Below are 112837 nucleotides of genomic sequence, written 5' to 3' on the forward strand. Positions count from 1 at the left end.
GTTGAGATGGCCTGGCATGAGGAGCTCACCGAAGCGACAGGAGTTCCGATCTACTTCGCAGAACGCTCCAGCCCCTGGCAGCGCGGCGCGAACGAGAACTTCAACGGACTGGCCCGCCAATACTTTCCCAAGGGCACCAACCTCGCCCTGCACACCTCTGAGCACGTTGACCACGTCGTCCAGGAGCTCAACGACCGACCTCGGAAAACACTCGGCTACGACACTCCGTCCGAACGGTTCAACATCGAACGCGACACACCCGAGGTGAATCCGCGATAGCCTCAAATTGCCCGGAAATACGCCGGACAATAACGCTTGTGTTGCGTCGACTCTCAGAATCCGCCCCTGTTAACGCCAACCGAAAATGGGGCCATTTTTGCGGGCGGTTTCTGGGGGTCGTTGCAACGCCGGGTGGTCTATTCAGTGATCAGCAGCTTAGCGAAGCGTTCGGCGGGGGTGTCCCAGTCGAGGGTTTTCCGGGGGCGTTCGTTGAGCTCGTGTGCTGCCGTGCGTAGGTCGTCGGCGGTGTGGGTGGCGAGGTTGGTGCCTTTGGGAAAGTACTGGCGAAGTAGGCCGTTTGTGTTCTCGTTCGATCCGCGTTGCCAGGGGCTGGCGGCATCGCAGAAGTACACGTCCATGCTTGTGCCCCGGCGGATGGCGGTGTGGTGCGCCATCTCGACACCTTGGTCCCAGGTTAGAGAGCCGCGTAGGTGTGCGGGGAGGGCGTTCATCGCGGCCACGAGGCCGTCGCGAACTGATTCGGCGGTGTGATCGACGGGCAGGTGCACGAGGATCACAAAACGAGTCGTGCGTTCCACGAGGGTGGCGATCGCGCTTTTGTTGTGGGCGCCGGTGATGAGATCACCTTCCTTACGATGTTGTGAGTGTCGGAGGCGGAGTAATGTTCCGGCAACCCTCGGGCGATGGGTATGGCTGAGGTCTCCTTGCCGCCTGGACGGCTTACTGGGAATGGCCGCCCGTCGCCCGTGTGATGACTCGACCGCTGATTGAGAATTGCGACATCGATCGCTGTGTAAGGACGTGCCGGCGCAGTTATCCGCAGGGACCATAACTCCACATTAGAAGGGACACTCTGTGCCAAAAATCTGGGCCGGCATCGACGCTGGCAAACGTGAACACCACTGCGTCGTCATCGACGAGGCAGGCAAAAAGCTCCTGTCCGAACGCGTCGAGAACGACGAGAGCGTCCTGCTGGAACTCATCGCATCGGTCGTTGACCTAGCCGACGGCGAGCCTGTGACCTGGGCGACCGACTTCAACGCTGGCGGCGCCGCACTGCTGATCAGCCTCCTCACCGCGCACGACCAACAGCTGCTCTATATTCCCGGCCGAATCATTCACCACGCCTCGGCGACCTACCGCGGTGACGGCAAAACGGACGCCAAAGATGCGGCCATCATCGCTGACCAGGCCCGCATGCGCCGCGACCTTCAACCCGTGCGCGGTGGCGATCACACCAGCATCGACCTGCAGCTCCTAACCTCGTACCGCCACGACGTGATGTGCGATCGGGTGCGCACGATCAATCTCCTGCGCGCTGTGATGCTCGAGTACTTCCCAGCACTGGAGCGGGCTTTCGACTATTCCAAAAACAAGGCAGCACTCGTGCTCCTGACCAGCTATCAAACCCCAGACGCGCTTCGCCGTCTTGGACGCACCCGACTCCAGGCCTGGCTGAAAGCGCGCGGCTGCCGCAACAGCGCCAACGTCGCCAACAAAGCCGTCGATGCCGCCGAGGCCCAACACACTAACGTCACGACCCAACCGATGGGCGCCATGTTGGTCTTCCGCCTCGCCGCCCAACTCCAAAACATCGACCACACCCTGACCGAACTCGACACCCAGATCGCCAGCTTGTTCCAGCAACACGCTGACGCTGAAATCATCATCAGCATGCCCGGCTTTGGCCCCCTACTCGGCGCGACATTCCTCGCCGCGACCGGGGGCACCATGGACGCGTTCGATTCCGCAGACCGGCTCGCCACTGTCGCCGGCCTCGCGCCCGCCCCCAGGGACTCCGGCCGCATCAGCGGCAACCTGCACCGGCCCCGCCGCTTCAACCGCCGCTTGCTCCGAACCTGCTATCTCGCGGCGCTCTCGAGCCTGAAGAACAGCCCCGCGTCACGGACCTTTTACGACCGCAAACGCCGTGAAGGCAAGAGCAGCAAACAGGCCCTCCTTGCGCTCGCCCGCCGACGCATCAACGTCCTCTGGGCTATGCTCCGCGACCACACCACTTATCAGGAACGAGTCCCCCTCCCCACGCTCACAACTACTTGACAAAGACTGTGAGTCTTGGGGTGGCTGGTCCGGGACTGGCTGGCAGAGTTGGTGTTGGTCGCTCCGCCGTGGTCGTGACTCATGACAAAACTGGCCCCTCGCGGGTGCCTTGCCTATGAACTGTCCGGCCGTGGTGGGTGACCGACGCCGGCCCGGCCCACCTCAGTGGCTTAATAAGAAGCATGCCCGATCCGTGCGGATCGTGGCTCATCACAGGTATGCCCCGAAGTGATTCCTCTCCGGATCGGCGCCGGTCGTCAGCGACTGGATCATCGCCCATCTCAAAGAAAGGAACCCGGACACTATGGACACCATAGTTGCGCACACTCATCCGTTCGTTATCGGCGTGGACACGCACGCCAGAACCCACACCTACGCTGTCCTCACGGCGGCAGGTCAGCACCTCGGAACCGAAACGTTCCCCAATACCGCCGCTGGTCGATCCCGCGCAATCAACTGGGCCGGGCGTCGCTCTGGCGGCGTCACCGATGCGCTCTGGGTGATCGAGGGAGCCGGGAGCTACGGCGCCCAGCTGGCCCGCAACGTAGCGGACACCGGCTACCGTGTTGTTGAGGCCGCACGCATGGGCCGGACGGGCCGGCGCGGCATTGGGAAGTCCGACCCCCTCGACGCACGTCGGATCGCCGCCGCTGTGCTGTCCTTACCGGTCAATCAACTCCGCACCCCTCGGCAGGATGAGGGCGTGCGGGCAGCAGCGCAAATCCTACTGACTGCCCGCGATGGACTCGCCGCTGAGCGCACCCGCGCGGTGAACGCACTCACCGCATTACTTCGGATTATCGACCTCGGCATCGACGCCCGACGTCCCCTCGGAGCACGCAAGATCGCCGAGGTCGCGCGCTGGCGCACACGAGAAGAAGCCCTCGCCGCAACCACCGCGCGCACAGAAGCAATACGTCTAGCCAAACGCATCCTCGAGTTAGACACCGAGCTCGGCCAAAACATGACGCGTATTAGTGACCTCGTCGCAGCGAGCCCTGCAGCCGAGCTGCTGGAAAAAACCGGTATCGGTCCCGTCACCGCAGCCAGAACACTCGTCGCGTGGTCCCACCCGGGCCGGGTCAAGAGCGAAGCCGCCTTCGCCGCGATCGCCGGCGTGAATCCAATTCCCGCATCATCAGGCAACACCACACGGCATCGACTAAACCGTGGCGGAGACCGCCAACTCAACCGTGCCTTGAACATCATCGCGATGGTCCGAATGGTCCACGACCCGGGAACACACGACTACGTCGAACGCCGACGCGCTGAGGGAAAGACCGACCGAGAGATCCGCCGCATCCTCAAACGCTACCTGGCCAGAAGCATCTACCGGCACCTCAACACCGCGTCAGCCACAAAATTGAGGGTTGACGAGATATAGAAGCTTCATTGAGATTCCCAGTGGCCGGGCACGGATCGGTCCTCCACCTCCCTGGGACGATCGCAGATCATGGTCATAGGGTCAACGAATCGTGATCGGCGTGCCTCGCTGCTTCTTCGTGGTTTGCGTCGTGCTCGGCCGGTGCGTAACTTCGTGGCGAGGTCGGTGGAGGCCGCTGCGGGCTGGAGAATAGAGGGCTTGATAGATAATTTCAGGGCTCGCACGCATTGTGTCGGTCGTGGGATATTCCTTGATCAGGACCCGATTGATCTGCTCGGGCGACCAGCGCACGCCAAGTTTCTTAGCGACGTATTCGCGCAGTTGCACCTTGGTGTGTAATTTTGAGTCTTTAGGCCTCGGACGACGGCCGGCGGCCAGTCGATGCGCGGAGTAAGGCTGGTATTCCCCGTGTTCGGGTTGGCGGTTTTGGGCCATCTTGCGGCTGATCGTGGACGGGGACCGGCTCATCAACGCGGCGATTGTCCGCAGGGAGCCACCGGCAACATAAAGTTCCCGGATCGTTTCTCTCTGAACTAAAGAGAGGTAGCGGACATTGATTTGCTTCTGCAGAGCGGCTAGCTCTATGGCTTGTGCTGTCGGAGTGCGGTTCACAATTCTTGTGTACTCGATCACGCAGCCGTCCGGGTAAAAACGCCGGTAGCTCGATTTACGGATCCCTTTGTCCCAGTCGACGGCAGTACTGATATCGACACCGGCCAAAGCGGCCGCCTCGCGGCGTGGGCTGTGGGTCGCACGCTGCTCACGGAACATCTCGCGCCCAGGGTGCGGTTTTGGTCTTCGAATACCGACGCTACGCGCCCGCCGGTAACCGCTGCCTCGGTTGATGCCAAGCGCAGCCGAGGCAGCAGTCACGTCACCAAGTCGCTCCCGCAAAGCCAGACAAGACGCCTTGTCCTTGCTCAGATTCTTCTCGTCGGTCGAGGACTCATTCGACAGGTTTGACATGGTCATGCAAACTCCCAAGAGTCTGGGTGTTGCGACGTCCACTAGAACGCAAAGCGTTTATGGCCCTATTTTCAGTTGGCGTTAACAAGGCCGACGCTGTCCGGGATGGACGACTGGTCCGGCGTGCATTCTTGAGGAATCACGCATGGTTCTAGCATCTGAGCCGACGTAGATGCAAATGAGAAGTCAGATGAGACGGGCGCGGATGGCGCGTTTGCGCAATGAGACGAGAACTAGGGACGGGACGACCTGGATCAGGCCGATACACATTGCGGATGCCAAGACTGGCCCCGCAGCGCCGAACGGGGTGATCAACCAAAGCGATAAGCCGACGTTTGCAGGAAGAAGAATCATGCTGCAGGCTGCTTGTGCCCATAGCCCTCTTGCGTCCGTGAGGAAACTACCAAGGGAAGCTTGCAGCGATTGGATGGCGACAAATGCGCAGAATGCTGCGGGCAAAAGCGCGGGAAATACAATTTGATCTATTGAAATTACTCTGGCCAGCCAAGGGCTGAGTGCGGCCATAGCAACCCCGGTCAACAGGGCAATTGCAGAGGTTAGAAACGCGATCCTAATTACATGAGGCTGGACAATGTGTCCGCGCGCGCGTTGCCGCGCATAAACTGGCCACAGCGCTGCAGATGCGGCGGCCATAACGGCCAAGACCGGTGAAAAAAGCTGGGAAGCGAGGTTGTACTGCGCAACTTCTTCCGTGCTCCCAACGTGGCTCAAGAGCAGACGCGCGCTCTGGATTCCAAATGGGAGAGTCACCATAATGATAAGCATGGGTGCTGCAACTCCCCAGACAGGAGCGCCAATGACTGTTCGAAACCTGACTAGGTGCTGGACTGCCCAAGCTAACGAATTTGGAACGAGCCTTCGGGCCAAGAATAGCGAGAGGGCCGAGGTTACTGCCATGCTGATGTACAAAAGAACGGGCGGCCACATGGCGTTCGTACTGAAGTAGGAGATGGCCCAAATAGACGCGGCCGTCAATGGCGGCTGTAGAGACTGGACGAGAATTTGCACATGATTCCGGTTCAGGCCGAGAAGCATGCGCTGACCGATACTCAATGGGATGGACACGGCGAAAACTACCCAGCAGGCCGTGGCAGCAAGAGAGATACCGCTAGTCGTCCCAGAAGCACCAAGTATAATCGGCCACAAGCCCAGAGCGCCGACGAGGACGCCCACCAAGAGGAACACTAGACCCGAAGCAAAGAGAGCCCTCATTGAAGAGAGCACCACTCTGCGCACATGATTGTCGCCGTCAGGTGCATCTGACTTAGCCAGCGCGTTAGTCAACGCCGCGCCAATTCCGAGGTCGGTAAAGGGAAATAAGGCAATTACTCCAACCAAGAGACCGTACTGCGCGTACGATTCAGTTCCGAACCGCGAAATTACCAAATAACTCGTCAGAAAGGCGAATAGGGCAGATACCGGCAAAGTCGCTAAACGCGCACCCCCGGATTTCAGGATAGTGCGTATCAACGCGTCGGGCTATTCTGACTCAGAATCGCACCCTGAAGTGATGGAATGTCGATCTCAGACGTCGCACTCACCACCACCATAATTTCGATCTCGACCCGTCTAACTGGTAGTCAATGTTCCGGGGCCGCTCGCCTAGTTTCTTCGCTGGGACACCACCGTAGAGGCAAAAGGGTTCGAGATTTCCTTTCGCGACTGCGCCGGCAGCGACAACGGTGCCTTCGCCAATCGTGGTTCCAGGAAGCACGATCACACGAGGCCCAAGCCAGCACCTGTCGCCGATCCGGACAGGTGCATCTGAATATGCGAAATCGGCAGATTTCCAATCGTGCTGTGCCGTCCAAACCTGCACTTCGCTCGAGAAGTTCACGTCCTTGCCGATTGAGAGTCCTCCCCGTCCGTCGAGCGTGGCGGCGTCACCTATGGACGTCCGTGCACCAATCGATATACGTCTTGCCCCTCGAGCTTTGAGTCCGTGATAAACGGTGACGCCTGGTCCAATTTCAGCCCCGAAAAGCTTCAGTGACTGGATCCTCCAGGAATGAATTGGGCAGAGCATAACAAAGCGCAATGCAGACATCTCGAGGGAGCGGTACAGGCGTGCAAGAGAATGGCTGTTGAGTCGGGAGGGCACGCACCAATTATAGGCCACTGCTTGGGGCCCAGATCGGGCATTTGTAGGAGTGCTCACGTTGGATTCACTCCATCTTGACGCAACAGGAACGGTGCGTGTGGCTTATCCTAGGGTGCGGCATCGCATCCATCGAACACGGGGATATTAGAACATTGACCGAGCATGAAGACTCCAGACCTAGCACGAATCCGCGTGTCTCAATCATTACTATCGCCTATGAGAATCGGGACGGGCTTAAATCGACTGTAGAGAGCGTTCTTGCGCAGGACGCCCGAAGGAGCGATTGGGAACTCGTTATCGTCGATGGAGGTTCCATGGACGGGTCTTTTGAATATCTTCACTCGATTGACCATTTCGCGAACTGGTCTAGTCAACCTGACCGTGGGGTTTATCACGCAATGAATATCGGACTAGGGCGTGCATCCGGTGACTACCACATTTTTCTAAATGCTGGCGATATTTTTTTCGACACCGAGTCCTTAAGTACTGTCATTAATGCCTTGGTGACGAATCCCACGTGGCTCGTCGGTGGAGCAATGCATATGAACCCAGGCGGTGCACCGTTTGTGGTAGCAAACCGGCCTCACCGGTGGGAACGCCACGCCTTAGGTTTTCAACCTCATTGTCATCAAGCGTGCGTATTCAGAGCAGATTTATCTTCCGTTCTTGGCGGGTATTCCGAGGAATTTGGCTTCGCTGGAGACTTCGATTTCATCCTTCGTGCCGGCCTCGTTGAGTCTCCTCTCGAAGTTGGTGAGATCATCGCTCGCTATGAGGGAGGCGGTAAGAGCGCTACGGGAGGCGATGAAACCCCTCAGCTACTGCACCGGATTCGGGTCGAAAGGATGCAACTCGGTCGAATCGCGTCGGCCATCGACATGATCGTAGTTAGAAGGCAACAACTACGCCAACGTGCGGTCAGTGTCAAGCGCAGGTTGCTGCTTAAATAGACCGCAGAGGAAACGATTCAAATCGGGTTGGTTATAGGGCCTTCTAAATAGACAGGGTGACCGGTCAGTTCGACTGTGATCAGTCCATCGACCGGAACAAGCGTCGACATCGCGCCAAATTGATCCGTCATCGTGATGTTCCCGTTGGCGGCATACATTGCCGTAGTGGGCGTCGTTGCCCACGCGACCCGCGTCGCATTCAAATTTGCGCCAAATACGTACGAGTAAACCGACGTGCTGTCCAGTGCATCCCGGCTACTGAACGGCTTGCCGTTCAGTAGCCGGATCATGACAGCCTCGGCGACGGCGGAGGGCTTGGGCGCGAATGCGGGTACTTCGTCCGTGACCTGGCGCAGCAGCCCGAAGTTTCCCTCGTGGTCCGAAGCGTCAGCGGTGTCATTCACGAGGTCGTACCAAAAGAATTTTTCAACACCGTTCGCAAATGCGATGGTTTGCGTTCGCACGAGATTGTCGGCTTGGTCCTGTTCTGAGAAGCTGGCCGTCGACCATCCAAGTTCTGTGATCCAAATCGGCTTGCTCACATCACCGTTGTACTCCTTGATTCGTGAAACGGCCTGCTGAAGGCTCGCCTCGATGAACTCCGGCCCACTTTCAAAGGAATAGTCGTACGGATGAAAGCTAACAGCGTCGAGGGAATCCAGACCACCGGCCGCGTATAAGGCGGTCAGCCATGCATCGTCCTGATGAGCAATTGCTGGACCCACGATGAGCGCCGCGGGATGCTCCGCTTTGACCGACGCGGCGGCAGACTGCAGAAGGGGCAAATAACACGCGGCCGTCGTTCCGCATGCACTCGTGTTCATTCGAGGGATATTGAACTCATTATAGATTTCGACGGCTGCGGAGTCATAATGCTCGACCATCTCAGACGTGAAAGCGCCGTACGCAGCCAAAGCATTCGGTGAGCTGGGAGTCTTTCCGCCATCGTAGAGCTTGTTTGCGTAGTCACTGATCGGTAGGAAACTTACGCCTGCATTTGCATAGTCCTGAATCATGGCATCGTCGTTGGTTGGGAAAGAGTACTTGCCGAGTGTGGTTTCAGCGCCGTCCCACTTAGCATCTGTGCGCACGCTTGCAATACCCAATTGAGCGACAATAGAGCCGGAGTTGAAATACGCAGGCGTGAGGTGCACGCCAACTCCGAAACGTTCGTCCGTGGGCGAAGCGTTCGTCGCTACCGGGTCGAGAATCGCGAAGGACGTGTCCAGCCGGTCGTCAGTATTATCGTTGTTGGAGATCGCAATCGAGTAATACCCGGGGTCGAGGTGTTGCAGCGACACCACGGCGAGACCGGGCTGCAGGTCTACCGTGCCCTGGTCTACGGTGGCGCCGGCCTCATCGGTGATCGTCCAGGCTGCGCCGGGGATCTTCCAGGACACGCCGATGGCCGCTTCACCGGTGTTGAGCAGCAGGGAGGTATTTGTAATCCGGGTGGGGGCAGTGAACCTCTCGAAGGACGGGTTGGCCAGTAGGTTTTCGTTGGAATTCGCGGCCGTCATGGTGACGGAGTCGAGACTCACGCCGGCCGTCGGAGCTGCCGAGAGAATACTAATCGGCATCGACATCTCGTCGGCAGCGGTCTTGTAGGTCCAGGTCTGCTCTTGCCAGGATGCATTGACGGCCTTGAAGTCGTACCGGTCCTGACCGGACCCGCCCATGATGATGGAGATGCCGGGGGTGACAGATTTCTGGCCCGCGGTTTTGACGCTTGCTGCGAGCGTGTAGGTCGTCGACGGGGAGACGGCGACGACCTGGCTCAGGGCGCGGCGGATGGTATTTTCTGCGGGATTGGTGCTGTCGATGCGCAGTCCGATGGTGCCGTTCGCGGCGTCGCCGGCTTCTGCGGCGAAAATGGATGCGGTGTCAGCGTTGTCTTGGCTCCAGCCTTCGAACGTGGCTGCGACATTCGCCGTGGGAAGCAGCACAACGGGCTCAGGCGCCGGCGTAGGAGTGGCCGTCGGGGCAGCACTCGGAGTTGCCTCCATGGTGAACGCGGGCCACAGGTTAACGGCGGTGACGCCGCCGACGAGGGCGAGCACCACGACGCCAGCGGTGATGAGGCGCCAACGGGGTTGGCGGCGGAGGCGATTGAGGATATTCATGTGTCTCTCGAAAAGTTGACGTGGAATCGTGCGGGGAAATGGGAGGCCGGGGTGGAGATCCCGTCCGGGTGACTGGGACTAAGCGTGTGCTTCTGTGGCGACCCAGCTGCGAAGTGTGGAGCGAAAAACCGACTGGTCGAACTGCCAGGCGCGATCGATGCAGTCCTGGGGGCGCATGGTCGCAGCGCGTAAAACGGCCTCACGGGCTTTGCCGCCCGTGAACTCATGGAGGTGCACGCCGGTCACGCCGTCGACCACCGATTCCGCCGCGCCGCCGATGGCGCGGACGATGACCGGGGTGCCGGTGGCCATGGCTTCAACGGGCATGATGCCGAAGTCTTCGATGGCGGGAAAGACATAGGCCAGCGCGCGTCGGTACAGGGCACTCAGGAGGGCGCGGGACGGCTTGAGCACGAACGACACCTGGCCAGGGTGCTGCGCGGCCAGCGCCTGCAGGTCGGGCAGCGACGGCCCGTCGCCGGCCAGAACCACGGCGGTGTCGGATACGACGCCGAGGGCGACGACTAGGTCCAGGCGCTTGTAGGGGATGAACCTGGACGCGCCGAGCAGGAACGTGGAGGGCAGGCCGTCCAGAATCGCCAGTTCGTCCGCCAAGAGTTCAGCGGCCGGATCGTCGGCGAACGCCTGCACATCGACGGGCGGGTGAATCACTACGCTGTCGCGATGCCACGCGTTCTGGATGCGCTGGCGGACAAACTCGCTGTTGGCTGCGATTGCCGTTGGCTCCTGGGCGCGATCGCGGTCGAGGCGCTGAAGGGGCCTCCTGACCAGTTTAGCCAGTGCGTGGTTGCCTCGCGCGTCGAGTTCCGGCGTCCAAATGTAGCGTGCAGGAGTGTGTGCGTAAACGAGCTTGGGAACCCCTCGTGCGGGCCCGGCGAAGCGGGCGTGGTGCGCGAACAGGTGCGAACTGCAGAGGATCCAGTCTGCGTCCCGGGCGCCGAGGTGCCGCCAGGTCAGGGGCATGAACGGCAGGGCGAGTGCCTTTGACTTGCGCAGCGGAGTGCGCGCCAGCCAAGTCTCGGCGACGTCGACACCGGCGAATCGTTCGGGGGCGTCATTCCAGAGTGACTGGATCCGCGCATTAGGGAAGGTCGCGACGATTTCTTCGACAACGTTCTCGGAACCTCCGCGGTTCGCCAGCCACTCGTGAACGATGATGCCTGGCATATGAGAAGCTCCCCCTGGAGTCTGTGGGCGGTCCTGTTGACCCGGGCCATCTTCTCCACCCTACGATACAGACGCCGCGCGCCTGTGCGCCGACGGCCGATTCAACATTCATTCGCAAGCAGCCCCCTTACGATGGCGGGATGGATGAGCTAATTATGACGGATCAGGAACCGCCCAAGAGCAGGGTTCGGCAACAGCTCGGCCTGACCCTGGTGCTGGCTTACGGCACCATCGTCCTGCTGGCCACGATGTGGCCGACACCCCTAGACCAGGGATTTGAGTCTTCGATCACCAAGCTGCTGGATGTACTGCACCGAAACGGTGTCCCGGAGTGGTTTGGTTACAACAAGCTCGAATTCTCGGCAAATGTTCTGATGTTCGTTCCACTTGGCTTTTTGGTGTGCATGCTGCTGCCGGTGCGCGTTTGGTGGCTCGCGTTGGTTATCTGCCCGGGAATGTCTGTGGCGATCGAACTGACCCAGGCATTTGCACTAAGCGCCCGATTTGCCACCGTGTCAGACGTGGCGTCGAACTCCGTTGGCGCCCTGATCGGAGCAATCATCGCCGTTGCGCTCCGGGCCGCGATTAACCAGCGCGACGAAAAGATCATCGCGCGGCGCATTTGGGAACTTGGGCTCGCGCGGTAGCTTGAGAGCCTGGCTATTGGCCGCAGTCACCTTCCAAGATAGTTTTCGGCGTTGCGTTGATCATTGGGGTGCCGCGAACCTCAAGTTCTCCGTATTTCCCTGCTGCGCCCTGAAACGATGCAGTAACCGTGCTGATGTCTCCGGGCGCGAGATAGACGGTGAATTTCGCGACCGGGCGGCCGAGATCGACTGCGCGGGTGGTTACCTGGGTGAGTTCCCCTTCGACATCCACGGTGGCGGAAGTGAGCGTTGCACCGACCGGTCCGTAGACGAATACTTCGGTACTGAACAAGTTGCCGAGTGTGCCGCTCTTCACGTAGTCGGGCAGGTCAGCTTGTTGCGCATTCGTGAGATTCGAGGTCAGGGTGGCCGAGCTAGTGATCGTTGGGTTTTGCGGTGCGGTGCAGATATCACTGCTCGTGGTGGTGGCCGTTTTTAGGTAATAGTCAATTTTCGATGCCGAGGTATCCCGGTAGTAGATTCCCACGACCGTGGCATCGGCATTGTCCTTGGGTAGGGTTCCCTGAAGACGGCTGCCGTCCAGTAGCTTCTGTAGGTCGGGGTTGGCGAACCAGGCCATGATACTTCCCTGATTGACGCCCTTTGTGACGGCCGCCGCCATTTCTCTCATGTCGAAGTCTCCACTGAGGACCTTGGTAAGGATGGTACTAGCTGCCTCGGCGAAGAACGCGTCGACCTTCTCCGCCTCTTTGTAGCTATCCCATCGGAAGTACACCTCATTGAGCAGGAGGCTGACGGCGTTGTCGCTGGAGAGTACGTCTCCGGTGCTCAACGTGATGGGCCCCGTGGCCTTCAGCATGTAGCTGAGGGCGAGCGGGTCGATGGAGATAACGCCGTCAACGTCTGTTCCGCGGTCACGTTGAACATGGGCCTTTAGAATTTGGCCAGCTGTGGGGAAGTCCGGCCGACTGGTCGCAGTATTCGAGTGTGTCACCAAATACTGCGAGTAGAGGTCAATCGCGCTCTGGTCCACGGCGACGTCGACGGGGTCGCGGTTGAGCAAGTCGGCGCTGCTGGCCTGGTCGGTGATCTCCACCGAGCCGTGATCGGCAGTAAGAATGCTTAACGACGCGGCGCTCCCGCCGAGGGCGGTGCTCTCCGCGTTGTTCTGGAAGGCCAGGATGTAGTTGCGGGCGCCATCTTGCCCCAGCGCCGTTCCAGCCACATTGAGTAGCGGTGCAGCGCGATTCACTGCATCTGTCGCGGTCACGAGAAGGCCATCCAGTTTGACAACAGCGTCCGACACTGGGCCCACCGTGGCCGTGGTATCGATGCTCCCCAGCTTGGACAGAGATTGGGCGAAGACCGTCTGCGCGGAGGCGACAATTGTCACGGCTTCGTCGAGTGGGGTGAGGTCGAATCCACCCGTCTTCGGGTCTCGAGCGCTCAAGTCAAACTCGCTAACGAGGGTGATAGACGGCGCCGCCACCTCCTGCACGATGTCATCGATACTCTCGGCCACGTAACGTACGCCGGTGAGGTTCTGCCCGAGCACGGGCACGAACTCGGCGATTTTCCAGGTGAGGTCGCGGGTGCCGTTCACTGCACTAGACGAACGTTGCTGCAACTCTTCGCTTGTCGCGGCCAGGCCGGTGAAGTCGCCGGCCTTGACCTGTTCCTGCAGTTGTTCGACGAGGCGTTGAGACGCCTCAAGGTCCGTCTTCACCGCAAGCGCACGCGTTGCGAGCCAGGTGCCGGCACCTAAAAAAAGAACCACGGCAACTCCGGCTCCGATCCGCACCCGACGCTTTGTGGTTGATCGCTTGGCCTGTCGGTGCGCGTGGGCACGCGTAGCGCGTGCGGTAGCGCGCCCGGAGTCTCTGGAAATCACAGGTCAACACTAGACGAGCGTTTCGGTGAAGTCGGCGAATGCCGACGGAGGTGGGCGTCGACGGCCCATGAACGGGGGGCAGTGCATGGGCGGGGCGACCACGAACCTGCCCGTTGTATGTGAAAAGATAAAGGCATCAAGCTCGGCTTCGAATGTCTACAGAGCCGACGGGCTGAAATTCCAGGGGGAACAACGCGTGGCAGTGACCGATCGGCGCACGGTAGGCGTAACGAGACGCAAGTCGTGGCAACGCGCTTTTGCGATGCGACTTTTCGCGACGGATATCATCGTCGTAATCTGCGCAGTGTTCGGGTCGCAGCTGCTGTGGTTCGGCTTCGCGCCGGTCGAGCTGGTTGCAGAGGGAGGGCTCGACCTTGAAACGAGCTATTTCACTGTTTCGGTAATTCTCGTTGTTGCGTGGATGTTGATACTCGATATTTTCGCAACGCGAGATCATAAGGTCATCGGCAGCGGCACCCTGGAATATAAGAGAGTCGCCGATGCGACTTTTCTGCTTTTCGGATTGTTCGCCATCTTCGCCTATCTGTTCAAGCTCGAAGTCGCTCGCGGATACTTTCTGACCGCGCTTCCGGTCGGGCTGGTGGTGCTCGCTCTTTCTCGGTGGAGTTGGCGCCAGTGGCTGCGCAAAAACCAGGCCGCCGGTGGCTACCTGTCGCGGGCCCTGCTGCTGGGCGAGCGTCAGAAGTCCACCCACGTTGCACAGACGATCATGCGCACCCCGGGCTCGGGCCTGCTCCTTGTTGGCGCTCTCACCCAGCCCGAGACCGTTCACAATGGGCCCATCCATGGTGTTCCCATTCTCGGCGGCTACGACGACCTGCTGCGGGCGGTCGACGAAGCGCAGGCCGACACCGTGATTCTCACTGGAGCCGACAAGATCAACCCGGCAGTGATGCGTCGGATTGGTTGGCAACTTGACGCGCACGATATCGAACTCATCGTGGCACCGGCACTGACCGACATTGCCGGACCGAGAATCCACGCACGGCCAGTCGCCGGATTACCCCTCATTCACGTGAGTTACCCGGCGTTCGAAGGCGCCCGACGGTGGACCAAGCGAAGCTTCGACGTTGTCACGTCGTCTTTGCTGATTCTGCTGAGCTCTCCGGTGCTCATCGGCGTCGCCATCGCGGTGAAGCGATCAAGCCCGGGCGACATCATCTACCGCCAGGTGCGGGTCGGTCGCACGGGCGACGTGTTCGGCATGTTGAAGTTTCGGTCGATGGTGCAAAACGCCGACGACCAGCTGGAGAGTTTGCTCGATGCACAGGGCACGTCCGACAAGCCCTTGTTCAAGGTCACGAATGATCCCCGCATCACGCCGGTGGGCCTGTTCATTCGCAAGTTCTCGCTGGACGAGCTTCCGCAGTTGTTCAACGTGCTTCGCGGCGAGATGAGCCTCGTCGGGCCCCGCCCGCAGCGCGCCGCCGAGGTGGCGCTGTACGACGACGCCGCCCACCGCCGCCTCATCATGAAGCCCGGAATGAGCGGCCTGTGGCAGGTGAGCGGGCGGTCAAACCTGAGCTGGGAAGACAGCATCCGTCTCGATCTGTACTACGTCGAGAACTGGTCGCTGACCGCGGACATCCTGATTCTGTGGCGCACGTTTCGGGCTGTGGCCCGACCTGAAGGCGCTGTCTAAGCACCGACACGCCGAGCGCGACACGCCCGGGTTGCACGAAGTGGCAACTGTGTGGCAGACTCTTCTAGTTCAACACTTTCGACGTGCGCTATGCGCCGTTGGAATCACTGCCAGGCAGTGCATAGTCGCGTCACGCTCTACGAAGAACACATTGTCGTAGCGCGCAGATTGCAGGCTAGGCCGCGGGGAGCAGAGCGCAGCATAAATCAACGATCTGGTCGGCGTGGGTTAAACCGTGCCGTCCCCCGGGTTCTGCTTCTGGGAGTCGACGTTGACGATGAGCGTCGTTTATTCGTGCGTGATTCGAAATTGACATATGAACAGTGGTGCTAATGGCAGCAGTGCTACTACGGCGTCCAATGCAACCTCGGCAAATCCTGCCGTTGTCTGTAAGACGCCTCGACAGAGAGAGAGTTCGACATGGCGGGACAGAAGATCCGCATTCGACTTAAGTCGTATGACCACGAGGTCATCGACATTTCGGCGCGCAAGATCGTCGACACAGTGACCCGTGCGGGCGCTACAGTCGTCGGCCCGGTGCCGCTTCCGACCGAGAAGAACGTGGTGTGTGTCATCCGTTCTCCTCACAAGTACAAGGACAGCCGGGAGCACTTTGAAATGCGCACCCACAAGCGTCTGATCGACATCATTGACCCGACCCCGAAGGCTGTTGACTCGCTCATGCGCCTCGACCTTCCGGCCGACGTCAACATCGAGATCAAGCTCTAGGGCCCGCGATGTCATACTCCGATACCAAGACCACCAAGGGTCTCCTCGGCAAGAAGCTCGGCATGACCCAGGTGTGGGACGAGAACAACAAGCTTGTTCCCGTTACCGTCATCGAGATCGCGCCGAACGTTGTCACGCAGATTCGCACCAAGGCCGTCGACGGCTACAACGGCGTTCAGATCGCCGCTGGTCCCATCGACCCGCGCAAAGTCAACAAGCCCCTTGCCGGTCACTTCGACAAGGCCGGCGTCACGCCGCGTCGCCACATCACCGAGCTCCGCACCGCGGATGCCGCTGACTACAACCTGGGCCAGGAGCTCACCGTTGACGGTGTCTTCGCTGCCGGCACCAAGGTTGATGTCATGGGCACCAGCAAGGGTAAGGGTTTCGCCGGTGTTATGAAGCGTCACAACTTCAAGGGTGTCTCCTCTTCTCACGGTTCGCACCGCAACCACCGCAAGCCCGGTTCCATCGGTGCTTCCTCGACCCCGAGCCGTGTCTTCAAGGGCATGCGCATGGCCGGTCGTATGGGTGGCGAGCGCGTAACCGTGTTGAACCTCAAGGTGCACGCTATTGACGCCGACAAGGGCCTCATGCTCGTCAAGGGTGCCGTTCCCGGCGCTCGTGGCCGCCTCGTATTCGTTCGCAACGCAGTGAAGGGAGCCTAGTCACCATGGCTACAGCACTCGACATCATTGACGCCAAAGGCAAGAAGGCAGGCTCTGCTGAGCTTCCCGACGAGCTCTTCGACGTTCCCGCCAACATTCCTCTCATCCACCAGGTCGTTGTCGCGCAGCTCGCTGCCGCACGCCAGGGAACGAGCAAGGTCAAGCGCCGTGGAGAAGTTTCCGGTGCCGGCCGTAAGCCGTTCAAGCAGAAAGGAACCGGTCGCGCTCGTCAGGGCTCGATCCGCGCTCCTCAGATGACCGGTGGTGGAATCGTCCACGGACCGACCCCGCGCAGCTACGACCAGCGCACCCCGAAAAAGATGATCGCCGCAGCCCTCAAGGGTGCACTGAGCGACCGCGCCCGCGGTGGCCGCCTGCACATCGTCGAGGCACTGTTCACGGCGGAGACCCCCAACACCAAGGTTGCCCTGGAGCTGCTCACGCAGATCGCCACGAGCAAGCACGTGCTGGTTGTTCTCGAGCGCACCGACGAAACCACGTTGCGGAGCATTCGCAACCTCCCGACGGTGCACATCCTCTCGTGGGATCAGCTCAACGCTTATGACGTGCTCGTCAGCGACGACATTGTCTTCACCACCGGCGCGTTCAACGCGTTCGTGGAGAGCAAGACCAAGAAGGAAGAGGTGGCCGCATAATGACTATCGCGACCAACAAGGACCCCCGCGACATCATCATCTCTCCGGTTGTCTCTGAGAAGAGCTACGGCCTGATTGACGAGGGTAAGTACACCTTCATCGTTGACCCCCGCTCGAACAAGACGGAGATCAAGCTCGCGATCGAAAAGATCTTCAAGGTGCAGGTCGCTTCGATCAACACCCTGAACCGCGTGGGCAAGACTCGCCGCACCAAGTTCGGCATGGGCAAGCGCAAGGACACCAAGCGTGCCATTGTCACGCTCAAGTCTGGCTCCATCGACATCTTCACGGCCGTCGGCTAAGCGACAGGCAGAGGGATAACTAATGGCTATTCGTAAGTACAAGCCCACGACCCCGGGTCGACGCGGTTCATCCGTTGCCGACTTCGCGGAAATCACGCGTTCCACCCCGGAGAAGTCGCTTCTGCGTCCGCTCTCCAAGACCGGTGGACGTAACAACCAGGGCCGCATCACGACCCGTCACATCGGTGGTGGCCACAAGCGCCAGTACCGCGTGATCGACTTCAAGCGCAACGACAAGGACGGCGTCAACGCCCGCGTCGCTGAAATTGAATACGACCCGAACCGCACGGCGCGCATCGCGCTCCTGCACTTCATCGACGGCACGAAGCGTTACATCATCGCGCCGAACAAGCTCAGCCAGGGCGACATCATCGAGTCGGGAGCCGGGGCTGACATCAAGCCCGGCAACAACCTGCCGTTGAAGAACATCCCCACCGGTACCATCATTCACGCGATCGAGCTGCGTCCGGGTGGTGGTGCCAAGATGGCCCGCTCCGCCGGTTCGTCGGTTCGTCTCGTCGCGAAGGAGGGCGTCTACGCCCAGCTTCGTCTGCCGTCTGGTGAAATCCGCAACGTGGATGCTCGCTGCCGCGCGACGATCGGCGAGGTCGGCAACGCCGAGCAGTCGAACATCAACTGGGGCAAGGCCGGACGTATGCGCTGGAAAGGCGTTCGCCCGACCGTTCGTGGTGTTGCCATGAACCCGGTTGATCACCCGCACGGTGGTGGTGAGGGTAAGACGTCCGGTGGACGCCACCCCGTCAGCCCCTGGGGCCAGAAGGAAGGGCGCACCCGCCACCCGAATAAGGAAAGCGACAAGCTCATTGTTCGTCGCCGCACCGTCGGCAAGAAGCGTAAGTAGGAGTAGACGATGCCAAGAAGTCTTAAGAAAGGCCCTTTCGTTGACGACCACCTGCTTCGCAAGGTGTTCACGGCGAACGAAGCCAAGAGCAAGAACGTAATCAAGACCTGGTCGCGCCGCTCGATGATTATCCCCGACATGCTCGGACACACCATCGCAGTGCACGACGGACGCAAGCACATCCCGGTGTTCGTCACCGAGAGCATGGTCGGCCACAAGCTCGGCGAGTTTGCGCCCACCCGCACCTTCCGTGGACACGTGAAGGACGACAAGAAGGGCCGTCGCCGCTAACGCGGTGACGTGAAGGAGGAGAAGAAATGGTGGAGTCGATCGCACGCGTGCGTCACATCCGCGTTACCCCCCAGAAGGCTCGTCGCGTTGTCAACATGATCCGCGGCAAGCAGGCGCACGAAGCGCTGGGAATTCTGAAGTTCGCGCCGCAGGGCGCGAGCGATCCGGTGTACAAGCTGGTGGCCTCGGCCATCGCCAACGCCCGGGTCAAAGCAGATGCAGCCAACACGTATCTGGACGAGCAGGACCTGTTCATCAGCCGGGCATTCGTTGACGAGGGTACGACCCTCAAGCGTTTCCAGGCTCGTGCCCAGGGTCGCGCATTCGAAATCAAGAAGCGCACCAGCCACATCACGGTTGTGCTCACCACTCCTGAGGAGGGTACGAAGTAATGGGTCAGAAAGTAAATCCCTATGGCTTCCGTCTGGGAATCACCACCGATCACGTATCGCGTTGGTTCTCCGACTCGACCAAGCCGGGTCAGCGTTACGCTGACTTTGTTGCAGAAGACGTCAAGATCCGTCGCCTGCTGAGCACCAGCCTCGACCGTGCCGGCGTCAGCCGCATCGAGATCGAGCGCACTCGTGACCGTGTTCGCGTTGACATTCACACTGCCCGTCCGGGCATTGTGATTGGTCGCCGCGGCGCGGAGGCCGAGCGCATCCGCTCTGACCTGGAAAAGCTCACCGCCAAGCAGATTCAGCTGAACATCCTCGAGGTCAAGAACCCCGAGCAGGATGCCCAGCTCGTCGCGCAGGGTATTGCCGAGCAGCTCTCCGCACGTGTGGCATTTCGCCGCGCGATGCGTAAGGGCCTGCAGGGTGCACAGCGCGCCGGCGCCAAGGGTGTTCGCATCCAGGTGTCCGGTCGTCTGGGTGGCGCCGAGATGAGCCGCAGCGAGTTCTACCGCGAAGGTCGTGTGCCCCTGCACACCCTGCGCGCGAACATCGACTACGGCTTCTACGAAGCCAAGACCACCTTCGGCCGCATCGGCGTGAAGGTCTGGATCTACAAGGGCGACATCACCAACAAGGAACTCGCTCGCGAGCAGGCCAACGCTAAGTCGTCCCGCCCCGAGCGTCGTGACGATCGACCGCGTCGTGCACCTCGTGCGGATGCGCCGGCAGCGGCTCCCGTCGCAGCGGTCGCGGAGGCTAAATAATGTTGATTCCACGTAGAGTCAAGCACCGTAAGCAGCACCACCCGGGTCGCACCGGCCACGCTACCGGTGGCACCACGGTGTCCTTCGGTGAGTACGGCATTCAGGCGTTGACCCCCGCATATGTGACCAACCGTCAGATCGAGTCCGCTCGTATCGCCATGACGCGTCACATCAAGCGTGGCGGAAAGGTGTGGATCAACATCTACCCCGACCGTCCGCTGACCAAGAAGCCGGCCGAAACCCGCATGGGTTCCGGTAAGGGTTCGGTCGAGTGGTGGGTTGCCAACGTCAAGCCGGGTCGCGTTCTGTTCGAGCTCAGCGGTGTCACCGACGCCGTTGCGAAAGAGGCGCTGACCCGCGCAATTCATAAGCTGCCCCTCAAGGCACGCATCATCAAGCGCGAGGAGGGCGACGCATAATGGCGATCGGCACCAAGGAGCTCGCCCCAGTCGAGCTCGATACTTTTGACAATGAAAAGCTGTTCGAAGAGCTGAAGAAGGCCAAGGAAGAGCTGTTCAACCTGCGCTTCCAGTCGGCTACCGGTCAGCTTGAGAGCCACGGCCGCCTCCGCGCGGTCAAGCGCGATATCGCTCGCATCTACACGGTTCTCCGTGAGCGCGAGCTGGGCATTCGTGCCACGCCCATCGCAGCCCCGGCTCCGGCCAAGGCTGAGAAGGCTGAAAAGAAGACCAAGAAGGCCAAGGCAGCAGTGGAGTCCACCGATGACGCTGCAGCCGAGGCCGTCGAGACGAAGGAGGCCTAGTCATGGCGAAGACTGACGAAACGGTCGTCGCAGGCGAGGCCACCGAGCTCGTACGCGGTTACCGCAAGACGCTGCGTGGTTACGTGACCAGCGACAAGATGAATAAAACCATCATTGTCGTGGTCGAAGACCGCGTGAAGCACCCGTTGTACGGCAAGGTCATCCGCCGTACATCCAAGCTGAAGGCGCACGACGAGGCGAACTCCGCCGGCATCGGCGACCTGGTCCTGATCAGTGAGACCCGTCCGCTTAGCGCTTCCAAGCGCTGGCGCCTGGTCGAGATTCTTGAGAAGGCCAAGTAAGCCTCGCGCTTACTTGACGTAAAGGAGTTATAAAGTGCTTCAGCAAGAATCACGAGTCAAGGTTGCCGACAACACCGGTGCCAAGGAACTCTTGACCATCCGCGTTCTCGGTGGCTCCGGCCGCCGTTACGCCGGCCTGGGCGACGTCATCGTCGCCACGGTCAAGGATGCAATCCCGGGCGGCAACGTCAAGAAGGGTGACATCGTCAAAGCTGTCATCGTTCGCACCAAGAAGGAGACTCGTCGTCCAGACGGCTCCTACATCAAGTTCGATGAGAACGCTGCAGTGATCTTGAAGGCAGACGGTGACCCCCGCGGCACCCGAATCTTCGGACCGGTCGGTCGCGAGCTTCGCGACAAGAAGTTCATGAAGATCATCTCGCTGGCACCGGAGGTTATTTAATCATGGCCAGAATCAAAAAGGGTGACCTCGTTCAGGTCATCAGCGGCCGCAGCCAGGCTCGCGGCGGAGACCGTGGCAAGCAGGGCAAGATCATCTCCGTCGACGTCGAGAAGAACCGTGTCCTCGTTGAGGGCATCAACTTCGTGACCAAGCACGTTCGCGTCGGCCAGACCCAGCGCGGCACCAAGACGGGCGGCATCGAGACCTTCGAAGCCCCCATCCACGTGTCCAACGTTGCAATCGTCGACCCGGAGTCCAAGAAGCCGACTCGCGTCGGCTTCCGCCAGGAAGAGGTAACGAAGGACGGCGTCACCAAGACGGTCCGCATTCGTTACGCCAAGAAGTCAGGGAAGGACCTCTAATGACTGACACCATTACGGGCACCGAGCCCGTCAAGGCCCTGCCGCGTCTGAAGCAGAAGTACCGCGATGAGATCAGTGCCAAGCTCTCCGAGGAACTCGGCTTCACCAACGTGCACCGCATCCCCACCCTGACGAAGATCGTCGTCAACATGGGTGTCGGAGAAGCAGCACGCGACGGCAAGGTGATGGACGGTGCGGTTTCCGACCTCACCAAGATCACCGGCCAGAAGCCGCAGGTCACCAAGGCCCGCAAGTCCATCGCGCAGTTCAAACTGCGTGAGGGACAGCCCATCGGCGCCCACGTCACTCTTCGTGGCGACCGCATGTGGGAATTCCTCGACCGGCTGCTCAGCCTGGCCCTTCCTCGTATCCGTGACTTCCGCGGTCTGTCCGACAAGCAGTTCGACGGTGCGGGCAACTACACCTTCGGTCTGACCGAGCAGGTCATGTTCCACGAGATCGACCAGGACCGCATCGACCGCGTTCGCGGTATGGACATCACGGTTGTCACGACCGCGAAGACCAACGACGAGGGTCGCGCGCTGCTCAAGGCGCTCGGCTTCCCGTTCAAGTCGGACGACGCACAGAAGTAGTCCAACTACGCAGGAACATTTTCAACTAGAGTTGGGAGCTTGCGCCACGCAGGCTCCCAACTCGGGTTGGCAACGCACGCTGCGTACGTAAGCATCGGGCGCACATAGAATTTCACCCCGGAAGTCGATCAACCGATCGGCTTCCTCACCACCACAGGTCGTCATTCGTGTAACGGATGGGCGAAACCAGGCGAGAAAGGCACCACAAAATGACAATGACAGATCCGGTCGCAGACATGCTGACCAGACTGCGCAACGCGAACTCGGCGTACCACGACACCGTGTCCATGCCGCATAGCAAATTGAAAGCGCACATCGCTGACATCCTCAAGGCTCAGGGTTACATCTCTGCCTGGACCGTCAAGGATGCAACAGTAGGCAAGACCCTCACGCTGGACCTCAAGTTCGGTCCGAACCGTGAGCGTTCCATCGTAGGCATCAAGCGGGTTTCCAAGCCCGGCCTGCGCGTGTACGCAAAGTCGACTGAGATCCCCACGGTTCTCGGCGGCCTCGGCGTTGCCATCCTGTCCACCTCCAGCGGTCTGCTCACCGACCGCCAGGCTGAGAAGAAGGGCGTAGGCGGAGAAGTTCTCGCCTACGTGTGGTAACCGAAAATGTCACGTATTGGAAGACTCCCCATCCCGATCCCCGCTGGGGTCACGGTTGTGGCTGACGGCCAGGCCGTCTCCGTCAAGGGCCCGAAGGGCGAGCTCGCGCTCGTCGTTTCCAACCCCATCTCGGTGTCGATCGAGGACGGTCACGTTCTCGTATCCCGTCCGAACGACGAGCGCCAGTCGCGTTCGCTGCACGGTCTGACCCGCACCCTGATCAACAACCAGATCATCGGCGTAACCGTTGGTTACTCCAAGGGTCTCGAAATCGTCGGTACCGGTTACCGCGCGGCGCAGAAGGGCACCTCCGTTGAGTTCGCCCTCGGCTTCTCGCACCCGGTCGTCGTCGAGCCGCCTGTCGGAATCGTTTTGACCGTCGAGAGCGTCAACAAGCTCACGGTCAGCGGAATCGACAAGCAGGCCGTCGGCGAGGTTGCCGCCAACATCCGTAAGATTCGCAAGCCAGAGCCCTACAAGGGCAAGGGTGTGCGTTACGCCGGCGAGATTGTTCGCCGCAAGGCCGGAAAGAGCGGTAAGTAACCATGGGACTCGGAACTAGAGGCAAGAGCAAGGCCGCAGCCCGCGGACGTCGACACACCCGTCTTCGCAAGAAGATCGAGGGAACGGCGCTTCGCCCGCGCCTTGTCGTCACACGCTCGGCTCGCCACGTATTCGTGCAGGTCGTCGACGACAGCAAGGGTTTCACCCTTGCGTCGGCATCCACGCTCGAAACGGATTTGCGCACCTTCGATGGTGACAAGACCGCCAAGGCCCGCAAGGTCGGTGAGCTTGTTGCTGAGCGTGCGAAAGCCGCCGGCATCGAAGCCGTTGTATTTGACCGTGGTGGCAGCAAGTACGCAGGACGCGTCGCAGCCATCGCCGAGGGAGCTCGAGAGGGTGGATTGAACCTGTGAGCACTGAAAAGATCGAAACCACAGCACCTGTTGCTGCCGTTGCCGAGGCGCCGGTTGAAACCGCCGCCTCCACGACCCCGCCGCAGAACGAGCCCCGCGAGGCTCGTCGTGGTGGCCGTGAGCGCAACCCGAACAAGGATCGCGGAAGCCGTGATGCCGACAAGAGCCAGTTCCTGGAGCGCGTCGTCACCATCAACCGCGTGTCGAAGGTCGTCAAGGGTGGTCGTCGCTTCAGCTTCACCGCTCTCGTCGTCGTCGGCGACGGTAACGGCCTGGTCGGCGTTGGATACGGTAAGGCCCGCGAGGTCCCGACCGCTATCTCCAAGGGCGTCGAAGAGGCGAAGAAGAACTTCTTCCGCGTTCCTCGCGTCGGCCTGACCATCCCGCACCCCGTGCAGGGTGAGGCTGCAGCCGGCGTCGTTCTGCTTCGTCCGGCAGCAGCAGGTACCGGCGTTATCGCCGGTGGCCCGGTGCGCGCCGTACTCGAATGCGCTGGCATCCACGACGTGCTGAGCAAGTCGCTCGGTTCGTCGAACACCATCAACATCGTGCACGCCACGGTCGAGGCCCTGCACCAGCTCGAAGAGCCGCGTGCGGTTGCGGCTCGCCGCGGCCTTGCCTATGAAGACGTGGCTCCGGCCCGTTTTCTTCGTGCCGACGCTGCTGCTGCCGCAGCAGCTGCAACCGCGAAGGCAGGTGCCTGATGGCCCAGCTGAAGATCACACAGATCAAGTCCAAAATTAGTGAGAAGCAGAACCAGCGCGACACTCTTCGCAGCCTGGGTCTGCGACGCATTGGCGCCGTCACGATCCGCGAGGACAACTCGCAGAACCGTGGCTACGTCAACACCGTCGCTCACCTCGTAAAGGTCGAGGAGATTGACTAATGGCTGACGAGAAGGAAGCTACCCAGGTAGCCGACAAGCCCGCCACGAAGAAGGCTGCTGCCCCCAAAAAGGCCGCAGCACCGAAGAAGGCCGCTGTTGCAGCCGAGTCGTCGGAGCCCCGCGAGCACGTGCTGAAGGTACACCACCTTCGCCCGGCACCCGGAGCGAAGAAGGCCCGCCAGCGCGTTGGCCGTGGTGAAGGATCCAAGGGTAAGACCGCGGGTCGAGGCACCAAGGGAACGAAGGCGCGTTACACCGTGCGCGTCGGCTTCGAGGGTGGGCAGATGCCGTTGCACATGCGCACCCCGAAACTGCGTGGATTCAAGAACCCGTTCCGCGTCGAGTACCAGGTTGTCAACCTGGAAAAGCTCGAAGTGCTCTACCCGGACGGCGGCGATGTCACCATCGCCAGCCTGATCGCCAAGGGTGCGGTTCGTGACAACGAAAAAGTCAAGGTTCTTGGAACCGGTGACATTACCGTTAAGCTGAACGTGACGGTCGACAAGGTCTCTGCGTCAGCTGCGCAGAAAATTGTCGCCGCGGGTGGATCTGTAAAGTAAGTCCGTAGACGCTCAATCGAGCTTGTCGAATCCGTCAATCGAGTAAATCGTTTGGTGTGATTCGACAAGCTCGATCGTTTTAAGTAGACCTACACGGGTCGATCTGCGTAAAAATCTGGAGGCCTTTTTGTTTAGCGCCATTGCGCGGATCTTCCGCACGCCCGACCTTCGTAAGAAGATCGGCTTCACCCTGGGCATCATTGCTCTGTTCCGGTTGGGCTCGTTCATTCCGGCCCCGTTCGTGGACTTCGGCAACGTGCAGCTGTGTCTCGCAGCCAACCAGGGCACGAGCGGCCTCTACGAGCTCGTCAACCTCTTCAGCGGTGGCGCTCTGCTCCAGCTGAGCGTGTTCGCGCTGGGCATCATGCCGTACATCACGGCCTCGATCATCGTGCAGTTGCTGCGCGTGGTCATCCCACACTTCGACACCCTCTATAAGGAGGGTGCCTCGGGCCAGAGCACTCTGACCCAGTACACCCGGTACCTCACCATCGCCCTCGGCATCCTGCAGTCGACCACCCTGATCACGGTGGCTCGCAGCGGCGCCCTGTTCGGCACATCCGCCAGCACCGAGTGCACGCAGCTGATCACCAACGATGCCTGGTACGCCATCATGCTCATGGTCATCACCATGACCGCCGGAACCGGCGTCATCATGTGGATGGGTGAGCTCGTCACCGAACGCGGCGTCGGCAACGGTATGTCACTGCTCATCTTCACCTCGATTGCCGCCCTGTTCCCGGGTTCGCTGAGCGCCATCGGCCAGCAGCAGGGCGCTGACACCCTGATCATCGTGCTGATCGTTGGAGTACTGGTGGTCGCCGGCGTGGTCTTCGTGGAGCAATCGCAGCGGCGAGTACCGGTGCAGTACGCCAAGCGCATGGTGGGTCGACGCACCTACGGTGGCAACAACACCTACATTCCGATCAAGGTCAACATGGCCGGCGTGATCCCCGTGATCTTCGCCTCCTCGTTGCTGTACCTGCCGGCCCTGCTCGCGCAATTCAACCAGCCGGCCGCGGGGCAGGAAGCTCCGGCCTGGGTGGTCTGGATCTCCAACAACCTCACCGGTGGCGACCAGCCGCTCTACATGGCGATGTACTTCCTGCTCATCATCGGCTTCACCTACTTCTACGTGGCCATCACTTTCAACCCCGAAGAAGTCGCCGACAACATGAAGAAGTACGGCGGGTTCATTCCCGGCATCCGCGCTGGCCGCCCGACCGCCGAGTACCTCGACTTCGTGCTGACCCGCATCACCCTGCCCGGCTCGATCTACCTGGGCCTGATCGCGCTGATCCCGCTCATTGCTTTCTCGGTCATCGGCGCCGACCAGAACTTCCCGTTCGGCGGCGCGAGCATCCTGATCGTCGTCGGTGTGGGGCTCGAGACGGTCAAGCAGATCGACTCGCAACTGCAACAGCGACACTATGAGGGGCTCCTTAAATGACCCGCCTACTACTGATCGGCCCGCCCGGCGCGGGTAAGGGCACGCAGGCCGAGCGCCTGGCGCTGGCCTTCGAAGTTCCCGCCGTCTCCACCGGCGACATCTTTCGCTACAACGTGACCAACAAGACCGAGCTGGGGCTCGAGGTCAAGTCGTTCATGGACGCGGGCGCCTACGTGCCAGATTCGCTCACCAACGCCATCGTCGCTGATCGGTTGAAAGAAACGGATGCCGCGAGCGGCTTTCTGCTCGACGGCTACCCGCGCACGACCGACCAGGTCGCCGAACTCGACCGTCTCCTGGAGGCTGAGGGTACCAAGCTCGACGTTGTCGTGCTGATCACCGCCGACACCGACGAGGTCGTGGCCCGGCTGCTCAAGCGTGCCGCCGAGCAGGGCCGCGCAGACGACACGGCCGACGTCATCCGTCACCGTCTTGACGTGTACGCCGAGCAGACCGCTCCGCTGATCGACGTGTACAGCGCCCGCGGCCTCGTGGTCACGATCGACGGCCTCGGCGCCGTGGAAGAGGTCACCGAACGAATTCTCGCCGCGCTGACCGAACGTGGCCTGCGCGCCAGCACCACCACGATCTGAACCGGTTTTTCTCAGCGGGTTTAGCCGTTTCGGGCCGGGCCTCACGGCCCGGCCCATCATCATGTGAACAGCCAGATACATAAAATATCGCTCCCGTGTTCGGAGCTAGTTTGTAGGAAATCAGTGAGTCTTCGTCGTTCCATCTACAAGAATCCAGCCCAGCTGCGCCTCATGATCGCGCCCGGTCTGGCCACCGCGGCCTCGCTCAAGGCTGCCCGCGCGGCCATGGTCGTCGGCGCCACCACTCTCGACATCGACGCCGCGGCCGAGGCCGCGATCCTGGTGCTGGGCGGCAAGCCCAACTTCAAGCTCGAAGAGGGCTACCACCACACCGTGTGTGCGTCGGTGAACGATGACGTGGTGCACGGCATCCCCTCCGCACGCCGACTCGAAGCCGGCGACATCGTCTCCATCGACAGCGGCGCGATCATCGAGGGCTGGAACGGCGACGCCGCCTTCAGCTTCGTGCTGCCAGACCCATCACGGCCCGAGGTCGTGGCCGAACGCCAGAAGCTGTCCGACGTGACCGAGCAGTCGCTCTGGCACGGTATCGCCCGACTGCACACGGCCCGGCACCTGAACGAGGTGGGCGATGCCATCGAAGACTATGTGGAATCGCAGGGCACCTACGGAATCCTCACCGACTATGTCGGTCACGGCATCGGCCGCTCCATGCACGAGGCCCCGCCGGTGTTCAACTACCGCGTGCGCCAGAAGGGCCCCGACGTGAAGCCGGGCCTGGTCGTCGCCATCGAGCCGATGGTCGTGCTCGGATCGATCGATACCTACACCCGCGAAGACGACTGGACCGTCGCCACGAGCGACGGCCTGGCCGCCGCGCACTGGGAACACAGCATCGCCGTGCACAAGGACGGCATCTGGGTCCTCACCGCTGAAGACGGCGGAGCCGCCGGCCTCGCTCCGTTCGGCATCGTTCCCGTCCCGATCGCCTAGCGTCTATTTGTCGATGAGGTGCACCAGCTCGTCGATGAAAGACGGGAAGTCCACCGAGCGTTTGATCAGACGCTGCACATCGGCGCGCTCGGTGAAGACCTCGACGAACTGGTCGAAGACGGACTGGAACGACGCCCGCCCGGCAGCGCTGAACGCGATCAGGGCCACCACGTTGACACGACTGTCACCCCAGGGCATGGGGGAGTCGTTGACCGCGATGGCAATGGACGTCTGCTGCGCGGTCATGGCCATGGCGTGGGGAACGGCGAGGTGGTCGGTGAACGCGGTCGACGACATCCGCTCGCGCTCGATAGCGCCGTCGACGTAGCTCGGGTCGATGAGTCCGCGCGCGACCATGCGCCCACCGAGTTCGCGGATCATGGCCTGCTCATCGGGGGCGGCGAAGTTACGCAGGTAGAGGGATTCGTCAAAAAACTGCAGCAAGTCATTCTTGATGTGCGACCTCCGACGAAGCCGGCGCACACGGATGGCCGCCTCGCGGATTCGGTGCACGTCGCGTTCTGTGAGGAACGGCTGGATGACAATCACGCCGTCGGACGGGACAGGCGGCTCGATCGTGGTGAGCACGAGGTCGGCGCGGAGGTCTGCCCACGACACGTCACTGCGCGTGACCTGGTCCACGATGGTCAAGTCATCGCCGAGAACCCGTTCGATGCGCTGACGCAACTGCACGTGCATCGTGTAGTAGTTGGGGCAGACGATCACGCAGGTGACGAGTTGCTCAGATTGCGAATGCTGTTCCAGGTACGACCCGACGTGCATCGCAATGTAGGCGATCTCGTCGTCGTTGATGTGGATCTGCTCCTGGCGCTGCAGTTCGCTCGCGATGTACACGGCGAGTTCGTAGATCATCGGATAGGCGGTCTTGATCGACCGGGTGAGCGGGTTCCGTGAGTAATCCCGCGTCTGGGCGCGATCGATGAGGTTGCGCACGTGCAGCGTGAGTCGGGTGATGAAATCCTCGTCGGCCAGGTCGACAAGGTACTCCTCGCTGGCCTGGGCCACGATGCGACGCACGACCTCGAGGTCCCCGGCGCGGGCGACGGATGCGCTGATCGCGTCGGTGGCCTCGTCGTGTCCGGGCGTCACAACCCGGGTCTGGAGAAGGAGCACGAGATAGGCGAGGTCGGTGAAATCAAGCACGACACCGAAATGGGTGTCGATGAGACTGGCCAAAGCGACCGTGAGGTGTCCGCCGGCGGCTGGTGCTTCGTCGGCCCGGGCGGCGGCGCGCTTGCTCACCCTGTCCACGGCGATGGCCACGTGCAGCAGAACATTGTTGGTGCCGTACTCATTCACGAAATAACCCTGTGCGTCGAGCATGGCGATCAGGTCGGTCTTGAACGCACCGAGGCTGTCGGACGCGAATTCCTTCTGGATCGCCGCGAGTTCGAGGAAACCGCGGGCGGACTCTTCACGGAACATCCGGCTGATCAGGCGGCGTCGGTCGGTTTCGGATCCGAGAAGGGTCACTTCGCTGCCGTGGCGGGCCAGGGAGAGTCCCGTGTCTGGCAGGAGTGCGCGCACGCGGGACAGGTCGGCCTCGACGGTGGAGTCGCTCACGAAGGTGTCGGCCGCGAGCTCATAGACATCGAGGCCTTCTGCCGAGTCGATGAGGCGACGAACCAGCTGGTACAGACGGCGCTGCGGCGTGTCCGTCTCGGGGGGCCGCCTCGGCGGTACTGCACGGAAGGCCGTGTAGGCCTCACGGTTGACGCGGTAGCCGGCCGGCCCGGACTCGATCACCTCGAGCGGATCGGCCGCCGACTTCACGCTCGTGACGTAGCTGCGCACGGTGCGCGGAGTCACGCCGAGGTGCTCGGCCAGTTCACCCGCCGTGACCCAGGCCGGGGAGCGGAAGAGGTAGTCGAGCATCCTCGAGTGCTTGTCGCTCATTGCGCCTTGTTCTGTGTCGTGCGGTCCCATCATATTGATCTTATCTGCCGAACCCGAGGGTTTCCGGGGGTGCGGAAACGAGTCTGGTGGCCCCCGGACGAGGCGCCCGGCAGACTGTTCTGAGTCTGCTGTGCGTCGACGACGAAAGGGTGAATCGATGAGGATTCATATTGTGTGTGGCGCCGGTGCGTCCAGCACATTCGTGGCGCTGCGGCTCCGCAAGAGCGCGGCGGCCCGGGGCATTGCGACTCAGGTGACCGCCGGAAGCGAATCAGATCTGGCGAGCATGCTGCCGGTCATCGATGTGCTCCTCGTGGGTCCGCATCTGGAAGCGTTGTTTGCCCGGATCCAGCAGCAGGCCGCAGCGGCCGACGTGCGGGCCAGCTTGATGTCCACAACGGTCTTCACCGCTCGCGACGGCGAAGAGGCCCTCGACCTGGCCCTCGTGGCGGCCGGCACCCGCTCATGACTCCGGCAGACCAGCACTCCCAACACATGCCGCATAACGTACACGCAACGAAAGGCACCGCAATGCTCGAACGAACGGTTCTCATCGGCTCGACCAACGGACTGCACGCTCGCCCGGCGAAACTCTTCAGCCAGGCCGCAGCGGTCGCGGGTATTCCCGTCACGCTCACCAAAACCGGCGGCAAGACCGTGAACGCCGCAAGCATCCTCGGCGTCATCTCCCTCGGCATCGGCCACGGTGACGAGGTCACCCTTGCGGCCGACGGTGACGCGGCCGAGACTATCCTCGACGAGCTGGCCGGGCTGCTGCTCATCGACCACGACGCCTAAGGTCTGCGCATGGAACTGCAGGGAATCGGAATCGGTCAGGGTGTCGTTGTGGGCCGGGTCGTGCGCATGCCCGACCCGATGCCCGACCCCGTCGCCGCACCCAGCGCTCTGACACCGGCGGAAGAGGGCGACCGGGTCGCCAAAGCCCTCGGCGCCGTTGCAGCCGACCTCCTCGCCCGCGCGGCGCGGGCCGGTGGAATGGCCGGCGAGGTGCTCGAGGCCCAGTCCATGATGGCCGAGGACCCCAGCCTCGTTGACGACGTCACGCTGCGGCTCGCCGCCGGCGCGACCGCCGAGCGAGCGGTCTTCGAGGCCTTCGCGGCCTTCCGTGACATGCTGACCGAGCTCGGCGGCTACATGGCCGAGCGGGCGGGCGACCTCGACGACGTCTCGCAGCGAGTCGTCGCGCGTCTCCGGGGAGTCTCGGCGCCCGGGGTACCCGACCGGGGACATCCGTTCATTCTCGTGGCTCGCGACCTGGCTCCGGCCGACACCGCCACCCTCGACCTGAGCCAGGTGCTCGGCCTCATCACGCTCGACGGGGGTCCTACCTCGCACACCGCCATTTTGGCACGCGAGAAGTCCATTGTGGCCATCGTGCGCACGAATGGTGCGGCGGGCCTCGCCGATGGTGACGAGGTCATTCTCGACGCCGCGAACAACCTGGTGATCACATCACCCAGTGCCGAGCAACTCTCCGAGGCCCACGCACGTGTGGCCGCTCGGGCGGCCCGCGCGCTCGCGCCGGTGTCACCGGGCCGCCTCGCGGACGGCACCCCCATTCCGCTGCTGTCGAACCTCGGGTCGGCCGACGGCGCGGCCGCGGCCGTCGCCCTCGGCGCGGAGGGCGTTGGCCTGTTCCGTACCGAATTCCTGTTTCTCGACGCCGTCACCGCGCCGACCGTGGCCGAGCAGCGCACCGAATACGAGCGGATGCTGCGCGCCTTCCCCGGCAAGAAGGTCGTGGTACGTGCACTGGATGCCGGGGCGGACAAGCCGCTGGCCTTCCTCAACGACGCCCGCGAAGACAACCCGGCCCTCGGTCTGCGGGGACTGCGCGCGCTGCGCGCGTCCGAGCAGATCCTGCGCGACCAACTCGAAGCGCTCGCCCAGGCGGATGCCGCCACCGACGCCGAGCTGTGGGTGATGGCACCGATGGTCGCCACCGTCGAGGAGACCCGCTACTTCGTGGCACTCGCGCGCGAACTCGGACTCAGGACCGCCGGGGTGATGGTCGAGATCCCTGCCGCCGCGCTTCTCGCCGATCGCATCCTGCGACACGCCGACTTTGCCTCGATCGGTACGAACGACCTCACCCAGTACACGCTCGCGGCCGACCGCCTGCTCGGCTCCGTGGCCGCCTTCCAAGACCCGTGGAACCCCGCGGTATTGCGCCTGGTGGCCGAGGTCGGTGCCGCCGGTGCCGCGCTCGGCAAGCCCGTCGGCGTGTGCGGTGAGGCCGCCGCGGATCCGCTGCTCGCCGTGGTGCTCGTCGGCCTGGGTGCAACGAGCCTCTCGATGTCCGCTTCAGCCCTCGCCGACGTACGAGCGACCCTGGCGGACTTCACGAGTGCGCAGGCCCGGCTGTTGGCCGAGCTTGCCCTCGAAGCCGAGGATGCGGCATCCGCCCGCGAAGTGGTCACGACCCGGGCTGCCAAATTTCTTGATTCATCTTCTCGTTTTGAACCTTCCCCGACAGCACACCCTAGAAAGGTACTGAAATGACGACGACGTCAGCCGACACCAAGCGAACGGGCACTCGCGTGCACGTGCAGCGCTTTGGCACATTCCTCAGCGGAATGGTCATGCCCAACATTCCCGCTTTCATCGCGTGGGGGCTGATCACCGCGCTGTTCATCCCCACCGGATGGACCCCCAACGAGACGTTCGCAACCCTCGTCGACCCGATGATCATCTACATGCTGCCGCTGCTGATCGCCAACACGGGTGGGCGCATGATCTATGACACCCGCGGTGGCGTGGTCGCCACGATCGCCACGATGGGTGTGATCGTCGGCAGCAGCATACCGATGTTCATCGGAGCCATGATCGTGGGCCCGCTCGCTGCCTACCTTCTCAAGAAGGTCGACAGCATCTGGGAGGGCAAGATCAAGGCCGGCTTCGAGATGCTCGTGAACAACTTCACGGCTGGAATCCTCGGTGCCATCCTCGCTCTCGGCGCGTTCGTCGGCATCGCCCCGCTCGTGACCGGGCTGAGCAAACTGCTCGAAACCGGTGTCGACTTTCTGATCGCCAACGGATTGCTGCCCCTCGCGAGCATCCTGATCGAACCGGGCAAGGTGCTCTTCCTCAATAACGCCATCAACCACGGCGTGCTCACCCCGCTCGGCGTGCAGCAGGTATCCGACACCGGCAAGTCGATCCTGTTCCTGCTCGAGGCCAACCCTGGCCCCGGACTGGGCATCCTGCTCGCGTTCACATTCTTTGGAACCGGCATTGCCCGGGCCAGCGCGCCCGGCGCAATCATCATCCAGTTCCTCGGCGGCATCCACGAGATCTACTTCCCCTACGTGCTCATGAAGCCGATCCTCATCCTGGCCGCCATTGGCGGCGGTATGACCGGTGTGGCCATCAACGTGGCGTTCGCCACCGGTCTGCGCGCTCCCGCCTCGCCCGGCAGCATCTTCGCCGTGCTCTTCCAGACGTCGCCCGACAGCTACATCGGCGTCATCCTGTCGGTCATCGGTGCGGCAACGGTCTCCTTCCTGATCGCCGCCGTCATCCTGCGCGCCAGCCGTCGCCGTGACCTCGCTGATGGTGCCGGTCTCGACCTGACCGCCGCCGTGGCGAAGACCCAGGCCAACAAGGGCAAATCCAGTTCGGTACTCGGCAGCCTCGTCGGCTCCACCGCAACGGATGCCGCAGCCGGCGGCAACGCCGCCACTCGCGACCTCCGCAACATCGTGTTCGCCTGCGACGCCGGAATGGGCTCGAGTGCGATGGGCGCCTCCGTGCTGCGCAACAAGATCAAGAAGGCCGGCATCGCGGGAATCACGGTGACCAACCAGGCCATCGCCAACCTCGACGGCAGCGCCGACCTCGTGATCACGCACCAGGACCTGACCGACCGTGCGCGGGCCAAGTCACCCGACTCCGTGCATGTCTCCGTCGACAACTTCATGAACAGCCCGAAATACGACGAAGTCGTGGGCATGCTCGAGCGCCAGACCAACGAAGGAGTCATCTCATGAGTCAGATCCTCGAACCCCGCAACCTGATTGCCCGCGGAACGGCCCGCACGCGCGACGAGGCGATACGCGAGGCCGGCGGCCTGCTCGTGGCATCCGGCGCCGTGAGCGACGACTACGTGGCGTCCATGTTCGAGCGCGAAGCATCCGTTTCGACGTACATGGGCAACTTCCTTGCCATCCCGCACGGTACGAACGACGCGAAGGAGTCGATCCTGCGCAGCGCCCTGTCGCTCGTGCGCTACGCCGAGCCGATCGACTGGAACGGCGAGCCGGTGCGCTTCGCCGTCGGCATCGCGGGGCTCAACAACGAGCACCTCGAGATCCTTTCCAAGATCGCCATCGTGTTCTCCGACGAAGACGAGGTGGCCAAACTCATCGACGCCGGCACGGCCGAAGAGATTTACGCCCTGCTCGAGGAGGTCAACGCAGAATGAAGGCCATTCACTTCGGCGCGGGCAACATCGGGCGCGGCTTCGTCGGACTCCTGCTGCACGAAGCCGGGTACGAGGTGGTCTTCGCCGACGTGAATTCGACCCTCATCGACGCGCTGCACGCCGCACCCAGCTATGAGGTGCACGAGAAGGGGGAGGGGGCCCGCCAGCACACGGTGCAGGGTTTCCGCGCCATCAACAGCGCCACCGACAGCGAGGCGCTGATCGACGAGATCGCCACCGCCGACGTCGTGACGACGGCCGTCGGACCGAACATTCTCAAGTTCGTCGCCCCGCTCATCGCGGCCGGGCTGGCTCGCCGGGCAGCGTCGCTGCCGCCGCTCGCCGTGATGGCGTGCGAGAACGCCATCAACGCCACCGACCTGCTCGCCGAGCACGTGCACAGCCACGTGACCGGTGCCGACTGGCCGGCCGTTTCGGCGCGCGCCGCCTTCGCGAATACGGCCGTCGACCGCATCGTGCCCAACCAGGCAGCGGATGCGGGCCTCACGGTGACGGTGGAGGCCTTCTACGAGTGGGTCATCGAGCGCGGCCCATTCGGCGATGCGGTTCCGGTCATTCCGGGAGCCACGTTCGTGGACAACCTCCTGCCCTATATCGAGCGCAAGCTCTTCACGGTGAACACCGGGCACGCCACCATCGCCTACCTCGGCAGCCGGGCCGGCGTCAGCACGATCGCAGAGGCGCTCGACGTGCCGACCGTCGTGGCGGCCGCCCGCGCCGTGCTCGAAGAGACGTCGGCGCTACTGGTTGCCAAGCACGGACTCGACGAGGCCGCCCAGCGCAACTACCGTGAGAAGATCATCGTTCGGTTCAGCAACCCGGCCCTGCTCGACACCGTCGAACGAGTGGGCCGCCAGCCGCTGCGCAAGCTCAGCCGCAACGAGCGGTTCATCGGCCCGGCCGCGGAATTGATCGAATCGGGCTTCATACCCGAAGCGCTGTTGGGCGCCATCGGTGCGGTGCTGCGCTTTGACGTTGCGGCCGACGAGCAGAGCGTCGAGCTGCAACGGATGCTCCGGGCCGAAAGCGCGGAGCACGTGGTTCTGCAGGTGTGCGGGCTCGATGCGGCGCATCCACTCTTCGCGTCGATCGTGCTCGAGGTACGACGCGCGCAGGGATTATAGGACTGAATTGCCAAAAGGCAATCTCATACCATAAGATAGATCCTTGGTGTCTGGTGTCGCCCTTTTCGGGCATGTCCGGCATCAATCCCGCATGACCAGCAATCAATACAGAGCGACAGTGAGGGTATGGCCAAAAAAGACGGTGTCATCGAAATCGAGGGCGCAGTAGTCGAAGCTCTGCCCAACGCGATGTTTCGCGTTGAGCTGTCAAACGGCCACCGAGTCCTTGCCCACATCTCGGGCAAGATGCGTCAGCACTACATCCGCATCCTCCCGGAGGACCGCGTGATCGTCGAGTTGAGTCCTTACGATCTGACCCGTGGCCGGATCGTCTACCGCTACAAGTAACGACTGCTGTAAGTAACGGCCTTCGGCATCCCGAGGGTACGAAGACAGCGAAAAACAAGGAATCACCATGAAGGTCAAGCCCAGCGTCAAAAAGATCTGTGACAAGTGCAAGGTCATCCGCCGTAACGGCAACGTGATGGTCATCTGCGAGAACCCCCGTCACAAGCAGCGCCAGGGTTAAATTTCGTCGCGATTCGTCGCTTCGAGACTCACCTGAGTACCACAGATAGATAGCAGTTCCGGGAGCCCTTCGGGGTGACACCATCGGCTGGAGGCCGGTGTACAGGAGCTGTTACAGACCTCCATCACTAACAGGAGACACAATGGCACGTCTAGCCGGCGTCGACATCCCGCGCGATAAGCGCGTGGAAGTTGCATTGACTTACATTTACGGTGTTGGCCGTACGAGGGCCCTCAAGACCCTCGCCGACACTGGTATCGACGGAAACATCCGCGTCAAGGATTTGAGCGACGACCAGCTCGTCCTCCTCCGCGACTACGTCGAGGGTACCTTCAAGGTTGAGGGTGACCTCCGCCGTGAGGTTGCCGCCGACATCCGCCGCAAGGTTGAAATTGGCAGCTACGAGGGCATTCGCCACCGCAAGGGCCTGCCCGTGCGCGGTCAGCGCACCAAAACCAACGCTCGCACCCGCAAGGGCCCGAAGCGCACCGTAGCCGGCAAGAAGAAGGCGCGCTAGGCCCCGGCCTAGCCCGCTAACGCCTTTAGGATTCAGGAGAAATTCATGGCACAACCCAAGTCGGCCGTACGGAAGCCGCGTAAGAAAGAAAAGAAGAACATCGCTGTGGGCCAGGCCCACATCAAGAGCACCTTCAACAACACGATCGTGTCGATCACCGACACGACCGGAGCTGTCATCAGCTGGGCCTCGTCGGGCCAGGTTGGTTTCAAGGGTTCGCGCAAGTCGACCCCCTTCGCCGCACAGCTGGCCGCCGAATCGGCCGCCCGCCAGGCGCAGGAACACGGCATGAAGAAGGTTGACGTCTTCGTCAAGGGACCCGGCTCAGGCCGCGAGACCGCGATCCGTTCGCTGCAGGCCGCTGGCCTCGAGGTCGGTTCGATCAACGACGTGACGCCCCAGGCCCACAACGGATGCCGTCCGCCGAAGCGCCGCCGCGTCTAAAGCACACGCTGTCATCTCGACGGGCTCGGCACTTCATTGTCACCGAGCCCCGTCGAGACTCTTTTCTTTCACTTTTCACTCTCTCGTCATTGCAAGTGTCATATAGCGGACACTTAGCCGAAAGGAATCAACAGTGCTTATTGCACAGCGTCCAACGCTCACCGAAGAGAACATCTCGGAGTTCCGTTCACGGTTCATCATTGAACCGCTCGAACCTGGCTTCGGCTACACCCTCGGCAACTCGCTTCGCCGTACCCTGCTCTCCTCGATCCCGGGCGCTGCTGTAACCAGCATCCGTATCGATGGCGTGCTGCACGAGTTCAGCACCGTTCCCGGTGTGAAGGAAGATGTCACGGAAATCATCCTGAACATCAAGGGCCTCGTGGTCTCGAGCGAGCACGACGAGCCCATCACCGCCTACCTGCGCAAGCAGGGCGCCGGCCAGGTTACCGCCGCCGACATCTCGGCTCCGGCCGGCGTCGAGGTGCACAACCCGGAACTGGTCATCGCTACCCTCAACGACAAGGCGAAGTTCGAACTCGAACTGACCATTGAGCGTGGCCGCGGTTACGTCTCCAGCACCCAGAACCGCAACGAGTTCTCCGAAGCCGGCCAGATTCCGGTCGACTCGATCTACTCGCCCGTTCTCAAGGTGACCTACCGGGTCGAGGCAACTCGTGCCGGTGAGCGCACCGACTTCGACCGCCTCGTCGTTGACGTGGAGACCAAGTCGGCTATCTCGCCCCGCGACGCCATCGCATCCTCTGGTCGCACCCTGACCGAGCTGTTCGGTCTGGCCCGCGAGCTCAACACCGCAGCCGAGGGCATCGAGATCGGCCCCGCGCCGGTCGACGCTGTGCTCTCGACCGAGTTGTCGGTTCCGATCGAAGACCTCGACCTGTCGGTGCGTTCGTACAACTGCCTCAAGCGCGAAGGCATCAACAATGTCAGCGAACTGGTCGCCCTCTCGGAGACCCAGCTGATGAACATCCGCAACTTCGGGCAGAAGTCGGTTGACGAAGTGAAGGACAAGCTCGTTGAGCTCGGCCTGTCCCTGAAGGATTCGGTTCCCGGATTCGACGGCGCACACTTCTACAGCGGCTACGAAGAAGAGACCAACTAAGGCTCGGCTTCCCGCTGCCTTTCGATTTTTGATACTGGAGATTACCAATGCCTAAGCCCACAAAGGGCCCCCGTCTCGGTGGCGGCCCGGCGCACGAGCGCCTCATGCTTGCGAACCTGGCCGCGGCCCTGTTCACCCACAAGTCGATCAAGACGACCGAGACCCGTGCCAAGCGCCTGCGTCCGCTCGCCGAGCGCATGGTGCAGTTCGCCAAGCGCGGTGACCTGCACGCTCGTCGTCGCGTTCTCGCGACGATCACCGACAAGACCGTCGTGCACGAGCTGTTCACGGTCATTGCCCCGCAGGTTAACGAGCGTCAGGGCGGTTACACCCGCATCACGAAGCTCGGTTTCCGCAAGGGCGACAACGCATCCATGGTGCAGATGGAGCTCGTTCTCGAGCCCCTGGTTCCCAAGGTCAAGCGTTCCAAGACTGCGACCGTTGCCGCGACCCCCGTCGGGTCCGAAAACGTTGTTGTCGAAGACGTCGTTGCTGACGACGTTGTCGTCGACGAGACCGTCGTAGCCGAAGACGTCGTAGCCGAAGACGTTGTTGCCGAAGACGCAGCAGCCGACGAGGCCGACAAGAAGTAGCACCACCAGCAAGGGAGGGCCAACACACGTTGGCCCTCCTTTTTTTGTGTACCGACCCGTCTCGTTTGACGAAGATAGGGTTGAGGGATGGATCAACGCGTGACTTCACTGGCTGAGCGCATCGGGATCGTCGAGGCTCCGGTGCTGCCGCAGCACCCGGATGTAGCGGCGTGGCGAGCCGCCACCGGGAGCGACATCGACGGCATCTGGCAGCTGCGCCAATCCATGGGCGAAGTGGACCACCCCAACTACCTCACGGCCCGCGGCGCCATCGCCGCGGACTTCGGCTACTCGCACTTTCGCCCCGAACTCGATTCGCTCGTCGGCCTCGACGAGGCCGGCCACATCGTTGCGGTCGGCATGGTCATGTGTCCTCCTCGACAGGTGAGCCTCGTGCGCTCGATGCCGATCGGCGGGGTGCACCCGTCGCTGCGCGGCCGGGGTATCGGCCGCCAACTACTGGCCTGGCAGTTGGCCAGGGCCAAGCAGCAGCTTGCCTCCTCCGCCAGGACGCTTCCCGGCTGGGTCCTCAGTTACGCCGATGAACGGTCCCCGCAGAACGCCAGCCTGTTCGAGCACGCAGGCCTCAGCCTCGCGCGCTACTTCCTCACCCTGGAACGATCCCTGGATGCGGCGGTGCGTGCCGTCGAAACCGCCGACGGCATCCGCATAGCCGCGTACACCGCCGCGGCCTCGGCCGAGGTGCACCGCACCCGCGACGACGCCTTCATGGACCACTGGGGCAGCCAGCCGATGAGTGACGAGAACTGGAACGCCTTCGTCGGCGGACAGTGGTTTCGCCCCGACCTCTCGTTCGTCGCCTACGGCACCGATTCGACCGGAACCGAACGGGTCGTCGGCTTCGTGCTGTCGACGGCGAACGAGAACGTCTGGGCCACCCAGGGCTTCACCGGCAGCTACATCGACCTGGTCGGTGTTTTGAGCGGATGGCGCGGCCGCCACATTGCGCAGTCGCTCCTGGCTGCCCAACTCGCGGCCGGGCGGGCCCTCGGTCACGAGCGGGTGACCCTCGCTGTCGACTCCGACAGCCCCACCGGCGCCCTCGGCCTCTACACCGGCATGGGTTTCGTGCCCACCCACCGCAAGATGGCCTACACCCTCGAGTTCTAGCGGTTATCCCGCAACATATCAATGGTGGCAAGGTTCGTTCCATGCTCGGCAGCGACGGGTAGTGCTCGGGGCAGCGGGGCCTTGACACGCAAACGATTATCGCCGATGCTATAGGAAATAGGATTCACTCGGCGAAGCGCTGCAATGCACTGGACCGCAGAAACCTCACTACGGATTCGATGAGGAACCATGACACGGATATTTGATGACCCTGCCAAGTGTGCTGCGAAGGCCGGAGTCATCGGCTTCTCGCGCGGCGTCGCACCCGATCGGGGATATGACGGCATCGCTGCTGGCAATGCCCATCTCATCAGCGAGGTACCGGGATTCGTGATGGGCCAGACCCTGAACGTCGACGCTGGCACCTATACGCACTGAGGGCCTCAACCATGTCTGGAATATCCGGTCCCTGGTCGAAGGGGCGCATTATCAGCCTGATCGTTGGCGTAATTCTTGTCGGCGTCGGAATTGTGATGATCGCCCCCCACCTGTTCACCTAGTCGATTCACCGTTCACCGCAGCACCGCGAATTTGCCATTCACTGACTCAAAGGAGAGCAGACTTGTCTAACTCATCGAAGCTGATTGAGATACCGGAGACATCTCACAGTCCCGCGCTCAAATCGGCGATCTCGAAGGCGGCTCGGCACCTGATGCCGATGCTCGTCATCCTGTATTTCGTCGCCTTCCTCGACCGCACCAATGTCGGATTCGCCGAGGAAGCGCTGAAGGTCGACCGCGGCGTCTCGGACGGTGCATTCGCGTTGGGCGCCGGCATCTTCTTCATCGGCTATGCACTGTTCGAGATTCCGAGCAACCTGCTGCTGAAGAAATTCGGAGCCCGCTTCTGGCTGGCACGCATCGCCGTCACCTGGGGTATCGTCGCAGCGGCGTTCGCCTTCACAACGAACGACACGATGTTTATCGCTCTTCGCTTCCTCCTCGGCGTCACCGAGGCGGGACTGTTCCCCGGCGTGATTATGTTCCTGGCTGAATGGTTTCCGAACAAGGTGCGCGTGCAGATGTTCGCGATCTTCTACCTGGCACAACCGTTCTCACAGATGCTGGGCGCCCCGCTGAGCGGCGGCCTGATCAGTTTCGGTGACGCGTTGACCCCGTGGCACGGCTGGCAGGTGATGTTTTTTGCGGAGGGTCTTCTCGCCGTCATCGCCGGAATCGCCGCCGTGTTCTTCTTGATCAACAGTCCCCAACAGGCGAAGTTCCTGAACGATGAGGAGAAGTCGGCTCTGCTCGCCGTGATGGCGAAGGAGGATGCGGTCCGAACCGAAGACGGTCCGTCCGGCATCTGGCGCGCTATGTCGAGTTGGAAGGTGTGGTACTTCACCGTCATCTATTTCTGCCTGCAGATCGCGGTCTACGGCACGACGTTCTACCTTCCGCAGCAGGTGTCGAACCTCATCGGCCAGGACATCGGCTGGCAGGTTGGCCTGGTATCGGCCATTCCGTGGCTCGGCGGACTCTTCGCCTGTTACTTCTTCGGCAAGTACGCGAACACCGTTCTTCGTCGCCGAAGCCTGGGCACCTGGTTCTTTCTCGGCACCGGCGTATTCATTCTCGGCTCCGGCTTTGCCGGCGCTGCCGGACTGCCCATCGTCGGCATCCTATGCATCACGCTTGCTGTGTCGTGCTTTCTGTCGGTCGGACCGATCACCTGGTCCTACCCGACGGCGTTCCTCACGGGGACCGCTGCAGCAGCGGGCATCGGCTTGATCAACTCGCTCGGTAACCTCGGTGGCTTCGTGGCACCGATCATGCGCACCGGCATCAACGACGCGGTGCCCACTGAGAGCGGCGTCTGGGGCGTCGTGTCTCTCGGCGTGTTTGCATTCGTTGCGGCAGCAATGTTCTTCGCCACCAAGTTCTTCAAGGCGAAAGCCGACGCGCTTCTGGTTGAAGAAGCAACAGTGAGTCATTAGCCCGGGCTACTGACCGAAAGCCGGTCCGGATCGCTGGTGAACCGGCCCGGCTTTCGTCATGGTTGCCTAAAGACGCGGTTCCCGCGGCGCATCGCTCGGTCGGTGCGCCGAGCCGGTCAGTGCGCCGAGCCGGTCAGTGCGTCAGCGCGCGAGCGGGTGCGTACCTTCTCGATGTGGTTGCGCATCGCAGCCGCTGCGATCGCGGGGTCGCCGCTCCGGAAGCCATCGAGGATGACGGCGTGCTCGCGCACGGCATCGTCTGCGTCTCTCACGCCGCTACGAACCGACTGACGCATCCGGTGCACACGGGTGGAAATCGCCTCGGACATGTCGATCAGGAACGGATTGTGCGTCCCCGCGAAAATGAGATGGTGAAAGTTCCAGTCAATAGCAAAGTACTCGTGCAGGAGTGCGACGGACGACCTGTCGTCTTCTGGAGCCTCCCGTACCTTGCGGGTGACGGCACGGTGGTCGTCGAGTGCCTGCTCCAATAGCGGCACGAGCGCGGCAGCATCACGAATGGCCAGCTCGGTGGCCCCACCCTCAAGGACGATTCGTGTGTCGAATAGCGCTTCGAGCTGACCGTCGGAGATGGGCGGCGCGACGCGATACCCCTTCAGGGGTTCCCGTATCACGAGACCGGTGCGCTCGAGCTGCACGAGTGCTTCGCGGACAGGCGTCGGCGACACCCGCAGGTCGCGCGCGATTGCGTCGATCGACAATCGTGTTCCTGGTTCGATACTCGAGCTCATCAGCATGTCGAGCACGAGATCGTAGACACGGTCACGGAGGCCTTTACGCTCAAGACCGGAGGACCCGCCCAGCATATACGCGGTCTGAGACATTCATACCTCCGAAATTTTGACCCTATCAGGCGCCGCTGTCGGGCGTCTGGTGTGACGAGTCAGGTTTGCGAATTGAAACGGTCGCACCGTTCAATAATTATGAGTCATCAGACGTCCTACGTCGCACCTCAAAGGAGATCTGTCGTGACCAAGAAGATTGCGATCCTGCATACCAGCTTCGTGTTTGTTTCCATCGAGCCGGTGATCAACAACCTCATCGCAGAACTCATTCCAAACGCCGAGGTCATGCACTTCGTTGACTCTGACGTTCTCGCCACGGTCGTTCGTGAACGGGGAATCTCGACAAACAGCGCTTTGCGGATGACGTATCTTGCGCAGGCGGCAGAAGCGGCCGGCGCCGATATTATATTCTCGGCGTGCTCGTCGCTGGGCCCGGCGCTGGACATCGCTGCCCGCAGCGTTCACACGCCCATCGTGAAAATCGATGAGGCCATGGCCATGCAGGCCGCTCGCGAGGGAACCAAAATCGGTGTCTTGGCCACGGTCCCCACCACGCTCGAACCGACATCCGACCTCATTTCCGCAAAGGCGTCGGAGATCGGGCGGACGGTCATCATCGAGCAGAGGCTGTGCGCCGGTGCCTTCGATGTGCTGATGTCGGGAGACCGCGAGAAGCACGACGAAATGGTGACCGCCCAGGCCATGGATCTGGCGAAGGGTGTCGACATCATTGTGCTGTCGCAGGCATCTATGAATCGTCTTGCGGGCAGCTTGAACGAGCAGACGAAGCTTCCGGTGTTGTCGAGCCCCCGCATTGGCGTGGACTATCTGGCTCAGCGCGTCGCGGCACTCGGGGAATGAAGTCGAAGACCCTCGCCAGGATTTGAGAGACGCCGTCGAGGTGCTGGTCGCCGAACCGCGGTCCTGCTCGTCCTCAAACGTGGCGGATGCGGTGTGCGTCGCTGACCCGCAGGAGACGTGTGCGGCATGGTGCAACGGGTCATGCTCGCGAGACAGTGACGGGAGCGCTCGGGCATCCGCCGCCTTGACAGATATGCCATTATCACGGATGCTATAGGAAATAGGATTTATACAATGGAGTGATGCAATGCGCTATACCGCAGAAACCTGGCCCATCACCGCAGCGCTGCTGCAGTTCCCGGGAACCGACGCGAACGGTCGCACAGCCCAAACCGCAGATGCGAGCGTGTGGGCGGGGGTGTTCCAGGAAGTCAAGGAGGCCGGTTTCGCCAACGTCGACCTCTTCGATTCCTGGGTGCGTCCGGGTGATCTCACGAGCGAGCGGCTCGATGAGCTCAAGCGCACTGCCACCGACGTGGGGGTCGGTGCGCCGTCGATCTCGGCCATCCGTCGAAGCGTCATAGACGAGGCACACTGGGAAGACAACCTCGCCTATAGCCATCGAACCCTCGACGCAGCGGCCCAGCTCGGCTGTGAGGTCGTGTCTTTCGGTCTGCACCAGGCTCTCACTGCCGAACAGCAGAATCAGTTGTGGTTCTGGACCGTTGAGGGCCACCACGACCCCGTCGGCGACGCGGAGACCTGGGGCAAGGCCGTTTCCCGGCTGCGGGAACTGGGCCGGCATGCAGAGGAGCTCGGGTTGCTGATGTCCTTGGAACTCTATGAAGACACGTATCTCGGCACGGGTGATTCCGCGGTTCAACTCGTTCAGGACATCGGCCTGACCAACGTGGGCCTCAACCCCGACCTGGGAAACCTCGTGCGCCTTCATCGACCCATTGAGGCCGTGCACGAAATGATCGCGAAGACGGTTCCATACGCCAATTACTGGCACGTGAAGAACTACAGCCGAGACGAGAACCTGGCCCGGGGCCAGTTCGTCGCGGTTCCCGCCCCGATGGAAAGCGGTCTGATCAACTATCGCGAGGCGTTCCGTACGGCCTTATCGTTCGGATTTCAGGGCATCATCTGCACCGAGCACTACGGCGGCGATGGCCTCAGCGTTTCGGCCACAAACCAGGACTACCTGCGCAGCAAGATTCTTCCCAAAACCCAGAACTATGCGCTCGGCACCTCGCTCGTGGCGCAGGGGCGGCAGCAGCCAAGGCGCGTCACCGTCTAAGTTCAGCCGCTGATCACTACGGATTCGATGAGGAAACATGACACGGATATTTGACGACCCCGCTGAGTTCGCTGACGAGGCCCTGAACGGGTTCGTCGCTGCCAACCGTCGATACGTCGCCCGCGTAGACGGGGGCGTCGTGCGTGCGACGGAGATGAATCCCGGCCAGGTCGCACTGATTGTCGGGGGAGGATCAGGGCACTATCCGGCCTTCGCCGGCCTCGTCGGTCAGGGCCTGGCAGCCGGATCCGCATGCGGCAACGTGTTTGCGTCACCCGCAGCCGCCCAGGTGTACCGGGTCGCCAAGGCGGCCCAAGTCGGGGGTGGCGTGTTGCTGAGCTATGGCAACTACGCCGGCGACGTGCTCCACTTCGGACAAGCCCAGGAGCGGCTCAACGCCGAGGGCATCGCCACCCGTACAGTCGTCGTAACCGACGACGTCGCCAGCGCTCAAATTGGTGAGATCGACAAACGTCGCGGTATCGCCGGGGACCTGACCGTCTTCAAGATTGCCGGTGCGGCGGCCGACGCCGGCTTGACCCTCACCGAGGTCGAACGCGTGGCGATGAAGGCAAATTTTCGCACCCGGTCACTCGGTGTGGGATTCGACGGTTGTATGTTACCGGGAGCTACCGAACCCCTGTTTCGAGTGCCGGACGGTCAGATGTCATTGGGTCTTGGAATCCACGGTGAGCCCGGCATCTCCGACCACGACTTACCGACCGCGTCTGCGTTAGCAGAGCTGTTGGTGACCCGACTTCTGGCCGAGAAGCCTGACGGTGCCGGTACCCGTGTCGTGCCCATCGTCAACGGCCTCGGTGCCGTCAAGTACGACGAGCTTTTCTTGCTCTACGGAAAAATCGAAAAGCTGCTGGTCGCGGCCGGTCTTGACCTGATTGAACCCGAGTGCGGTGAGCTCGTGACGAGTCTCAACATGTCGGGCCTCTCGCTGACTCTGCTGTGGCTGGATGATGAGCTGGAGATGTACTGGGCCGCTCCGGCCGACACCGCAGCTTTTCGTAAGGGCAATCTGGCCCAACGAGCACGTCGGGTGATTGACTCGGTCCTAGCAGATGCGCCGTCCGTGTGGGAGCCGGCCACTCCTGCCTCGGCGAAGTTCAGCGCCGGGGCAACGGCTCTGCTGAGAGCCGTTCAGGCTGTCGTAGTGGAGCACGAAAGCGAGCTCGGAAGACTCGACGCGATCGCCGGAGATGGCGACCACGGAATCGGTATGCGCAGGGGCGTCGACGCCGCTGTGGCGGCAGCGGTATCTGCCGCGGAGGCCGCGGCTGGTGTCGATCAAGTCTTGATCATCGCCGGGGAAGCCTGGGCCGAAAAGGCCGGGGGCACCTCGGGGGCGCTCTGGGGTTCCGCATTGTGCGCATCCGGCCGGGCGCTGGGTAACCGAGAACGGTACAGCCCCGACGACGCCGTGGGCGTGGTGTCGGCGTTCAGCCGCGCGATTACCGATCTCGGAAAAGCTGAAGCCGGCGACAAGACCATGGTCGATGCACTTCTGCCGTTCGTGGGCACGTTCATCGCGACGTACCGTTCCGCCGCGTCGCTGCAGGGGGCACTTTCTGCAGCTGCTGCGGCGGCGACAACTGCAGCCAGCCAGACTGCGGAGCTCAGCCCGCGCCGCGGCCGTGCGCGACCCCTCGCCGAACGCAGCCTTGGCCATCCCGACCCGGGGGCGGTCTCCTTCGGCCTCATCGCGGCTGGCATCGCTCGCGCTTATGCAGACTTATCCACAGAACGAGAGGACGTGACAGCATGACGAAGAAGTGGCGCATTGTCATCGGCAACGATGCGGCCGGCGTGGAATTTAAGACCGCACTGAAGCAACTCCTGGAAGCGGATGATCGAGTCGAGTCGGTTCTGGACGTGGGCGTGGCGGAGAACGACAGCACGGCCTACCCGCACATCGCTGTGACCGCTGCGCGACGGGTCGCGTCGGGAGACGCCGACCGCGCGTTGTTGATCTGTGGCACCGGACTAGGTGTGGCGATTTCAGCCAACAAGGTGCCCGGCATCCGTGCAGTGACGGCTCACGACAGCTATTCCGTGGAACGCTCCGTGCTGAGCAACAACGCCCAGGTGCTCACCCTGGGACAGCGCGTCATCGGCCTGGAACTGGCCAAGAAACTGGTTAAGGAGTGGCTCGGCCACCGTTTTGATGACAACTCCGCCTCGGCCGCGAAGGTCGCTGCGATCGGATCTTACGAAGTGAAAGAGGACTAGGCCATGGCACACACAATTGCAATCGTCGGCTCGGGTTATATGGGCGGCGGAATTGCGCAGGTTCTGGCGCTGGCCGGCAACCACGTATTGCTGGCGGATGTCTCCCTCGAAGTTGCCACGCTGAATTATCAGCGATTGATCGCCGAATCCAGGGATTTCGTGGCGGCTGGCCTGTTCCCGGAGGGTGCCACGTCAACCCTCGAAACCAACCTTCATGTCGCGGCATCCGTTGAAGAAGCCGTTGCCAATGCCGACTTCATCGAAGAAGCCGTGCCAGAGGTGCTCGCCATCAAGCACGACATCCTGGCGCGAATCAGCGCGGCCGCGCGGCCTGACGCCATCATCGGCTCGAACACGTCGACGATCTCCATCGGCGACATGGCGACGGCCGTGACCAACCCGGAACGCTTTCTCGGCGTGCACTTCTCGAACCCGTCGCCTTTCATTCCCGGCGTGGAAGTCATCCCGCACGCGGGCACCACAGACGCGGTCATTGCCGCAGCCCGCGAGATCGTGCACTCCACCGGCAAGCAGACTGCGGTTGTCAAGGACGTCACCGGATTCGTGCTCAACCGGCTGCAGTATGCCTTATTCCACGAAGCGACCCAGTTGGTCGAAGAGGGCGTGGCTACCCCCGAAGACGTAGACACTCTCGTGCGCACTACCTTCGGTTTTCGACTACCCATCTTCGGCCCGTTCGCAATCGCCGACATGGCCGGCCTGGACGTCTACAACTTCTGCTACAAGTCTCTGCAGACCGATTTTCCGGAACGATTTGCCACGCCCAAGATTTTGTCTGACCTCGTCGATGCGGGCAAACTGGGCACCAAAACCGGCGCGGGCTTCCTCGACGTCCCGTCCGAACGCACTCCAGATCTGATCGCGTACCGCAACAAGGCTTATGTGGCAATGCAGAAACTCGTAGACGACCTCGGCCCGGCGCCGCTTCACTAAGTACCGTGGGTACCCCTGATTCCCTTCGCACGCCTGCGATCTACGTCGGTGTGAGTACCAAGATGTACCTCGGTTACCAGGCCTCCCTCGACTGGCTCGCCGGTGTACGCGATATTATCGCGGATCGCCCCGGCCTTCCCCGGGAGGTGAGAGTGTTCGTAGCTCCGTCGTTTCCCCTGTTGCACAGTGCGCGGAGCATCCTGGCAGGCACGGGCGTCATCATCGGCGCCCAGAATTGCAGCGAGTCTGGCGGCCCAGTAACCGGCGAGGTCTCGCCCGAGCTCCTGGCCGAGATGGGCGTCGAACTCGTCGAAATCGGACATGCTGAACGCCGACGACTGTTCGGTGAAACGGATGCGGTCGTCGCGCGTAAAACAGCGGCGGCGGTCGCAGCCGGGCTGACGCCGCTGCTCTGTGTAGGGGAAGTAATGCGCGTTAGCCCCGCCGAAGCGGCCGAATTCTGCCAACGTCAGGTGTTGTCGGCGCTGGGTGCCGCGGTGCCCCACTCCGCTGTGACCCTCGCCTCCGTGATGCTCGCCTACGAGCCGGTTTGGGCGATCGGAACCACGCAGCCGGCGGAGCCCGCATATGTGAACGAGGTCGTCGGCCGTCTGCGCGATCTACTACAGGATTCGGTGAGGATCATCTACGGCGGAAGCGCCCAACCCGGCCTGCTACCCCTGCTGCACGCAGTAGACGGGCTCTTTCTCGGTCGCTTTGCCCATGACCCCGTCAATCTCGGTCGTGTACTCGACGAGGCCGCATTGCGCTGAACTGCCCGGCAGCACCGATCAATCAGCACCGGTCAAACGGTGCGTTGTACGGGCGCGAGCACCCTGATCACGGCCGAGTCGTCGGCGGCGCCCAGGCCCTGGGCCTGACCGAGCAGGTAGAGCTGCTCGGCAGCGGCCGCCACCGGCGACGCGAGGCCCGCCGTACGGGTGGCCTGGCCCACAATTCCCATGTCTTTCACGAAGATGTCCAGTCTGCTGAGCACCGGCGCCCCCTCCTCTTCATAGGCCGAGAGGATGCGTGGGCCACGGTTGGACAGCATGAAGGACCCTGCGGCACCAGCTTCCAGCGCGGAGAGGGTTTTGGCCGGATCGAGACCGAGCGCATCGGCAAGAGCCAGGGCTTCAGCAGCCGCGGCGATGTGAATACCGCAGAGCAGTTGGTTCACCGTTTTCAGCGCCTGACCATCGCCGGGCCGGTCGCCAACGATGGTCAACGTCGAGGCCAGGAGCTCGAGCACGGGGCGCGCTTTCTCGAGCGACTCGGGCGCAGCGCCGACGACGATGAGCAGGTCGCCCGCAGCGGCGCGAATGGGCCCGCCGGAAAGTGGCGCGTCGACGAGGGCCACGCCGTAAGCGGCGAGTTTCTCCACGGTGGCTGGGATAGCTTCGGTGCCGACCGTGCTCGTGAGAATGACGACGGAACCGGGGGAGAGAACCTCGGCGATGCCGTCGACTCCAAATAGAACATCGTCGAGTTGGGCACCGTTGCGCACCGCGAGCAGCACAGCATCAACGTGCTCGGCCGCTGCGCGAGCAGAGCCGTGGCGGAGAATCCCCGCATCGGAAGCCAGCTGCATGCGGTCCTCTGAGATATCGAAGCCATGCACACTGAGCTTGCTTGTCAGTCGAGTGGCCATGGGTAGGCCCATGGCGCCCAGGCCCACAACGGCAACGGCGTAGTGAGGGGTATCGAGGCTGGCGGTAGTGCTTGATGGCATGGTGATTCTCCTGTGGGGTTGATTGAGCGTCAGGACAGGGTGTTGCTGAGCTTTGTGACGACGTCGTACAGGGATTCATCGTCACCGACATTTCCGGCGAACACGACGTAGGGAATTCCCGTGGCTGGGCCGTCCATCGGCTGCCAGAGCGACACGATGCCGGGGAGCATCGGTCCGCGCACGAGACCGTGCCGAATCTGCAGGCCGTGAGCGGCAACATCCGAGGAGGTGATGCCTCCCTTGGCAATCACGAAGCGCGGCGCACGCCCGGCGAGGGTGCGCTTGACGACCGCGACGACGGCGGCAGAGACGGAGCGGGCGATACGCAGGCTCTCCGTTGCGTCATCCGCTTTCACCAGGAGGCGACTCGTCTGCAGCACGACATCGTTGCCGGCCAGAGCGGCTACGACCGCGTCGACCGTGGCCGTGACGTGGGCTGGTGCGGCGGATTCATCGGCCAGCGATTCCACATCGAGTTCCACAATCGTGGCCAACGGGTGGCGTTTGGTCAGAATTTTCAGCTGACGCGTCGTGACACCGACGTGGGAGCCAACGACGATGAGACCGCCACCGGAAGGCGGGGTTGCACCAGCGAAGACGCCCGCACCGGACAGTGGCTGATGCTCGTCCTGGCCGATACGGGCCCGAACGAAGGGCGGGCCGACGCGATAGAGCAGCTCCTTGCCGCGAGACTCCGCTTCGGCCAGGCCCAGAGCGAGCGCGCGCAAGTCGTTCTCGGTGACCGCATCGACCACGATCGGTGTCGAGTGTTCGGCTCCCATCACGGCGTCGGCAATGGCCGAGGTGCCGCCTCGAACAATTGTCAGATCGAGAACGATGACGTCTTCCGCCCTAAAACGGCCATCAGATTTTTCTTCGACATACCGGGCGAGGTTCGAGTTCTTGAAACCGAAGGTGGCGTCGTTGGCGAATTCTGTGTCGGATACCGGGGTCAGCAGACCATCGCCGAGCATGTAGTGCACGCCGCCCACCGTGACTCGACCAGCATCAGGGAAGGCCGGCACGATGACGACGCCATCCGTTCGGCGGCCGAGCACCTGCATCAGGGTGTCCGCGATGACATCCGGCTCGAGCGGGTAGTGGCCTCGCAGGGTCGAATCGCTGCGGCTCACGAAGCCAAGGTGAGTCCCGGTGGCAGCCGCCGCCGCGAGGGCGTTGGTGACCACTTCGCGATTGCGGGTGGCGGCATCGGCGGGGTCGAGGCTGCGGGAATTAGTCAGCACATAGACGGCGGAGGCGGGCCGTGCTCCCAGCTGGTACGTGAACGCCCAACGAAAGTCGTCTTCCTGCCAGTGCGTGAGAACTGGCAAATTGGACACAGATTGGGTACCGGTGGGGTCGTCGTCGAGCACGACCAACACGCGCTGTGAGGCGGTAACGGATGCCGCGACGGCCGCCGTACTCACGACCACCTCGGCGGGGTAGCGGGCTAGTAGGTCGGCTTCACGAATCACGAGAAACTTCCTTGTCTCTATTGAGTGGCTGACGCGGCCCTGCGCCGGCACGCATGATGTCTGACGTCTGATGTTACAGCAGAGTCTGGCAGACTAGAGGACACCCGTCAATCGCGGCGGGCCTGTGCACCGGCGTGGGAAAACCTCGCTGTAGTAATGTAATGACAGAAAAAACCGGGCACGAAGAGGGGAAGGACTGTCATGAGCCGCAAGTCTCTCGTCGAAGTCGTGTGTGACGATCTGCTTGATCGCGTTTTGAGTGGCGACCTTCCAGCGCACGAAGCGCTTCCCCCGGAAGCGGAAATCGCCAAAGCGTCTGGGGTAAGCCGCCTCACTGTGCGTGAGGCACTCAAGAGCCTCCAGGCCCAGAACATCATCTATGTTCGACGTGGTCTGGGCACTTTCGTCAACCCCTCCGACGCGTGGACGGGAATGGACGCCATCCTGCGCGCAGCGTCGCTCGACACGAGTCCCGACGAGGCCGCGATGCGCCTACTAGAGGTGCGCCGGATGGTTGAGACGGGGGCCTCGGAATTGGCCGCTGTACGTCACACGCCGGAGGACCTGGCCCGCATGGACATCGCCATCGCGGAGATGTCGCGGGCGTATCGCAACGAGGACCTGGACGCACTGGTGGGGGCTGACCTGGCCTTTCACGATGCCGTATTGCGTGCCGCTGCCAACCCGTTTGTACTGGTCTTGATGAGCCAGCTGGGCAGGCTCCTCTACGTCATGCGACAAAAGACTTCCTCGCGCCGGGAAGTGCAGCAGCACGCCATCGTTCACCACCAGAACGTGCGAGACGCAATTGCGACGGCAGACCCCGAAGTGGCACGGAAAGCCATGGAAGCGCATATCAATCAGACCTTCGAGGACTACGAGCGGTATATCAAGGCCGTCGGGCACTAGCCGTTCAGTCCATTTCCGCTGCCGCTTGACGCGCCGCATCGACTGTGGCATTCTTGGCTTCGTTCGAATAATCAGATGTCAGATGTCTGAGATGTGATAAAAACGGTGCGGACGTCATTCCGCAAGCTTTGAGCCGAAGGAGTCTTCATGCTTACACACGTATGCCCACGGGGCATCTCATTCCTTGTCGGTGGTCGACGATGAGTACCGTCCCGGACGCTAACAGCGCTCTCGGCGAACTCGGCGAACGCACCCTGCGCAAGGTTCGTCGCCGCGTTATGCCACTTATTGTGGTGCTCTACTTCATCGCCTACCTCGACCGCAACAACGTCGGTTTCGCCAAACTCACAATGAGCGCCGACATCGGGCTCAGCGCGACGGCATACGGGCTTGGCGCGGGAATCTTCTTTCTGGGTTATGCCCTGTTGGAAATTCCCAGCAACGGAGGCATGTACCGGTACGGCGCCCGCAAATGGATTGCCCGCATCTTGATCTCTTGGGGAATTCTCGCTTCGGCCATGTCCTTGGTCACGGGAGAGACCACCTTCTACATCGTGCGGTTTCTGCTCGGTGCCGCCGAAGCCGGTTTCTTTCCGGCCATCCTTTTCTACCTGACGCTCTGGTTCCCCGCAGCCCAGCGAGTTGCCGTGATCGGTATCTTCATCCTGGCCCAGCCTGTATCCAATGCCTTGGGCGCCCCGGTCTCCGCATTGCTGCTCAACATGGATGGAATCATGGGCCTGCACGGGTGGCAGTGGCTCTACATCATTGAGGGCATCCCAGCCATTGTGCTCGGAATTCTGGCCCCACGCATGCTCACCGACCGGCCTCGCGACGCGACCTGGCTCAAGGCCGAGGAACGCGAGTGGCTCACGACCACAATGGATCTGGAACTTGCCGCCAAGCAGGCTTCCGGCAAGCACAAGTTTCTCGACGGTCTGAAGGACCGCCGAACGCTGGCCTACTCGGCGCTGTACTTTGGTCTCGTCTGTGGCATTTATGGCCTCGGGCTCTGGTTGCCGTCAATTGTCGCGGCCCTGGGCGATTTCAACACGACTCAGGTTGGCTTCATCGTTGCGATTCCGTACTCCTTTGCCGCCGTCTTCGTGTTCTACTGGTCACGTCGATCGGACCGCACCGGCAACCGGGTATGGCACGCGAGCACGAGCATGGTCCTGGCTGCCATCGGTCTTCTCGGTGCGGGCTTCCTGCTACCGGTCAATCCCGTGTTGTCGATGATTTTCCTCACCCTTGCCGCCATGGGTATCTACTCGGCAATCGCCCCGTTCCTGGCCATGCCCTCGGCAGCCCTCACCGGTGCAGCTGCAGCCGCGGGGCTTGCCATGGTCAACTCACTGGGAAATCTTGGCGGCTTCGTTGCGCCGTACGCCGTTGGCATTCTCAAGGACGCTACCGGCAGCGACCAAAGCGGCCTCATTTTTCTCTCCGCCTGCCTGGCGATAACCAGCGTGGCGACCTACCTCTATGCGCGCAAACGCCCGGAGGGAGCCTCCTCGAACAGGTCCGCTTCACTGCCCAAGGCTCATGTTTTGGCAGAGGAATCCTCCAGTACGTCCAAAATCAAAAGTAAGTAGATACATCATGACGATCACCACATCTTTTCCGATCGAACGAACCGTCGTCGTCACCGGCGCTGGCTCAGCGCGTGGCATCGGCCGTGCCACCGCCGACAAACTCGCCAGCCTCGGCTGGTCGATCGCCATACTCGATATCGACGGTGCAGCAGCGCAGGCGGCGGCCGCCGAAATCTCCTCGCAGCGCTCGGTACGGGCGATCGGATTGGGGGCGGATGTCTCCGATCAAGCATCGGTCGACGCTGCGATCGATGAAGTTGAAGCGTCGCTGCCACCCATCGTGGCCTTGGCGAACCTGGCCGGGATCAGTTCGCCCACGGAGTTCATGGACGAAACGATCGAGGGCTGGGAGCGCGTCTTCTCCGTCAACATGACCGGCACCTTTGTCGTCACGCAGCGCGTACTCCGGGGAATGATTGAGCGCAAACTCGGTCGCATCGTAAGCGTGTCGTCGGTCTCGGCCCAACGTGGCGGTGGAACCTTCTCCAAGGTTGCCTATAGTGCGTCAAAGGCCGGCATAATCGGTTTCACGCGCGGTTTGGCCCGAGAAATGGGACAGCACGGCATCACCGTGAACTGCGTCGCTCCGGGGCCCGTGGACACGGACATCATGGGTGGCACTTTGACGGACAAGCGTAAGGACGAGATGTCTGCCGACATCCTGGTGGGACGCGTGGGCACTGTGCACGATATTGCTGCTCTGATGGCGTTTCTCGTGGGGGAGGAGGCGGGGTACATCACGGCGGCCACCTACGACATCAACGGCGGGCTGCAAATCTCTTGATCCATTGGTAATTCGACGTTGTTGAGAGTTTGGCGCTGATCGAACGTGTGCGCGCAAAGACGAGTGCGCCTCCAGGGCAGAAGTCCCAAACGTCCACGGGAGTGGTGGCGATTAGCGTGGTCACGATGTCGGGCAAGTAACTCCAGCTGTGCGCGAGCTGCGGTTTACCGACCACGTGTGCAGTTTTTGAGCGCGGGACTGCTGTGAAGAATGACTTGCCAAGGTGTGCAGGGCCAGGGACTTCCGGCCCGAAGTAGTCGCTGGCGCGCACGTCGACGACGTGGATGTGGCCGGCGCCCTGTGCGCCGCACCTCTTCACCCATCCGGCCTGGCCAATCAGTCCTTTGGCTTCGGTGGTCATCTCGGGTGAGTGTTCGGTCATTGCGCCGGTCGGTGATTTTTACGGGTAGAGGTTGCCCATCACGACGAGCAGGGCGCCCGTGGCGGATGCGGCGGCAATATTCGGGGCCGCGTGGCTAGGGTGAAGCATGACCGATCACACGAGTCCCCTCTCTGCGCGCGTGACCGTGCCCGCGCAGCTGCCCCTTCCCACGCACGTCGATATCGCACTGTGGCGCCCGGCGACGCCCGCCGATATCGACGCCATCTGGGAGCTCGAGAAAGCGATCGGCCGGGCCGATCACCCCAACTACGTGCTCGAGCGGGAGGAAGTCGGCGAGGTGTTCGCCTTCTCGTTCGTCGATGTCGGCACCGACACGCTCGTCGCCCTCGACGCTGATGGTGGCATGGTGGCCCACGGCTTGGTATTGCTCCAGGTGGGGCAGGAAACGCTCGTGAAATCCAACCTGACCGGCGGGGTACTCCCCACGATGCGCGGGCGAGGAATCGGTCGCGCGCTGCTGAACTGGCAGGTTGCCCGCGGCCGTCAGCAACTGGCGACCTCGCACAAAGCGCTGCCCGGCTGGATCTGCACCTCGTGTGACGAGCGTGCCCCGCAGAACGGCCGTCTCTACGAAGCCGCCGGCCTGGTCTGCGCGCGATACTTTCTGTCGCTCGACCGCATGCTCGCCGACCCCATTCGCGAGGTTGTGGTGGGCGACGGCATCCGTCTGGCTGGCTATACGGCAGAGCTGTCGAATGCCGTGCACGCTGCGCGTGATACCGCTTTCATGGACCACTGGTCGAGCCAGCCGTTGCCCGACGAAAGCTGGAACGCCTACGTCACGGGCCGCTCGTTCGTCGACGAACTCTCCTTCGTCGCCTTCGGCACCGAGCCTGACGGCAGTGAGCACGTCGTCGGCTTCATCATGTCCAGCGTCAACGAAGAGGACTGGGCCGCGGCCGGGTACCGCAGCAGCTACATCGGCCTGGTCGGCGTGCTGAGCGGATGGCGCGGCCGGCACATCGCGCAGGCCCTGCTGGCAGCGCAGCTGGCCGCCAGCCGCGCCGCCGGGCACGAACGCGCCACCCTCGATGTGGACGCAGCGAGCCCGACCGGTGCGCTCGACCTCTACACGGGCATGGGATTCTTCGCCACCAACCGGGAGCTCGCCTACGTGCTCGCGTTCTGATCCTCAGCGGTAGGGCGGCGGGCGCGGTGCGTCGGGGTTACGCAACAGCCAGCTGGTGTCCGGCAACGGTGGGACCGCCGCGAGACGGACCAGCGCCGCCCGCACTTCGTCGGCGTAGAGCTGGCCCCCGGTGGGACCCGGGTGCACATGATCGCCGGCCAGCAGGTCGAGGCGCCCCGCGATCGTGTCGTGCCAGTTGGCGAGTTCGACCCGGCGATTACCCGCCGCGAACTCGGCCAGCGTGGTGTTGACGCCGTCGGTCCAGTCCCGCTCGGCATAGGCGTTGACCAGCACGAGCTGCCGGTGAGGCCCGAGAACGCTCAGAATCTTCGTGAGTTCGTTGACGGTGATGGGACCGTTGGTGCCGAGCCCGATCACGACGACCGGTTGCAATTGACCCGCCGCCTTCAGCGCCAGCACGATCTCATCGGCGGAATACATGCCGCGGGAGACCGAGGCGTCAATGGTCATTCCCGCAAAGGTGGCCTGCAATTCCGGAGCCGAGGCGAGCATGACCGAGTCGCCGATGGCCGTGATCGGGCCGTCGGTCAGGGCGGGGGCTGCCGTGGCCTGGCGGGCCGCCTCGGCGGCCGCGACCCGCGTGGCTCGCGCCGCAGCATCCATTGCCCGCTGGCCGCGTTCGATGCGTGACTGCGCCGAGGTCTGTGCCGGTGCAGCGACGACGGCGGCCGTGGTGCCCCCGACCAGCAACACCGACAGCACGGCCGTCGCGGCGACCAGGCGGCGGCGTCGGGTCGGGCCGGTCCAGAGCGCCCCGACCCGACGGATGGTGCCGCGCACGCCCACCCGACGGATCGGCATTTCCAGCCAGCGGTACGAGGCGCCGGCCAGAGTCAGGGTGATGACCGCGGCCAGCAGCCCGATCGGCAGCACGCTGCCGAAGGGGGAGGACGTGGGCCAGAGCAGTTGCACCAGCACGAGCACCGGCCAGTGCCACAGGTAGATGCCGTAGGAGCGCTCACCGAGGTAGCGCAACGGCGTCGCGTCGAGTAAACGTCCGAACCGGCCACCGCGCACGCCGGCCCAGATGGCCACGGCGGTGGCCAGGCTCACCGCGACGAGGCCGCCGCGGTAGGTCGCGGCACCGTCTTCGGGTAGCCACAGCGCGAAGGCGATGATCGCGAGCACTGCCGCTGCGCCCAGCCACGGGCGCACCCGGGGCAGCTCGTCGCGCTTGTCGCTCGGGCGACGCAGCAACAGGGCCAGGGCGGCACCGGCAAACAGACCGAAACTATGCGTGTCGGAGCCGTAGTAGACCCGGGTCGGGTCGGCGCCGGGCTGGTACAGCACGCCCATCCACAGGGCCGAGGCGAGAAACAGCGCGATGACCAGGGCAAGCCGCACCCACGGGCGGCGAATCAACAGCACGGCCAGCAGGAGCAGCGGCCAGACCAGGTAGAACTGCTCCTCCACCGCGAGCGACCACAGGTTGCGCAGCAGCTCGGGCTCGTTGACGCTGAAATAGCTCGCGTCGTTGGCGATCGACACCCAGTTGTAGCCGAAGGTGGTGGCCCCGAGCAGTTGCGCGCCGAGACCGACCAGAACATCGCCGTCAATCAGAAATGCGAGGGTGCAGCTGATCAGAATCACCGGGATCAGCGGGGGGACGAGGCGTCGGGCCCGCCGCTGCCAGAACCGGCCGAGCGAGATGCGCCTGGTGCGCGTGTGCTCGGAGACAAGCAGCCCGGTGATCAGAAAACCACTGATCACAAAGAAAACATCGACGCCGATGAAACCACCGGGCAGTATCGCCGGGAAGAAATGGTAGAGCACAACGGCAATGACGGCGAGGGCACGCAAGCCGTCGAGACCGGCCAGACGACCGCCACTGGGTGCAATAGCGGGGGCGTCGCGTGGCCCGAGCACGGGGGCATTTTCGGGCCCGATGGCGGCGGTCGTCGACCGAGTCCTCCCGGTGAACGGGAACGACAGGGGGGAACGAGGCATGGGGAACGAGATTTCTTTGGCACTCATCTTGGGGGTGGACCAAAGGCCGCCATCAACGATAACCCGCGCGTGCCACCTAGGCTTACCCTCGTGAATCTTTTTGTGCCCCGCGCCGCTCATGCAGCGCTCGGCTCCACGCGCATCCGCCTCGACCTCGCCTACGACGGCACCGATTTCACCGGCTGGGCCCGCCAGCCGGGCTTTCGCTCCGTGCAGGCCGACATCGAAAACGGGCTCGCCGGCATCCTGCAAAGCTTTCCCCCGCACCCCACCCTGATCGTCGCCGGCCGAACGGATGCCGGGGTGCACGCCCGCGGGCAGGTCGCCCATTTCGACCTCACCGCCGAACAGGCCCACTCCCTGGTGCGCATCCAGCGCGGCACCGGAAATCGCCCCCCGGTCGATCTCGGCACCGCCATCCTGCGTCGCCTCGGCGGGATCCTCGTGACCAAGCCCGACATCGTGCTGCGCCGGGCCACGGTCGTACCCGGCGGTTTCGACGCCCGGTTCTCGGCCATGTGGCGCCGCTATGAGTACCGCATCGCCGATCCGCTCGCCCTGCGCGACCCGCAGCAGCGCCTGCGCACCACATGGCATCCGTTCAAACTCGATCTTCCCGCGATGCAGGCGGCTGCGGCGACCCTGGTCGGCCTGCACGACTTTGCGGCCTACTGCAAGCCGCGCCCGGGCGCGACGACCATTCGCACCGTGCAGGACTTTCGCTGGCACCGCGACGACGACGGCCTCATTATCGCCACCATCCAGGCGGATGCCTTCTGCCACAGCATGGTGCGCGCCATGGTCGGCGCCTGCGTGGCTGTGGGGGAGGGGCGCCTCGACGGCAGCACCCTCGCCACCCTGCACTTTGACAATCACCGCATCAGCGAGTTCAAGGTGATGCAGGCGCACGGCCTCACGCTGATCGACGTGGGCTACCCCGACGACGCCGCACTGGCGCAGCGCGCCATTGATACCCGCAACCGGCGCTCACTGCCGGTCGTTGTCGCGGAGTGAACTCTGACCCAGGTTGCGTCCGCGGTCGGGGCCGACTATCGTTGATCCTTGGTGTCTGTGCGTTGCAGCGCGGCACCCGAACGTGAGCCCTCCATCGACAGTGTTCTCCTCATGAGAAGTATTTCTCAGGGGAACAAGCCCGGAGCGGGATTCACGAACACCTCCGTTCGAAAAAGAAGAAAGCAGCACACTAGTGACGCGCACTTACACCCCCAAGGCAAGCGAACTCCAGCACGACTGGGTTGTCATCGATGCCACCGATATCGTTCTCGGACGTCTGGCCAGCCACGCGGCAATCCTGCTGCGCGGCAAGCACAAGGCCACCTTCTCCCCGCACATGGACGGTGGCGACTTCGTCATCATCGTCAATGCCGAGAAGGTTGCCCTCACAGGCAAGAAGCTCGACCTGAAGATCGCTTACCGCCACTCGGGTTACCCGGGCGGCCTCACGGCGACCAACTACTCCGAGATGCTCGAGAAGCACCCGACCCGTGCGGTTGAAAAAGCGATTCGCGGCATGCTGCCGAAGAACTCGCTCGGTCGCGCCCAGCTCACCAAGCTGAAGGTTTACGCCGGCCCTGAGCACCCGCACTCCGCTCAGCAGCCCACGCCGTACACCCTCAGCCAGGTCGCGCAGTAGCGCCGGCAACCAGACTTCTCGACTCTTAGATAAAAAGGATTCCCATCATCGTGGCGAAGATCGCAGACCAGATTGACCAGGCTCCGGAGAGCTACTCCACCGAGACTCCGGCCGAAACCGTAACCAAGGCGCCCCGCGCCGTCCTCAACGTTCCCGGCGCAGCCGTCGGCCGTCGCAAGCAGGCCATCGCCCGCGTGCGCATCGTCCCCGGCTCCGGCACGATCGTTGTCAACGGCCGCGAGTTCGCCGACTACTTCCCGAACAAGCTGCACCAGCAGCTGATCAACGACCCGTTCAAGGTTCTCGACCTGCTCGGCTCGTACGACGTCATCGCCCGCATCACCGGCGGTGGCCCGTCCGGCCAGGCCGGCGCGCTTCGCCTCGGCATTGCACGCTCGCTCAACCTGATCGACGAAGAGAACAACCGCGCCATCCTGAAGAAGAACGGCTTCCTCAGCCGCGACGCTCGCGTCAAGGAGCGTAAGAAGGCCGGACTCAAGAAGGCCCGTAAGGCACCTCAGTTCAGCAAGCGCTAACCGGATAGCCGACGACGATATGACTCGTCTGTTCGGCACGGACGGCGTTCGGGGCCTGGCCAACCGTGATCTCACGGCTGGCCTGGCCCTGAGCCTTGCCCAAGCCAGCGCCGCCGTGCTCACCACGGGGCGTCGCGCTCAGGCGCGGCTCGCCGCCGATCAGCGGCCCGTTGCCGTGGTCGCCCGTGATCCGCGAATTTCCGGTGAGTTTCTCACCGCTGCCGTGTCGGCCGGCCTGGCCTCGAGCGGTGTGGACGTGCTCGACGCCGGGGTCATCCCCACTCCCGCCGCGGCCTTCTTGATCAACGACATCGGTGCCGACTTCGGTGTGATGATTTCTGCCTCACACAACGCGGCGCCCGATAACGGCATCAAGATCTTCGCCTTTGGCGGAACTAAACTTCCCGACGACGTCGAGGACCGCATCGAGGCCTACATCGGACGTGACACGCTCATGCCGATCGCCGGCGACGTGGGACGCATCCGTCGCTTCGCCGACGCCGAAGACCGCTACGTCGTGCACCTGCTCACCACGCTGCCGCACCGCCTCGACGGCATCCACGTTGTGCTCGACTGCGCCCACGGCGCCGCCGCCGGCGTCTCGCCGCAGGTGTTCACGGATGCCGGTGCTCGCCTCACCGTGATCGGCGCCGACCCCGACGGCCTCAACATCAACGACGGCGTGGGCTCGACCCACCTCGACAACCTCGCCCGGGCCGTGCTCGAACACGGTGCCGACATCGGTATCGCGCACGACGGAGACGCCGACCGGTGCCTCGCCGTGGACCGCGACGGCAACATCGTCGACGGCGACCAGATCATGGCGATCCTGGCCGTGTCGATGGCGGAGCGGGGGGTGCTGAAGGATCGCACACTCGTGGCGACCGTCATGAGCAACCTCGGCCTGCGCAAAGCCATGGCGGCCAACGACATCACCGTGGTGCAGACCAAGGTCGGCGACCGGTACGTGCTCGAAGAACTGAACGCCCACGGGTACTCGCTTGGCGGCGAACAATCCGGTCACGTCATCATGACCAAATTCGCCACGACCGGCGACGGTATCCTCACCGGGCTGCACCTGGTAGCCGAAATGGCGCGCACCGGTAAGACGCTCGCCGAACTGGCATCCGTCATGACGGTGTACCCGCAGATTCTGGTCAACGTGCGCGGAGTGGACCACAAGGCGCTCGGCGCCGACGAGGTCATCGCCCAGGCCGTGCTCGCCGCGGAAACCGAACTGGGCGACACCGGCCGGGTGCTGCTGCGCCCCTCCGGCACCGAGCCCATGGTGCGCGTCATGGTGGAAGCCGCCGACCAGCCCACCGCCGACCGCCTGGCGCACGCCCTGGCCGACGTCGTGCGCGAGCGCCTGGCCCTCTAGCACTTCCGGGCGCAGGTGGATGGCTGGGCGTCAGTTCGTCGGTGCGCCCCGTCATCGGCTGGCGCCCAGGCCACGCGTGCACCGCGTCCGGAGCGGGTCAGACCTTACGCAGGAGCACCTTCGCGACGGCATGCGTCGGGTCCTTGCGCAGAACCAGGGTGGCACGGGAGCGGGTGGGACGGATGTTCTGCAGCAGGTTGGGCTCATTGATGCTGGTCCAGATGCTGCGCGCCCTGGCGCGGGCCTCCTCTTCGGTGAGTTCGGCGTAGCGGTGAAAGAACGAGTTGGGGTTGGCGAACGCCCCGCGCTGCAGCTTGAGGAAACGTTCCTCGTACCAGCGGGCGATGTCCTGGGTGCGGGCGTCCACATAGATGGTGAAGTCGAACAGGTCACTCACCGAGAGGCCGTGGCCGGGCCCGGGAGGCTGGAGCACGTTGAGTCCCTCGACGATGAGGATGTCGGGCTGGCGCACGACGATCTGGGCGTCCGGCACGATGTCGTAGCTCAGGTGCGAGTAGAACGGTGAGCGCACCTCGGGGGCACCGCTCTTGACCGCGCTTACGAAGCGCAGCAGGGCGCGTCGATCGTAGGACTCCGGAAATCCCTTGCGCTCCATCAGACCCCGGCGGTTCAGCTCTGCATTGGGAAACAGGAAGCCATCGGTCGTGACGAGCTCAACCCGGGGGGTGTCTTCCCAGCGGGAGAGCATCTTGCGCAGCAGCCGTGCAGCGGTCGATTTGCCGACGGCGACCGAACCGGCCACACCGATCACGAACGGCGTGGGGCGGGCACGTTCTCCCAGAAACCCACTTGTCGCACGGTGCAGCGTGCGCGCATTCGCCGCGTAGAGGTTGAGCAAGCGGCTCAACGGAAGGTAGACATCCTTCACCTCGTTGATATCGAGCGGCTCACCGATGCCACGCAACTGCACGATCTCGGTCTCTTTGAGCGGGAGCAGGGTGGTCGGCGCGAGGGCCGCCCAGTCCGCTCGGTCGAGCTCCACGAAGGGGGTACCGTGACCGTTCACTACAGGGGTCAGCACCGGATCGGACATTGTCCCAAGCTTAGTCCGACTAAAATTGACTTCCATGTGCGGAATCGTGGGTTATGTCGGAAGCAACAAGACCGTTGATGTTCTCATGGGCGGGCTCGGACGGCTCGAATATCGCGGGTATGACTCCGCCGGGATCGCCGTTATCGACGATTTCGGTGTGCTCAACACCGCCAAGAAGGCCGGCAAGCTCGCGGCCTTGACCAATGAGCTGAAGGCCCACCCCATCAATAACGGCACGACCGGCATCGGTCACACCCGCTGGGCCACCCACGGCGGCCCCACCGATGGCAATGCCCACCCGCACCTCGGTGACAACAACAAGCTCGCCCTCATCCACAACGGCATCATCGAGAACTTCGCCGTGCTGCGCGAGGAACTGCTCGCCGAAGGCTTCACCTTTCTGAGCGAAACCGACACCGAGGTCGCCGCGGTGCTGCTCGGCCGCGAGTACCAGCGTGTCGGCGACCTGGGCGAGGCCTTCCGCGCCATCGTGGCCCGCCTCGACGGCGCGTTCACGCTGCTCGCCGTGCACCAGGACCAGCCCGGCGTCGTCGTGGGCGCCCGCCGCAACTCGCCGCTGGTCATCGGCCTCGGCGACGGCGAGAATTTTCTCGGCTCCGACGTTGCCGCGTTCGTCGAGTACACCCGCCGCGCCGTCGCCATCGGCCAGGACCAGATCGTCACCATCACGGCGGATGCCGTCACCGTCACCGACTTCGACGGTCACCCCGTCGAGACCGAAGAGTTCGACATCGCCTGGGACGCCTCCGCCAGTGAAAAGGGCGGCTGGTCCAGCTTCATGGCCAAGGAAGTCTCCGAGCAGCCGGATGCCGTCGCCAACACCCTGCGCGGGCGCATCATCGACGGCCACGTGGTCGTGCCGGAACTGACCGAATTCGGCGATGATGTGCTCGCGGGCATCCGTCGCATCGTCATCGTCGCGTGTGGAACGGCCGCCTACGCCGCGCAGACCGCTAAGTACGCCATCGAAAAGTGGGCGCGGGTGCCGGTGGACGTGGAACTCAGCCACGAGTTCCGATACCGTGACCCGGTGCTCGACGACCACACCCTGGTGATCTCGATCAGCCAGTCCGGTGAAACCATGGACACGCTCATGGCCGTCAAGTACGCCATGTCGCTCGGCGCCAAGGCGATCTCGATCTGCAACACGCAGGGCGCGACCATCCCGCGCGAATCCGACGCCGTGATCTACACGCACGCCGGCCCCGAAGTGGCCGTGGCGTCGACCAAGGCCTTCGTGGCCCAGATCACCGCGCTCTACCTGTTCGCGCTGCACCTCGCCCGCGTGCGCGGCAGCCTCACCGAGGCCGACCAGGCCGTGCAGGTCGCCGAACTGCAGGCCATGCCGGAGAAGATCCAGGCCGTCCTCGGCGTCGAAGATGAGGTGCGCCAGCTCGCCCGCTGGATGAGCGACACCCGCGCGGTGCTGTTCCTCGGCCGCCACGTCGGGTTTCCGATCGCGCTCGAGGGGGCGCTCAAGCTCAAAGAACTCGCCTACATTCACGCCGAAGGCTTCGCCGCCGGTGAACTCAAGCACGGTCCGATCGCACTGATCGAGCCCGGCCAGCCGGTGTTCGTCGTCGTACCGAGCCCGCGCGGTTCCGCCCACCTGCACCCGAAGGTCGTCTCCAACATTCAGGAGATCCGTGCCCGCGGTGCCCGCATCATCGCCATCGCCGAGGTCGGCGACGCCGCCGTGCTGCCGTTTGCCGACACCGTGATTCACATTCCGTTGGCCGCGCCCCTGTTCGAGCCACTGCTGGCCGTGCTGCCGTTGCAGATGTTCGCCATGGAGCTCGCCATCGCCAAGGGGCTCGATGTCGACCAGCCGCGCAACCTGGCGAAGTCCGTCACGGTCGAGTAATGCTGGTCGAGGCGGCACGGTGATCATGGGTATTGGCGTCGACGTGGTCGACCTGGCGCGGTTCACCCGCCAGGTCGAGCGCACCCCGCGCCTCGTACCCCGGCTGTTCGCCCCGAGCGAACGCGGTCTGCCGACGCACTCCCTCGCGGCGCGCTTCGCCGCCAAGGAGGCCCTGATCAAGGCCCTCGGCGACAGCGCAGGGGCTACCTGGCAAGAGATGGAAATCGTGAACGACCCGCACGGCAACCCTGAATTCAGGCTCAGCGGGGCGGCCCTGGCCGCTCTGACCGATCGTGGCATCAGCCGCGTGCACGTCACCATGACCCACGACGCCGGCGTGGCCTGCGCCTTCGTCGTCGCCGAGGGGGAGAAGTGACCGGGTTTCGCGAGGCCGTGATCGACCTCGCCGCGATCCGCAGCAACATGGCGTACCTGCGCCAACTCGTCGGCACTCCGCACGCGATGGCGGTGGTCAAGGCCGATGCCTACGGCCACGGTGCCGTTCCGGTAGCGCGCGCCGCCCTCGCCGGTGGCGCCGACTGGCTCGGCGTCGCCGATATCGACGAGGCCCTGGCCCTGCGTGACGCTGGCATCGACGCACCGATATTGGCGTGGCTGCATGACCCCGACGCCGATTTCAGTGCCGCTATCGGCGATGACGTCACCCTCGGGCTGTCGTCTTTGCGACAGGTGCAACAGGTCGCGGATGCCGCGACAGAACTCGGCCGGGCCGCATCCGTTCATCTGAAACTGGAAACCGGCCTCAGCCGCAACGGCGTGCACGAAAACGACTGGGCCGCGGTGTTTGCGCTCGCTGCCGCACTCGAGCGGGTCGGATTGCTGCGCGTCGAGGGTGTGATGAGCCACCTCGCCAACGCTTCCGCGTTCGACGACCAGCAGGCGCTGGAGTGTTTCGAACGCGGGGTTGAGGCCGCCCGCGCGGCCGGCCTGACGCCGACGCTGGTGCATGTGGCCTCGTCGGCGGCGGCGCTGCGCCTGCCGGCTGCCCGCTTCTCCATGGTGCGGTTCGGCATCACCCTCTACGGACTGTCGCCGTTCGCTGATGCGACCTCGGCCGACCTCGGGTTGGTTCCGGCCATGACCCTGCGCGGCCGGGTGGCCCACGTGCGCCGGGTGAGCGCGGGCGCCGGTGTCTCCTACGACTATCTATGGCGGGCACCGCATGATTCCACGCTCGTGCTCGTGCCGCTCGGCTATGCCGACGGTATTCCGCGGCAGGCATCGGGCACGGCACTCGTGCACATTCACGGCGCGAACTACCCGGTTGTCGGGCGGGTGGCGATGGACCAGTTCGTGGTCAACCTCGGTGCCGACAACCCCGGCGTGGCCGTCGGCGATGAGGTCGTGGTGTTCGGCGACCCGGTCACCGGAGCGCCGAGCGCGACCGACTGGGCCGACGCCGCCGGCACGATCAACTACGAGATCGTGACCCGCATCGGGCACCGGGTGACTCGGAAGCACCTCAATGGCTGAGCTTCACCGCACCATTCCCGATGCCGCGGCGATGCACCAATTCGGCATCGACCTCGCTGGCACCCTCCAACCCGGTGACCTGATCGTACTCACCGGACCGCTCGGTGCTGGCAAGACCACCCTCACGCGGGGCCTCGGCGAGGGACTGCAGGTGCGTGGGGCGGTGACCAGTCCGACCTTCGTGCTTGCACGCACACATCCAAGCCTCGTCGGCGGGCCACCGTTCGTGCACGTCGACGCCTACCGCCTGAACAGTGCCATGGAACTCGACGACCTCGACATCGATTTCGCCCACTCCATCGTCGTGGTCGAGTGGGGCCGCGGGCTGCTCGACGGCATCACCGAGTCCTGGCTCGATATCGAGATCGAGCGGCCGCATGGCCGGGCGCTCGTGACGTCGGAAACGAATGCCGCAGCATCAGTTCTCGATCTGGATCACGACCTGGACGAGCCGCGCACCGTGACCCTGGCCGGTCACGGCCCTCGCTGGGCCCGTCTGGCGTTGGTCTAGCGTGTTCACTAGTGCCCGTTGTCGGCGACGTAGCCGTTGAACACTCGAACGCAGGGAACCCTGAGTAAATGACTCTTCTTGAAGGCGCCATCATCCTGGTCGCTGGCATTGCCGCGGGCATCATCAACGTGGTGGCCGGCGCGGGAACGCTCATCACCTTTCCCACGCTGCTGGCCTTGGGGATCCCCCCGATCACGGCGAACGTGTCGAACACCGTCGGTCTGGTTCCCGGATCGATCGCGGGGGTCTACGGTTACCGCCGGGAGCTCAAGTCCGAATGGCGGCCGGTGGCCTGGATGGCCGTGTTTTCGGCCGTCGGTGGGGTCGCCGGCGGTTTGCTTCTGCTTGTGCTGCCCGAGGACGCCTTCTCCCAGGTCGTGCCGTTTCTCTTGGTGATCGCCGCCCTGCTCTCGGCAGTTCAGCCTCGTGTGGCGCGATACGTTCGGCGGAAGGCTCCGGAAGGCGTCTCCACCGACACCCGGCCGATCACATTCGGTCTTGTGCTCGGTATCCTCGGCACGGGGGTCTACGGCGGATATTTCGGAGCGGCTCAGGGTGTGGTGTTGCTGGCGCTGCTGGGCATTCTCTGGTCCACCGACATGCACCGGGCCAACGGTGCCAAGAACGTGTTGGCCGGTATGGCCAACCTCGTGTCATCGATCATCTTCATCTCGAGCGGCACCGTCGACTGGATGATTGCCGTACTGATCGGCGTCGGGTCTGCTTGTGGAGGGTGGCTCGGCGTTCGGATCGGACGCCGACTCTCGGCCCCCGTGTTGCGAGCGATCCTCGTGATCGTCGCGCTGACGGCCGCCGTCGTACTCTTTGTGACCTGATGTCGCCCGCGCCCGCCGCGTGCCACAGCGCCTAGGCTGAACGGGTGCTACTTGCCATCGATACCTCCGCCGGCACGAGCGTGGCCGTCGTCGACCTGGACCGCGGGGTGCTCGCCGAACGCGGCGAAGCCGACACCATGCGTCACGCCGAAATCGTCGGCCCCTTCATTCTGGAGTGCCTCCGGGAGGCGAACATCGCGCCCGCGGCACTCTCCGGCGTGGTCGGCGGCATGGGCCCCGGCCCGTTTACCGGCCTGCGCGTCGGCATCGCGTCGGCCCGCGTCTTCGCCCTCGGCGCCGGCAAGCCGCTCGTACCGGTGATCAGCCACGACGCCATCGCCTACGGGCACTACCGCCGTGGCCACACCGGCCCGCTCGTCGTCGTCACCGACGCCCGGCGCCGCGAAATCTACTGGAGTGCCTATTCGCACGCGGATGCCGCGGGTCTGCCCGTGCGCGTCGGCTCGCCCGGCCTGGCCAAACCGGCTGACCTCGACGACCCGAACTGGCTGCACGCGGGCTGGCTGCGCCTGGACGCCGCCACGGTGTCGGCGGGAGAACTCGGCATGGTCGCCGAACTGACCCATGCCCACCGACGCCCGTTCGCGGCCAATGAGGCGCTCTACCTGCGTTCGCCCGACGTCACACTCTCCGCCGGTCCCAAGCGGGTCAGCCGATGACCTGGCAGCTGCGCCGCGCGCACGAGGTCGACCTGGCGGCAATCATGCAGCTTGAAACCAGCATCTTCGAGAACGATGCCTGGTCGGCGACCATGATGGCACGCGACCTCGGCGACCCGGCCTGCTATTACCTCGTGGCGTTCCCACCGGACGATCCCACCCGGGTCGAGGGCTACGCCGGGCTGCTCGCGCCGCGGGGAGCCACCGAGGGCGACATCCAGACCATCGCCGTTGCCGACGCGGCGCGCGCGCGCGGCCTCGGCCGAACGCTTATGCAGGCGCTCATCAGCGAGGCCCGCAAGCGCGGCGCCCGGCTGATCTTTCTCGAGGTGCGGGCCGACAACCCAGGCGCCCAACGCCTGTACGAACGCCTCGGATTCATCGAGGTCGGGATGCGACGCGGTTACTACCAGCCCGACAACGTCGACGCCATCGTCATGCGCCTCAATATTCCCGAACTGGAATCTATGCTCACCACACCGGCACTAACCGTGCACTCATGAACCGTACCGATCCCCTCGTGCTCGGCATCGAGACCTCGTGCGACGAAACCGGCATCGGCATCGTGCGCGGAACCGTTCTGCTCTCCAATACCATCGCGAGTTCGATGGACGAGCACGCCCGCTACGGCGGCGTCGTGCCGGAGATCGCGGCGCGGGCACACCTCGACGAGCTCGTGCCGGCCATCAACGCGGCCGTTGCAGAGGCGGGCATCCGCTTGGCCGACCTGGACGCCATCGCCGTCACCTGCGGGCCGGGCCTCTCCGGCGCCCTCATGGTCGGTGTCGGCGCCGCCAAGGCGCTCGCCGTCGCCCTCGACAAGCCGATCTACGCGGTCAACCACCTCGTCGGCCACGTCGGTGCCGACCTGCTGCGCAGCGACACCGACACGAGTGACACCGAACCGCTGGAGTACCCGACGATCGCCCTGCTCGTCTCCGGCGGCCACACCTCGCTGCTGCTCGTGCGCGACCTGGTCAGCGACGTCGAGCTGCTGGGCGAGACGATCGACGACGCCGCCGGCGAGGCCTTCGACAAGGTCGCCCGCCTGCTGTCGCTGCCCTACCCGGGCGGGCCGCAGATCGACCGGGTGGCCGCCGACGGCAACCCGAGGGCCATCCGCTTTCCGCGTGGACTCAGCCAACCCAAGGACATGGCCGCGCACCGCTACGACTTCTCGTTCTCAGGCCTGAAGACGTCGGTCGCGCGCTTCGTCGAACAGCGGCAGGATGCCGGTGAACCGGTGCCGATCAGCGATGTGGCGGCGAGTTTTCGGGAGGCAGTCGTCGACATTCTGCTCCGCAAAGCCCTCGCCGCGTGCGCCGATTACGGCGTACCGCGCCTGCTGCTCGGTGGCGGCGTCATCGCCAACGCCCGGCTGCGCGCCGTGGCCACCGCCCGAACGGATGCTGCCGGCGTCGTCCTGCGCATTCCGCCCCTTTCGCTCTGCACCGATAACGGTGCCATGATCGCCGCGCTCGGCGCGCAGCTCATCATGGCCGGGCACGAGCCCTCGACGCTGGAATTCGGCGCCGACTCCACCCTGCCGGTCGGTCAGATTCAGGTCTGATCTGCCGTTAAAGTCTGCGTAGCGCAGGCTCAGGCGATATTCTGGCCTGCGACCACGGAACGAAAACATTAAGGAGATCGCAGATGTCTGACCCCACCCAGCCCCCCGTAGACCCGACAAATTCGAAGCCTGCCGACTCCGGCGCGCCGCCGGCCACCCCGGCCGGCCCCGCCTACCCGGACTACCCTGCGTCGGCCACTCCGGCCGCTCCCGCCTATGACCAGGCTCCCGCCTATGGCCAGGCTCCGGCTTACGGCCAGCCGCCCGCGTACGGCCAGAACCCCTATGGGCAGCAGAACCCACAGGACAAGTTCAACGTCCTGTCGATCATCTCGCTCGTGACCTCAATTCTCGGCATTTCGCTCGTCGGCGTGATTACCGGACACATCGGCATGAGCCAGATCAAGAAGACCGGCGAAAAGGGCCGCGGCCTCGCTCTTGGGGGCCTGGTCGTCGGCTACCTCGGCCTGGCCCTCGGTCTCATCGCCGCCATCATTTTCATCGCCGTGTTCATCGGCGCCGCCACCACCGGATCGAACTACTACAACTAGCCACGCACCGGGCGGCCCGTGCGCGGCCGCCCGAATGCGACCGGCCGACGGATCGTGACCGATGCCGGACCGTCCAGCTCGCGGCCAGAGGATAGCCATGACTACACCACACCAGGACGCTGACACCACGGCGCATCTGGACTACACCCGCGCCCCCGCGCCTCCCGGCAGCCAGCTGGACTGGGCGTCGACGATCACCGCTCCCACCGAGTTCGTGCCATACGCCTACACCGAGGCGGAGGTGCAGCGCATCACCGGCCGTCGCCACCTCGCGGTCGCCTCCGTGATCTGCGGTCTGATCGGCCTCATCCTCGGCGTGATCGGTGTGTTCGGCCTGCCGCTCGCGCTCGTTGCGATCACCCTCGCGCTGATCGCGCGCACCACCGAGAACCGGGCACGCACCCTCTGGCGCAGCGGACTCGTGAGCGGAATCGCTGGCGTTCTCCTCGCGGCCGGCTGGGTGGTCTACATCAGCCAGACCGTGCTGCCACTGCTCTAGCTCTCCAGCGAGCGCACGCGCTCCACCAGCAGCGCCACGCGGTGTCCGGCCACCCGCGTCAAAATCAGCGTCGCCGACTCCGGCCCCTTGAGCTTCAACCGGGTGCGCAGCGTCGCCGGGTCGACATCAACGCCGCGCTTCTTGATTTCGAGCGTGCCGATGCGGCGCTCCAGCAGCGCAAGTCGCAGCTTCTTCTCGTCAAACGGGAGCGTCTCGAGTACGCGGAACGCGCTCGCGAACGGCGTCGGCGTGAGCGTGTCGTTGGTCAGATAGGCGATGCCCTCGCTCAGCATGCGAGCATCCAGCGAGCGGGCCAGATCGCCGATCAGGCGCGCTCGAATCACCGCGCCGTCTGGTTCGTACACGTAATTGCCGAGTTCGCCCCCCGGGGCGTCTTCGCTGTCGGCGGGTGCTGTCATTTCCTGAACGCCCCCCGCTGTCAGCAGCAGTGCCGAACGACGGATGCCGGACCGCGCGAGAGCGCCAAACCACAGCCCCATCTCCACCAGCTGCCCATCGACCGACACCCACTGGGCCTCGGCATCGACGGGAATCTGGTCGCGATCGTGTCCGGGGCCGAGCTTCATGCCGAGCGGCAGCGTCGTCGCAATCAGGTAGGCGAAGTCGAGCGAGGGGGAGTAGTCCTCGGAGCGAGTCAGCCGGGTCGTATTGCTGTGCCCGCTCGTGCGGCGGGCCGGGTCGAGCCAGACCGCGTCAAAATTGCTCAGGTCGACCGTTTCGGCGTCGGCCTGCAACGCCGACGCGTTGGAAAACGGAGCCAGATTGAAGCTCGCCACGGTCGCCGTCACCTCGTCGGCGTCGACGGCGACAACCGGCAGGTCCATCGCAGCGAAGGCCATGGCATCGCCGCCGATCCCGCAGCCGAGGTCGGCGACCCGCGGTGGTCGGCCGAGGGCGGCCCCAAGACCCGCGAACCGGCCGGCGTGCAGCGCGGCGACGCGCAACCGGGTTGCCTGTTCCAGGCCGGCATCGGTGAACAGCATCCGCTCTGCAAATTCGCCGAACTTGGCCGAGGCCTTCGCCCGCAACCGTGACTGGCTCAGTACGGCCGACACCAGGCCAGGAGCGTGCCCGGCCTTGCGCAGCTCGCTCACGAGCTTGAGCACATCTCCGCTGCTGTCGTAGGGCGGCAGGGAGTCCAGCAGCCGCAAACTCGCGGGAGAAAGCAGCTCTACGAGTTCGGTTCGATCCATGCTGCAACGCTACCAAAATGGCCCCCCTTCTGGCACTCACGTTGCGTGAGTGCCAGAAGCCCCCTAAACTTCACTTGGCACTCTCGCTGTGAGTCTGCTAACCCAAATCTTAGAAAGAGGTCAACCGTGTCGGTCTCCATCAAGCCGCTCGAGGATCGCATCGTCATCAAGCAGGTCGATGCCGAGCAGACCACCGCATCAGGTCTGGTCATTCCTGACACCGCGAAGGAAAAGCCCCAGGAGGGCGAAGTTGTTGCTGTCGGCCCCGGCCGTATTGACGACAACGGCAACCGCGTCCCTCTCGACATCGCCGTCGGCGACAAGGTCATCTACTCCAAGTACGGCGGAACCGAGGTCAAGTTCGGTGGCGATGACCTGCTGGTTCTCTCCGCGCGCGACGTGCTCGCCGTGGTCGTTCGCTAAGTAGGTTCTTCACTACCTAGTCTTTAGACTGAAACTCCCGGATGGCACCGCCATCCGGGAGTTTTTGTTTGCGCATGTTCTGTTCCGCAGGAGAAAACACTATGACTGATGCCGCCGTACCAGCCGAAATGGCGGCACGGTCCACCCACCGTACCGGCCTCATCTTCGGCGGCTTCGCCTACGGCCTTTGGGGTGTGCTGCCCCTGTACTTTCTGCTTCTCGCCCCGTCGGGAGCTTTTGAGATCGTGGCCTGGCGGGTGCTGTTCTCCCTCGTCTTCTGCGCCCTGATCATCACACTCACCCGCACCTGGGCCGTACTGGGGCGGGCGCTTCGCCAGCCGCGCCTGGTCTGGATCATGGGACTGGCCGGGGTCTTCATCTTCATCAACTGGCAGACCTACGTGATCGCCGCGACCACGGGTCACGTTGTCGAAGCGTCTCTCGGCTACTTCATCAACCCGATCGTCACGGTGTTGCTGGGCGTCTTCGTGCTGCACGAACGTCTGCGCCGGCTGCAATGGGTGGCCATCGGCATCAGCTTTCTGGCCGTGGTGGTACTCGCCGTGGGTTACGGGTCGCTCCCGTGGATCTCCCTCATCCTCGCGTTCTCTTTCGGATTCTACGGACTGATCAAAAAACGGGTCGGGCACAGCGTCGACGCAGTCACCGGCCTCACCCTCGAAACTGCCTGGCTCGCCCCCGTCGCCGTCGTGCAACTCGTCGTCGTCTCGGGAATGTCCGGCCTCACCTTCGGCACCGTTTCGCCCTGGCACACCGCGGGCCTGCTCGCGGCCGGTGTCATCACAGCGGTTCCGTTGCTGCTCTTTGCGGCCGCCGCACGACGATTACCGCTCACGGTGCTCGGACTCATTCAGTTCGTTGCCCCCGTCATGCAGTTTCTCGTGGGTGTGTTTATTCTGAATGAGGCGATGCCGGTGGAACGCTTTGCGGGGTTTGGTCTGGTCTGGGTTGCGCTGATCCTCTTGACGGTCGACATGGTCGTTTCGGGTAAGGCTCCGCGTCGAGGGTCCCTCGAACCAGCCTGACCAGCCGATACGCTGGTTCGACAGCTCGCACTCGCGGCGATACAGCTCCAAAGGACTCAGATGCTCCGTCGCACGCTCCTCGCTGTCGTACTGCTCGGCGCAGTGACCCTCGCCGGATGTACGGCTGCGCCGGTCGCCGCGCCGCTCGCTGCCCCGGTCGCTGTCCCGGTCGCTGGTCCGGCTCCGACCGGCGACGGAACCCTGAGCATCGGCACGCTGTTTCCGATGACGGGGGTCAACGCCGCAAGCGGTGCCGCCCAAGTGGCGGGCGCGGAAGTCGCGCTACGCGATATTTTGGCCGGCCAGGCCGCGCCATTCCAGCCCGTGCAGCTCATTCACCGCAACTCGGCCGGCGATCTTGCCGCCTCCTACGCCGATCTCGTGGCGCGCGGCGTCGACCTGGTGCTGTGGGACGCAACGACAGCGCTGCCGACGGATGCTGAAGGTTCCGTTGGCAACGCCGCCATCGTGGCCCTGAGTGATTTCGCCAACGGCGGTACACCGCTCGCCGCCGACGAAGCGTTCACAGCCCGCCTGACGACCGCTGACCCGGGAATCGCCGCAACAGCCGGCGGTGCTGAAGCCTACGACGGGGTGGTGACGGCTGCCCTCGCAGCCGCCATCACCGGGGACGACGGTGGCGCCTCGATCGAAGCGGGCTGGCCCCAGGTCACTGCTGGAAGCGCCGTCTGCACCTCGTGGGGGGAGTGTGTGCTTGCCCTGGCGGAGACGGGAAACATCGATTATCAAGGCATTACTGGCCGTCGTTCGTAACGATTTGGTCGCTTTGCGGTGTTCTCAGACGAAGAGGGAGGTTTCTGGGCCGTTGATTGCCTACTCTGACACCACGGCAGTCAACCGGCTGACCAGACTTACCCCCTTTTTACTATCAAGGAGCAACATGAGCGTTTTCGCGAAGGCCTCGGCCTCCCGCTCAGTTCGTACCCTCGTTACCGGCGTCGCCCTCATCGGCGTAAGCGCCCTTTTGCTCACCGGCTGCAGCAACGGCGCTGCTACGGCGCCTTCAGAATCGGCAGCCCCCGCTGCGGGTACTGCTGCAGACTTCAAGACGGTCGAGGCTGGTGATCGTGATCTGTCCCTGAAGATCGGCACCATCCTCCCGCAGAGTGGTGGACTGGCCTTCCTCGGCCCGCCCGAAGAAGCGGGTGTTCAGCTCGCGGTCAATGACATCAACAAGGCCGGCCTCGGCATCAACGTGGAAGCAATCTTCCGCGACTCGGGCGATACCACGACCGACACCGCCACTGTCTCCGTGACCGACCTGCTGTCGCAGGACGTCACCGCGATCGTCGGTGCGGCCTCATCGGGTGTCTCCAAAACCGTGATCGACCAGATCACCGGTGCCGGAGTCGTGCAGTTCTCCCCGGCCAACACCTCGGACGCGTTCACCACGTACGCCGATAACGGCCTGTACTGGCGCACGGCGCCCTCCGATGTGCTGCAGGGTGAAGTGCTCGGCAACCTGATTGCTGAAGACGGCAACGCCACCCTCGGCCTGATCGTGCTGAACGACGCCTACGGAACCGGCCTGGCCAAGTACGTCGGTGACGCATTCACCGCCGGCGGCGGCGAAGTCGTCGCGACGGCGCTGTTCAACGAGGGCGACCCGAACTTCACGGCTCAAATCGCCGAGGTCACGGCTCAGGATCCCGACGCGATCGCCCTGATCACGTTCGACCAGGCCAAGGTCATCGTTCCCGACCTGGTAGCCACCGGCTTCCCGGGCGACAAGCTGTACTTCGTCGACGGAAACGTCTCCGACTACAGCGCCGACTTCGCGCCGGGTCTCATCAAAGGTGCCCAAGGCACGCTGCCCGGCCTGGACACCGCATCCCTCGGTGACTTCACCAGTCGCCTGCTCGAAATCACCCCGACGCTGACCGACTTCAGCTACGCAGCCGAGTCGTACGATGCTGTCGTCCTGATCGCTCTGGCGGCCTATGCGGGCAACGACGTGTCGGGCAAGTCGATTGCGAGCTACCTGCGACAGGTCTCCGGCGGAACCGGCGACGGCACTACGGTCACCGACTTCAAGGCCGCTGCTGCAGCGTTGAAGGCCGGTGAGCAAGTCAACTATGACGGCTTCTCCGGTCCGATCACGTTCGATGAGAACGGCGACCCCACCGGTGCAACCATCGGCATCTATAAGTTCGATGCAGAAAACAAGTACGCCCGTACCAACTAGCTCCACTGCATGAGGTGAAGGGCCCCGGCTTCTGCCGGGGCCCTTCTACGTGCGTGCTGCGGGCAACCCGGCAACCGGCATCCGCTCACGAGGCAGGGCACACACGCAGAAGCGGCGCCCGGGAATGTCCCGGACGCCGCTGTTGGCCTGTGAAGGGGGTTGGGCGCTAATCCTGTCCCAGGGTGCCCAGATACAGGCCGATCACCTTGGGGTCGTTCAAAAGCTCACGTCCGGTGCCGGTGTAGGCGTCGCGCCCCTGGTCGAGTACATAACCGCGGTCACAGATCTGCAGGCAGCGACGTGCGTTCTGCTCGACCATGATCGTGGTCACACCGGCCTTGTTGATCTCTTTCACGCGCAGGAAGGCTTCGTCCTGGCGCACGGGGGAGAGGCCGGCGCTCGGCTCGTCGAGCAGCAACACGTGTGGGCCCATCATGAGCGCGCGGCTCATGGCGACCATCTGGCGTTCGCCGCCCGAGAGGGACCCCGCGCGCTGGGACATGCGCTTGCCGAGCTCGGGAAAGATCTCGGTGACGAACGCGAGACGTTCCACGAGGCCCTTGGGCTTCAAAAAGATGCCCATTTCCAAGTTCTCGCGAATGGTGAGTGTGGGAAAAACGTTGTTGTTCTGCGGTACGAACCCCACACCCTGCGCGACCAGCTTGTTCGCCTTGAGGTTGGTGATGTTGTTGCCGCGCAGCAGAATTTCGCCGTCGCGCACCTTCACCTGGCCGAAGATCGACTTGAGCAGCGTCGATTTGCCGGCGCCGTTCGGGCCGATGATGCCGATCAGTTCGCCGTCGTAGGCGGTGAGCGAACAGGCGTTGAGAATGTTCACGCCGGTGACGTAGCCGGCGGTGACGTTCTTGACCTCGACGACAGCTTCCCGGGTCTCGGTCGGCGCCGGCGGGGCCAGTGGGTCAGCGTTCGTCATCGAGCAACTCCTTCATGGCTACCACGTTTTCTGCTTCGGCACCGAGGTCTTCGCCGATGTCCTCGTCGTGGTGTTGCCCGAGGTAGGCATCGATCACGGCTGGATTCTTCATGACCTCGTGCGGGTCGCCCTCGGCGACCACCTTGCCCTCGGCCATCACAATCACCCAGTCGGCAATATGGCGCACCATGTGCATGTCGTGCTCCACGAACAGAACGGTCATGCCCTGGGACTTGAGGTTCAGAATGTGGTCGAGCAACGACTGCGTCAGAGCGGGGTTGACGCCGGCCATCGGCTCATCGAGCATGACCAGGGTCGGGTCGCTCATGAGCGCCCGCGCCATTTCGAGCAGCTTGCGCTGCCCACCGGAGAGACTCGCCGCGTAGTCGTCTTTCTTGGTATCGAGCTTGAACCGGGTGAGAAGATCGAGCGCCTTGGCCCGGTTCTCCTCTTCCTGGTTGCGCCAGAGAAAGGGCAGCAGCGCACGGAACATGTTCTCGCCGGTCTGGCCCTTGGCGCCGAGCAACATATTGTCCATGACGGTCAGCAGACCGAGCGCCTTGGTCAGCTGGAACGTACGAATCTGGCCCATGCGTGCGACCCGGTACGCCGGAACGCCAGCGAGGGAGCGGCCGTCGAAGGTCCACTTGCCGTCATCGGGCTTGTCGAAGCCGGTCAGCAGGTTGAACAGGGTCGTCTTGCCGGCGCCGTTGGGGCCGATGAGCGCTGTGATCGCGCCGCGCGGAACCTCAACGTGCTCGACGTCGACGGCGGTGAGCCCACCGAAAGTGCGGCGAACGTTGTCGACGACGAGAATCGGGTCGACCTTCGCACAGCCCGGTTCAGCTTCACCGATGTGTAGGCCGGTCGTTTTGATCGGCTTCTGGGAAGGGACGGGCGGCTCCAGTGGAGCCGTCGAACCCTGGGGAACAGCGTTAGCGGACAAAAGCTAACTCCTTCTTATTACCGAAGATGCCTTGCGGTCTAAAGATGACGATCAACATGATCGCCACTCCTACCAGGATGAAACGTAGCTGTCCGCCCTGGATGGCCGTCATGAACGGCAACCAGCCCGCCTCCACAGCCCGGGCGACAAAACCGGAGAAGAACGACAGGAGCACCCAAAAGATCATCGAACCGATGATCGGGCCGAGCACCGTCGCGGCACCACCGAGCAGGAGAATGGCGTAGATGAAGAAGGTCAGCGTCGTCTGATAGTTCGACGGCACGACCGCTCGCGGCAGGGCAAAGATCATGCCGGCGATGGTGCCGAGCACGCCACCGAAAACGAGTGACTGCATTTTGTAGGCGTAGACGTTCTTGCCGAGCGCGCGCACGGCGTCTTCGTCTTCCCGGATGCCTTTAATGACGCGGCCCCACGGGCTGCGCATCACCTGCCAGACCAACAAAGCCGCCAGAATCACAATCGACCAGGCAACGATGCGCAACCAGGTGTCATAGGCGTTGTTCTCAAAGGGGCCGAACCCGTAGCTGCCCTCAGCGAGCGGGTTCAGCGCCGCGAATTCATTCTTGTATCCGCTCAAACCGTTGGCCGAACCGGTCACCGAGGCGAAGGTGTTCGTTGTGAACAACAACCGCACGATCTCCGCGGCCGCGATCGTCACGATGGCCAGGTAGTCCGCCCGCAGTCGCAGGGTAGGAATACCCAGGATCAACGCGAAGACAACGGACGCGCCCACGCCGACCAGAAAGGCGCCCCAGACAGGAAACCCGAAGGTCAGAATCGAGATCGCATAGCCGTAGGCTCCGAGAGCCATGAACCCGGCCTGGCCGAAGTTGAGCAGGCCGGTGTATCCGAAGTGCACGGCGAGCCCGAGGGCGGCGAGTGCGTAGGCGGCAGTGGTCGGGCTGATCAGCTCGACGGCAGCGTTGCTAAAGATTGCTCCCCAGTCCATGTGAACCCCTAACCAATTCTCTCTTTGCGACCCAGGATGCCTTGCGGCCGGAACAGCAGTACCAGGATCAAAATAACAAGGGCGCCGACGACCTTGAGGTCGGACGGCAGCCAGAGCGTCGAGAGCTCAACGAAGAGCCCGACGATGAGGGAGCCGACGAGGGCTCCGAAGGCCGTGCCGAGACCGCCCAGGGTTACCGCGGCGAAGACGAGAAGCAGCATCTGAAAGCCCATGTCCCAGCTGACGCCCGGGCGAAAATACGCCCAGAGCACACCGCTGAGTCCGGCGAGGGCTGCGCCCACCACCCAGACAATGCGGATTACGCCGTCGACGTCAATACCGCTCGCCGAGGCCAGGCTGGGGTTGTCGGAGACGGCACGGGTGGCCTTACCGATGCGGGTGCGCAGCAGAAAGTAGGCCACGGCGAGCAGCACGACGATGCTGATGCCCATGCTCGCCAGGTCGATCGGGGAGAGCGAGATCGGACCAAACTTCAGGTCGGTCATTCCGGCCCCGGGGAGCTGGCTCGTGCTGCCGCCAAAGAAGTACTGGTACAGGTAGCGCAGGGCGAGCGACAGGCCGATGCTCACGATCATGAGGGGGATCACTGCCACGCCCTTGCGGCGCAACGGTTTCCAGATCACCGCATCGAGGCCGTACCCCAGCACGCCGCTGAGCGCGATGGCGATCAGAATGGCGAGCCAGATCGGTAGCCCCAGGTTGATCGAGAAGACCAGAGTCATCAGGGCGCCAAAAGTGATCATCTCGGCGTGGGCGAAGTTGCTCAGGCCGGTGGTGCCGAAGATCAGCGACACCCCGATCGCCGCGAGCGCGAGCAGCAGGCCGAAGTTCAAACCGTTCACGAAGCGGTTGACGAACTGGTCGAAGAAACTAACCGTGTTGCGGGTGCCTTCACCGAGGAAGAAGTTGACCGACTTGCGGTCGGTCAAGCCGAATTCCGTATCGATAACGTTACCTCCCTTGGCGACGACGACGCCCTTCGGCAGGGTTTCCTCGTCGAGGGTGACCTCGTAGGTGCCCTTCTCGGGAACGCCGATCGCCCACTTGCCGTCGGCATCCGTCACGGTGTCGGCCTTGTAGCCGTTGCCGTCGACGGCGATGGCCACGCCGACGAGGGCTTCACCATTGAACTTCACGTTGCCAGAGAGAGTGAAGTTGTACTCAGTGCCTACCTCGTCGGCGTGCGCACTGCCCGCCGAGAAGGTAGCCATAGACAGGGCTGCGAGAAGCGTTACAAACAGAATGACGAGCATTCTTGGTACGGATCTCTGAGCCTTAAGAGTGGACTTCACGGGACCTCCATGTTGGTGCCGACCGGTGGGTGACCGAGCGGGCGCCGGACAAGTACAGCCAATGTCGTTGGTGTTGTAAGTGCCGATTATGTCCTAAATTTTTCGAAAGTTCGCACCGGCTCACGATTCGTGGGCGGAATGTGATCAGCGCAAACACGCTTAACATTGGAGGACCCGTTAAATCATGCGATTTGTCGGACAATTTTCTGTTTTTTGCTAGGTAAGGAGTTTCATGGATCAGCCAGATCCGTTCGGATTCACCGGGCTCACCTACGACGATGTGCTGCTTCTTCCGGGGCACACGGACGTCATTCCGAGTGAGGCGGTCACCAAAAGCCGGTTGACCCGACGAATCGACGTGTCGCTGCCGCTGCTGTCCAGCGCCATGGACACCGTGACCGAGACGCGCATGGCCATCGCAATGGCCCGCGAGGGTGGTCTCGGAATTCTGCACCGCAACCTCTCGATTGGTGACCAGGCCGAGCAGGTCGACCTGGTCAAGCGCAGCGAATCCGGGATGATCACCAATCCGGTCACCACGTCGCCCGACGCCACGGTGGCCGAGGTTGATGCCCTGTGTGGCCAGTTCCGCGTCAGCGGGCTGCCCGTCATCGACGGTGAGGGCATTCTCGTGGGAATCATCACCAACCGGGACATGCGTTTCGTGCCGCACGCCAAGAAGGCGCTCACCAGGGTCAGCGAGGTCATGACCACGTCCCCGCTGATCACCGGCAAGGTCGGTATGGCACCCGAAGACGCATTGGCGATTTTCGCCAGGCACAAGATCGAAAAGCTCCCCCTGATCGACGCCAACGGAAAGCTCACCGGTCTGATCACCGTGAAGGACTTCGACAAGAGCGAGGAATACCCCCTCGCCACCAAGGACGACGGCGGACGTTTGCGCGTCGGCGCCGCCATCGGCTTCTTCGGTGATGCCTGGCAGCGCGCGGGTGCCCTGCTCGAATCGGGGGTGGACGTGCTCGTGGTCGACACCGCCAACGGCGACAGCGCCGGCGTGCTCGACATCATTCGTCGGCTGAAAACAGACAAGGCCTTCGCCGACGTCGACGTGATCGGCGGAAACGTGGCCACTCGCTCAGGCGCTCAGGCGCTCATCGACGCGGGTGCCGACGCCATCAAGGTGGGCGTGGGCCCCGGCTCCATCTGCACCACCCGGATCGTTGCCGGTGTGGGCGTCCCGCAGATCACCGCCGTCTACCAGGCCTCGCTGGCCGCGCGCGAAACCGGCATTCCGGTCATCGCCGACGGTGGTCTGCAGTACTCCGGTGACATCGCCAAGGCCCTCGTGGCCGGCGCCGACACCGTCATGCTCGGCTCCCTGCTCGCCGGTTGCACCGAAAGTCCCGGCGAACTCGTCTTCGTCAACGGCAAGCAGTTCAAAACCTATCGCGGCATGGGTTCGCTCGGCGCACTACAGACCCGCGGCTCGAAGACGTCCTATTCCAAGGACCGGTATTTCCAGAGCGATGTCCCTAGCGACGAAAAACTGATTCCCGAGGGTATCGAGGGCCAGGTCCCGTTCCGCGGACCCCTGGCAGCCGTGGCCTACCAGCTCATCGGCGGCCTGCGTCAGTCCATGTTCTACGTCGGTGCCCGCACCATCGCCGAGCTCAAGCAAAAGGGCAAGTTCGTGCGCATCACACCCGCCGGGCTGAAGGAATCCCATCCGCATGACGTGCAGATCGTGGTGGAGGCCCCGAACTACCGTCGGTAGGTCCGGCTCGGGCCGCCGCTCGCGTTCTTGGGGCGGCCCGCGCTGACGACGGGTCATCCGCTCCTCGCTCAAAACTCGAAGGGCCCGCGGAATACCCGCCGCCCCGCTTCTGAAGCAGCTTGTCTGTCGCAGCCTCCGCTCGAAAAAGGGATGTCGGTGACTGCCTCTAAACTGGAACCATGGAAATCGAGATCGGCCGTTCCAAGCGCGCACGCCGCGTATACGCCTTCGACGACGTCGCGGTGGTGCCCAGTCGGCGCACCCGCGACCCGGAGGACGTTTCAGTCGGCTGGACCATCGACGCCTACCAGTTCGCCATTCCGGTGCTCGCCGCCCCGATGGACTCCGTCGTTTCGCCCACCACGGCCATCATGATGGGTCAGCTCGGCGGCGTCGGCGTGCTCGACCTCGAGGGCCTCTGGACCCGGCACGAGAACCCCGAACCGCTGCTCGCCGAAATTCGCAACCTGTCCGCCGATAAGGCCACCGCGCGCATGCAGGAGATGTACTCCGCCCCGATCCAGCCGGCCCTGGTCACCGCCCGTCTCGCGGAGATTCGCGCGGGTGGCGTCACCGTCGCCGGGGCGCTCTCGCCGCAGCGCACCCAGGAACTGTATGAAACCGTCGTCGCCGCCGGCGTCGACCTGTTCGTCATTCGTGGCACCACGGTGTCGGCCGAGCATGTGTCGCAAAACCAGGAACCGCTCAACCTCAAGAAGTTCATCTACGAACTCGACGTACCCGTCATCGTCGGTGGCGCGGCCACCTACACGGCGGCACTGCACCTCATGCGCACCGGTGCCGCCGGCGTTCTGGTCGGTTTCGGCGGGGGAGCCGCCTCGACTACCCGCGCAACCCTTGGTATCCATGCGCCGATGGCCACCGCCGTTGCGGATGTTGCCGGCGCGCGTCGCGACTACATGGACGAATCCGGCGGGCGTTACGTGCACGTCATCGCCGACGGCGGCCTCGGAACCTCGGGTGACATCGTCAAGGCCATCGCCTGCGGCGCCGACGCCGTCATGCTCGGAACCGCTCTGGCACGGGCAACGGACGCCCCCGGTGGGGGATTCCACTGGGGCGCCGAAGCGCACCACCCGCAACTGCCGCGTGGTAAGCGGGTCGAGGTGGGCACCGTAGCCCCGCTCGAAGAGATCCTCTACGGCCCGGCTCCGGTCGCCGACGGTACCGCCAACCTCATCGGCGCGCTGCGCCGGTCGATGGCAACCACTGGATACTCTGATCTCAAAGAATTTCAGCGGGTTGAAGTGGTTGTCGCGCCGTACCGAGTGAACTAGCGTCGAAGACAGACGTACTTTCAGCTTCCCCCGCAACAATGATGTCGCACACGTGTTATCGCATCACGCCCTGACCCCTCGTCTTCAAAAAACTGAGTCTGAACAGGAGTAGCAATGGCCTCCCACAATTCGGTCACGCGGTCCACAAAATTGGGTCCTGAGGAGCGGGTCTTCGCTCTCGCCAAGCTCAAAGACAAGGAACTCGACATTCTCGTCGTCGGCGGCGGCATCGTCGGCGCCGGCGCTGCCCTCGATGCCGTCACGCGCGGCTTGAGCGTGGGGATTCTGGAAGCACGAGACTGGGCGTCGGGCACGTCGAGCCGGTCGTCCAAGCTCGTGCACGGCGGCATCCGCTATCTGGAACAGCTCGACTTTCGCCTGGTGCGCGAGGCGCTCACCGAGCGGGGCCTGCTGTTGCAACGCATCGCACCGCACCTCGTGAAGCCGGTGCGCTTTCTGTACCCGCTCAAGAAGCGTTTCACCGAACGGTTCTATATCGGTGCCGGCATGCTGCTCTACGACATTTTCTCGTACACCGGCGGGCGCCCGCCCGGAGTGCCGCACCACCGCCACCTGTCGAAGAGCCAGGTGCAGAAGCTTATTCCGAGTCTCGCCAACGACGCCCTGGTCGGCGGCATCACCTACTACGACGCCCAGGTCGACGATGCCCGCTACGTGTCGTCGCTCGTGCGCACCGCGTCGTTCTACGGCGCCCACGCGGCAAGCCGGGTGCGGGTCGAAGGATTCATCAAGGTGGGGGAGCGCGTCGTCGGCGTGCGCGCCCACGACCTGCAGACCGACGAACACTTCGAAGTGCGGGCCAAGCAGGTCGTGAACGCGACTGGCGTCTGGACCGACGACACCCAGCGCATGGTCGGCGAACGCGGCACCTTCAAGGTGCGGGCGTCGAAGGGCGTGCACCTCGTGGTGCCGCGCGACCGGTTCCAGAGCGCGATGGGGCTGCTGTTGCGCACCGAGAAGAGCGTCTTGTTCGTCATTCCCTGGGGTCGGCACTGGCTCATCGGCACGACCGACACCGACTGGTACCTCGACAAGGCGCATCCGGCCGCGACGGCGGCCGACATCGACTACATCCTCGAACACATCAATGAGGTGTTGACGGTACCCCTCACCCGGGAAGACGTCGAGGGGGTCTACGCAGGTCTCCGTCCGCTGCTGGCCGGCGAGAGCGACCAGACTTCGAAGCTGTCCCGCGAGCACCTCGTCGGGCATTCGGTGCCCGGCCTCGTTGTGATCGCCGGCGGCAAGTGGACCACCTACCGCATCATGGCCAAAGACGCAGTGGATGCCGCGGTCTCGGCCCTTGACGGCCGCATTCCCGCCTCGACGACTCAGGACATTCCCCTGCTCGGTGCTGAGGGCTATCAGGCCGCGTGGAATAAGCGCGGCAAGATAGCCAAGGCATTCGGTGTGCACACCGTGCGCGTTGAGCACCTGCTCAACCGCTACGGCACGCTCACCGACGAGCTGCTCGACCTGATCCGCGACAACCCGGCGCTCGCCGAACCGCTGCCCGGCGCCGACGATTACATCGGTGCCGAGGTCGTCTACGCGGCCTCGCACGAGGGCGCGCTGCACCTCGAAGACGTGCTCGCCCGCCGCACTCGCATCTCGATCGAGGCCTGGGATCGCGGGGTCTCGGCCGCGCCGGTCGCCGCCGCGCTGATGGCCGGCGTGCTGGGCTGGGACCAGGAGCGCATCGACCGTGAGGTGAGCTTCTATCTCACCCGTGTGGCCGCCGAGCGGGCGTCGCAGGAGGAGCCCAACGACGAATCCGCCGACCGGGTGCGCCTCGAAGCCCCCGACATCGCAATCACCAACTAGCCCAGCCGGGCCCGCGGTCGCCGCGCCCGCGGTCGGTGGTCGGTGGTCGGTGGTCGAGCCTGCTGTCGGTCGACGCGCCCGCTATCGGTGGTCGCGCCACCCTTAGCGGGAGCGGTCACCGGCACCGGCACCGGGCGCGGTGACGGCGCAAGAACGTGGGTGTGTTAACGCGCCCGGGGACGCCGATGCGCGAGAGGAACATTCCGAAAGCCGCGAGGTCGCGCGCGACCGGCCAGTCCCACCGCGAAACGGATGGTCCGCACGCGCGAATTCGATCTTCACGGCGCTTCTCGTTCATCACGATCTCGGCGGTGGTGCGTCCGCTCATGTAGGCCTCCTTGACGTACTTGCCGTGCCCGTCGAACTCGCCGACCTTGTTGATGCCTCGCCAGAAGAAGTCGACATAAGCGATGAACCCTGCGGCATCGTCGAAGCGCACCTGCAACTCGGGAGCGGTGAATCCGAGCAGGAACATGTGCGCGCGGCTGATCGACTCCCCGCCGGAATCGGACTGCGTCGACGCGAAGTCCCCGGCGCGGAGTGCTGCGCTTTTGCCATAGCGTCGGCCAGAGCCGGCGAGCGTGTCCATGGCCGACTGCAACTCGTCGCGCGACACCAGTATCGTCACTGGGCTCCCTTCGGGTGCCATCCTGCGTGGAATGTGAATGGCCTTGTCCATCATTGCGACAGCCTGCGGAGACGGCAGCACACGTGCCATCGTGACGGCGGTCTGGGCCGCGGACGTGACCAACAGTCCGCCGCGCGTGATAGCGCCGCTCGGCAGGGCGTCCGGGGTGGTGGCGCTGTGCCGCACGATTCCGGGCTTGGAACGACCGCCCAACGCCTGCGGCACGGTGATGTGGACATCCGTCGGCCAGCTTGTGGGTCGGGGAAACCCCCAGATCGCCGCCGCAGAGTGGTGGGAGAACACCGGTGGATCGGCGCTGACCGCAGCGTAGGCGCGGATGCGAAAGAGGTAACGCGCGTCGAGGTCGAGACGGTCCCAGTGCATCGTGGGTAGATAGACACCGCGCCGCAGCCGGGTGACCCGGTGGTGCGTGAACTCCGTGCGCCGGCCTCGTGCAGTCCGACCGCCGCAGCATCCGAGGAGAGGAGGAGCCCATCTGGGCGCACGAGAGCTGCGAGCAGGTAGTTTGATGCGGGTTCGGACGGCGCCGTGTTTGCCATGGCCAGACAATGGCAGCGAATGAGTTCCTTGGGCCGAGCCACAGGGAATCTGTGCATAACTCAGCGCGCCTGAACGCTCACCGCGCCGGGTGCCGGGGGCCGCGCCAACTGTAGGTGGCGCGGCCACCGGTACCGGGCGCGGCGGCGCGGCGGCGCAGCCCGCGGCGCGCGGACGGCAAAAGCGGCTCCGGTAGAATAAGGGAACTGCCCCTAAACCTCAGGAGTCATGACAATGGTTGATGTTCGGCGGGTCAAACTTCCCGGCGTGGGTGTGCTGCACACCTTCATCACGGATGACGGCGGCAAGGTCGGTGTCATCGCCCACCGCTCCGGCCACAGCGACCTCATCACCTTCGCCGACGACGAGGGCGGGCCCGACGCGAGCAAGGTCTCGCTTCGGCTCAACGAAGACGAGGCGCACACCCTCGCCGAGCTGCTCGGCGGCACCCAGATCACCGAGTCGCTCAGCGCCCTCGACCAGATTCCCGGCCTCAGCATCGACTGGTTCACCGTCGACTACGAAGACCACATCGCCGGCCAGCCCCTGGGCAACCCCGCCGACCGCGGCATTGCCGGCCTCACCGTAGTCGCCGTCGTGCGCGGCGAATCGGCCAACCCCGCCCCCGCCGCCGACTTCAAAGTCTTCCCCGGTGACACCCTCGTCGTTGCCGGTTCGCCCGAAAAGGTGGTCAAGGCCTTCGCCTTCTTCCGCACCGGTGAAGTGAAGGCCAAGACCGTCGACGCTCCACCCGGGGGGTAGGCCGATGCACGTCGGCGAAGACCTCCTCGTTCTCGGCATTCTGCTCGTCGGCGCTTACGTTCTTGGCCGCCTGGGCAAACTGATCGGGCTCCCCACTATTCCGATCTATATGATCGTGGGCCTTCTCGCGAGCCCGAACACCGACTTCTTCCCCCTCGACTTTGAGTCCGGCGACATCGAGCTGATCGCCGTCTTCGGCCTGATTCTGCTGCTGTTCAGCCTGGGCCTCGAGTTCGACCAGGAAGAGTTCTTTGGCAACGCCAAGACTCTGATCATTTCCGGCGGCTCCTGGGTGCTCATCAACATGGGAGCCGGCTTCATCTTCGGCCTGCTGGTGGGCTGGGGGCCACGGGAGGCCCTCGTCATCGCCGGCATGACCGGCACCTCGTCGAGCGCGATCATTACCAAGCTCTTGATTGAGTTACGTCGGCTCGCCAACAAGGAGACGCCGATGATCCTCGGCGTCACCGTCGTCGGCGACATCTTCATCGCCATCTACCTTTCCATCGTCTCCGTTGTGCTCAGTGGCAAGACCGAGATCTGGCCGATCGTACTGCAGCTCTCGATCGCCTTCCTCTTTCTCGTGGCCATGTTCTCCCTCGCCCGGTGGGGCGGTCGCGTCGTTTCCCGCCTCATGCGCACCAAAGACGACGAACTGTTCACGATCCTGTTCTTCGGCTTGGTGGTGTTGTTCGCCGGCATCGGCGAGATCATCGGCGTGACCGACGCGATCGGCGCATTCCTCATCGGCGTCGTGCTCGGCGCGAGCAGCTACCGCGCCAAGATCGAGCGCGTCGCGGTGCCGCTGCGCGACATTTTCGCGGCGTTCTTCTTTCTCAACTTCGGCCTCGCCCTCGACGTAGCCCAGTTCGGATCAGTGATCGGCGTGGTGCTCGTGGCCATCGTGATGACCTTTCTGCTCAGCCTGCTCTCCGGGGCGCTGCTGGCCTGGCTGCACAAAATGGGGCCACGCGAAGCCCTCAACACCGCCGCAATCTTCGTCAATCGCGGCGAGTTCACACTGATTCTGGCGACCCTGTCGGTGTCGGCCGGGCTCGATCCGCGCCTGCAACCGTTCGCGGGCCTCTACGTCTTGGTCATGGCGATCCTTGGTCCGCTGTTCGCGGCGAATTCGGAAAAGATCGGGTCGGCCCTGCGTCGCCGCGGGCCAGCATCCGCTGCCGCGCGTGCGCCGCGCAACCCGATGCTCGACGAGGAGATCGCGCTGGTCGAGGCGGTGACAGCCGCTCAGGCGACGGATGCCGACGAGTCCACCCGGCGCGCGGCCAAGCGGATGGTCGACTCGGCCAATTCCCAACCAGCGGCCGATACGCTGGACGCAGCGAAACGCTCGCATTCGGCCGATTCCGGTTCGGGTTCGATGGCCGATTTCGCTCTCGGTCAGCACTCCGCAGAACCCGAAGATGACGCCGACAGACCGGCACGCAAACCCGGGCGAGAAACCCACACAGGTGACTATTTGTGATCAGAATGATGCTGCGCCCCCGCTGGGTGGCCGCACTGCTGCTTGCCCTCGGCATTGCCGCGGCCTTCGCCCTGCTCGGGCACTGGCAGCTGGACCGCGCCATCGAGTCCGGCGTGGTTGTGGAGCGCAGCACCGAGCAGGTGAAGCCACTCACCGACGTTGCCCAGCCTGACGGCGGGGTGACGCAGATCGCGACCGGTCAAATGGTCACCACCGATGGAACCTGGGTGGTCGGTGACGAGCAGCTCATCACGACGCGTTTCAACGGCGGCAGCTTGGGGTTCTGGGTCGTCAGCCATTTTCAGACGGATGCCGCCGCCAGCATCGCCGTCGCACGCGGTTGGGCGCCCGACAAAAGCACCGCCGAGGCCGTCATCGCCCAGCTCCAGGCGGCACCCGACACCAGCTCGGTCACCCTGACCGGACGCTTTCTCACCGGGGAAGCCCCGGAGCTGCCCGCCCCGGAAGGCGATTCGATGGAGCTGACCAAGGTTGCGCCATCCGCTCTGATCAATTTGTGGGCCGATTTCACCGACCAGTCGGTGTATTCCGGTTATATCGTCGACGCCGCTGCCCCGACGGGCCTCGATGTGATCGATTCTCCGGTGCCCGAAGTCGACCAGTCGCTGAACTGGCTGAACATCTTCTACGCGATCGAGTGGGTCGTCTTCGCCGGGTTCGCCGTGTTCCTCTGGTACCGGCTCGTGCGCGATGCCCTGGAACGCGAGCAGGAAGAAGCAGCGCTCCAAGGCGTGACTGCAGGGGCTCCCAGCACGGGCGCGTAGAATCAGCCCATGCCACTCGATCCCAAGCCCGCCGATATTTCCCGAATCCCCGGTGCGCTTCGGCTCTACCAGGTGTCGTCCATCATCACCGGTGTCTTTTTGTTGTTGCTCTGCGCCGAGGTCTACGCCAAGTTCGTGCTCGGCTACGAACTCGAGATGAACGGCTCCGAGGGTTTTCTCGCCTTCGTGCCGCGCGACACGGTCGCCGCGATCAACCTCAGCACGATCATTTTGATCGTGCACGGCTGGTTCTACGTGCTCTATCTGTTCGCCGATTTCCGCTTGTGGAGCCTGATGCGCTGGCCATTCCCGCTCTTCGTGCTGATCGCGCTCGGCGGTATCATCCCCACGCTCTCGTTCTTTCTGGAAGGCCCCATGACTCGCCGCGTCAAACGTTCCCTTGAGCAGCTCGAAGCGAAAAAGGCTTCCGAGGTGCGTTCATGAGTGACACCCTCGACACCGCGTCGGCGGATGCACCCGTCGCCGACTCGGGGCTCGATCGCCCCGTTCTCGTGGTCGACTTCGGTGCGCAGTACGCGCAGCTGATCGCGCGGCGCGTGCGGGAGGCGTCCGTTTATTCGGAGATCGTGCCGCACACGATCACCGCCGCCGAAGTGCTCGCGAAGAACCCCCGCGGAATCGTGCTCAGCGGTGGCCCGTCGAGCGTCTACGCCGACGGTGCGCCAGCCTTCGACGCAGCGATCTTCGAACTCGGTGTGCCCGTGCTCGGCATCTGCTACGGCTTCCAAGTGATGGCGACCGCCCTCGGCGGCACCGTCGCCCACACCGGAGCCCGCGAATACGGCTCGACCCCGGTCGTCGTGAGCAACGCCGTCAACGTGCTGCTGGCCGACCAGCCCGACAGCCAAACGGTCTGGATGAGCCACGGCGACTCGGTCGCCACCGCGCCGGCGGGCTTCACCGTGCTGGCCTCGTCGACCTCCACCCCGGTCGCCGCGTTCGCCAATGACAAGAAGCGGCTCTACGGCGTGCAGTGGCACCCCGAGGTCAAACACTCCGAAAACGGCCAGCACGTGTTGGAGAACTTTCTGCACCGCGCCGCCGGTATCAACCCCGACTGGAACAGCGGCAACGTCATCGCCGAGCAGGTCGCCAAGATCCGCGCGCAGGTCGGTACCGGCAAGGTCATCTGCGGGCTCTCCGGAGGAGTCGACTCCGCCGTGGCCGCAGCCCTCGTGCACAAGGCCATCGGCGACCAGCTGGTGTGCGTCTTCGTCGACCACGGCTTGCTGCGCGAAGACGAGCGCCGCCAGGTCGAAGAGGATTACGTCAAGGCCACCGGCATTCGCCTGGTCACCGTCGACGTGCGTGAGCAGTTCCTCACCGCGCTCGAGGGCGTGAGCGATCCGGAGACCAAGCGCAAGATCATCGGCCGCGAGTTCATTCGCACCTTCGAGCAAGCCCAGGCCGAGCTCATCAAGGAAGCCGCCGAAACCGACGGTGACCCGATCGCTTTCCTGGTGCAGGGCACCCTCTACCCGGACGTGGTGGAATCAGGCGGCGGAAGCGGCACCGCGAACATCAAGAGCCACCACAACGTGGGCGGCCTGCCGGAAGACCTGCAGTTCGAACTGGTCGAACCGTTGCGCACCCTGTTCAAGGACGAGGTGCGGGCGATCGGTGCCGAGCTCGGCCTGCCGGACGAAATCGTTCAGCGCCAGCCGTTTCCCGGCCCCGGTCTCGGCATTCGCATCGTCGGGTCGATCACCCAGGAACGCCTCGACCTGCTGCGTCAAGCGGATGCGATCGTGCGCTTCGAGTTGACCGCCGCCGGCCTCGACCGCGAGATCTGGCAGTGCCCGGTGGTGCTGCTCGCCGATGTGCGCTCGGTGGGCGTGCAGGGTGACGGCCGCACCTACGGTCACCCGATCGTGCTCCGCCCGGTGTCTTCGGAGGATGCGATGACCGCCGACTGGACCCGCCTGCCCTACGACCTGCTGGCGAAGATTTCCAATCGCATCACCAACGAGGTCGACGGCGTGAACCGCGTGGTGCTCGACGTCACGTCGAAGCCGCCGGGAACCATCGAGTGGGAGTAATCCAGCGGTAGCGTCGCGAAAAAGTAGGGCCGGTTCTGGAGCCGGCCCTACTTTTTCGTGCTGTGCTGTGACGCGGGGAGTACGGTGGCGGCGTCCCGCGATGGTCGGTAGGAACGGTCGGTCTCCGGGGCGTGGGCGAGCGCATCCCGGGGAGGTTTGGATGCGCCTAACGGCCCCTGGGACGACGTCGATTTTGCTGGCTTAGCCGTGATGAATGCGCGCAGTTGCCATCTCGCTCCCGGATGGAGCGAATTTTGACGCATTCGTGGACGATGATGGCTCGGCGGTCAGCCGCCGCCGACGTGGATCCCCGGCCTCCGCGTCGGGTCTGGTTCACTCTCGCGCAGGATCTCCCGCACGACCGGGGCCGTATCTCCGCGCCCCAGCAAGAGGTACCGGAGGAGATGCCCGAGCGGGTTACCTTCCGACCATTCGAAGAAGGCCTGCGGTCGCACGCCCGTGGCATCTCGGAGGGCCAGAAGTATCGCGGCAATCGCGTTCGGCGCTGCCGGGCTCTGCGCACGGAGCACCCGATGCCCGTCGACCTCGACGCCTCGAACGCGGAGCACGTCGCTGAAGCCGGACGGATCAACGACGTCAATCTCCAAAAACAGCACATCGGCGGCACCCGGCACCGGGTTCATCTGCCTTTGTTCGGACTCTTTCTCGGCGTAGTCGGCGGGCAGGCTTCCGGAGGGCGGCCGCGTTGCAATCAGGTTCAATGCGCCATCGAAAGCCAGTGACGCGGCGATAAAGCTGCGGGCCGATTCGTCGAAGTCGACGCGTTCGACCCGCAGCTCAGTGGTGCGCGACACCCGGGATATGAGGGAGACGACGATGATTCCACCGATGAACAGTGCCGAGATGGCAATCCCGTCGGGTTTTTTCAGGATGTTCGCGGCCAAGGCGTAGAACAGGATGAGGGTCAAGGCGCCGAAGCCGAGGGTGGCTCGTCGTTGCCGACGCCGGGCAGCAGAAATTGTGACCGCGGCCGCGCCGGAGAGCATCATGGCCAGAATTCCGGTGGCGTAGGCGCCCGCCTGAGCGTTCACGTCGGCCTTGAATGCAATCGTTATGAGGATGCTGATGCCGGTATAGACCAAGACGACGGGCCGTATGGCCCTGCTCCACTCCGGCGCCATGCCGTAGGAGGGGAGATACCGCGGAACGATATTGATCAGCCCGGCCATCGCGGACGCGCCGGCAAACCAGAGGATGAGAATGCTGCTGACGTCATAGGCGGTACCGAACTCGTTCCCGATCAGCTCATGCGCGAGATAGGCCAGCGCGCGGCCGCTGGCTTCGCCGCCCTCCTGGAACGCATCAGGCGGGATGAGGAGCGTGGTGACGAAGCTGCTGGAGAGAAGGTAGATGCTCATGATGAGCGCGGCAGCGGTGAGCAGCTTCCGGGTATTGCGGATGCGCGACGCCAGTCGCTCCGCTGCAGTCTTCCCCGTGGCGCCGACCAACGGCATCATGCTCACCCCGGTCTCGAACCCCGACAGCCCGAGCACCAACAGCGGAAAGGCCAGGAGGGCAGGGCCAATAATGTCGCCGGCGCTGCCGCCGCGCGTCGTGAGGGCGTCCAACCAGCCCTCCAGCGCGCCCGGTTGCGTGAATGAGTCGTAGAGGCCAACGCCGATGACAATGCCGTTCAGGACCAAAAAGACCGCCACGAGTGGGATGGCGACCTTGACGGCCTCGGTGAAGCCCAGCAGGAAGACGCCGCCCAGGATAAGCAGCAGCACGATCGTGATAGTGACCTGATGGCCTTCGAGGAAGGCCGGTGCGTAGGGGTTCTCGAGCAGGTGTACCGTCGCATCCGCTGACGACAGTGTGATTGTGATGATCCACGACGTTGCGACGAACCCGAGAAGTACCAGGACGAAGAACTTACCCTTCCAGAACGGTAGGAGTCGTTCCAGCATTGCCACCGAACCCTGGCCATGGGGACTCTCTTTGGCGACCCGCCAATACATTGGAAGCATCCCGAGGAGAGTCAGCGCCACGATCAGGAGAGTGGCGAGTGGAGAGAGCGCGCCGGCCGCAAGGAAGGCTATTCCGGGCAGGTAGGAGAGCGTCGAAAAGTAGTCGACGCCGGTCAGACACATCACCTTCCACCAGCTGTGCGTCGGCGCCGCCTCCTCACTGCTCTCCGGGCCAACCGGCTGAACACGATTCTTCATCAGCCAGCGAGTGAAGTTAGTCGACGGCGCTCCGGCTCGGGCGGCTACGGGGACGCTCTCCGGCATAACCGGAATCCGTGATGAATCCACTGCACTCCTTCAGTTGGCACACACGAGTCACCGTGGCGTGACTCGGATCTTGCTGATGTGCGAAACACACTGGTCCAGTGTGTGCCATGGAAGAGCCGGCACGTGTATCCGCGCACGGTAATACGGTTGATACCAAGCTGCGATTTGGGTTGCGCGTTCCGGGGCGGCGCCTCTGGACAGCTTGCCGCAGTGGTCCTGGCTTTCGGTCTACAGGGTGCAGAGGTCGTTAGGTTTCGTCGAATTCCTGTATGGATTCCGTTAGGGCGGCCGTTTGGTCGAGAACGAGGGTGTCTACTCGATTGTCGTGCCCCTGCGGCCGTCGTGCCCCGCTTCGGGTGTCGCGTCATCCTTCTCCAGATGGAGTGAATTGTGCTTGACATTGTTTACGTGCTCGGCATCATTGTCGTGTTCGCGCTGGTCGGCGTCATCGGGTGGGGGGTCGAGAAGCTGTGATCTTCTTCGATCTGCTCGCCGCGGCGCTGGCCGTTGCCGCCGTGGTGTACCTCGTTCACACGAATCGCGGACATCGCCATCGATCTCGCGGCCAAAAGCATCACGCGGACAACGCCCAGCGGGCCCGAGCTCGTGCGGCTGACCCCGACGGAATGGCGAGTCCTCGATATCCTCGTGCGAAATGCGGGTAATCTCGTCTCCCGCCAAAGCCTCCTCACCGAAATCTGGGGATCAGAACACATCACCGACACGGGATACCTCCGCCTCTACATCGCCCAACTTCGGAAGAAAATCGAACCCGATCCCCGAAACCCCCGGTATCTGCTTACCGAATCTGGAATGGGATATCGATTCCGACCGGACCGCGAAGAAGGTTGAGGAAGCGCTCCCAACGGAGGCTTCGCGTTGCCGCACCACAGCGCCGTCCGCGAACAGGGTTAGCTCAGACGGTGCCTCAGCTGACGGCGGCGCTGTCCTCGCCCTGTCGATCAGTCTTTGGGAGCCTTGAGGTAGCGACGAATAGCGAGGATGACCACCCAGGCGAGGCCGAGGAGCACGATGGCGCTGCCGATATAGCCGAACGCGGCGTTCATACCGTTTGCTTCGAGCGGGAGCAGCGCGTGCAGGTCAGTGAAACTCATTACTTAAGCCAACCACAGTGTGATGTGCCACGGGAACGGAAAAGCACCCCCGTCCTAACGACGGAGGTGCTTTTCTATGTCTTTGGAAAGTGCTACTCGCCGCGAAGGATGGCGAAAATGCGCAGCAGTTCCACGTACAGCCAGACGACGGTCAGTACGATGCCGAAGGCGGCGCTCCAGCCGTACTTGCGGGGGGCGCGGTTGTTGACGCCCTTCTGGATGAAGTCGAAGTCGAGCACGAGTGAGTACGCGGCCAGAACTACGGCCAGGAGTCCAATGGCGATGCCGACCGGGCCGCTGCGCAGGCCGAAGCTGCCGTCGACCGCACCAAACATCATGAGACCGAAGTTGATCAGCGAGAACACGCTGTAACCGATGATCGCGATCGTGAAGATCTTGGTGGCCTTCTTCGAGGCGCGAATCTTGCCGCTTCGGAACAAGGCTAGAGTCACGCCGACCACCACGAGCGTGGCGAGAATGGCTTGGGTGACGATCCCGTCGTACAGGCTGTTAAACGTTACGGAAATGCCGCCGACGAAGAGTCCCTGGGCTGCAGCAAATGCCAGAATCAGGGCCGGAGACGGCTCCTTCTTGAAGGTGTTCACGAGGCCGAGGACAAGGCCGACAATGGCTCCGGGGATCAGCAGTATCGGAACAACCCAGCCGAGGGCGGCACCGACGATCAGAACCGCGAAGGCAATCCCGGTCTTGGTGATGGTGTCTTCATAGGTCATGCGTTCGGTGTCCTGCGCACCGGCGGCGGGCCGGTTGTACATCGACTGTAGATCGTTGTCAGAGAGGGCCTGCGACGACGCCACTGCGCCACGAGCGCCGAACGCTTCGTTGCGGGAGAAAGCGGGGTTGGAGGATGCCATGTGTTGCTGTACTCACAATCAGCTGGAGGAGTAACGGGTGCGCGCAGGCTAGCCGACGCGCAGCGCCTGGTGCGGCACTTCCTCAAAGGTACCGGAGAGCGCGTTCGAATGTGCTGGGGATCAGCCGATTTGCAGCATTCCAGGCGGCATTTGCAGACGTTCCGCTATCAGCGGATAGCGGTCCTCAGCATCCGTTCTGTGGGCGCGGTTAGCCTGCAACCATGCAACCGATCGTCATTGGCCACCGCGGGGCAAGCGGTCACCGGCCCGAGCACACCCGCGGCGCGTTCGGGCTCGCGTTCGCACTCGGCGCCGACGCCGTCGAACCCGACCTGGTCGCGACCCGTGACGGCGTACTCGTCATTCGCCACGAAAATGAGATCTCCGGCACAACGGATGTCGCCACTCGCGCCGAATTCGCCGCTCGTCGCACCGAGAAACACATTGATGGCAGGCCGGTCACCGGTTGGTTCACGGAGGACTTCACCTGGGCCGAACTGAGCACCCTGCGTGCCCGCGAAAGGCTGCCGAGGCTGCGGCAGAACAACGCGACCTTCGACGGCCAGCAGCCGATTCTGCGACTGCGCGACCTGTTCGACCTCGTCGATGCCGCGGCCGAGCGGACCGACCGGGTGCTCGGCATCGTCGCTGAGATCAAGCACGCCAACTATTTTGCGGGACTCGACCTGCCCCTGGCCGAACTGTTCGCCGCCGAGGTCTGTGCGGCCGGCTGGAACACCGACCGACTCACCGTGGAAAGCTTTGAACCGAGCGTGCTCGCCCGGGTGCGGGCCGAGGGTGTGCGCGGCAAGCGGATCTTTCTGCTCGAAGACCGGGGGCACCCGGCTGACCAAGTCGCCGAGTACGGAGCCGGGGCGCTGCCTTACACCGACCACCTCACGCCCGACGGGCTTGCGAACCTCGCCGCCGGGCCTGAAAGCATCGACGGCATCAGCGTTCCGAAATCGCTCATTCTCGAAACGGATGACGGGGGTGACGTTGTCGGGGCATCCGCTCTGGTCGATGATGCCCACAACGCAGGGCTCGAAATTTACTGCTGGACCCTGCGCCCGGAAAATAGGTTTCTCGCGCCGACGTTTCGGAGCGGCACCCGCCAGGCGAATTTCGGGCACTGGCAGTCGGAGTTTCGCGTCATTCTCGACTCCGGTATCGACGGCGTCTTCGCCGATCACCCCGATCTTGCCGTGCACGTGCGCGACGAACGGCGCTGATCGGCCTGCCTGTCAGGGGCCTCGCCTACACTGGAGAGCGTCATGACCACACCTCTCAACGCGGAATCCGCGCCCGCCAGCACAACTCGTTCGGCCACGCCGATCATTCTCGATTCCATCGGGTATGCGGGCATGGGGGTACGCGAACAGAGCCCCCTGCTCGACGGGCTCAACCCGCAGCAGAAAGAGGCCGTCGAGTATCGCGGCCAGGCACTGCTCATCATCGCCGGCGCCGGCTCGGGCAAGACCAGCGTGCTCACTCGGCGGGTGGCGAGCCTGCTCGAAACCCGCGATGCCTGGCCGAGCCAGATTCTCGCCATTACCTTCACCAACAAGGCCGCTGCCGAAATGCGGGAGCGGGTGCACGCCATTCTCGGCCAGGCCTCCGACGGAATGTGGATCAGCACCTTCCACTCCTCCTGCGTGCGCATCCTGCGCCGCGAGGCCGACAAGATCGGCCTGTCGAGCACGTTCAGCATCTACGACTCGGCCGACAGCAGGGTCACCCTCAAGCGCATCATCAAGGCTCTCGACGCCGACACCTACGGGTTCACGCCCGGATCGGCCGGCGCCAAGATTTCCAAGCTTAAAAATGAGCTCGCCGACGCCGATTCCTACGCGCGCAACGCGAACATGAGCGACCCGCAGGAAGTCATGTTTGTCGAGATCTTTCGACAGTATTCCGCCCGGCTGCGCGCCGCGAGCGCGCTCGACTTCGACGACCTCATCGGCGAGACCGTCTATCTGTTCCGCGCATTCCCCAAGGTCGCCGCGCTCTACCGGCGCCGGTTTCGGCACCTGCTGGTCGACGAATACCAGGACACCAACCACGCCCAGTACGCCCTCGTGCACGAGCTCACCCGGCCGGTCGCCGCCGAACTCGCCCAGGAGATGGAAGACGACGGTGTGCACGTGCGCAACCTACGCGACGCCACTGGAGCCATTCCCGGGGCCTCGCTCACCGTGGTCGGCGACTCCGACCAGTCAATCTACGCCTTTCGCGGGGCGGACACACGCAACATCAGCGGGTTCGAACGGGACTACCCGGGCGCGAAGGTGATTCTGCTCGAGCAGAATTACCGGTCAACCCAGAACATTCTTTCGGCGGCGAACGCGGTCATCGGCCACAACTTCGACCGCACCGACAAAAAGTTGTGGAGCGCCGGCGGTGACGGCGAGAAGATCATCGGCTACACCGCCTATTCCGGGCACGACGAGGCCCAGTTCGTCTCCGACGAGATTCAGGTACTGCACAGCGCCGGCATGGCCTACCGCGACATGGCGGTGTTCTATCGCACCAACGCGCAGACCCGAGCACTCGAAGAGATCCTGGTGCGCTCGGCCACGCCGTACCGGGTGGTCGGTGGCACCAAGTTCTACGAGCGGGCCGAGATCAAAGATGCCCTGGCCTACCTCATCGCCGTCGCCAACCCGGTCGACGAACTGGCCCTCCGCCGCATCTTGAACACCCCCAAGCGCGGTATCGGCCCGGCCACCGAGACCGGGCTGTCGAGCTTCGCCGACGATAACGGGCTCACCTTTCGCCAGGCCATGCGCAACTCCGCCGCACTCGGCCTCGGCCCCAAGGTGACCGGCGCCATCCTGAAACTGGCTGAGCTGCTCGACGCCGCCGCCCTCATGCTCGTGCCGACCAGGGTCACCGGCGACGGTGTCCCGATTGGTGGTTCCAACGTCTCCGAGGTGCTTGAGTTTCTGCTCGCCGGCAGCGGCCTGCTCGCCGTGCTGCGGGGCAGCCGAGACCCGCAAGACGAGGCGCGCGCCGAGAACATCGAGGAGCTCGTCGCGCAAACCAAGGACTTCAACAAGGAGAACCCCGACGGCGGTCTCGTCGATTTTCTGACTCAGGTCTCACTCGTGGCCGCGGCCGACGACCTCGACGACGCCTCTGGCACGGTTTCGCTGATGACCCTGCACACCGCGAAGGGCCTCGAATATGAGGCGGTTTTTCTCACCGGCGTCGAGGAGGGGCTGCTGCCGCACCAAATGTCGGCGAACGAGCCTGGCGGCCCGGCCGAAGAACGACGCCTGTTCTACGTGGGCATCACCCGGGCGCGCCAACGGCTCTACCTCTCGCTGGCCATGACCCGCGCGCAATTCGGAAACATCAACGTGGCCATGCCGAGCCGTTACCTGCAGGAGATTCCGGCCGAGCTGATCGACTGGAAGCAGTCACCCGGCACGGCTAATTCCCACGGTGGCACCCAGCCGCGTGCCCTCAATGCGCGCCGCGAAGGGGGATTCGGTGGCTTCGGTAATTCGCTCAGCGGGTCGGGCAATGGTTCGACCAGTGGCAGCAACAGCGCCCAGGCCGGCCTGCCGCCGGGCAAGCCGAAGACCGAGTGGGCGAACAAGATCACCGGAACGGTGCGCGACAACGGCGCCCTCGAACTGACCGCGGGTGACCGCATCCGTCATCATGACTTTGGTGAGGGCCGGGTCAACCAGGTCACCGGCGAGGGCACCAAGCGCATCGCGCACGTGCAGTTCGACACCGCCGGCGCCAAGAAACTGCTGATCAAGATCGCGCCGATCGAAAAGATCTAGCGTGCCCGTTGCGGTAGCGCTCGGGGCATTGGTGACACACAGACTGTTCACAGCTTATCCATAGCAGTTCGATGGGCGCCCGGCCGATGCTCTACCCATGAGCCTCGACACGCGCACCACTCGAACCGGTGCTGCACCCACGCACCGCACGCGCACGGCGTCACCGCACCCGGCTTACACGAAGCGGATGCGCCTGGCTGATAACCTGCAGATTCTCTGCGTTGCATCGGTCGCCATCGTCATCGCCATCTTTCTCGCCGACGGGGGAGCTGCCAAGTTCGGCACCCCCGCGGGGGCTTTCACCTCCCTCGGAATCGTCGCCGGCCTCGTCGGCACCAACATGCTGCTCGTCATGCTCGTGCTGGCCGCGCGGCTGCCCCCGATCGATCGCGCTTTCGGGCATGACCAGGCTATGGCCGTGCACCAGTCGCTCGGCAAGCCGGCCCTGTATCTCATCCTCGGCCATGCCGCGCTGCTCGTGACCGGGTATGCGCTCGCCGAAAACACGAATGTGCTCCTCGAGGTTTGGAACATGTTCACGACCCTGCCGGACATGCCGCTCGCGTTTCTCGGCCTCGCCCTCATGATCGGCGTCGTGATCACCTCGCTCGTGGTGGTGCGCCGGCGGTTTCGCTACGAGGCCTGGCACGCCGTGCACCTGCTCGCCTACCTCGCGGTGCTCGTGGCCATCCCGCACCAGCTGAGCGTTGGTGGCCTGCTCAGCGAGGGCGCTATCGCCCGGTACTACTGGCTGGCCCTGTATGCGGCCGTCGCCGGGTCCATCATCATGTTTCGGTTCGTGCTGCCGGTCGTGCGGTCGCTGCGGCACCAACTGCGCGTGGCGAGCATCGAGCAGGTGGCGCCCGGCGTCGTGTCGATCAGCCTCGTCGGGCGTCGGCTCGACCTGCTCGGGGCCACGAGCGGCCAGTTCTTCATCTGGCGGTTCTGGTCTGCCGGACTGTGGTGGCAGGCGCATCCGTTCTCGCTGTCGGCCGCCCCGAACGGACGCACGCTGCGCATTACCGTGCGTGGCCTCGGCGACGCGTCGGCCGAGCTGCCCCGGGTTCCGCGCGGCACACGGGTGAGTTTCGAAGGCCCCTATGGGCTGTTCACCGAGAACGCACGCACCTCGCCTCGCGTCGTACTGATCGCCGCCGGCATCGGCGTCGCCCCCATTCGCTCGCTGCTGGAAACGGTGTCCTTCGCGCCGGGCCATGCCACCGTACTGCTGCGCTCACACGCCATCGGAGACACCTATCTGGTCGACGAACTCACCGATCTCTGCCGTGCGCGCGGCGCCGAGCTGCGCATCCTCGCCGGCCACCGGCCCAAGGGAGTCAGTACCTGGCTGCCAGCGGATGCCGCCCGGGCAGGCCTGACCCTGCGCACGATCGTGCCCGAACTGGGACAATCCGACATCTACATCTGCGGCCCCCGCCCGTGGACCGACGCCGTCGTCCGCGATGCCCGCGCCGGCGGGGTGCCCAAGAAGCAGATCCACTATGAAAGGTTCGACTGGTGAGAGCACGCGCAGTCGCCCTGGCCGCCCTGGCCTCCGTCTCGATCGTCGGCATCGGCTGGCATCTGGGATCGCAGTCGATCGATGCCTCGCAGAGCCTGACCGCCTCGAACACGGGCACCACGACGGCCGCGACCGCGCGAGTTGCCCCGGCCGCCGCTGCGTCCACCGCGGCCGCCGCTGCGTCCACCGGGACCGCCGCTGCGTCCACCGCGACCGTGTCGTCGGCTCCGTCTGGAACCTTCACCGGCTCGGTGATTCACACCCAGTTCGGCGACATGCAGGTGTCGGTGACCATCGCCAACGGAACGATCAATGAGGTCACACCGCTGCAGCTGACCAACCGGGGAGGCCGATCGGTAGCAATCAGTAGCCAGGCCGCACCGATTCTCCGCTCCGAGGTGCTCTCCGCCCAGTCGGCGAGCGTGCACAACGTCAGCGGTGCCACCTATACGAGCGAAGGCTACCTGCGGTCGCTGCAGTCAGCCCTCGATACGGCCGGGTTCTAGGGCGCCGACGATGTGCAAGGATTTCGCACCGATGCCCGTGCCCACCTTCGCGACCATGGGCACGATCGTGAGTCTGCGACTCGCCGAAGCCGCGACCGCGTTGGGTGACACGGCCCGGGCCGAGGCCGCGCAGCTCGTCGAGACCGTGTTCCGTCGATGGCACGAGCAGTTCAGCCTGTACCGGGCAGACTCGGAGTTGAGTCGAGTCGCGCGCGGCGAGCTCCGGTTGACTGACGCCAGTGCAAGCCTGCGCAACTGCTATGCCCTTGCGCTGGACTGGCGGGACCGCACCCAGGGGGTGTTCACGCCGCATCGGGCGGATAAGGTGATCGACCTGTCGGGTGTGGTCAAGGCGCTCGCCATCGCCGAAGCCGGAGGGGCCCTTCGCCTCAGCGGCCTCACCAACTGGTCGATCAACGCGGGCGGTGACGTCCTGGTCGGCGGCGTGCCGGGGGACCGGTACGACGAGACAGAGCCCGCCGACCATGCGACGCCGACCGGGCATCGCGGAACAGCTCCGGCAGCGGTCAGCGTGCATGCCGAGTGGGTCGTGGCGATCGTCGATCCGGACGATCGAGGTGACGTGATGGCGCGCGTGCCGCTGCGGCATCCGCTTCGGGCCGTGGCCACGTCGGGCAGCGCGGAACGCGGCGAACACATCTGGACGGAACGAAACGAGCCTTCGCCGTTTCGCCAGGTGAGCGTGTTTGCCGCCGACATCGTCACGGCTGACGTGCTCGCGACGGCGATCGTGGCGGGCGGCGCGGAGACGTTGGCCGACATAACGGCGCGGTTCGCCATCGACGTGCTCGCGGTGCTGCGTGATGGCCAGTTGCTCGCAACTCCGGGTTTACGCCAGGCCGACTAGGCGGTCTGTGCGCCGGACCCGGCGGATACCTGCTGTGCTGCGGACGCTGCCGTCTGATTCACGCAGATCAGGCGGCGGTGGGCATCCGCTGGCGAGAAGCGCGGGACACGATCACGGCGATGGCACGCCAGCCGAGCAGAAACACGCCGAGCACGATGGTGGTGACGATCGCGAAACTGAGTTGAACGCCCTGGCCGCTGGCCAGGCGCAGCAGGAGGCCACCGACGACGGCCGCGATCCAGACGCCGAGGCCGGTCCAGACGATGTTGCGCGGGTGGCGCCAGGCGCGCAGCAGTAGCCAGCCGATGGTCAGGCCGCCAAGGAACGGCCAATAGGTCACGCCTAGGCCGGCCAGGGTCTCGCCGTGGCTCAGTCGACCAATCACGGCAAACAAGAGCACGAGTGCCGCGTCGAGCGCGCCCGCGGTAATGATCGATGATCGAGAGATTGGGCCAGCTCCGCTGCGCAGTGATGCCATGCTTTCAGCATAGTGAGACAGCCGGTGAGGAACCCGAGTTACACCGTGCCGCCGATCAGCGCGCCAATCACATAGGTGACGGCGAGAGCGAGGATGCCGCCGATCACGATGCGGGCGATGGCGCGCGGCTTGGGACTCTCGCCGAGGTGAGCGCTCAGCCAACCGGTGGTGACGAGGGCCACCAGAACCGCGAAGAAGGTGGCACCGATGCGCCACTCCGCCGGGGGCAGCAGAACGGCAAGCAAGGGGAGCGCCGCGCCGACGGTGAACGCGACAGCGGATGCAAGGGCCGCGTGCCACGGATTCGACATGCCGTCCGCGGTGATGTGCAGCTCAACCTCGAGGTGCGCCGCGAGGGCGTCATGCTCGGTGAGCTCGATGGCAACCTGCTGCGCCGTCTGGGCTGACAGCCCCTTGGCCACGTAGAATCCAGCCAGTTCGGCGAGCTCTTCGGCTGGCTCGTTCTCGAGCTCCCACGTCTCCTTGGCGATGAGGGCACGTTCGGAGTCGCGCTGGCTGCTGACCGACACGTATTCGCCGAGGGCCATCGAAATCGCGCCTGCGAGCAGGCTCGCCACACCGGCGATGAGAATGACACCGGAATCGGTGGTCGCTGCCGCAACACCAACGACGAGGGCGGCGACGGAGACGATGCCGTCGTTCGCGCCCAGAACACCGGCGCGCAGCCAGTTCAGCCGGGAGGCGAGGCCGGCGGTGTGCGGTTCCACCGCTTCGATAAGATCGGACATCACACCAGATAAGCACCTGACGGGGCCGACGTCTAGCAAGGTGTGGCTAGCCTTCGGCGCTCATTCCCTGGCCGCGCGCCGGTATGGGGAGGTCGCCGGGTGCGACCCGACGCCCGATTCAGGCGATAGAGTTTTCACGGGCCGGTATGTCTTGACGTCGAGCTAATTCACGGCGCTGACTGCCGTTACCAACAACCTCATATATCTTCAGCGGCGGTGTGATCGCCAAGACGCGGATTGGAAGAGCAGCGTGGATCTTTACGAGTACCAAGCGAGAGACCTCTTTGAGGAATATGGTGTGCCGGTTCTGCCGGGCATTATCGCGGACACCCCCGCCGACGTCCGGGCAGCAGCCGAGAAGCTCGGTGGCGTTGTCGTAGTCAAGGCGCAGGTCAAGGTTGGTGGCCGCGGCAAGGCCGGCGGCGTGAAGGTAGCAAAGTCTCCGGAAGACGCCGAGGCCGCTGGCCAGGGAATCCTGGGCCTCGACATCAAGGGCCACACCGTTCACCGCGTCATGGTGGCCGGCGGAGCCCGTATCAAGGCGGAGTTCTACTTCTCCGTGCTGCTGGACCGTTCGAACCGTTCCTACCTGTCGCTCGCCAGCTACGAGGGGGGCGTGGAGATCGAAGTTCTCGCCGTCGAGAAGCCCGAAGCGCTCGCCTACACGGCCGTCGACCCGATGATCGGCATCGACCTGGCGGTGGCGAAGCAGATCGCCATCGACGCGAAGTTCCCGGCGGAGCTCGTCGATAAGGTCGCCCCGGTTTTCGTCAAGCTCTACAACGTATTCACGGGTGAGGACGCGACCCTGGTTGAGGTCAACCCCCTCGTACTCACCGAAGAGGGCGACATCATCGCGCTCGACGGCAAGGTCACGATCGACGAGAACGCCGACTTCCGTCACCCCCGGCATGCCCTCCTCGAGGACGCCGCCGCGGCCGACCCGCTCGAAGCCAAAGCCAAGGCTGCCGGCCTCAACTACGTCAAGCTCGACGGTGAAGTCGGCATCATCGGCAACGGCGCAGGGCTCGTCATGAGCACCCTCGACGTCGTCGCTTATGCCGGCGAGAACTTCGGCAGCGTCAAGCCGGCCAACTTCCTCGACATCGGGGGCGGAGCATCCGCTGAGGTGATGGCCGCCGGACTTGACGTCATCCTCGGTGACCCGCAGGTCAAGAGCGTGTTCGTCAACGTCTTCGGCGGCATCACCGCCTGTGACGCCGTTGCCAAGGGCATCGTCGGCGCGCTCGCCGAGCTCGGTTCGAGCGCCAACAAGCCGCTCGTGGTGCGCCTCGACGGTAACAACGTCGAGGAGGGTCGTCGCATCCTCGCCGAGGCGAACCACCCGCTCGTAACACTGGCCGCCACCATGGACGAGGGCGCCGCCAAGGCCGCCGAGCTCGCCCACGCTGCGAAGTAAGGGACAACCAAGAATGTCAATCTTCCTCAACAAAGACTCCAAGGTCATCGTTCAGGGCATCACCGGAGGTGAGGGCACCAAGCACACCGCCCTCATGCTCAAGGCCGGTACCCAGGTGGTCGGTGGCGTCAACGCGCGCAAGGCCGGCACCACCGTAGTGCACGGCTCGGTCGAGCTGCCCGTCTTCGGTACCGTCGCCGAGGCCGTCGCCAAGACCGGCGCCGACGTGTCGATCATCTTCGTACCGCCGGTGTTCACCAAGGACGCCGTGATCGAAGCGATCGACGCCGAGATTCCGCTCCTCGTCATCATCACCGAGGGTGTTCCCGTGCAGGACTCGGCCGAATTCTGGGCCTACGCCATCAAAAAAGGCAACAAGACCCGCATCATCGGCCCGAACTGCCCCGGCATCATCACGCCCGGTGAGGCACTCGTCGGCATCACGCCGGCGAACATCACCGTCAAGGGCCCGGTCGGTCTCGTCTCCAAGTCGGGCACCCTCACCTACCAGATGATGTACGAACTGCGCGATTTGGGCTTCTCCACCGCGATCGGTATCGGTGGCGACCCCATCATCGGCACCACGCACATCGACGCGCTCGAGGCGTTCGAGAACGACCCGGAGACCAAGGCGATCGTCATGATCGGCGAAATCGGCGGCGACGCTGAAGAGAAGGCCGCCGAGTACATCAAGGCGCACGTCACAAAGCCGGTCATCGGCTACGTGGCCGGTTTCACCGCGCCCGAGGGCAAGACCATGGGCCACGCCGGCGCCATCGTCTCCGACGGAGCCGGAACCGCCCAGGGCAAGAAGGAGGCCCTCGAGGCCGCCGGAGTCAAGGTCGGCAAGACGCCGAGTGAGGCAGCGAACCTGCTGCGTGAGGCGCTCGCCGCACTGTAAGCAGCACGCACGTCCTGAGGGGCTCGCCGATTAGCGGCGGGCCCCTTCGGCGTATCGGGCGCGTGCTGGCGAGCATTGGCGGTACGGCGAGATAGGCTCGCAACGGATGAATCGCATAACGACCGCCCTGCTCGCCGCTCTCGAGGCAATACTTGTTGTCGCCATCGGCATCGGTGTCGCCATGGTGCCGCTCACCATACTCTGGGCCGCCCACTTCAAACTATCGGTCGAATGGTTCGTGTTCTGGCGAGCGGCGGCCGATATCTGGCTGCTCGGCAACGGCGTCGACCTCACCGTGCAACTCGGCCACGACGCTGCCGCCTCGCTCGGCCTGGCCGGCGCGGACGCTCCCTTTCTGATCTCCGTAGTGCCGCTCGGTTTCACCATACTTTCTGTGCTGATGGGCGTTCACACTGGTCGTCGTGCCGCCGAAACCCCGCACCGCTGGACCGGCGTCGGCGTCGCCGTGGCTACCTACGCCATTCTGGCCGCGCTCGTGACGCTGTCCGCGATGTCGGAAACGGTCCAACCCAACCAACTGCAGGGTCTCCTTCTGCCGACGCTCATCTATTCCGCCGGAGTTCTCATTGGGGCGGAACTGGGGCGGCGCAAGACTGCGGTAGCTGCAGCGGGCCTTGATCGGGTGAGTCGCGGCATCCGTTCTTCGTATCAACGCATACCGCAGAACGCTCGCACCCTCATCGAGGGCGCACTGCGCGGCGGAACAGCGGCCGCCGCGGGAGTGTTGGTCGTGTCAGGCGTGGCCGTGGCCGTGCTGATCGCGGTCAACTACGCGACCATCATCGGGCTTTATGAAGCGGTGCAGGCCGGCGTTTTCGGTGGCGCCACCATCACCCTCGCCCAGCTCGCGCTCATTCCCAACTTCGTGATCTGGGCCAGCGCCTGGTTTGTTGGGCCCGGTATCGCGATGGGCGTCGGAACCTCCGTCTCGCCGATCGGCACCATCGTGGGAACACTGCCCGGCCTGCCCCTGTTCGGCCTGCTGCCGCAGGGCACCCCCGCCTACGGCTTTCTCGGGCTGCTCGTGCCCGTGCTTATTGGTTTCGTGTTCGGCGTCGTGACCCGGCAGTGGCTGGATCGCCCCGGGGTGCCCGAACGCACCACCCTCGAACAGGTCCTCACCGGTCTCGGCATTGGGCTCGTTAGTGGAGCGCTCCTCGGCCTGCTCGCCTGGTCGTCGGCCGGAGCGATCGGCCCCGGCCGCCTGGTCGAGGTCGGTCCGAATCCGCTGTTGGTCGGCGCGCTCGCCGCCGCCGAAATCGGGGTGGCCGCGGCCCTCGGCCTGCTCGCCGGCCGAGTGCGGTTCCCCTCGGTACGCCGAGCCAAACGGTAAGCTCAGACCGTGCTGTCTATTGTCGTGTTGATCTCCGGCGGAGGATCCAACCTGCGAGCCCTGCTGGAGGCGTCGGAAGACGCCGAATTTCCGGCGCGAATCGTGGCCATCGGCGCCGACCGCGACGCGGACGGCCTCGAACTCGGCGCCGAATTCGGCATCCCGGCCTTCTCGGTTCCGTTCTCCTCCTTCGCCGACCGTGCGGCCTGGGGCGACGAACTGCTCGCGCAGATTCAGCAGTGGCAGCCCGACCTGGTCGTACTCAGCGGCCTGATGCGCCTGCTGCCGCCGCGCGTGGTCGCCGCCCTGTCGCCGAACCTGATCAACACGCACCCGGCCTACCTCCCCGAATTTCCTGGCGCGCACGCCGTGCGCGACGCCCTGGCCGCTGGCGTAAGACAGACCGGAGCGAGCATCATCGTGGTCGACAACGGTGTCGACGCGGGCCCCATCCTGGTGCAGGAGCGCGTCGACGTTCTACCCGGAGACACCGAGACTTCCCTGCAGCATCGCATCAAGATCGTCGAAAGACGCCTGCTCATCCAGGCCGTGCTCGACATCGCCAACGGACACATGAACCTCAAGGAGAACAGCAACGCATGATCGCTCACACCAGCGCGCCCAGCTCGTACCGTGACCGGGACCAGATCACCATCGAGCGTGCACTCATCTCCGTGAGCGACAAGACCGGCCTGGTTGAGCTCGCCGCCGCCCTCACCGCGGATGGCGTCGAAATTGTCTCGACCGGATCCACCGCGGCGACCATTCGCGCCGCCGGCATGGACGTGACCGACGTCTCCGACGTCACCGGCTTCCCGGAATCGCTCGACGGCCGTGTCAAAACCCTGCACCCGGGCGTGCACGCCGGCATCCTCGCCGACCTGCGCCTCGAAACGCACGAAGCGCAGCTGACCGAGCTCGGCATCAAGGCCTTCCAGCTTGTCGTCGTCAACCTGTACCCGTTTGTCGAAACCGCCCAGAGCGGCGCCGAGCCGGCCGACGTGATCGAGCAGATCGACATTGGCGGACCGGCCCTCGTGCGGGCATCTGCTAAAAACCACGCCAACGTGGCCATCGTCGTCGACCCGGGCAACTACAGCGAGATCATCGAAGCCGTCACCGCCGGCGGCTCCACACTCAAGTTGCGCCAGAAGCTCGCCTCGCTCGCCTTCGAGCACACCGCCGACTACGACCTGAGCGTGTCGGCCTGGTTCACCGAGAACGTCTACGACCAGTGGCAGGACGACTTCGAGGCCCTCGACGAGGACGTCACGTTCGGGGCCGCCGAAGAAGAGGACGACGACGAGTCGCCGTTTCCCGCGGGACTGGGCATCGAGGTCACCCGCGACGCAATACTGCGGTACGGCGAGAACTCGCACCAGGCCGCCGCGCTCTACGTCGGCGAAGGCGGCCGCGGCATCGCACAGGCCCGGCAGCTGCACGGCAAGGAAATGTCGTATAACAACTACGTCGACGCGGATGCCGCTGTGCGCGCCGCCTTCGACTTCAGTGAGCCGGCCGTCGCCATCGTCAAGCACGCCAACCCCTGCGGAATCGCCGTTGCCAAGCCCAACGCACCGGATGCCATCGCCTCCGCGCACCTGCGCGCCCACGCCTGCGACCCGATCTCCGCGTTCGGCGGCGTGATCGCCGCGAACCGCGTTGTCACCCTCGGCATGGCCGAAACCATTAGCGAGATCTTCACCGAGGTGCTCGTCGCCCCCGGCTTCGAGCCGGCAGCGGTTGAACTGCTCACCAAGAAGAAAAACATTCGCCTGCTCGAGCTGCCCGCCGACTACGAGCGTTCCTCGCTCGAACTGCACCAGATCTCGGGTGGCCTGCTCGTGCAGGAGACCGACAGCTTCGACGGCTTCAGCTCGGCCGGCTGGACCCTCGTTGCCGGCCGCGAAGTGGACGCCGCCACCCGGGCCGATCTCGAATTCGCGTGGAAGTCGTGCCGTTCCGTGAAGTCGAATGCTATTCTGCTCGCGCACGCCGGGGCGTCCGTTGGCGTTGGTATGGGTCAGGTCAACCGGGTCGACTCCTGCCACCTCGCTGTGAGCCGCGCCGGCGAACGCGCCGAGGGATCGGTCGCCGCGTCTGACGCGTTCTTCCCCTTCGCTGACGGACTCGAGGTGCTGCTCGACGCCGGCATCGCGGCCGTCGTACAGCCCGGCGGATCGGTGCGGGACGCCGAGGTCATCGCCGCGGCGACCGCGGCGGGGGTCTCGATGTACTTCACGGGAGAGCGTCACTTCTTCCACTAGGGTCACACCCGGGTATCCGTCCTGGCGGCGGGGGAGGTGAATCCGCGTGTGGAATTCGCGTGCCAGCAGCGCGCAGCGCAGCTGTTCCCCCGGGTGCCAGCTTTGGGTATCCTGATCGAGGCGGTGCCACACACCGGCGCCGCCGCACTCGGCCCACAAGGCCCGGAACAATGGAGTTTCCATGACCCTCACGCACCCAGGCGCTGCTCTCGATTCCCTCGCGCAGATTCCACTTTCCCATGAAAAAGTGCTGATCACGAAGGGGGAACGGTCAGGGCTGATGATCACGGTGGCCGTACATTCCGCCCGTCTCGGCCAGGCCCTCGGCGGCGCCCGCCTATGGCAGTACGCGAGCTGGACCGACGCGGTCGCTGACGCCCTGCGGCTCTCCGCCGCCATGACCCTGAAAAACGCGGCCGCCGGTCTGCACCGCGGCGGTGGTAAATCCGTCATCTACCTGCCGCTCGGCACGGTACTGACGGACGCTGAGAAACGTCTGGCGATGCTCGACCTCGGCGACGCCATCGAGAGCCTGAATGGCGCCTACATGACGGCCGAGGACGTCGGCACGAGCGCCGAGCTTATGGCCATCGTGGCCGAACGCACGAACCACGTCTGCGGACTGCCCGCCGCGAGCGGCGGCGTCGGTGAGCCAGCGGATGCCACCGCAGCCGGCGTGTACGCGAGCATTGAATCCACCCTCGAAGCCCTGTTCGGCAGCCGCGAGGTGCGCGGCCGCCACCTGATCATCTCGGGCCTCGGCCAGGTGGGCGGACGCCTGGCCACGGCCCTCGCCGCCGCTGGTGCGACCCTCACCGTCACCGACATCAACCCCGACAAACGCGCGCTCGCCGACGAGCTCGGCGCTACGTGGGTGTCGGTCGCCGATGCGCACCGGGTGCGCGGCGACGTGTTCGTGCCGTGCGGCCTCGGCGGCGTGCTGACCGCGTCCGTGATCGCGGAGTTGAACGTTCTCGGTGTCTGCGGCGCGGCCAATAACCAGCTCGCGTTCGGAGCAGGGGCCGCCCAGCTGGACGCGCGAGGCATCCTCTGGGCACCGGATTTCGTTGTCAACGCCGGCGGCGTCGTCTACCTCTCCATGGCGAGCGAGCCGAACGCCGACCTCGAGCAGATCACCGAGCGCGTTGCGGCGATCGGCTCCGTGCTGACGCAGATTTTCACGGATGCCCGCGCGAACCAGAGCACGACCCTCGCGGCCGCCGAACTGCTCGCCGCGGCACGCCTGAACGCGGCTCGGTAACGCCGGGCTATTCGCGCAGATCCGACGGGATCGTCGGCAGCACTCGTGCGGACGCACGACGCTCCCTGAGCGTCGTGCGTGCAGCCTTGGCCAGTTCGGTGAGAATCGGGATCCCGGAGAGCAGGATGATGCCGATGATGAAGAATTCTGAGTAGGTCGCGACGAACGCGAACTGGCCGAGGAAGAATCCGACCAGGGTGAGGCCGACGCCCCAGGCGAAGGCGCCGATAGCGTTGTATGCCACGAAGCTGCGGTAGCGCATCCTGCCGACGCCAGCGGCGACCGGCACGAAGGCACGAAAGACGGGCAGAAAGCGAGCCAGGATGATGGACTTGCCGCCGTGCTTGGCGAAGAAGGCGTTGGTACGCTCGACGTTCTGCGGGTTGAAGAAGCGGTTCTTCTCTCGGGAGAAGACCGAGGGGCCTGCTTTTCGACCGATGGCATAGGCAAGCTGGTCGCCGGCGAATGCGGCCGCGAACACGACCAGGCAGGTCACCCAGATCGGCAGCGGCACGACGCCGGTCGCGGTGAGCAGGCCGACGGTGAACAGCAGCGAATCGCCCGGCATGAACGACAGCACGATGAATCCGGTCTCGATGAAGACAACCGCCGCGACGCCGAGCAACACGAATGATCCAAACGAGTGGATCAGCCAGTCAGAGTCGAGAAAATCGATCCCGAACAGGGTGGGCAGCATGAAGAGTCCTTCCAACGGGGCGAGCGCGCAGGGCATGGCCCTGCCGAAGACGAGCGCAGACTTCAGACTACGTGACGCCGCGCTCGGAAAACGCGCGTTATCGGGTAGTTCGGCGCTCGGGGCGTGGACGCCGTGACGGCCAACGGATGCTCTCGGCAAGAAAAGACCTTGCGTTCTGGCCCCGGCTCGCCATAGTCTGGAAGGCTGCCTGATCCGGGGGGCATGAGACACGTAATCCTTGAGGCGCCCAGGAGGCAGACATGACAAAGACAGCACCGATCACGCTCGCGACGAACGCGAACGACGGCGCACACTTTGGCTTGTTTGCCCCGTTCTACGCCGCCGTCGTGTCCCTCGTCGACTAGCCGTTCCCGTGCCCAGCTCGGCGTAGTGCCCCGGTATTATTCGGTTCCGGCCGAGGAGCATCCGCTCGCCGCTACCGCAGGGGCAGTCCGCAACTGCCCGCTGACTCGTTCGTCGCACTCGCGCCGCACGCCGCCATTCGTACGTCCCCTGTCGCCGGTGCCACTCAGATTCGGCGACCAGAATCATCCGCCGCCCCCCGCAACCCGGGGCGCGGCCGCACCGCATTCAGGACTGGACCATGACCACCACCGCCGCACCGGCGCATCCGCCCCACTCGTCTCCACCCCCGTCGAACTCTGCCGCACGGGCCAACACTTTTCGCAGCCTGCAACGGCTCTACCCCTATGCCAAACCGGCCCTGCCCCGCATCTACCTCGGCATGGTGGCAGCGCTTCTCGCGGGACTCGTCGCACTGGTCATTCCCCAGGTGCTGGCCTGGCTCGTCGACGGCCCGCTCAGCGCGGTGGGGAACGGCGACAGTGCCGTACAGATCTGGCCAGCCGTGTGGATAGTTCTCGGACTCGGCGTGCTCGAGGCGATCATGATCGCCCTGCGCCGCTGGTTTGTGCTCACCCCGGGCACCCATATCGAGGCGCGCATGCGCAATCACCTGTACGCCCGGCTGCAGGATCTGCCGGTGAGCTTCCATGACCGCTGGCCGAGCGGGCAGCTGCTCTCCCGCGCCGTGAGCGACCTCAACCTCATTCGCCGCTGGGTATCGTTCGGGCTCGTGCTGCTGGTGGTCAACTTTCTCACCATCGTCGTCGGCGTCGTCATTCTGCTCTGGATGCACTGGCTGCTCGGCGTGATCTTCGTGGTCTGCTCCATCCCGATCTGGATCTACGGCTACGTCTTCGAGGAGAAATACTCGGTGATCGCCCGGCGCAGCCAGGATCAGGCCGGTGACCTTGCGACCGCCGTCGAGGAGTCCGTGCACGGCATCCGTGTGCTCAAAGCGTTCGGACGTGGATCGTTCGCGCTGAAGAACTTCGCCGCGCAGGCGGAAAGCCTGCGCGGCACCGAGATCGAGAAGGCACGCGCCATCGCCGGGATCTGGCTTTGGTTGCTGCTCGTGCCCGACGTGGCGTTCGCGCTCTGCCTCGTAACCGGCGTCTGGCTCACCAGCCAGGGAGAGCTCAGCGGCGGCGAGCTGCTGGCGTTCTTCGCGACGGCGACCGTGCTGCGGTTTCCGGTGGAATCGATCGGATTCCTGCTGTCGATGACCTTCGACGCGCGCACCGCGACCGACCGGTATTTTGACATTCTCGACACCCCCAACGAGATCACCGACCCGGCGCACCCGGCCACACTCGCCGCGCCGCTCGGGCGCCTCGCGTTCGACAACGTGCACTTTCGCTACCCGGACTCGCCGGAGCGCTTTCCCGACCTGCTCAACGGCATCGATCTCGT

The 112837-nt window shown here is 63.9% G+C and carries 117 protein-coding genes and 4 pseudogenes (1 of these 121 cut by a window edge); 93 read left to right on the plus strand and 28 right to left on the minus strand.

The annotated features are described in order from the left end of the window. Positions 1-279: IS30 family transposase (locus E3T50_RS10245; protein ID WP_134551755.1), on the plus strand; the 279-nt coding region annotated here is incomplete at its 5' end. A 137-nt stretch (positions 280-416) separates the two neighbouring features. On the opposite strand, the pseudogene E3T50_RS10250 reads toward E3T50_RS10245, so the two are convergent. Further along, a pseudogene (locus E3T50_RS10250) lies at positions 417-869 on the minus strand (IS30 family transposase); the annotation flags it as partial. Between the two features lie 226 nt (positions 870-1095). Between E3T50_RS10250 and E3T50_RS10255 the strand changes: the two are divergent. Next, positions 1096-2301, plus strand: a complete 1206-nt coding sequence (locus E3T50_RS10255; RefSeq protein ID WP_134551756.1) for an IS110 family RNA-guided transposase — start codon at positions 1096-1098, stop codon at positions 2299-2301. 304 nt (positions 2302-2605) lie between these two features. Then, a complete protein-coding gene (locus tag E3T50_RS10260) occupies positions 2606-3685 on the plus strand; it encodes an IS110 family RNA-guided transposase (RefSeq protein WP_134551757.1) in 1080 nt (359 codons plus the stop codon). Positions 3686-3699: 14 nt separating this feature from the next. Here E3T50_RS10260 and E3T50_RS17020 read toward each other — a convergent pair. The 4 genes and pseudogenes from E3T50_RS17020 to E3T50_RS10275 form a co-directional block, all read right to left on the minus strand. Then, a pseudogene (locus E3T50_RS17020) lies at positions 3700-3913 on the minus strand (IS30 family transposase); the annotation flags it as partial. Positions 3914-4120: 207 nt separating this feature from the next. Continuing rightward, positions 4121-4657: pseudogene (locus E3T50_RS16985) on the minus strand (helix-turn-helix domain-containing protein); the annotation flags it as partial. A 180-nt stretch (positions 4658-4837) separates the two neighbouring features. After that, the gene (locus E3T50_RS10270) at positions 4838-5437 is read right to left on the minus strand and encodes a polysaccharide biosynthesis protein (protein ID WP_134551759.1); all 600 of its coding nucleotides are present in this window, start codon (positions 5435-5437) and stop codon (positions 4838-4840) included. Positions 5438-6209: 772 nt separating this feature from the next. Then, positions 6210-6719 carry a DapH/DapD/GlmU-related protein gene (locus E3T50_RS10275; RefSeq protein ID WP_198417982.1) on the minus strand — a complete coding sequence of 170 codons (510 nt, stop codon included), beginning with the start codon at positions 6717-6719 and terminating at the stop codon, positions 6210-6212. Positions 6720-6925: 206 nt separating this feature from the next. Between E3T50_RS10275 and E3T50_RS10280 the strand changes: the two genes are divergently transcribed. Then, on the plus strand, positions 6926-7723 hold the full coding sequence (locus tag E3T50_RS10280; RefSeq protein WP_166784271.1) for a glycosyltransferase: 798 nt from the start codon (positions 6926-6928) through the stop codon (positions 7721-7723). A 17-nt stretch (positions 7724-7740) separates the two neighbouring features. Here the strand turns inward: E3T50_RS10280 and E3T50_RS10285 are convergent, their stop codons facing one another. Together E3T50_RS10285 and E3T50_RS10290 are read right to left on the minus strand one after the other, a co-directional pair. After that, entirely contained in the window at positions 7741-9846 is a 2106-nt protein-coding gene (locus E3T50_RS10285) for a glycosyl hydrolase (RefSeq protein ID WP_134551761.1), read from the minus strand. A gap of 78 nt (positions 9847-9924) precedes the next feature. Beyond that, entirely contained in the window at positions 9925-11034 is a 1110-nt protein-coding gene (locus tag E3T50_RS10290; protein ID WP_134551762.1) for a glycosyltransferase, read from the minus strand. Positions 11035-11057: 23 nt separating this feature from the next. Here E3T50_RS10290 and E3T50_RS10295 point away from each other — a divergent pair, with 23 nt between their 5' ends. Continuing rightward, positions 11058-11681: a VanZ family protein gene (locus tag E3T50_RS10295; RefSeq protein ID WP_134551763.1), complete on the plus strand. Its 624-nt coding sequence runs from the start codon at positions 11058-11060 to the stop codon at positions 11679-11681. A 13-nt stretch (positions 11682-11694) separates the two neighbouring features. Here E3T50_RS10295 and E3T50_RS10300 read toward each other — a convergent pair whose 3' ends face one another. Beyond that, positions 11695-13419: a DUF4012 domain-containing protein gene (locus E3T50_RS10300; protein ID WP_166784272.1), complete on the minus strand. Its 1725-nt coding sequence runs from the start codon at positions 13417-13419 to the stop codon at positions 11695-11697. A 310-nt stretch (positions 13420-13729) separates the two neighbouring features. Here E3T50_RS10300 and E3T50_RS10305 point away from each other — a divergent pair, with 310 nt between their 5' ends. The 24 genes from E3T50_RS10305 (at position 13730) to map (ending at position 28257) form a co-directional block, all read left to right on the plus strand. Then, positions 13730-15196, plus strand: a complete 1467-nt coding sequence (locus tag E3T50_RS10305; RefSeq protein ID WP_241990865.1) for a sugar transferase — start codon at positions 13730-13732, stop codon at positions 15194-15196. Between the two features lie 420 nt (positions 15197-15616). Then, a complete protein-coding gene (gene rpsJ / locus E3T50_RS10310) occupies positions 15617-15925 on the plus strand; it encodes a 30S ribosomal protein S10 (RefSeq protein WP_035834607.1) in 309 nt (102 codons plus the stop codon). Positions 15926-15933: 8 nt separating this feature from the next. Further along, positions 15934-16593: a 50S ribosomal protein L3 gene (rplC, locus tag E3T50_RS10315; RefSeq protein WP_092107229.1), complete on the plus strand. Its 660-nt coding sequence runs from the start codon at positions 15934-15936 to the stop codon at positions 16591-16593. 5 nt (positions 16594-16598) lie between these two features. After that, positions 16599-17249 carry a 50S ribosomal protein L4 gene (gene rplD, locus E3T50_RS10320; RefSeq protein ID WP_104193398.1) on the plus strand — a complete coding sequence of 217 codons (651 nt, stop codon included), beginning with the start codon at positions 16599-16601 and terminating at the stop codon, positions 17247-17249. Further along, entirely contained in the window at positions 17249-17551 is a 303-nt protein-coding gene (gene rplW, locus E3T50_RS10325; protein ID WP_092107233.1) for a 50S ribosomal protein L23, read from the plus strand. The genes rplD and rplW overlap by 1 nt, the downstream gene beginning before the upstream one ends. 22 nt (positions 17552-17573) lie before the next feature. Beyond that, positions 17574-18413 carry a 50S ribosomal protein L2 gene (gene rplB, locus E3T50_RS10330; RefSeq protein ID WP_092339441.1) on the plus strand — a complete coding sequence of 280 codons (840 nt, stop codon included), beginning with the start codon at positions 17574-17576 and terminating at the stop codon, positions 18411-18413. A 9-nt stretch (positions 18414-18422) separates the two neighbouring features. Then, positions 18423-18704 carry a 30S ribosomal protein S19 gene (gene rpsS, locus E3T50_RS10335; protein WP_104127852.1) on the plus strand — a complete coding sequence of 94 codons (282 nt, stop codon included), beginning with the start codon at positions 18423-18425 and terminating at the stop codon, positions 18702-18704. A 26-nt stretch (positions 18705-18730) separates the two neighbouring features. After that, positions 18731-19096: a 50S ribosomal protein L22 gene (rplV, locus tag E3T50_RS10340; RefSeq protein WP_035880249.1), complete on the plus strand. Its 366-nt coding sequence runs from the start codon at positions 18731-18733 to the stop codon at positions 19094-19096. Beyond that, the gene (gene rpsC / locus E3T50_RS10345) at positions 19096-19866 is read left to right on the plus strand and encodes a 30S ribosomal protein S3 (protein WP_104127853.1); all 771 of its coding nucleotides are present in this window, start codon (positions 19096-19098) and stop codon (positions 19864-19866) included. The genes rplV and rpsC overlap by 1 nt, the downstream gene beginning before the upstream one ends. Then, positions 19866-20285, plus strand: a complete 420-nt coding sequence (gene rplP / locus E3T50_RS10350; protein ID WP_035880247.1) for a 50S ribosomal protein L16 — start codon at positions 19866-19868, stop codon at positions 20283-20285. Before rpsC ends, rplP begins: the two co-directional genes overlap by 1 nt. After that, complete coding sequence (gene rpmC / locus E3T50_RS16775) at positions 20285-20629, plus strand: 50S ribosomal protein L29 (protein ID WP_104200462.1); 345 nt, start codon at positions 20285-20287, stop codon at positions 20627-20629. Before rplP ends, rpmC begins: the two co-directional genes overlap by 1 nt. Before the next feature lie 2 nt (positions 20630-20631). Beyond that, positions 20632-20931, plus strand: a complete 300-nt coding sequence (gene rpsQ / locus E3T50_RS10360; RefSeq protein ID WP_035834619.1) for a 30S ribosomal protein S17 — start codon at positions 20632-20634, stop codon at positions 20929-20931. 34 nt (positions 20932-20965) lie between these two features. Then, entirely contained in the window at positions 20966-21334 is a 369-nt protein-coding gene (gene rplN / locus E3T50_RS10365) for a 50S ribosomal protein L14 (RefSeq protein WP_035834620.1), read from the plus strand. A 2-nt stretch (positions 21335-21336) separates the two neighbouring features. Continuing rightward, positions 21337-21696 (plus strand): 50S ribosomal protein L24, encoded by a 360-nt coding sequence (gene rplX / locus E3T50_RS10370; protein WP_134463350.1) that lies wholly within the window; start codon positions 21337-21339, stop codon positions 21694-21696. Then, positions 21696-22289, plus strand: a complete 594-nt coding sequence (gene rplE / locus E3T50_RS10375; RefSeq protein ID WP_134463351.1) for a 50S ribosomal protein L5 — start codon at positions 21696-21698, stop codon at positions 22287-22289. The genes rplX and rplE overlap by 1 nt, the downstream gene beginning before the upstream one ends. Before the next feature lie 209 nt (positions 22290-22498). Beyond that, a complete protein-coding gene (gene rpsH / locus E3T50_RS10380) occupies positions 22499-22897 on the plus strand; it encodes a 30S ribosomal protein S8 (RefSeq protein ID WP_092107248.1) in 399 nt (132 codons plus the stop codon). A gap of 6 nt (positions 22898-22903) precedes the next feature. Next, positions 22904-23440, plus strand: a complete 537-nt coding sequence (gene rplF, locus E3T50_RS10385; RefSeq protein ID WP_134463352.1) for a 50S ribosomal protein L6 — start codon at positions 22904-22906, stop codon at positions 23438-23440. 2 nt (positions 23441-23442) lie between these two features. After that, the gene (gene rplR / locus E3T50_RS10390; protein ID WP_092107252.1) at positions 23443-23814 is read left to right on the plus strand and encodes a 50S ribosomal protein L18; all 372 of its coding nucleotides are present in this window, start codon (positions 23443-23445) and stop codon (positions 23812-23814) included. Beyond that, positions 23811-24518, plus strand: coding sequence for a 30S ribosomal protein S5 (gene rpsE, locus E3T50_RS10395; RefSeq protein ID WP_369827303.1), 708 nt, complete (start codon positions 23811-23813; stop codon positions 24516-24518). The genes rplR and rpsE overlap by 4 nt, the downstream gene beginning before the upstream one ends. Then, positions 24518-24700, plus strand: a complete 183-nt coding sequence (gene rpmD, locus E3T50_RS10400) for a 50S ribosomal protein L30 (RefSeq protein ID WP_066597599.1) — start codon at positions 24518-24520, stop codon at positions 24698-24700. The genes rpsE and rpmD overlap by 1 nt, the downstream gene beginning before the upstream one ends. Next, positions 24700-25260 (plus strand): 50S ribosomal protein L15, encoded by a 561-nt coding sequence (gene rplO, locus E3T50_RS10405; RefSeq protein ID WP_134463354.1) that lies wholly within the window; start codon positions 24700-24702, stop codon positions 25258-25260. The genes rpmD and rplO overlap by 1 nt, the downstream gene beginning before the upstream one ends. A gap of 127 nt (positions 25261-25387) precedes the next feature. Next, complete coding sequence (gene secY, locus E3T50_RS10410; protein ID WP_134463356.1) at positions 25388-26710, plus strand: preprotein translocase subunit SecY; 1323 nt, start codon at positions 25388-25390, stop codon at positions 26708-26710. Next, positions 26707-27303, plus strand: coding sequence for an adenylate kinase (locus E3T50_RS10415; protein ID WP_134551765.1), 597 nt, complete (start codon positions 26707-26709; stop codon positions 27301-27303). The genes secY and E3T50_RS10415 overlap by 4 nt, the downstream gene beginning before the upstream one ends. 123 nt (positions 27304-27426) lie before the next feature. Further along, a complete protein-coding gene (gene map, locus E3T50_RS10420) occupies positions 27427-28257 on the plus strand; it encodes a type I methionyl aminopeptidase (protein WP_241990866.1) in 831 nt (276 codons plus the stop codon). 3 nt (positions 28258-28260) lie between these two features. Here the strand turns inward: map and E3T50_RS10425 are convergent, their stop codons facing one another. Next, positions 28261-30174 carry a BglG family transcription antiterminator gene (locus E3T50_RS10425; protein WP_134551766.1) on the minus strand — a complete coding sequence of 638 codons (1914 nt, stop codon included), beginning with the start codon at positions 30172-30174 and terminating at the stop codon, positions 28261-28263. A gap of 157 nt (positions 30175-30331) precedes the next feature. Between E3T50_RS10425 and E3T50_RS10430 the strand changes: the two genes are divergently transcribed. The 15 genes from E3T50_RS10430 to E3T50_RS10500 all read left to right on the plus strand — a co-directional run bounded on the left by E3T50_RS10430 (position 30332) and on the right by E3T50_RS10500 (position 42036). Then, positions 30332-30643, plus strand: a complete 312-nt coding sequence (locus E3T50_RS10430) for a PTS sugar transporter subunit IIB (protein WP_134551767.1) — start codon at positions 30332-30334, stop codon at positions 30641-30643. Positions 30644-30705: 62 nt separating this feature from the next. Further along, the gene (locus E3T50_RS10435) at positions 30706-30972 is read left to right on the plus strand and encodes an HPr family phosphocarrier protein (RefSeq protein WP_134551768.1); all 267 of its coding nucleotides are present in this window, start codon (positions 30706-30708) and stop codon (positions 30970-30972) included. Positions 30973-30981: 9 nt separating this feature from the next. Beyond that, complete coding sequence (ptsP, locus tag E3T50_RS10440; RefSeq protein WP_134551769.1) at positions 30982-32697, plus strand: phosphoenolpyruvate--protein phosphotransferase; 1716 nt, start codon at positions 30982-30984, stop codon at positions 32695-32697. Further along, entirely contained in the window at positions 32694-34184 is a 1491-nt protein-coding gene (locus E3T50_RS10445; RefSeq protein ID WP_134551770.1) for a PTS mannitol transporter subunit IIBC, read from the plus strand. Before ptsP ends, E3T50_RS10445 begins: the two co-directional genes overlap by 4 nt. Then, positions 34181-34618, plus strand: a complete 438-nt coding sequence (locus E3T50_RS10450; RefSeq protein ID WP_134551771.1) for a PTS mannitol transporter subunit IIA — start codon at positions 34181-34183, stop codon at positions 34616-34618. Before E3T50_RS10445 ends, E3T50_RS10450 begins: the two co-directional genes overlap by 4 nt. Continuing rightward, the gene (locus E3T50_RS10455; protein ID WP_134551772.1) at positions 34615-35763 is read left to right on the plus strand and encodes a mannitol-1-phosphate 5-dehydrogenase; all 1149 of its coding nucleotides are present in this window, start codon (positions 34615-34617) and stop codon (positions 35761-35763) included. The genes E3T50_RS10450 and E3T50_RS10455 overlap by 4 nt, the downstream gene beginning before the upstream one ends. Positions 35764-35889: 126 nt before the next feature. Further along, the gene (gene infA, locus E3T50_RS10460; RefSeq protein ID WP_035834638.1) at positions 35890-36111 is read left to right on the plus strand and encodes a translation initiation factor IF-1; all 222 of its coding nucleotides are present in this window, start codon (positions 35890-35892) and stop codon (positions 36109-36111) included. Positions 36112-36178: 67 nt separating this feature from the next. Next, positions 36179-36292, plus strand: coding sequence for a 50S ribosomal protein L36 (gene rpmJ, locus E3T50_RS10465; protein ID WP_035834639.1), 114 nt, complete (start codon positions 36179-36181; stop codon positions 36290-36292). Positions 36293-36434: 142 nt separating this feature from the next. Then, complete coding sequence (rpsM, locus tag E3T50_RS10470; protein ID WP_092449488.1) at positions 36435-36809, plus strand: 30S ribosomal protein S13; 375 nt, start codon at positions 36435-36437, stop codon at positions 36807-36809. A gap of 45 nt (positions 36810-36854) precedes the next feature. Then, complete coding sequence (gene rpsK, locus E3T50_RS10475) at positions 36855-37253, plus strand: 30S ribosomal protein S11 (RefSeq protein WP_035834641.1); 399 nt, start codon at positions 36855-36857, stop codon at positions 37251-37253. Between the two features lie 133 nt (positions 37254-37386). After that, entirely contained in the window at positions 37387-38376 is a 990-nt protein-coding gene (locus tag E3T50_RS10480; protein ID WP_134463364.1) for a DNA-directed RNA polymerase subunit alpha, read from the plus strand. A gap of 47 nt (positions 38377-38423) precedes the next feature. Then, on the plus strand, positions 38424-38969 hold the full coding sequence (gene rplQ / locus E3T50_RS10485) for a 50S ribosomal protein L17 (RefSeq protein WP_134551773.1): 546 nt from the start codon (positions 38424-38426) through the stop codon (positions 38967-38969). A 99-nt stretch (positions 38970-39068) separates the two neighbouring features. Next, positions 39069-40100 (plus strand): GNAT family N-acetyltransferase, encoded by a 1032-nt coding sequence (locus E3T50_RS10490; RefSeq protein WP_241990867.1) that lies wholly within the window; start codon positions 39069-39071, stop codon positions 40098-40100. A 189-nt stretch (positions 40101-40289) separates the two neighbouring features. Continuing rightward, positions 40290-40478 (plus strand): hypothetical protein, encoded by a 189-nt coding sequence (locus tag E3T50_RS10495; protein WP_134463370.1) that lies wholly within the window; start codon positions 40290-40292, stop codon positions 40476-40478. Between the two features lie 184 nt (positions 40479-40662). Next, positions 40663-42036 carry an MFS transporter gene (locus tag E3T50_RS10500; protein ID WP_241990868.1) on the plus strand — a complete coding sequence of 458 codons (1374 nt, stop codon included), beginning with the start codon at positions 40663-40665 and terminating at the stop codon, positions 42034-42036. A 116-nt stretch (positions 42037-42152) separates the two neighbouring features. Here E3T50_RS10500 and E3T50_RS10505 read toward each other — a convergent pair whose 3' ends face one another. Then, entirely contained in the window at positions 42153-42881 is a 729-nt protein-coding gene (locus E3T50_RS10505; protein ID WP_134551775.1) for a GntR family transcriptional regulator, read from the minus strand. A gap of 144 nt (positions 42882-43025) precedes the next feature. Here E3T50_RS10505 and E3T50_RS10510 point away from each other — a divergent pair, with 144 nt between their 5' ends. The 6 genes from E3T50_RS10510 to E3T50_RS10535 all read left to right on the plus strand — a co-directional run bounded on the left by E3T50_RS10510 (position 43026) and on the right by E3T50_RS10535 (position 48914). Next, positions 43026-43703 carry an aspartate/glutamate racemase family protein gene (locus E3T50_RS10510; RefSeq protein WP_134551776.1) on the plus strand — a complete coding sequence of 226 codons (678 nt, stop codon included), beginning with the start codon at positions 43026-43028 and terminating at the stop codon, positions 43701-43703. Between the two features lie 247 nt (positions 43704-43950). Next, entirely contained in the window at positions 43951-44946 is a 996-nt protein-coding gene (locus E3T50_RS10515) for a sugar phosphate isomerase/epimerase family protein (RefSeq protein WP_134551777.1), read from the plus strand. A gap of 37 nt (positions 44947-44983) precedes the next feature. After that, complete coding sequence (locus tag E3T50_RS10520) at positions 44984-46723, plus strand: dihydroxyacetone kinase family protein (protein ID WP_134551778.1); 1740 nt, start codon at positions 44984-44986, stop codon at positions 46721-46723. Then, complete coding sequence (locus E3T50_RS10525) at positions 46720-47187, plus strand: ribose-5-phosphate isomerase (RefSeq protein ID WP_134551779.1); 468 nt, start codon at positions 46720-46722, stop codon at positions 47185-47187. The genes E3T50_RS10520 and E3T50_RS10525 overlap by 4 nt, the downstream gene beginning before the upstream one ends. Before the next feature lie 3 nt (positions 47188-47190). Beyond that, entirely contained in the window at positions 47191-48141 is a 951-nt protein-coding gene (locus tag E3T50_RS10530) for a 3-hydroxyacyl-CoA dehydrogenase family protein (RefSeq protein WP_134551780.1), read from the plus strand. Between the two features lie 5 nt (positions 48142-48146). Next, positions 48147-48914: a triose-phosphate isomerase family protein gene (locus E3T50_RS10535; protein ID WP_255454277.1), complete on the plus strand. Its 768-nt coding sequence runs from the start codon at positions 48147-48149 to the stop codon at positions 48912-48914. Between the two features lie 32 nt (positions 48915-48946). Here the strand turns inward: E3T50_RS10535 and E3T50_RS10540 are convergent, their stop codons facing one another. Together E3T50_RS10540 and E3T50_RS10545 are read right to left on the minus strand one after the other, a co-directional pair. Then, positions 48947-49873, minus strand: coding sequence for an NAD(P)-dependent oxidoreductase (locus tag E3T50_RS10540; RefSeq protein WP_134551781.1), 927 nt, complete (start codon positions 49871-49873; stop codon positions 48947-48949). 29 nt (positions 49874-49902) lie between these two features. Continuing rightward, positions 49903-51348 (minus strand): four-carbon acid sugar kinase family protein, encoded by a 1446-nt coding sequence (locus tag E3T50_RS10545; protein ID WP_134551782.1) that lies wholly within the window; start codon positions 51346-51348, stop codon positions 49903-49905. 201 nt (positions 51349-51549) lie between these two features. Here E3T50_RS10545 and E3T50_RS10550 point away from each other — a divergent pair, with 201 nt between their 5' ends. The 3 genes from E3T50_RS10550 (at position 51550) to E3T50_RS10560 (ending at position 54636) form a co-directional block, all read left to right on the plus strand. Next, complete coding sequence (locus tag E3T50_RS10550; RefSeq protein WP_134551783.1) at positions 51550-52257, plus strand: FadR/GntR family transcriptional regulator; 708 nt, start codon at positions 51550-51552, stop codon at positions 52255-52257. A 200-nt stretch (positions 52258-52457) separates the two neighbouring features. Continuing rightward, positions 52458-53852 carry an MFS transporter gene (locus E3T50_RS10555; protein ID WP_134551784.1) on the plus strand — a complete coding sequence of 465 codons (1395 nt, stop codon included), beginning with the start codon at positions 52458-52460 and terminating at the stop codon, positions 53850-53852. A gap of 7 nt (positions 53853-53859) precedes the next feature. Continuing rightward, positions 53860-54636, plus strand: a complete 777-nt coding sequence (locus tag E3T50_RS10560) for an SDR family NAD(P)-dependent oxidoreductase (protein WP_134551785.1) — start codon at positions 53860-53862, stop codon at positions 54634-54636. Here the strand turns inward: E3T50_RS10560 and E3T50_RS10565 are convergent. Further along, the gene (locus E3T50_RS10565) at positions 54611-54997 is read right to left on the minus strand and encodes a Rossmann-fold NAD(P)-binding domain-containing protein (RefSeq protein ID WP_134551786.1); all 387 of its coding nucleotides are present in this window, start codon (positions 54995-54997) and stop codon (positions 54611-54613) included. The genes E3T50_RS10560 and E3T50_RS10565 overlap by 26 nt on opposite strands. A 127-nt stretch (positions 54998-55124) precedes the next feature. On the opposite strand from E3T50_RS10565, the gene E3T50_RS10570 reads away from it, so the two are divergent. After that, positions 55125-56168: a GNAT family N-acetyltransferase gene (locus E3T50_RS10570; RefSeq protein WP_134551787.1), complete on the plus strand. Its 1044-nt coding sequence runs from the start codon at positions 55125-55127 to the stop codon at positions 56166-56168. 3 nt (positions 56169-56171) lie between these two features. On the opposite strand, the gene E3T50_RS10575 is transcribed toward E3T50_RS10570, so the two are convergent. Further along, complete coding sequence (locus E3T50_RS10575; protein ID WP_241990869.1) at positions 56172-58136, minus strand: acyltransferase family protein; 1965 nt, start codon at positions 58134-58136, stop codon at positions 56172-56174. 90 nt (positions 58137-58226) lie between these two features. On the opposite strand from E3T50_RS10575, the gene truA reads away from it, so the two are divergent. The 4 genes from truA to glmM all read left to right on the plus strand — a co-directional run bounded on the left by truA (position 58227) and on the right by glmM (position 61707). Beyond that, the gene (gene truA, locus E3T50_RS10580; RefSeq protein WP_241990870.1) at positions 58227-59150 is read left to right on the plus strand and encodes a tRNA pseudouridine(38-40) synthase TruA; all 924 of its coding nucleotides are present in this window, start codon (positions 58227-58229) and stop codon (positions 59148-59150) included. 193 nt (positions 59151-59343) lie between these two features. Continuing rightward, positions 59344-59790, plus strand: coding sequence for a 50S ribosomal protein L13 (gene rplM, locus E3T50_RS10585; protein WP_104083755.1), 447 nt, complete (start codon positions 59344-59346; stop codon positions 59788-59790). A gap of 50 nt (positions 59791-59840) precedes the next feature. Continuing rightward, complete coding sequence (rpsI, locus tag E3T50_RS10590) at positions 59841-60326, plus strand: 30S ribosomal protein S9 (RefSeq protein ID WP_104083754.1); 486 nt, start codon at positions 59841-59843, stop codon at positions 60324-60326. A 19-nt stretch (positions 60327-60345) separates the two neighbouring features. After that, entirely contained in the window at positions 60346-61707 is a 1362-nt protein-coding gene (gene glmM / locus E3T50_RS10595; RefSeq protein ID WP_134551790.1) for a phosphoglucosamine mutase, read from the plus strand. Between the two features lie 97 nt (positions 61708-61804). Here the strand turns inward: glmM and coaA are convergent, their stop codons facing one another. Continuing rightward, positions 61805-62761, minus strand: a complete 957-nt coding sequence (gene coaA / locus E3T50_RS10600) for a type I pantothenate kinase (RefSeq protein ID WP_134463404.1) — start codon at positions 62759-62761, stop codon at positions 61805-61807. A 34-nt stretch (positions 62762-62795) separates the two neighbouring features. Here coaA and glmS point away from each other — a divergent pair, with 34 nt between their 5' ends. From glmS to E3T50_RS10650, 10 genes are all read left to right on the plus strand, one after another. Then, positions 62796-64646, plus strand: coding sequence for a glutamine--fructose-6-phosphate transaminase (isomerizing) (gene glmS / locus E3T50_RS10605; RefSeq protein WP_134551791.1), 1851 nt, complete (start codon positions 62796-62798; stop codon positions 64644-64646). A gap of 19 nt (positions 64647-64665) precedes the next feature. Then, entirely contained in the window at positions 64666-65022 is a 357-nt protein-coding gene (locus E3T50_RS10610; protein ID WP_134463408.1) for a holo-ACP synthase, read from the plus strand. Positions 65023-65069: 47 nt separating this feature from the next. Then, positions 65070-66140, plus strand: coding sequence for an alanine racemase (gene alr, locus E3T50_RS10615; protein WP_134551865.1), 1071 nt, complete (start codon positions 65070-65072; stop codon positions 66138-66140). Continuing rightward, positions 66133-66651: a tRNA (adenosine(37)-N6)-threonylcarbamoyltransferase complex ATPase subunit type 1 TsaE gene (gene tsaE, locus E3T50_RS10620; protein WP_134551792.1), complete on the plus strand. Its 519-nt coding sequence runs from the start codon at positions 66133-66135 to the stop codon at positions 66649-66651. The genes alr and tsaE overlap by 8 nt, the downstream gene beginning before the upstream one ends. A 68-nt stretch (positions 66652-66719) precedes the next feature. Next, positions 66720-67487 carry a sulfite exporter TauE/SafE family protein gene (locus E3T50_RS10625; RefSeq protein WP_134551793.1) on the plus strand — a complete coding sequence of 256 codons (768 nt, stop codon included), beginning with the start codon at positions 66720-66722 and terminating at the stop codon, positions 67485-67487. 44 nt (positions 67488-67531) lie between these two features. After that, on the plus strand, positions 67532-68167 hold the full coding sequence (gene tsaB, locus E3T50_RS10630) for a tRNA (adenosine(37)-N6)-threonylcarbamoyltransferase complex dimerization subunit type 1 TsaB (RefSeq protein WP_134551794.1): 636 nt from the start codon (positions 67532-67534) through the stop codon (positions 68165-68167). Next, the gene (gene rimI, locus E3T50_RS10635; protein WP_134551795.1) at positions 68164-68670 is read left to right on the plus strand and encodes a ribosomal protein S18-alanine N-acetyltransferase; all 507 of its coding nucleotides are present in this window, start codon (positions 68164-68166) and stop codon (positions 68668-68670) included. Before tsaB ends, rimI begins: the two co-directional genes overlap by 4 nt. Further along, complete coding sequence (tsaD, locus tag E3T50_RS10640) at positions 68667-69737, plus strand: tRNA (adenosine(37)-N6)-threonylcarbamoyltransferase complex transferase subunit TsaD (protein ID WP_134463418.1); 1071 nt, start codon at positions 68667-68669, stop codon at positions 69735-69737. Before rimI ends, tsaD begins: the two co-directional genes overlap by 4 nt. 83 nt (positions 69738-69820) lie before the next feature. Further along, positions 69821-70288 (plus strand): DUF4190 domain-containing protein, encoded by a 468-nt coding sequence (locus E3T50_RS10645; protein ID WP_134551796.1) that lies wholly within the window; start codon positions 69821-69823, stop codon positions 70286-70288. A 97-nt stretch (positions 70289-70385) separates the two neighbouring features. Continuing rightward, positions 70386-70787, plus strand: a complete 402-nt coding sequence (locus E3T50_RS10650) for a DUF4190 domain-containing protein (RefSeq protein ID WP_134463422.1) — start codon at positions 70386-70388, stop codon at positions 70785-70787. Here E3T50_RS10650 and E3T50_RS10655 read toward each other — a convergent pair. Then, entirely contained in the window at positions 70784-72001 is a 1218-nt protein-coding gene (locus E3T50_RS10655; RefSeq protein WP_134551797.1) for a class I SAM-dependent methyltransferase, read from the minus strand. The genes E3T50_RS10650 and E3T50_RS10655 overlap by 4 nt on opposite strands. A 126-nt stretch (positions 72002-72127) precedes the next feature. Between E3T50_RS10655 and groES the strand changes: the two genes are divergently transcribed. The 4 genes from groES to E3T50_RS10675 all read left to right on the plus strand — a co-directional run bounded on the left by groES (position 72128) and on the right by E3T50_RS10675 (position 75676). Then, entirely contained in the window at positions 72128-72424 is a 297-nt protein-coding gene (groES, locus tag E3T50_RS10660) for a co-chaperone GroES (protein WP_092107311.1), read from the plus strand. Positions 72425-72525: 101 nt separating this feature from the next. Further along, positions 72526-73470, plus strand: coding sequence for an EamA family transporter RarD (gene rarD, locus E3T50_RS10665; RefSeq protein ID WP_241990871.1), 945 nt, complete (start codon positions 72526-72528; stop codon positions 73468-73470). Positions 73471-73530: 60 nt separating this feature from the next. After that, a complete protein-coding gene (locus tag E3T50_RS10670; RefSeq protein WP_134551798.1) occupies positions 73531-74244 on the plus strand; it encodes an ABC transporter substrate-binding protein in 714 nt (237 codons plus the stop codon). A gap of 127 nt (positions 74245-74371) precedes the next feature. After that, on the plus strand, positions 74372-75676 hold the full coding sequence (locus E3T50_RS10675) for an ABC transporter substrate-binding protein (protein ID WP_134551799.1): 1305 nt from the start codon (positions 74372-74374) through the stop codon (positions 75674-75676). Between the two features lie 166 nt (positions 75677-75842). Here the strand turns inward: E3T50_RS10675 and E3T50_RS10680 are convergent, their stop codons facing one another. From E3T50_RS10680 to E3T50_RS10695, 4 genes are read right to left on the minus strand one after another with little or no spacing between them, the layout of a single operon-like run. After that, positions 75843-76610: an ABC transporter ATP-binding protein gene (locus E3T50_RS10680; RefSeq protein ID WP_134551800.1), complete on the minus strand. Its 768-nt coding sequence runs from the start codon at positions 76608-76610 to the stop codon at positions 75843-75845. Further along, positions 76597-77517 (minus strand): ABC transporter ATP-binding protein, encoded by a 921-nt coding sequence (locus tag E3T50_RS10685; RefSeq protein ID WP_174844752.1) that lies wholly within the window; start codon positions 77515-77517, stop codon positions 76597-76599. Before E3T50_RS10685 ends, E3T50_RS10680 begins: the two co-directional genes overlap by 14 nt. A 28-nt stretch (positions 77518-77545) precedes the next feature. Next, on the minus strand, positions 77546-78526 hold the full coding sequence (locus E3T50_RS10690; RefSeq protein WP_134551802.1) for a branched-chain amino acid ABC transporter permease: 981 nt from the start codon (positions 78524-78526) through the stop codon (positions 77546-77548). Between the two features lie 8 nt (positions 78527-78534). Further along, entirely contained in the window at positions 78535-79800 is a 1266-nt protein-coding gene (locus tag E3T50_RS10695; RefSeq protein ID WP_134463436.1) for a branched-chain amino acid ABC transporter permease, read from the minus strand. A 271-nt stretch (positions 79801-80071) separates the two neighbouring features. Between E3T50_RS10695 and guaB the strand changes: the two genes are divergently transcribed. The 3 genes from guaB (at position 80072) to E3T50_RS10710 (ending at position 84717) form a co-directional block, all read left to right on the plus strand. Then, on the plus strand, positions 80072-81574 hold the full coding sequence (gene guaB, locus E3T50_RS10700) for an IMP dehydrogenase (RefSeq protein ID WP_134551803.1): 1503 nt from the start codon (positions 80072-80074) through the stop codon (positions 81572-81574). Between the two features lie 179 nt (positions 81575-81753). Further along, a complete protein-coding gene (locus E3T50_RS10705) occupies positions 81754-82872 on the plus strand; it encodes a GuaB3 family IMP dehydrogenase-related protein (protein ID WP_134463440.1) in 1119 nt (372 codons plus the stop codon). A 114-nt stretch (positions 82873-82986) separates the two neighbouring features. Then, entirely contained in the window at positions 82987-84717 is a 1731-nt protein-coding gene (locus tag E3T50_RS10710) for a glycerol-3-phosphate dehydrogenase/oxidase (RefSeq protein ID WP_134551804.1), read from the plus strand. 115 nt (positions 84718-84832) lie between these two features. On the opposite strand, the gene E3T50_RS10715 is transcribed toward E3T50_RS10710, so the two are convergent. Beyond that, the gene (locus E3T50_RS10715; RefSeq protein WP_134551805.1) at positions 84833-85729 is read right to left on the minus strand and encodes a DEAD/DEAH box helicase family protein; all 897 of its coding nucleotides are present in this window, start codon (positions 85727-85729) and stop codon (positions 84833-84835) included. 402 nt (positions 85730-86131) lie between these two features. On the opposite strand from E3T50_RS10715, the gene E3T50_RS10720 reads away from it, so the two are divergent. Genes E3T50_RS10720 through guaA form a run of 5 tightly spaced genes read left to right on the plus strand, consistent with a single transcriptional unit; the run spans position 86132 to position 90996 of the window. Then, on the plus strand, positions 86132-86665 hold the full coding sequence (locus E3T50_RS10720; RefSeq protein ID WP_241978471.1) for a cation:proton antiporter regulatory subunit: 534 nt from the start codon (positions 86132-86134) through the stop codon (positions 86663-86665). A 4-nt stretch (positions 86666-86669) separates the two neighbouring features. Next, positions 86670-88151 (plus strand): cation:proton antiporter, encoded by a 1482-nt coding sequence (locus E3T50_RS10725; RefSeq protein WP_134551806.1) that lies wholly within the window; start codon positions 86670-86672, stop codon positions 88149-88151. 5 nt (positions 88152-88156) lie between these two features. After that, a complete protein-coding gene (locus tag E3T50_RS10730) occupies positions 88157-88936 on the plus strand; it encodes an SURF1 family protein (protein WP_241990882.1) in 780 nt (259 codons plus the stop codon). A gap of 9 nt (positions 88937-88945) precedes the next feature. Continuing rightward, positions 88946-89380 carry a DUF3817 domain-containing protein gene (locus E3T50_RS10735; RefSeq protein WP_134551808.1) on the plus strand — a complete coding sequence of 145 codons (435 nt, stop codon included), beginning with the start codon at positions 88946-88948 and terminating at the stop codon, positions 89378-89380. Next, positions 89377-90996: a glutamine-hydrolyzing GMP synthase gene (gene guaA / locus E3T50_RS10740; RefSeq protein ID WP_134551809.1), complete on the plus strand. Its 1620-nt coding sequence runs from the start codon at positions 89377-89379 to the stop codon at positions 90994-90996. Before E3T50_RS10735 ends, guaA begins: the two co-directional genes overlap by 4 nt. Before the next feature lie 287 nt (positions 90997-91283). Here guaA and E3T50_RS10745 read toward each other — a convergent pair whose 3' ends face one another. Both E3T50_RS10745 and E3T50_RS16250 read right to left on the minus strand, forming a co-directional pair. Next, positions 91284-93248 (minus strand): APC family permease, encoded by a 1965-nt coding sequence (locus E3T50_RS10745; protein ID WP_134551867.1) that lies wholly within the window; start codon positions 93246-93248, stop codon positions 91284-91286. Positions 93249-93655: 407 nt separating this feature from the next. Continuing rightward, a complete protein-coding gene (locus E3T50_RS16250) occupies positions 93656-93799 on the minus strand; it encodes a hypothetical protein (RefSeq protein WP_166784274.1) in 144 nt (47 codons plus the stop codon). Between E3T50_RS16250 and E3T50_RS10750 the strand changes: the two are divergent. Next, positions 93795-94103: pseudogene (locus tag E3T50_RS10750) on the plus strand (winged helix-turn-helix domain-containing protein); the annotation flags it as partial. The gene E3T50_RS16250 and the pseudogene E3T50_RS10750 overlap by 5 nt on opposite strands. 110 nt (positions 94104-94213) lie before the next feature. On the opposite strand, the gene E3T50_RS16255 reads toward E3T50_RS10750, so the two are convergent. Further along, positions 94214-94366: a hypothetical protein gene (locus E3T50_RS16255; protein ID WP_166783941.1), complete on the minus strand. Its 153-nt coding sequence runs from the start codon at positions 94364-94366 to the stop codon at positions 94214-94216. Between the two features lie 92 nt (positions 94367-94458). Next, positions 94459-95241: a Bax inhibitor-1/YccA family protein gene (locus E3T50_RS10755; RefSeq protein ID WP_134551810.1), complete on the minus strand. Its 783-nt coding sequence runs from the start codon at positions 95239-95241 to the stop codon at positions 94459-94461. 221 nt (positions 95242-95462) lie between these two features. Here E3T50_RS10755 and E3T50_RS10760 point away from each other — a divergent pair, with 221 nt between their 5' ends. The 5 genes from E3T50_RS10760 (at position 95463) to E3T50_RS10780 (ending at position 101934) form a co-directional block, all read left to right on the plus strand. After that, positions 95463-96473: a glycerophosphodiester phosphodiesterase family protein gene (locus tag E3T50_RS10760; RefSeq protein WP_134551811.1), complete on the plus strand. Its 1011-nt coding sequence runs from the start codon at positions 95463-95465 to the stop codon at positions 96471-96473. A 42-nt stretch (positions 96474-96515) separates the two neighbouring features. Beyond that, a complete protein-coding gene (locus E3T50_RS10765; RefSeq protein ID WP_134551812.1) occupies positions 96516-99038 on the plus strand; it encodes an ATP-dependent helicase in 2523 nt (840 codons plus the stop codon). Between the two features lie 97 nt (positions 99039-99135). Further along, a complete protein-coding gene (locus tag E3T50_RS10770) occupies positions 99136-100560 on the plus strand; it encodes a ferredoxin reductase family protein (RefSeq protein ID WP_241990873.1) in 1425 nt (474 codons plus the stop codon). Next, a complete protein-coding gene (locus E3T50_RS10775) occupies positions 100557-101066 on the plus strand; it encodes an FMN-binding protein (protein ID WP_198417978.1) in 510 nt (169 codons plus the stop codon). The genes E3T50_RS10770 and E3T50_RS10775 overlap by 4 nt, the downstream gene beginning before the upstream one ends. Positions 101067-101097: 31 nt before the next feature. Beyond that, positions 101098-101934: an FAD:protein FMN transferase gene (locus E3T50_RS10780; protein ID WP_241990874.1), complete on the plus strand. Its 837-nt coding sequence runs from the start codon at positions 101098-101100 to the stop codon at positions 101932-101934. Positions 101935-102001: 67 nt separating this feature from the next. Here the strand turns inward: E3T50_RS10780 and E3T50_RS10785 are convergent, their stop codons facing one another. Beyond that, positions 102002-102412 (minus strand): DUF3054 domain-containing protein, encoded by a 411-nt coding sequence (locus tag E3T50_RS10785; RefSeq protein WP_174844751.1) that lies wholly within the window; start codon positions 102410-102412, stop codon positions 102002-102004. Between the two features lie 38 nt (positions 102413-102450). Further along, complete coding sequence (locus tag E3T50_RS10790) at positions 102451-103161, minus strand: VIT1/CCC1 transporter family protein (protein ID WP_134551813.1); 711 nt, start codon at positions 103159-103161, stop codon at positions 102451-102453. A 250-nt stretch (positions 103162-103411) separates the two neighbouring features. On the opposite strand from E3T50_RS10790, the gene sucC reads away from it, so the two are divergent. The 6 genes from sucC (at position 103412) to E3T50_RS10820 (ending at position 110364) form a co-directional block, all read left to right on the plus strand. Then, positions 103412-104581, plus strand: a complete 1170-nt coding sequence (gene sucC, locus E3T50_RS10795; RefSeq protein ID WP_134463472.1) for an ADP-forming succinate--CoA ligase subunit beta — start codon at positions 103412-103414, stop codon at positions 104579-104581. 13 nt (positions 104582-104594) lie between these two features. After that, entirely contained in the window at positions 104595-105482 is an 888-nt protein-coding gene (sucD, locus tag E3T50_RS10800; RefSeq protein WP_104193334.1) for a succinate--CoA ligase subunit alpha, read from the plus strand. 106 nt (positions 105483-105588) lie between these two features. After that, positions 105589-106836 carry a cell division protein PerM gene (locus E3T50_RS10805; RefSeq protein ID WP_134551814.1) on the plus strand — a complete coding sequence of 416 codons (1248 nt, stop codon included), beginning with the start codon at positions 105589-105591 and terminating at the stop codon, positions 106834-106836. A gap of 9 nt (positions 106837-106845) precedes the next feature. Beyond that, on the plus strand, positions 106846-107439 hold the full coding sequence (purN, locus tag E3T50_RS10810; protein WP_134551815.1) for a phosphoribosylglycinamide formyltransferase: 594 nt from the start codon (positions 106846-106848) through the stop codon (positions 107437-107439). Then, positions 107436-109103, plus strand: a complete 1668-nt coding sequence (purH, locus tag E3T50_RS10815) for a bifunctional phosphoribosylaminoimidazolecarboxamide formyltransferase/IMP cyclohydrolase (RefSeq protein WP_134551816.1) — start codon at positions 107436-107438, stop codon at positions 109101-109103. Before purN ends, purH begins: the two co-directional genes overlap by 4 nt. Before the next feature lie 181 nt (positions 109104-109284). After that, the gene (locus E3T50_RS10820) at positions 109285-110364 is read left to right on the plus strand and encodes a Glu/Leu/Phe/Val dehydrogenase dimerization domain-containing protein (protein WP_134551817.1); all 1080 of its coding nucleotides are present in this window, start codon (positions 109285-109287) and stop codon (positions 110362-110364) included. Positions 110365-110371: 7 nt separating this feature from the next. Here E3T50_RS10820 and E3T50_RS10825 read toward each other — a convergent pair whose 3' ends face one another. Continuing rightward, the gene (locus E3T50_RS10825) at positions 110372-111220 is read right to left on the minus strand and encodes a DedA family protein (RefSeq protein WP_241990875.1); all 849 of its coding nucleotides are present in this window, start codon (positions 111218-111220) and stop codon (positions 110372-110374) included. Positions 111221-111665: 445 nt separating this feature from the next. On the opposite strand from E3T50_RS10825, the gene E3T50_RS10830 reads away from it, so the two are divergent. Then, positions 111666-112837: the 5' portion of an ABC transporter ATP-binding protein gene (locus E3T50_RS10830; RefSeq protein ID WP_134551818.1), read on the plus strand. It continues 703 nt past the right edge of the window; 1172 of the gene's 1875 nt are visible here — the first part of the coding sequence; it begins with the start codon at positions 111666-111668; its stop codon lies off the right edge, out of view.

Origin of the sequence: Cryobacterium gelidum, from assembly GCF_004403985.1 — a bacterium.
GTDB classification, from domain to species: Bacteria; Actinomycetota; Actinomycetes; order Actinomycetales; family Microbacteriaceae; genus Cryobacterium; species Cryobacterium gelidum.

Bases quoted from the DNA above. Each gene is read 5' to 3' on its own strand.
- rpsS (WP_104127852.1), top strand. From the start codon at position 18,423: ATGCCAAGAAGTCTTAAGAAAGGCCCTTTCGTTGACGACCACCTGCTT.
- E3T50_RS10285 (WP_134551761.1), bottom strand. From the start codon at position 9,846: ATGAATATCCTCAATCGCCTCCGCCGCCAACCCCGTTGGCGCCTCATC.
- E3T50_RS10450 (WP_134551771.1), top strand. From the start codon at position 34,181: ATGAGTCAGATCCTCGAACCCCGCAACCTGATTGCCCGCGGAACGGCC.
- E3T50_RS10745 (WP_134551867.1), bottom strand. From the start codon at position 93,248: ATGCCGGAGAGCGTCCCCGTAGCCGCCCGAGCCGGAGCGCCGTCGACT.
- rimI (WP_134551795.1), top strand. From the start codon at position 68,164: ATGACCTGGCAGCTGCGCCGCGCGCACGAGGTCGACCTGGCGGCAATC.
- sucD (WP_104193334.1), top strand. From the start codon at position 104,595: ATGTCAATCTTCCTCAACAAAGACTCCAAGGTCATCGTTCAGGGCATC.
- E3T50_RS10505 (WP_134551775.1), bottom strand. From the start codon at position 42,881: ATGTCTCAGACCGCGTATATGCTGGGCGGGTCCTCCGGTCTTGAGCGT.
- E3T50_RS10430 (WP_134551767.1), top strand. From the start codon at position 30,332: ATGAGGATTCATATTGTGTGTGGCGCCGGTGCGTCCAGCACATTCGTG.
- E3T50_RS10560 (WP_134551785.1), top strand. From the start codon at position 53,860: ATGACGATCACCACATCTTTTCCGATCGAACGAACCGTCGTCGTCACC.
- rplQ (WP_134551773.1), top strand. From the start codon at position 38,424: ATGCCTAAGCCCACAAAGGGCCCCCGTCTCGGTGGCGGCCCGGCGCAC.
- rplW (WP_092107233.1), top strand. From the start codon at position 17,249: ATGACTATCGCGACCAACAAGGACCCCCGCGACATCATCATCTCTCCG.
- infA (WP_035834638.1), top strand. From the start codon at position 35,890: ATGGCCAAAAAAGACGGTGTCATCGAAATCGAGGGCGCAGTAGTCGAA.
- rpsC (WP_104127853.1), top strand. From the start codon at position 19,096: ATGGGTCAGAAAGTAAATCCCTATGGCTTCCGTCTGGGAATCACCACC.
- E3T50_RS10730 (WP_241990882.1), top strand. From the start codon at position 88,157: ATGATGCTGCGCCCCCGCTGGGTGGCCGCACTGCTGCTTGCCCTCGGC.
- E3T50_RS10705 (WP_134463440.1), top strand. From the start codon at position 81,754: ATGGAAATCGAGATCGGCCGTTCCAAGCGCGCACGCCGCGTATACGCC.
- E3T50_RS10550 (WP_134551783.1), top strand. From the start codon at position 51,550: ATGAGCCGCAAGTCTCTCGTCGAAGTCGTGTGTGACGATCTGCTTGAT.
- rplR (WP_092107252.1), top strand. From the start codon at position 23,443: ATGGGACTCGGAACTAGAGGCAAGAGCAAGGCCGCAGCCCGCGGACGT.
- rplE (WP_134463351.1), top strand. From the start codon at position 21,696: ATGACTGACACCATTACGGGCACCGAGCCCGTCAAGGCCCTGCCGCGT.
- tsaE (WP_134551792.1), top strand. From the start codon at position 66,133: ATGGCTGAGCTTCACCGCACCATTCCCGATGCCGCGGCGATGCACCAA.
- E3T50_RS10275 (WP_198417982.1), bottom strand. From the start codon at position 6,719: ATGTCTGCATTGCGCTTTGTTATGCTCTGCCCAATTCATTCCTGGAGG.
- E3T50_RS10540 (WP_134551781.1), bottom strand. From the start codon at position 49,873: ATGCCATCAAGCACTACCGCCAGCCTCGATACCCCTCACTACGCCGTT.
- E3T50_RS10720 (WP_241978471.1), top strand. From the start codon at position 86,132: ATGACAATGGTTGATGTTCGGCGGGTCAAACTTCCCGGCGTGGGTGTG.
- E3T50_RS10770 (WP_241990873.1), top strand. From the start codon at position 99,136: ATGAGCCTCGACACGCGCACCACTCGAACCGGTGCTGCACCCACGCAC.
- guaA (WP_134551809.1), top strand. From the start codon at position 89,377: ATGAGTGACACCCTCGACACCGCGTCGGCGGATGCACCCGTCGCCGAC.
- rpsQ (WP_035834619.1), top strand. From the start codon at position 20,632: ATGGCGAAGACTGACGAAACGGTCGTCGCAGGCGAGGCCACCGAGCTC.
- E3T50_RS10780 (WP_241990874.1), top strand. From the start codon at position 101,098: ATGCCCGTGCCCACCTTCGCGACCATGGGCACGATCGTGAGTCTGCGA.
- E3T50_RS10675 (WP_134551799.1), top strand. From the start codon at position 74,372: ATGAGCGTTTTCGCGAAGGCCTCGGCCTCCCGCTCAGTTCGTACCCTC.
- E3T50_RS10805 (WP_134551814.1), top strand. From the start codon at position 105,589: ATGAATCGCATAACGACCGCCCTGCTCGCCGCTCTCGAGGCAATACTT.
- E3T50_RS10415 (WP_134551765.1), top strand. From the start codon at position 26,707: ATGACCCGCCTACTACTGATCGGCCCGCCCGGCGCGGGTAAGGGCACG.
- E3T50_RS10645 (WP_134551796.1), top strand. From the start codon at position 69,821: ATGTCTGACCCCACCCAGCCCCCCGTAGACCCGACAAATTCGAAGCCT.
- rplV (WP_035880249.1), top strand. From the start codon at position 18,731: ATGGTGGAGTCGATCGCACGCGTGCGTCACATCCGCGTTACCCCCCAG.
- rpsH (WP_092107248.1), top strand. From the start codon at position 22,499: ATGACAATGACAGATCCGGTCGCAGACATGCTGACCAGACTGCGCAAC.
- rpsJ (WP_035834607.1), top strand. From the start codon at position 15,617: ATGGCGGGACAGAAGATCCGCATTCGACTTAAGTCGTATGACCACGAG.
- E3T50_RS10680 (WP_134551800.1), bottom strand. From the start codon at position 76,610: ATGACGAACGCTGACCCACTGGCCCCGCCGGCGCCGACCGAGACCCGG.
- E3T50_RS10785 (WP_174844751.1), bottom strand. From the start codon at position 102,412: ATGGCATCACTGCGCAGCGGAGCTGGCCCAATCTCTCGATCATCGATC.
- E3T50_RS10515 (WP_134551777.1), top strand. From the start codon at position 43,951: ATGCGCTATACCGCAGAAACCTGGCCCATCACCGCAGCGCTGCTGCAG.
- E3T50_RS10260 (WP_134551757.1), top strand. From the start codon at position 2,606: ATGGACACCATAGTTGCGCACACTCATCCGTTCGTTATCGGCGTGGAC.
- E3T50_RS10690 (WP_134551802.1), bottom strand. From the start codon at position 78,526: ATGGACTGGGGAGCAATCTTTAGCAACGCTGCCGTCGAGCTGATCAGC.
- E3T50_RS10765 (WP_134551812.1), top strand. From the start codon at position 96,516: ATGACCACACCTCTCAACGCGGAATCCGCGCCCGCCAGCACAACTCGT.
- E3T50_RS10655 (WP_134551797.1), bottom strand. From the start codon at position 72,001: ATGGATCGAACCGAACTCGTAGAGCTGCTTTCTCCCGCGAGTTTGCGG.
- rplX (WP_134463350.1), top strand. From the start codon at position 21,337: ATGGCCAGAATCAAAAAGGGTGACCTCGTTCAGGTCATCAGCGGCCGC.
- E3T50_RS10755 (WP_134551810.1), bottom strand. From the start codon at position 95,241: ATGGCATCCTCCAACCCCGCTTTCTCCCGCAACGAAGCGTTCGGCGCT.
- rpmC (WP_104200462.1), top strand. From the start codon at position 20,285: ATGGCGATCGGCACCAAGGAGCTCGCCCCAGTCGAGCTCGATACTTTT.
- glmM (WP_134551790.1), top strand. From the start codon at position 60,346: ATGACTCGTCTGTTCGGCACGGACGGCGTTCGGGGCCTGGCCAACCGT.
- E3T50_RS10445 (WP_134551770.1), top strand. From the start codon at position 32,694: ATGACGACGACGTCAGCCGACACCAAGCGAACGGGCACTCGCGTGCAC.
- guaB (WP_134551803.1), top strand. From the start codon at position 80,072: ATGGATCAGCCAGATCCGTTCGGATTCACCGGGCTCACCTACGACGAT.
- E3T50_RS16250 (WP_166784274.1), bottom strand. From the start codon at position 93,799: ATGTCCGCGATTCGTGTGAACGAGGTACACCACGGCGGCAACGGCCAG.
- E3T50_RS10525 (WP_134551779.1), top strand. From the start codon at position 46,720: ATGACGAAGAAGTGGCGCATTGTCATCGGCAACGATGCGGCCGGCGTG.
- E3T50_RS10520 (WP_134551778.1), top strand. From the start codon at position 44,984: ATGACACGGATATTTGACGACCCCGCTGAGTTCGCTGACGAGGCCCTG.
- alr (WP_134551865.1), top strand. From the start codon at position 65,070: ATGGCGTACCTGCGCCAACTCGTCGGCACTCCGCACGCGATGGCGGTG.
- rpsM (WP_092449488.1), top strand. From the start codon at position 36,435: ATGGCACGTCTAGCCGGCGTCGACATCCCGCGCGATAAGCGCGTGGAA.
- E3T50_RS10455 (WP_134551772.1), top strand. From the start codon at position 34,615: ATGAAGGCCATTCACTTCGGCGCGGGCAACATCGGGCGCGGCTTCGTC.
- E3T50_RS10575 (WP_241990869.1), bottom strand. From the start codon at position 58,136: ATGCCTCGTTCCCCCCTGTCGTTCCCGTTCACCGGGAGGACTCGGTCG.
- E3T50_RS10270 (WP_134551759.1), bottom strand. From the start codon at position 5,437: ATGCTTATCATTATGGTGACTCTCCCATTTGGAATCCAGAGCGCGCGT.
- E3T50_RS16255 (WP_166783941.1), bottom strand. From the start codon at position 94,366: ATGAGTTTCACTGACCTGCACGCGCTGCTCCCGCTCGAAGCAAACGGT.
- E3T50_RS10625 (WP_134551793.1), top strand. From the start codon at position 66,720: ATGACTCTTCTTGAAGGCGCCATCATCCTGGTCGCTGGCATTGCCGCG.
- rarD (WP_241990871.1), top strand. From the start codon at position 72,526: ATGACTGATGCCGCCGTACCAGCCGAAATGGCGGCACGGTCCACCCAC.
- E3T50_RS10725 (WP_134551806.1), top strand. From the start codon at position 86,670: ATGCACGTCGGCGAAGACCTCCTCGTTCTCGGCATTCTGCTCGTCGGC.
- rplO (WP_134463354.1), top strand. From the start codon at position 24,700: ATGGCTGACGAGAAGGAAGCTACCCAGGTAGCCGACAAGCCCGCCACG.
- E3T50_RS10495 (WP_134463370.1), top strand. From the start codon at position 40,290: ATGACACGGATATTTGATGACCCTGCCAAGTGTGCTGCGAAGGCCGGA.
- coaA (WP_134463404.1), bottom strand. From the start codon at position 62,761: ATGTCCGATCCGGTGCTGACCCCTGTAGTGAACGGTCACGGTACCCCC.
- rplB (WP_092339441.1), top strand. From the start codon at position 17,574: ATGGCTATTCGTAAGTACAAGCCCACGACCCCGGGTCGACGCGGTTCA.
- E3T50_RS10555 (WP_134551784.1), top strand. From the start codon at position 52,458: ATGAGTACCGTCCCGGACGCTAACAGCGCTCTCGGCGAACTCGGCGAA.
- rplD (WP_104193398.1), top strand. From the start codon at position 16,599: ATGGCTACAGCACTCGACATCATTGACGCCAAAGGCAAGAAGGCAGGC.
- E3T50_RS10715 (WP_134551805.1), bottom strand. From the start codon at position 85,729: ATGCACTGGGACCGTCTCGACCTCGACGCGCGTTACCTCTTTCGCATC.
- purH (WP_134551816.1), top strand. From the start codon at position 107,436: ATGATCGCTCACACCAGCGCGCCCAGCTCGTACCGTGACCGGGACCAG.
- E3T50_RS10565 (WP_134551786.1), bottom strand. From the start codon at position 54,997: ATGACCACCGAAGCCAAAGGACTGATTGGCCAGGCCGGATGGGTGAAG.
- rplP (WP_035880247.1), top strand. From the start codon at position 19,866: ATGTTGATTCCACGTAGAGTCAAGCACCGTAAGCAGCACCACCCGGGT.
- E3T50_RS10820 (WP_134551817.1), top strand. From the start codon at position 109,285: ATGACCCTCACGCACCCAGGCGCTGCTCTCGATTCCCTCGCGCAGATT.
- rpmJ (WP_035834639.1), top strand. From the start codon at position 36,179: ATGAAGGTCAAGCCCAGCGTCAAAAAGATCTGTGACAAGTGCAAGGTC.
- E3T50_RS10760 (WP_134551811.1), top strand. From the start codon at position 95,463: ATGCAACCGATCGTCATTGGCCACCGCGGGGCAAGCGGTCACCGGCCC.
- E3T50_RS10670 (WP_134551798.1), top strand. From the start codon at position 73,531: ATGCTCCGTCGCACGCTCCTCGCTGTCGTACTGCTCGGCGCAGTGACC.
- E3T50_RS10735 (WP_134551808.1), top strand. From the start codon at position 88,946: ATGCCACTCGATCCCAAGCCCGCCGATATTTCCCGAATCCCCGGTGCG.
- E3T50_RS10570 (WP_134551787.1), top strand. From the start codon at position 55,125: ATGACCGATCACACGAGTCCCCTCTCTGCGCGCGTGACCGTGCCCGCG.
- E3T50_RS10290 (WP_134551762.1), bottom strand. From the start codon at position 11,034: ATGCCAGGCATCATCGTTCACGAGTGGCTGGCGAACCGCGGAGGTTCC.
- glmS (WP_134551791.1), top strand. From the start codon at position 62,796: ATGTGCGGAATCGTGGGTTATGTCGGAAGCAACAAGACCGTTGATGTT.
- E3T50_RS10530 (WP_134551780.1), top strand. From the start codon at position 47,191: ATGGCACACACAATTGCAATCGTCGGCTCGGGTTATATGGGCGGCGGA.
- E3T50_RS10425 (WP_134551766.1), bottom strand. From the start codon at position 30,174: ATGAGCGACAAGCACTCGAGGATGCTCGACTACCTCTTCCGCTCCCCG.
- rpsK (WP_035834641.1), top strand. From the start codon at position 36,855: ATGGCACAACCCAAGTCGGCCGTACGGAAGCCGCGTAAGAAAGAAAAG.
- rpmD (WP_066597599.1), top strand. From the start codon at position 24,518: ATGGCCCAGCTGAAGATCACACAGATCAAGTCCAAAATTAGTGAGAAG.
- rplF (WP_134463352.1), top strand. From the start codon at position 22,904: ATGTCACGTATTGGAAGACTCCCCATCCCGATCCCCGCTGGGGTCACG.
- E3T50_RS10650 (WP_134463422.1), top strand. From the start codon at position 70,386: ATGACTACACCACACCAGGACGCTGACACCACGGCGCATCTGGACTAC.
- ptsP (WP_134551769.1), top strand. From the start codon at position 30,982: ATGGAACTGCAGGGAATCGGAATCGGTCAGGGTGTCGTTGTGGGCCGG.
- E3T50_RS10695 (WP_134463436.1), bottom strand. From the start codon at position 79,800: ATGCTCGTCATTCTGTTTGTAACGCTTCTCGCAGCCCTGTCTATGGCT.
- E3T50_RS10790 (WP_134551813.1), bottom strand. From the start codon at position 103,161: ATGTCCGATCTTATCGAAGCGGTGGAACCGCACACCGCCGGCCTCGCC.
- tsaD (WP_134463418.1), top strand. From the start codon at position 68,667: ATGAACCGTACCGATCCCCTCGTGCTCGGCATCGAGACCTCGTGCGAC.
- E3T50_RS10710 (WP_134551804.1), top strand. From the start codon at position 82,987: ATGGCCTCCCACAATTCGGTCACGCGGTCCACAAAATTGGGTCCTGAG.
- E3T50_RS10435 (WP_134551768.1), top strand. From the start codon at position 30,706: ATGCTCGAACGAACGGTTCTCATCGGCTCGACCAACGGACTGCACGCT.
- rplC (WP_092107229.1), top strand. From the start codon at position 15,934: ATGTCATACTCCGATACCAAGACCACCAAGGGTCTCCTCGGCAAGAAG.